Source organism: Actinospineispora acaciae DSM 45401 (assembly GCF_000620785.1).
Lineage (GTDB): Bacteria > Actinomycetota > Actinomycetes > Mycobacteriales > Pseudonocardiaceae > Pseudonocardia > Pseudonocardia acaciae.
The window spans coordinates 224,766-337,400 of record NZ_JIAI01000008.1; the positions used below are offsets into that span (position 1 = coordinate 224,766).

Genomic DNA, 112,635 nt, shown 5'->3' on the forward strand with positions numbered 1-112,635 from the left:
TACCGAATGCTGCGCGAACAGGCCCGCCGCCGGAACATGACGGTGCACGCGGTCGCCGCCGAACAGGTCGCCGCCTCCTACAAGGCCGCCACCCCCGTCCCCGAACAAGGCGGCGCCACCCACCCCGAACAGACCGACGCCCCCGCCCCCCGCCGCTAGATCCGCCCGCACACCCACTTCGGCGCTCGCACATGCGTCGCAGCACGTGTGCGGGGTACGAAGTGGGTGTGCGGGCCGATAACTAACGCTCGGCGGCGAGGCGCGCGAGCGCGGGGCCGGTGAGGCGGTAGCCGTGCCACTCGGACATGTGCTCGGCGCCCAGGGCGCGGTAGAAGTTGATGGAGGGCTCGTTCCAGTCCAGGACTGACCACTCCAGGCGGCTGTAGCCGTGGCGCGCGCACTCGGCGGCCAGCTCGGCCAGCAGCGCGCGGCCGTGCCCGCCGCCCCGGTGCTCAGGGCGGACGTAAAGATCTTCCAGGTAGAGGCCGTGCACGCCGTTCCAGGTGCTGAAGTTCAGGAACCACAGCGCCATCCCGGCCAGCTCGCCGCCGGGCAGCTCGGCCACGTGCCCGAACAGCGCCGCCCGCTCGCCGAACAGCGCGGTCCGCAGCTGTTCGACGGTCAGGTGGCACTGCTCGGGCGCGCGCTCGTACTCGGCCAGCTCGTACACCATGGCCACCACCGCGGCCAGGTCCGCCTGCGCGACCCGCCGGATCACCACATCGCTCACCCGGGTCAGGCTATGCGGCGGCGGTGGCCTCCTTCGCGGCGGCCGCGCGCAGGCTGTCCGGCACGGTGAAGCGCTCGCCGTACTTGGCGGCCAGCTCGTCGGCGCGGGCCACGAAGCCGGCCTTGCCGCCGGCGTAGCCGTCGATGTACTGCAGGACGCCGCCGGTCCACGGCGGGAAGCCGATGCCGAAGATGGAGCCGATGTTCGCGTCCGGGACCGTGGTCAGCACGCCCTCGTCCACGCACTTCCAGGTCTCGATCGACTCCACGAACAGCATCCGTTCGGACAGTTCGTGCAGGTCCACGTCGTGGTTCGTGGCACCCAGCTCGGTCCGCAACCCCGGCCACAACCCGGCGCGCTGGCCGTCCACGTACTCGTAGAACCCGGCGCCGCCGGAGCGTCCGGGGCGTTTGAACTCGTCCACCATCCGGTCGATGATCGGCTCGGACGGGTGCACCACCCACTTCTGGCCGGACGCCTCCACCGCCGCGCGGGTCTCCTTGCGGATCTTCTGCGGCAGCGTGAGGGTCAGCTCGTCCATCAGCTGCAGCACCGGCGCCGGGTAGCCGGCCTGGGAGGAGGCCTGCTCGATGGTCTGCGGGTCGATGCCCTCGGCGAGCATGGCGATGCCCTCGTTGAGGAAGGTGCCGATCACGCGGCTGGTGAAGAAGCCCCGGCTGTCGTTGACGACGATCGGCGTCTTGCGAATGCCGAGCGTGACGTCGAACGCCTTGGCCAGCGCCGCGTCGGACGTCCGCTCGCCCCGGATGATCTCCACCAGCGGCATCTTGTCGACCGGCGAGAAGAAGTGCAGGCCGATGAAGTCGCCCTGGCGGTCCAGGCCGGCGGCCAGCTCGGTGATCGGCAGCGTCGAGGTGTTGGAGCACAGCAGCGCGTCCGGCTCGACGACCTTCATCGCCTCCCGGAACACCTCCTGCTTGAGCTCGACCGACTCGAACACCGCCTCGATGATGATGTCCGCGCCGGCCAGGTCGTTGTAGTCGGCGGTCGGCGTGATGCGCTCCAGCAGCGCCTCGCCCTTCTCGACGGTGGTCCTGCCGCGCTTGACGCCCTTGGCGACCAGGCCCTCGGAGTACCCCTTGCCCTTCTCGGCCGCCTCCAGCGAGACGTCCTTGAGCACGACCTCCCAGCCGGCCAGCGCGCACACGTACGCGATGCCCGCGCCCATCATCCCGGCGCCGAGCACCGCCACCTTGCGCGGCTGCCACTTCTCGTAGCCGTCCGGGCGGGACTCGCCGTTGTTGATGGCCTGCAGGTCGAAGAAGAACGCCTTGGTCATGTTCGTCGAGACCTGGCCGCACACCAGCTCGGTGAAGTAGCGGCCCTCGATGCGCTGCGCGGTCTCGAAGTCCACCTGGGCGCCCTCGACGGCGGCGGCCAGGATGTTGCGCGGCGCCGGCATCGGCGCGCCCTTGAGCTGCTTGCGCAGGTTGGCCGGGAACGCCGGCAGGATGGCGGCCAGCTTCGGGTTGCTCGGCGCGCCGCCGGGGATCTTGTAGCCGGGCTTGTCCCACGGCTGCGCGGCGTCCGGGTTGGCCTTGATCCAGGCGCGCGCCTTGTCCAGCATCTCTTCGGACGTCTCGGCTAGCTCGTCCAGGATGCCGACTTCGAGCGCCTTGGCCGGCTTGTGCCGCTGGCCCTGGCCGAGCACGTTGAGCACGCCGTTGGCGATGCCGAGCATCCGGGTGATCCTGGTGACCCCGCTGCCGCCGGGCAGCAGGCCCAGGGTGACCTCCGGGAGTCCGTACACCACCCCGGAGGCGTCCAGCCCGATGCGGTGGTGACAGGCCAGCCCGATCTCCAGGCCGCCGCCCAGCGCGGTGCCGTTCATCGCCGCGACCACCGGGCGGCCGAGCGTCTCCAGCTTGCGCAGCTGCGCCTTCACCTCGGCGACGCCGGCGAACACGTCCGGCGCATCGGACGGGCGGGCCTGGATCAGCCGGTCCAGGTCGCCGCCGGCGAAGAACGTCTTCTTCGCGGACGTGATGATCACGCCGGTGATGTTGTCCTTGTCCTTGTACAGCGCGTCCAGGCACTCGTCCATGGCGGCCTTGTACCGCTCGTTCATGGTGTTGGCGCTGCGGCCCGGGTCGTCCAGGGTGACGACGACGATGCCGTCCTCGCCCTTCTCCCAGCGGACGGCTTTCTCTGCCACGTCAAACCCTCTCGATGATCGTCGCGATGCCCATGCCGCCGCCGACACACAGCGTGGCCAGGCCCCGGCGCAGGTCCCGGCGCTCCAGCTCGTCCAGCAGGGTGCCCAGGATCATCGCCCCGGTCGCGCCCAGCGGGTGGCCCATCGCTATCGCGCCGCCGTTGACGTTCGTCTTCTCGTGCGGGATGCCCATGTCGCGCATCCAGTGCAGGACCACCGCGGCGAACGCCTCGTTCAGCTCGAACAGGTCGATGTCGTCGACGGTCAGGCCGGCCTTGGCCAGCGCCTTGCGGGTGGCCGGGGCGGGGCCGGTGAGCATGATCGTGGGTTCGGAGCCGGACACCGCGGTGGACACGATGCGGGCGCGCGGGGTGAGCCCGGCGGCCTTGCCGGCGGCCTCGGTGCCGATCAGGCACAGCGCGGCGCCGTCCACGATGCCCGACGAGTTGCCGGCGTGGTGCACGTGGTCGATCTTCTCCACCCAGTGGTAGCGCTGCAGCGCCACCGCGTCGAACCCGCCCTGCTCGCCGATGGCGGCGAAGGATGGCTTGAGCGAGCCCATCGTCTCCAGGGTGGAGTTGGCCCGCACGTGCTCGTCACGGTCCAGCACGGTCAGCCCGTTGCGGTCGCGCACCGGAACGACGGACCGGGCGAAGTAGCCGTTCGCCCATGCCTTCGCCGCGCGGGTCTGCGACTCCACCGCGTAGGTGTCGACGTCGGTGCGGGAGAAGCCGTCCATGGTGGCGATCAGGTCGGCGCCGATGCCCTGCGGCACGAACCCGGTCTGGTACGAGGTGTCCGGGTCCATCGCCCAGGCGCCGCCGTCCGAGCCCATCGGCACCCGGGACATCGCCTCCACGCCGCCGGCCAGCAGCATCTCCTCCATGCCGGAGCGGACCCGCAGCGCGGCCTGGTTGACCGCCTCCAGCCCGGACGCGCAGAACCTGTTGAGCTGCACGCCGGCCACCGTCTCGGGCAGGCCGGCCGCGATCGCGGCGGTCTTGGCGATGTCGCCGCCCTGGTCGCCGATCGGCGAGACCACGCCGAGCACGATGTCGTCGATGGTCGCCGGGTCCAGCTCCGGGAACCGGCGGCGTACCTCGTCGATCAGGCCGACGACCAGCGAGATCGGCTTCACCTCGTACAGCGAGCCGGACGCCTTGCCCCGGCCGCGCGGTGTTCGGATGGCGTCGTAGATGTAGGCCTCGGGGATACCCCCGGTGGGGCTGCTCATGGGAACCTTCTCCCGGCTCGGGTGCCACACTGCGTCTACCCCTTTGTTACAGCAGCACTGTCACATTGGTCAAGCACTCGGTAGGCTGCTCAACCGTGACCGCCGCCGCATCCACCGACGCCGACCTGCTCACCATCGACCAGCTGGCCGACCGCAGTGGGATCAGCGTGCGCACCATCCGGTTCTACGCCGGCAAGGGACTGCTCCCCCCGCCCCAGCTGCGCGGCCGGCTGGGCCTGTACGGGCAGGACCACCTTGCCCGCCTCGACCTGATCTCCGAGCTGACCGGCCTGGGCTTCACGCTGGCCGCCATCGAGGGCTTCCTGGAGAAGCTGCCCGACGAGATCGGCGCCGAGGACCTGGTGCTGCAGCGCGCGCTGCTGGTGCCGTGGGTGCCCGAGCGGCTGGAGGAGATCGACGCCGAGGAGCTGAACCGGCGGGCCGGGCGGACGCTGCGCGAGGACGAGGTGGACGCGCTGGAGGCGCTGGGCGTGCTGGAGCGCCACCCGAACGGCACCATCCTGCTGCACGGCGCCGCCGGGCTGGCCACCGCGCTGGAGAGCCTGGCCATCGACCTGCCCCCCGACCTGCTGCGCCGCTCGCACGCGCTGATCGCCAAGCACACCGCCGCGCTGGCCGAGGACCTGATGCAGCTGTTCCAGGACGAGGTGCTGCAGCCCTACCGGGACCGGGGCCGCCCCGCCGCCGAACGCGCCCGCCTGCGCGAGCTGTACACCCGGCTCAAGCCGATCACCATCCGCGGCGTGATGACCGCCTTCGGCCGCGCCGTGAACCGCGCCATCCGGGAGCGCCACAGCCAGGGCTCGTGACCCGTGAGTGGCTAGGGCCGTCATAGCGGCCCTAGCCACTCACGGCATCAGCGGGGGAAGCTGCGGGCGTCGACGGGGCTGGTGCGGGCCTTGCCGCCGGCGACCGGTTGGAGTGTCACGTCGTAGGCCGTGTAGTGGGTGCCGTCGGGCTGCTCGGTGGTGGTGAACGCCAGGGCCTGGTCGAACTGGGAGAAGCGGCAGGCGCGGGTGAACAGCCGGTCGGCGCCGCTCCAGTCCACGCCGAGGGTGTAGAAGACCTGGTAGCTGCCGTCGGAGATCTGGGCCAGCTCGGCCTTGGCGCCCTGCTGGATGTAGATCGACACCACCGGGGCGCCGTTCTGGGCCAGGGTCAGCACGGCGTCCGTCGCGTTGCCGTTCGTGATCGCCAGCCTGCCGAGGCCACCGCGCCCGGCGCCGTTGACGATCGCGCCGTTGTCCAGCCGGGTCTCCGGCATCGGGATCTTGTCGCCGGTGAAGTCGGCCCACTGGATGCCGGCGGCGCGCAGCTTCACGGCTGCCTCGCGCATCCGGTCCGCGCCGGGGCCGGCGCTGAGCGTGCTCATCACCGACGGCGTGGCGCACAGCTCGAACGTCCGCACCCGGCCGGACACGCCGGACATGTCGTCGGCGAGCTGGCGCAGCCCGGCCAGCAGCGCGGCGTGCGGCTCGTCGAGGCCGGCGGGCGGGTTGATCGCGGCGAGCTGGTCGGCGGCCCGGCCGGTCGAGACGCCGGCGGTCGCGACGGTCCCGCCGACCGCGTCGTACGGGCCGGCCGAGGCCACCGAGCGCCAGGACCCGGCCAGCGAGGCGTTCGTCGTGTTCAACAGTTGCTGGTACGCCTCGGGCGTCACCCTGGCCGGCGCGGGCGGCGGCTCCGGCGGGGCGCCCCCACAGCCGGCGACAACACCCAGCAACACCGCCCCGACCAGCAAGGACGCGACCGAGGACGGCCGGCCACGAACCCGAGATCGAACCACCGTCCCCCTTTAACCCCGTGAGCGGCCAACGGGAGCGGCCTTCAGGATCGTGAACCGCCCGTGCTGGTGTCAACGCCGTTCGTCGGCAATTTGTGCTGAACAACCCTGTCGGGTGCGCCTTATGGTGGCCGCGTGCGCAGCGACCTGTTCGGCCCGACGCACGTCGAGGCCCAGACGACCGGCTCCGGGCTGACCCCGCAGAACTCCAAGATGCTCAAGGTAGCGCTGGACGGCGAGGTGATCGCCCGGCAGGGCGCCATGGTCGCCTACCAGGGGAAGATGAAGTTCCAGGCGCTCGGCTCGGGCGGGCTGGGGAAGTTCATCAAGAAGCGGCTGACCGGCGAGGGCATCCCGCTGATGCGGGTCAGCGGCAAGGGCGACCTCTTCCTGGCCGAGCGCGCCCGCGACGTGTTCGTCATCGACCTGGACGGCCCGGACGACGGGCTGACCATCAACGGCGCGAACGTGCTGGCCTTCGATCCGGGCCTGAGCTGGGACCTGAAGCGGGTGAAGGGCGTCGGCGCGCTGTCCACGTCCGGCCTTTTCAACTGCGTGTTCACCGGCAAGGGGCGGATCGCGATCACCTGCGAGGGCACGCCGGTGGTCCTGAGCGTGGACCAGCCGACCTACGCCGACCCGCAGGCCGCCGTGTGCTGGTCGGCCGGGCTGCGCACCGGGTTCCACCGCGCGGACCAGATCGGGGTGGGCACGCTGTTCGGGCGCAGCACCGGCGAGGGGTTCACCATGAGCTTCGCCGGGGACGGGTTCGTGGTGGTGCAGCCGTCCGAGGACGTGTCCGCCGAGGGGCTCGGCGGGGTCGGCAGCGGCGGCGAGTAGGCGGCCGCACACCCGGTTCGTACCCGGCACACCCGCTCCAGCACGTGTGCGGCACACGAAGTGGGTGTGCGGTCGCCTAACCGACCAGCTCGCGGCGGACGAAGTCGACGAGGAGTTCGCGCATCACCGTGACGGTCATGCCGGGCACGCCGGTGAGCACCTGGATCGCGGCGCCGTCGGTGAGCGCGGTCAGGCGGCGGGTCACGTCGTCGACGTCCACCTCGGCGCGGAACACCCCCTGCCGCTGGCCGCGACGGACGATCCGGGCCACCGCCTCCTGCCAGCGCGCGTAGAACCGGTTGTGCACCGGGCGCAGCTCGGGGCGGATGGTCGCCTCGGCCCAGAACTGCATCCACACCGACCACTCGTCACGGACCCGGCCGACGGCGGGCAGCTGCATGTCGATGAGCTTGAGCAGCCGCTGGTGCGCGTCGTCGATGCGGCGCAGCTCGGCGGTCTGGCGCTCGAACGCGCGGTCCACCGTGTGCTGCAGCGCGGCGGTGAGCACGTCGTTCTTGCCGGGGAAGTAGTAGTGCACGGCGCCGGTGCTGGTGCCCACCGCGCGGGCGATGTCCGCGATCCGGACCGCGTGGTAGCCGCGCTCGGCGATCAGCGCCCCGGCGGCGTCCAGGATCGCGACGCGCCGGCGCTCCTCGAGGTCGGTCTGGACGGGCACCGTCCGATCATAGCGCGGACTGACTCGATCATCAGATAGCAACATCCCTTGACAAAGGCCTTACCGTCAGGAGTGACTGACGCGTCAGTCAGATCGCGGATCCGGGGCGGGAGGGCCGGCGATGGCGGGTGACCGGACGGGGAGCGTGCTGCGGGCCGATGCGCTGGCCGGCCGGGTGGCGCTGGTGACCGGCGGCGGCACCGGGCTGGGCCGGGCGACCGCGCTGGAGCTGGCGGGGGCCGGCGCGGACCTGGTGCTGGCCGGGCGCCGGGCGCAGCCGCTGGAGAAGGTGCGGGCGGAGGTCGCCGAGCTGGGCCGGCGCGCGCTGGTGGTGCCCACTGACGTGCGGGAGGAGGCTCAGGTCGGCGCGCTGGTGGACGCCGCGCTGGCCGGGTTCGGCCGGGTCGACGTGCTGGTGAACAACGCGGGCGGTCAGTTCGCCGCGCCCGCCGAGCGGATCACCCCCAAGGGCTGGCGGGCGGTGCACCGGCTGGCGGTGGACGCGGCGTGGGTGCTGACCCGCGAGGTGGCGGACCGCGCCATGATCCCGAACCGGGGCGGCGTGATCTTCTTCCTGGCGTTCTCGCCGCGCCGGGGGATTCCGTCCATGGTGCACGCCACGTCCGCGCGCGCCGCGCTGGAGAACCTGGCCGCCGGGCTGTCGCTGGAGTGGGGTCGCTACGGCATCCGGACGGTGTGCGTGGCGCCGGGCACGATCCGCACGGACGGGCTGGCCGCGAACTACTCCGAGGCGGACCGGGAGCGGTGGGCGCGGGCGGTACCGCTGGGACGGCTGGGCGAGCCCGGCGAGGTGGCCGGGATGGTCGCGTTCCTGGCCAGCCCGGCGGGCGGGTACGTCACCGGCACGACGGTGGTGGTGGACGGCGGCGCGGACGCCTGGGGCATGGGCTATCCGGCGCCGGACCCCGAGCCCCGGGCCGAGCGGTGACCGGCCGGGATCTCCGGGCGTTGTTCGACCCGGCGTCGGTCGCGGTGGTCGGGGCCAGCGACGACGAGTCGAAGTACGGCAACTGGATCGGCGCGCAGGCGCTGCGGATGGCGCCGGAGCGCCCGGTGTACCTGGTCAACCGGCGGGCGGCGACGGTGCTCGGGCGGGCGGCGTACCCGTCGCTGGCCGGTGCGCCGGGTCCGGCGGAGCTGGTGGTGATCGCGGTGCCGGCGGCCGGGTTCGAGGCGGCGGTGGACGAGGCGCTGGACGCCGGCGCGCGGGCGATCGTGGGGATCAGCGCCGGGTTCGCCGAGCTGGGGCCGGAGGGGCGCGCGCTGCAGGACCGGGTGGCGAAGCGGGTGCGGGCGGCCGGCGCGGTGCTGCTCGGGCCGAACTGCCTGGGCGTGGCCGACTCCACGACCGGGCTCACGCTGGCGTCGAACCCGCTGCCGGCCGGCCCGGTGAGCCTGCTGTCGCAGAGCGGGAACATGGCGCTGGAGCTGAGCCGGTTCCTGGCCGGGCGCGGGCTCGGGTTCGCCCGGTTCGCCTCCCTGGGCAACCAGGCCGACCTCGGCGCCGCCGACCTGATCCGGGCCTGCACCACGCACCACGGCACCGAGATCGTGGCGGTGTACTGCGAGGACTTCGGCGACGGGCGCGCGTTCGTGACCGCCGCCGCCGAGGCCACCTCGGCGGGCAAGCCGGTGCTGCTCCTCACCGTCGGCGCCAGCGCGGCGTCGGTGCGCGGCGCGCGGTCGCACACCGGGTCGATGACCACGGACGGTGCGGTGATCGACGCGGCCTGCCGGGCCGGCGGGGTGTACCGGGTGGCGTCGCCGCGCGAGCTGGCGGACCTGGCCTCGGCGCTGCGCGGGTGCGCCGGGCCGGTGCGGCGGGTGGGGGTGATCGCGGACGGTGGCGGGCACGGCGCCGTCGCCTCGGATCTTGCCGAGGCGGCCGGCCTGGCGGTGCCGGAGTTCTCGCCGGCCCTGGTCGCGGGCCTGCGCGCGGAGCTGCCGCCGTCGGCGAACGTGACCAACCCCGTCGACCTGGCCGGCGCCGGCGAGCGGGACATCTCCTCGTTCGGGCGGGTGCTGGCCGCCGCACTGGCCGACGAGGAGGTGGACGGCGTGCTGGTGACCGGCTACTTCGGCGGCTACCGCGAGTACGGACCGGCGCTGGCCGCCGCCGAGGTGGCCGAGGCGCACACCCTGGCCGGGCACGTGCGGGCGCACGGCAAGCCGGTCGCGGTGCACACCATGCACCCGGACAGCCCGGCCGCCCGGGTGCTGGCCGAGCACGGCGTGCCGGTGTTCGCCGCGGTCGAGGACGCCCTGCGCACGCTGGCGCTGCTCGGCACCGGCGGCACCGTACGCCCCGCCGCAACCCCGACCGCCGCGGCGCCTCCGGTGACCGGCGACGGATACGCCGAAGCCCGCGCGCTGCTCGCGGCCGGCGGCGTCCGGTACCCGCCGGCGTCGGTCGTCCACACCGAAGAGCAGGCCGTGGACGCGGCGGAGCGGATCGGCTACCCGGTGGTGCTCAAGGCGCTCGGCCCGGTGCACAAGTCCGACCTCGGCGGCGTGGCGCTCGGCCTGCGCTGCGCCGACGAGCTGCGCGCCGCATTCCGAGACATCTACAAGTTGTCCGGCTACAGCGTAGAGGCGATGGCCGACACCGCCGGCGGCGTCGAGCTTATCGCCGGCGTGCACACCGACCCGCGCTTCGGCCCGGTCGCGATGGTCGGCCTGGGCGGGGTGTTCACCGAGGTGCTGCGCGACGTGGCGTTCGCGCTCGCGCCGGTCACCGCCGAGACGGCCCACGGGCTGCTCACCGGACTGCGCGGCGCGGCGCTGCTGCGCGGGGCGCGCGGCCGTCGCCCGGTCGACCTGGACGCCGCCGCCCGCGCCGTCGCCGCGATCACTCAGGTCGCCGCCGCACACCCGGAGATCGCCGAACTGGAGGTCAACCCGCTGCTGGTCACGCCGAACGGCGCGGTCGGCCTGGACGCCCGCATCGCGCTCGCCTGACCCACGGAAGGAACGACACGATGGACTTCGCCCTCACCCCACGGTTGGCCGAGCTCAAACAGCGCGCCGCCGACCTCACCGCCAAGATCATCCCGTACGAGGCCGAGTGCGAGCGCAACAACGGCCTCTCGCCGGACGCGCACGCCGCGATCCGCCAGGAGGTGCTGGCCAGCGGCCTGCAGGCGATCAACACGCCGGTCGAGTGGGGCGGCGCCGGGCTGACCGTGCTCGAACAGGTGGTCGTCCAGGACGAGCTGGGCAAGCTCACCAACGCGCTGTGGGACACCGTGTGGCGCCCGGCCAACCCGCTGGTGCACGCCACACAGGCGCAGCGCGAGCGCTACCTGGTCCCGGACGCGCGCGGCGAGCGCCGCGACGCGGTGGCCATCACCGAACCGGAGGCCGGCTCCGACCCGTCCGCGATCGCCACCACCGCCGCCCGCGACGGGAACGGCTACGTGATCAACGGCGAGAAGTGGTTCGTCACCGTCGGCGACGCGGCCGACTTCCTGCTCGTGCTCGCGAACGTCCCCGAGGGCGGGCCCACCATGTTCCTGGTCGACACCGACACCCCCGGGGTACGGATCAAGCACGTGCCCCGCTACACCCACACGTTCGTCTACGAACACCCCGAGTTCGTGTTCGACGACGTCCGGGTCGGCGAGGACGCCGTCCTCGGCGGCGTCGGCCGGGGCTACGAGCTGACCAGGGACTGGTTCACCGAGGAGCGGCTGATGATCGGCGCCCGCACCATCGGCGCCGCCGAACGCGCGCTGACCCTGGCCACCGACTGGGCCAAGGCGCGCACCCAGGGTGGCACCAGGCTGATCGACCGCCAGCTCATCCAGGCCATGATCGCCGACTCGGTGGTGGACATCGCCACCAACCGGGCGCTCACCCACCAGGTGGCCTGGGAGTTCGACACCGCCTCCCAGTCCGACGCCGACACCAGAAAGACGCTGCACGCCAAGGCAGCCACGGTGAAGCTGGCCGCGTCCGAGGCGTCCAACCGGGTCGCCGACAGGTGCGTGCAGATCTTCGGCGGCCGCGGCTACATCCGCGAGTACGCCGTGGAGCGGCTGTGGCGCGAGCTGCGGGTGGACCGGATCTGGGAGGGCACCTCGGAGATCCAACGGCTGGTGATCGCGAACGAGGCCGACAAGCGCGGCCTGGACGGCCTGCTCTCGTTCCGTACCGCCGGATGACCGCCGTCGAGGTCGGCGTCGAGGTCGCGGCCGACGGCGAGGTCGCGGTGGTCACGCTGCGCCGCGAACGCAAGCTCAACGCGCTGTCCACCGGCCTGGAGCACGAGCTGCTGGCCGCGCTCGGCTCGGCCCGGGTGACGACCAGCCGGGCGGTGGTGGTCACCGGCGGGGGCACGGTGTTCTCCGCCGGCGCGGACGTCGACGAACTGCGGGACATGACCCCGGAGGCGATCGCGGAGTACTACCGGGGCTCCGGGCGGGTGTACGAGCGGCTGGCCGGCCTGCCCCAGCCCACGGTGGCCGCGATCACCGGCTACTGCCTCGGCGGCGGCCTGGAGCTCGCGCTGGCCGCCGACCTGCGGGTGGCCGACCCGCGCGCGGTGTTCGGCCTGCCCGAGGTGGGGCTGGGCATCCTGCCGTCCTCCGGCGGGATCGCGCGCCTGGTCCGCGCCCTCGGCCCGGCCCGCACCCGCGACCTGGTGCTGCGCGCCCGCCGCTTCGGCCCCGACCAGGCCGAGCGCTGGGGCCTGCTCACCGAGGTCACCGAGACCGGCGAACACCTGGCTCGCGCGCTGGCGCTCGCGCACGAACTGACCGCCCTACCCCCGCCCGCCCTGGCCGTCACCAAGCAGGTCATCGACGCCGCCGCCGAGTCCTCGCACCACACCGCGCTGCTGCTCGAACGGCTCGCCTACACCGCGCTCCATCGCACCACCTGAAACCCGCCCGGAGGAGTCATGGACACCGTCGTCAACTCCCGAACCGCCGGCATCGAGGCCCGCTCGATCGACTACGTGCCGCTGCGCGAACGGCACGGAAAGGCCTGGCACCTGTGGCCGGTGTGGTTCACCGGCGACGCCCACCTGGCCACCGTGGCCACCGGCGCGATCGGCATCGGCCTCGGCGCGAACCTGCTGTGGACAATGGTGGCCATCGTCGCCGGGTCCGCGTTCGGGACGTTCTTCATGGCGTTCCACTCCTCGCAGGGGCCCCAGCTCGGGCTGCCGCAGATGATCCAGTCCCGCCCGCAGTTCGGCTACCTGGGCGCGCTGCTGGTGTGGGTGGTCGCGCTGGTCACCTACGTCGGCTACAACGCGTTCAACCAGCTGCTCGCCGGCGAGGCCGCGCACCTGCTGGTCGGGGTGGACGCCACGGCGGCGTACCTGGTGTTCACGGTGATCGCGCTCGGGCTGGCGCTGTTCGGCTACGACTGGATCCACAAGGCGCAGCGCTGGCTGGCCTACGGGCTGACCGCCGCGCTGGCGGTGTTCACCGTGGGCATCGGGTTCACCGGCGAGATCCCGGCCGGCCAGTTCGACCCGGCCGGGTTCAGCGGCACCGCGTTCGCGTCCCAGTTCTTCGTCGCGGCCGCCTACCAGCTCAGCTGGGCGATCTACGTGTCCGACTACTCCCGCTACCTGCCCCGCACGATCGGGGTCGGCGCCACGTTCTGGTGGACCTACCTGGGCGCGACCATCGGCGGCGCGTGGATGATGGCCGTCGGTGCGGTGGCCGCGGCGGCGAACGGCAAGCTGAACGTCTCCGAGCAGATCCGCCAGGCCGGCGACGCGATAGCCCCCGGCTTCGGCGCGGTCCTGCTGGTGCTCGCGCTGGCCGGCCTGATCACGATCACCGGCCTGAACTTCTACGGCGGTTCGCTGACGCTGCTGTCCATCGCGGACTCGGTGCGCCCGATCCGCCGGAGCAGGGCCGAGCGGGTGGTGGCGCTGCTGTGCTGCGGGGTGGTGGCCACGGCGGTCGCGCTGTCCGCGTCCGGGAACTTCCTGCACATGTTCGAGGGGTTCCTGGGCGTGCTGTTGCTGCTGTTCACCCCGTGGACGGCGATCAACCTGGTGGACTTCTTCCTGGTCAGGCACACGCACTACTCGATCCGCGAGATCTTCAACCCGAACGGCATCTACGGGCGGTGGGGCTGGCGCGGGCTGGTGGCGTACCTGCTCGGGTTCCTGGTGATGGTGCCGTTCGCCAAGACCGGCCTGTTCGTCGGCCCGGTGGCCGCCGCGCTGGGCACCGACATCGGGATGATCCCCGGCCTGATCGTCTCCGGCGGGGCGTACCTGCTGTTCTGCCGGGGCCTGGACCTGGCCGCCGAACGGGCCGCGATCGCCGACGCCGACGCCGGCCTCGAACCGGATGTGACTTGACGCCACCGGACGTCACCCCGCTGTGGCACCATCTGCGTCGTGACCGCACAGCGGCCGTCCCCGGCACGTATGTGGAACTACCTGCAGGGCGGGAAGGACCACTACCAGGTCGACAGGGACGCCGGCGACGCCATGGCCGAGGCCAACCCCGACATGTTCTACCTGGCCCGGCAGGTCCGGCAGTTCTTCGCCAGGACCGTCCGCTGGGTGGCGGCCGAGGCCGGCGTGCGGCAGTTCCTGGACCTCGGCTGCGGCCTGCCCGCCCCGGTCGACGCCCCGAACACCTGCGAGATCGCCCAGAGCGTCCACCCGGCCGCCCGGATCGTGTACGTCGACAACGACAAGGTGGTGCTCGCGCACGCCCGCGCGCTGCTGACCCCCGCGACCGACCTGGTCAAATGCGCCTACATCGACTCCGACGTGCGCGAGATCGACGCCATCCTGGCCGAGGCCGGCCGCACGCTCGACCTCACCGAGCCGGTCGGGGTGCTCATGCTCGGCATCCTCGGCGCCCTGGAGTACGACCAGGCGCTCGCGGTTCTGGAGCGGGTCACCGCCGCCGTGCCGTCGGGCAGCTACCTGGTGGTGGAGGACGGCGTGGACACCGGCCGGGTCTCCCAGGCGGGCATCACCCGGCGCCACCAGTCCGGGGTGGACCGCTACGAGCTGCGCACCCTGGACCAGATGCACGGCTACTTCGAGGGCTGGGAGCTGGTCGAGCCCGGGTTGGTGACGATCACCGCGTGGCGGCCGGGGGCGGTCGACGTCGGCACCATCCGGCCGGTCGACCCGCACGGCGGCGTAGCGCGCAAGCCATGAGCCGGGGAGCGAACCCGCTCGACCCTGACGGGCAGTCCGAGCCGCGCTACACCGACCTACAGGACCGTCCGTTGGTGGGCGGCCGTTACCGAATCGACGACAATTCGCCACTCGGCTCCGGCGGAATGGGCGAGGTCTGGCGGGCCACCGACACGCTCCTGAACCGAACCGTCGCGCTCAAAAAGGTGCGAATCACCGGCCTCGGTCGCGGCCGGGTCGAGGAAATGCGCGAGCGGGCACTGCGTGAAGGGCGCATCGCCGCCCGGCTTCACCATCCCAACGTGGTGATGGTCTTCGACGCCCTCGTCGCGGACAACCGGCTCTGGCTGGTGTTGGAATACGTCCCGTCCCTCAGCGCGGACAAGCTGCTCGCCGCCGAAGGCCCCCTGCCGTACCACCGGGTCGCGCGGATCGGCGCCCAGGTCGCCGAGGCGCTGGCCGCCGCGCACGCCGTTGGAATTCGGCACCGGGACGTCAAACCCGGAAATGTCCTGGTCGACTCGGACGGCGGCGCCAAGCTCGCCGACTTCGGGATCTCCCGGGCCGTCAACGACCTGCGGCTCACCGGCAGCGGCACGGTCCCCGGAACACCCGCGTACCTGGCGCCCGAAGTCGCCCAAGGCGATGAGTTCACCAACGCGGCCGACGTATACGGACTCGGCGCCACGCTCTACGCCCTCATCGAAGGCACCCCACCATTCGGCTCCGGTGACCCGCGGAACCCGATGCGGCTGCTGCATCAGATCGCCACCGGTGAGGTCCCGGCGCCTATCCGCGCCGGACCGCTCGCCGCCACCCTCACCCGGCTGACCGATCCCAACCCGGGGCGCCGCCCGGACGCCGCCACCGCCCGCGACCTCCTCGCCGCGGTCGCCCCCGGCTCGGGCGACCCACCACTACCGGCACCCACCCTGGTCGCCCCCCGCTCACGCCGGTTCACCCGACCGCGGATTCTGGCCACCACGGCGCTCCTGCTCATCACCACCACCGCGCTGGTCGCGTCCTTCACACTGCTGCCCCGCGCCCACGACTCGCCCGCGACCGCAACCGCGCCGCCGACCGCGATACTGACCGCGGCGGAACAGAAGTACATTCCCGACGTCCACCGCTTCGAGCCGTGCGACCTCATGGATGCCTCTGAGTACACCATGTTCGGTTCTCCCAAGGAATGGGACGGTGACGGCTTCCACAACTGTTATGTGATAACCGCACTGAACGGCGGCGGCCGCTCCTCGGTCTCGATAAATGTATTTCTCGCCCAGAAGGGGTACGGCGATGCCGAGCAACGCGGTGACCTCACTGTTTACCGACCCAATCCGACTGGCACCAAATCTAGGTGCTCCCGATTCGTAGCCTTACCCGGATCCACCACTTTCGAAATCGTGAACGTGCTCAGAGACAGTCAGATCGATCCGTGCGCGCCGGCCGATGTTGCCACCAACATCCTACTCCGCCACCTCTCATCGCCGCCATTAGCCGACTCCAGCTTCGCGGCCGACCAGAATTCATTGCGCCGCCGAAACGCCTGTCAGCTGCTCGACAGCACCGAAGTACGCGCCGTTGTGCCGGACGTCGACTCAACCAAGGTGTACCCGGAGTTCGCGAACTGGCGGTGCGTGTGGGGAAAATCTCTTTTCGTCCCCAACTTTGGGCCGCCGGTAGTGCAGATCTTCTTCAAACGAGTGGTTCCGATGTCCGCCGGAAAATCCGGCTACACGATGGAACGGCTTGCCGACCGGGATGTCTTCCTCCGGCTGGAGAACACGAGGAACGACCAGGCAATGTGCACGGCCGGTGTGGCATATCGTCGGATCGTCGACAACGACGGCGCGCTGCTGGAAGAGAAGGTCGAGGTCGGGGTGTCCGCCGCTGTCCCTTACAACCAACAGTGCCAAATGGCCCGCAGCCTCATCACCAAGGTCATCCCCAGGCTGCCAGCGCCATGAGCCCACAATGCGACGCACCCAGGGCAGGTGTCACAACATGAGCCAACAACACGCGGTCCGGCTGCTCCCCGCCTCGCTCGGAAGCCTGGCCATCGACATGCCACCGGCTCCACTGGGCACCATCCACCTGTTGTCGGCCCGGGGCGGTATCAGCTCCACCGCCCGCCCCGGATTCGTCCTGCTGTTCGGCCGCAACGCGGACGAGGTACACGTCTGCGTCGGCGCGAACGACCAGCTCGTCAGCCGCCGCCACGGCAGCGTGAGCTGCGACGGCACGCGCTGGACACTGCGCAACGAGGGCCGGCTGCCGATCGTGTTCCCCGGGGCGTCGTTGCTGCTCAGCGGCGAGCAGCGGGAGCTGGCCGAGGGCTACACACCGCTGTTCATCCGCAGCTCGACACGGCGCGAGCATCTGTTGGAGGTTCTCGTCACCGGTCATCGGCCACCGGAGCCGGAGGCTTCTGGAGATCAGGACACCCAGTTGCCCACGATGTGGACCATCGACGAGACCGAGCGGCTGGTCCTGACCGCGATGGGTCAGCGCTACCTGCGGCACGAGGCGTATCCCCAGCCGGTGTCGTGGAACCTGGTCGGCCAGCAGCTACGGGCCGCCACGGGCGATCCGTCATGGACCGCGAAACGGGCCGAGAAGGTCGTCGAGCGGGTCCGAGGCCGGCTCGTGCGCGCCGGGGTGGCCGGCCTGACCCGCGACGAGGTGGGCGAGCCGGTCGGAAACGCGCTCAACCACAACCTCGTCACCGAGCTGCTGCTGTCCACCACGCTGGTGCCGCCGGATCTGCGGTTGCTCGGCGACTCCGAGGACTGGTGAAGCCGGCGCATTCAGCCTGGATAGTTCTGGACGAGTACCGGCTCGCTGGAGGGCAATCGCGTGAAAGGTTTCCCGGCGCGGACCGCCATTAGGTTCGACGCCGATCACCGGTGAGCCATGCATTCGGCAATTGCGTACGGCCGGGCTAGCATGCGGAGAATGAAGTCGCTCGACCCCGAGGGGCACGCCGATCCGGGGAGTCCCACGACGCCGGAGCGTCAGTTGGTGGGCGACCGGTACCGACTCGAGGGCGACACCCCTCTCGGCTCCGGCGGAATGGGCGAGGTCTGGCGGGCCACCGATACCCTTCTACATCGAGCCGTCGCGCTCAAGCAGGTGCGCACCGCCGACCTCGACCGCGCCGAGGTCGAGGAGATGCGTCAACGCGCCCTGCGCGAAGGGCGCATCGCCGCCCGACTACACCATCCCAACGTGGTCACGGTCTTCGACGTCATCATCTCCGATGATCAGCTCTGGCTGGTGCTGGAATACGTCCCGTCCCGCAGCGCGGACAAGCTGCTCGCCGCCGAAGGCCCCCTTCCCTACGACCGGGTCGCCCACATCGGCGCCCAGATCGCCGAGGCGCTGGCCGCCGCGCACGCGGCCGGCATCTGGCACCGCGACATCAAACCCGGCAACATCCTCATCGACCCCCACGGGCAGGCCAAGCTCACCGACTTCGGTATCTCCCGGGCCGTCAACGAGCTCCAGCTCACCAGCGCCGGACTGATACCCGGAACTCCCGCCTACCTCGCTCCCGAAATCGCCCGAGGCGAGGACTACACCGGTGCCGCCGACATCTACAGCCTCGGCGCCACGCTGTACGCACTGGTGGAAGGTGCGCCGCCGTTCGGAAGGGGACACCCACACAACCCGCTGCGCCTGCTTCGCCAGATCGCCACCGGAACCGTCCCACCACCGAGCCAGGCCGGACCGCTCACCCCCGCCCTGACCCAGCTGATCGACCAAGACCCCGACCGCCGCCCGGCCGCCACCGTCGCCCGCGACCTTCTCGCCGCCGCGTCGGGACCGAGTGTCGCACCGCCACCCGCCGCACCCGCACCCACACCCACCCTGCTCGACCTCCGGCCGCCACGCCCACACCGGGCGCCCCGACGACTGATCGTCGCCATCGCGGTGCTCCTCATCACCGCCGGCGCGCTGGCCGCGGCCTACCTCCTGTTCGCCCGCACACCCGACCCTCCATCACAGGTCGCGACCGACCGGACATACATCCCAGAGCCGCGCCGCGCCAACCCGTGCGCGTTCTTGAACACTCCGGATTTCGAGAGGTTCGGTCACGGGGAAACGTTCGGCGGATCCTTTTACAATACTTGTTATATATCGATTAGAAAGCTGAACGGTGGCGACTCGGCCATAGTGTCGGCGAACTTTCTCGAACAAGAGGAACGCTACGGCCCCACCGAAAAAAGAGGTGACCTCACCATCTTTCGCCCCGATCGAGCCGCCGACGGCTCTTGTCGCAGATTCATTGCGCTGCCGAGTCGCACCACGATCGCCAATATAGTATACGTCTGGGACAGCGGACTGAACCCGTGCGAACTGGCCGATATGGTCACCGCGAACGCGCTCCGAGCGCTCGCTACACCGCCACTACCGATGCTGGGCACAATCGGTGATCCAAACTCGCTACGTCGCCAGATTGCCTGCCAAATATTCGACAGTCAGTTTTTGAGCATAGCACCTCACGTAGACCCGACAAAGTCATATACGGAGTTCGGCGAATGGGACTGCGTCAGAGGCATGAACTCACCTCGTTCAAACCCCAGGGCACCCTACGCGCGGGTCCACTTCATACTAGAGCCGCCATTGTCCAAAGAACGCGACGGCGCACAGGAGAAGATCGCCGGTCGAGACGTCTTCATCAACCAACGAATCGGAATAAACGACCAGGTCGGATGCCTGGCGAAGGTGGTGCATCGCCACACCAAAGATGGGGTCGGCGCTCCACCATTCGACGAAGTGGTCTATGTCGGCGTGTATGCCCCGATTCCGTACAACCAACAGTGCCAGATGGTCCGCGAGCTCGCCGCCAAGGTCATCCCCAACCTGCCGCCGCCATGACCCTCGGCGCTCGGGTGGCAAATCCGTGGCGCCGGTCCTGGAACCCTGTGCCACCATCTGTGCCGTGGGCGCCCGAGCGGAACGTCGGTGAGTGACCCAGGTCCCGGCGGGCCGAGCGCCGCGGCGCGCAAGCCATGAGTCGGGTCGCGGCCGCGCTGGCGGCACTGCTCTGCGCCGCCGTGGCCGGCTGTTCGGGCGCACCCGAACAGCCCGCGCAGGCCGCCCCGCGACTGCCGGCCGCCACCGGGGCCGAACGGCTCTCGTACGTCTGCCCCGCGACGGTGGTCGTCCAGCAGGCCTGGGAGCCCGAGGCCGACCACGCCGCGACGTACCAACTGGTCGGCCCCGGCTACAGCATCGACGCCGCCCGCAAGCGGATCAGCGGACCGCTGGTGGCCGGCGGCAAGGACACCGGGGTCCGCATCGAGATCCGGCCCGGCGGCGCCGCCATCGGCTTCGGCACCGTGCCCGCCCAGATGTACCTGGACCGCTCGATCACGCTCGGCGCCGTCCCCACCGACCTGGCGATCAGCACCTCGGCCAGCCAGCCGGTCACCGCGGTCGTCGCGCCGCTGGCCAAGAGCCCGATGGCGCTGATGTGGGACCCGGCCACCCATCCGGACTGGAACACCGTCGACGACATCCGCCGCTCCGGGGCCAGGGTGCTGATGTCCCAGGGCAACGCCGCCACCGCGCTGCTGACCGGCAAGGGCCTGATCAGGCCCGAGCAGGTCGACACCGGCTACACCGGCTCGCCCGTCCGGTTCGTGACCGACCCGACCATCGCCCAACAGGCCTTCGCCACCAACGAGCCGTTCGTCTACCAGCACGAGGTCACGGCGTGGCGCAAGCCGGTGCGCTACCAGCTGATCGCCGACGTCGGCTTCAGCGTCTACCCCGAGGCACTGTCCGTGCGCACCGCCGACCTCGGGCCGCTGTCCGCCTGCCTGACCAGGCTGGTGCCGCTCATCCAACGCGCGCAGCTCGACTACCTGGCCAACCCCGGCCCGACCAACAAGCTGATCGTCGACGCCGTCGCCGCGTTCAACACCGGCTGGACGTACTCGCCCGGGGTAGCGGACTACGCGGCGGCCACCATGACACGCCTCGGCGTGATCGCCAACGACACCAGCGGCCCACTCGGCGGCATGGACCCCACCCGCGTCCAGGCCACCATCGAGACGCTCGCGCCCACCCTGGCCCGCGACGGCGCCGGCGTCCGCCCCGGCCTGAAGGCTGGGGACATCGCCACCACCCGGTTCGTCAACCCCGGAATCCGGACCCGGTAACTAGAGTCGGCCGCATGACAGCACTCCCCGCGTCGGCATCGTCAGGCACAGACACCTCCGCCGAGCCGGAGGTGTTCCTCTTCCCGATCACCGTCCGCTACATGGAGGTCGACGGCCAGGGCGTCGTCTTCAACGGCTGGTACCTGACCTACTTCGACGAGGCGATGACCGCGTTCTTCGCCCACCGGGGCCTGACGTACCAGACCATGCAGGCCAGCGGGTACGAGGTCCAGACCGTCCGCACGGAGATCAACTACCGGGCGGGCGTCCGCTGGGCCGACCCGATCGTGGTCGCGGTCTCCCCGTCGCGCTACGGCCGCACCAGCTTCGCCCTGGACTTCCAGGTGCGCCGCGGCACCGGCCAGGACACCGAGGTGACCACCGAGGGCCGCATCACCTACGTGGTGGTCAACACCGCCGACCACACCAAGCGCGAGATCCCGCCGCCCATGCGCGCCGCCCTCGGCGAGGCCCACCCGCTGCACTGATGCGACGTTGAGGCATCATGATGCCTCAACGTATGATGTGTTGATGCGAACCACGCTGACCTTGGACGACGACGTCGCCGCAATGTTGCACAGGGTTGCGAAGGAGCGGGGCATCTCCTTCAAGGAAGCCGTGAACACCGCGTTGCGGGCCGGCCTCACCGCGGGTGTGCCCCAGCCTCGTCGATTCCGCATGCAGACCAGCAACATGGGCGTCGTACCGGGCGTCAACCTGGACAAGGCGCTCCAGCTCGCCGCCGAACTCGAGGACGAGGAGATCATCCGCAAGCTCGAGCTCGGCAAGTGAAGCTGCCGGATGTCAACCTGCTGCTGTATGCCCGAAATGAGGCGGACCGGCATCACCAGAGGGCGGTGAGGTGGATCGAGGAGGCCCTGTCCGGCACCGAGACCGTCGGGTTCGCCTGGGTTGTGCTGCTGGGGTTCGTCCGAATCAGCACCAAGCGCGGGCTCTTCCCCGAGCCGCTCTCCCCGGCCGAGGCGTTGGATCTGGTCGACCGCTGGCTTGCCCAACCGTGTGCGACGATCGTGCATCCGACCGAGCGACACGCGGCCGTACTGCGCGACTTGATCAACGAGGTCGGTACAGCGGGCAACCTGACGACGGATGCGCACCTCGCCGCGCTGGCCATCGAGCACGGCGCGCAACTGTGCTCCGCGGACGCGGACTTCTCCCGCTTCCCCGGGCTGCGCTGGCTCAACCCGCTGCGCTGACCACGGCGGGCAGGGCGAACGCGGCTGGTAGGCCGGCGTCGTGGAAGGTGACGACGCGCGTGATGCCGGTCGGCGCGAGGCTGAGGACCTGCAGGCCGTGCGGGCGGTGCACGCCCCCGGCGTCGCGGGTGTACAGCCCGAACGCGGGCTGGCCGTTCGCCGTGGTGGGCAGCAGGCGGAAGTGCCCCGGGCCGGACACCAGCACCCGGCCGGCGAGGAACCGGGCGATCCTGTCCGCGCCGGCGAACCAGACCGGTATCGGCGGCATCTCCCAGACCGCGTCCTCGGCGAGCAGGCGGGTGAGCGTGTCGACATCCGCGTTCTGGAAGGCCATGGCGTAGCCGTCCAGCAGCTCGCGCTGCTGCGCCTCGGACGGCTCCATGAGCGTGTCCTCGCGCGGCGACACCCGCCTGAGCTGGGCGCGGGCGCGCTGGAGCGCGCTGGTCACGGCGGCGTCGGTGGTGCCGATCAGCTCGGCGACCTCGGCGGTCCGCCAGGACAGCACATCGCGCAGGATGAGCACCGCGCGCTGGCGCGGCGGCAGGTGCTGCAGCGCGGCGACGAAGGCCAGCCGCATGCTCTGCCGGGACTCGACGGTCTCGGCCGGGTCGTCGGGGATGGGCCGCAGCCAGGCGATCTCGGGCTGGCGCGGCATCGGGCCGTCCGGGATCTCGCCGGGGCCGGCCAGGCCGGAGGGCAGCGGCCGGCGGACGCCGCCCTCCAGCGCCTTGAGGCAGGCCCTTGTGGCGATGCGGTACAGCCAGGTGCGCAGCGACGCCCGCCCCTGGAACGAGTCGAACGCGCGCCACGCGTTCAGGTAGGTCTCCTGCACCACGTCTTCGGCGTCCTCGGCCGAGCCGAGCATGCGGTAGCACAGCGCGACCAGCTCGCGCCGGTACGGGGCGGTGAGCCGGGCGAAGTCCGCGCGCTCCGGCAGCTCATGGGTCGTCGATGCCACCGCATGCGCCGTTCAGCCGGTGCCGATGCCGGTGCCGGTCTGGGGGCGGGGGTCGGCGGGGTCGTGGGTGCCCTCGTCCGGGTCGCTCCACCACTGGGCCGGCTCGTCGCCGTACTCGTCGTGCCAGTTCCACCACTCGTACGGCGGGGACTGGGGGTAGCCCTCGGGCGAGTCCTCCCACGCCTCCTGGCGTCCGAGCGCCGTCATGTCGAGGTAGGCCCAGGTGGTGCCCAGGCCCTCATCACCCCGGTTGTTGATGAAGTAGGTGCGGAACACCCGGTCGCCGTCGCGGATGAACGCGTTGGTGCCGTGCCACTGGTCCACCCCGAAGTCGACGTCGAACCCGTCGGTGATGGTGTACCAGGGCATCCGCCAGCCCATCCGCGCCTTGACCCGCTCGATGTCCGGCTGTGGCGCGCGCGAGGCGAAGACCAGGGTGGTGTTGCGGGCGTTCAGGTGCGCGAGGTGACCGACCTGGTCGGCCATCAGCGAGCAGCCCCGGCAGGCGTGCTCGGGCCAGCCGTGCACGCCGGGCTCGAAGAACGCGCGGTAGACGATGAGCTGCCGACGCCCTTCGAACAGGTCCAGCAGGCTCGCGGTGCCCTTCGGCCCCTCGAACGTGTAGTTCCCGACCTCCTGCCAGGACATCCGCCGGCGCTCGGCGGCGAGCGCGTCCCTGGCGCGGGTCACCTCCTTCTCCCGCGCCAGCAGCCGCTGGCGCTGCGCTTCCCATTCCTCCGGGGACACGATCGACGGTGTCTTCATGGCGAACTCCCTTCAGAACCGGTACGAGCCGACGACGGTGGCGGGCGTGCGCTCCGGCGACCCGACCACTCGCTCCGAGAGGCGGCCTCGGAACTCGGCGAACGCGGCCGAGGCCGACAGCGGGTCGGCGTCGCCCTCGACGATCACCAGGTGCACGAACCCGACCCCATCGGCCAGCCGCAGCGCCGCGTAGCGCAGGCCCTCCGGCCGTTCCCGGTTCAGCTCCTCGAACACCTGTCGTACCAGCTTCTCGTTCTCCTCGGCGGCGGCGTCCGACCTCGTCTCGTACCGCACCACGGCCGCATTGATCATTTCTGCTCCTCGGGTATCTGTGACGGCTACAGATACAGAGGCGCGGCGGGCGCGAAACTCATCGCGAGACGCGTCAGTCGAACGCGGGCAGCACCCTGGCGCGGACCTCGCCGAGCTCCAGCCGCCCGCCGCCCACCGCCGGCGCGCTGGCCGTGACCAGCAGCTCGTCGCCGTCGCGCAGGTAGGTCAGCTCGGAGCCGTCGCGCAAGGTCAACGGCTCGCGCCCGCCCCAGCTCAGCTCCAGCAGGCAGCCGCGCTGGGACCGCTCCGGGCCGCTGAGCGTGCCGGAGCCGAGCAGGTCACCCGGCCGCAACGCGGCACCGCCCGAGGTGAGGTGGGCGATCATCTGTGGCGCCGTCCAGTACAGCGAGTCGCCGGGCGGCGCGCAGATCAGCTCCCCGTTCAGCCGCACCTGCACCGCCACGTCCAGCCCCCGGTCGGCGGGTCCGCGCAAGTAGGGCAGCGGCTCCGGGTCACGCGGCGGCGGGGGCAGGCGGGCGGCGGCCAGCGCGTCCCACGGCGTGACCCAGCACGAGACCGAGGTGCCGAACGCCTTGCCCAGCATCGGCCCCAGCGGGCGGCTCTCCCAGAACTGGATGTCGCGCGCGGACCAATCGTTGAGCAGCACCACGCCGAACAGGTGGTCCTCGGCCGCGGCCAGGTGCACCGGCTCGCCGGGGACGCTGGCGCCGCCGATCACGAAGCCCAGCTCGGCCTCGAAGTCCAGCGCGTGGGTCGGGCCGAAGTCGCCGGGTCCGCGCTGGCCGTTGGGCCGGCGGATCGGGGCGCCGGAGCCGCGCACGGTGCTGGACCGGCCGTGGTAGCCGACCGGCAGGTGCCGCCAGTTCGGCGCCAGCGGGTCCTCACGCGCGCCCAGGATCCGGGCCGCGTTCACCGCGTGCTGTTCGCAGGCGAAGAAGTCCACGTAGTCCGCGACGGTGAACGGCAGCAGCGGGCTGACCGCCGCCACCGGATGCCGGAACGCCGCCAGCAGCTCCGGGTCCTCGCCGGCGACCAGGTCGGACAGCCAGTCCGACACCTCCCGCCAGGCACGCCGCCCGGCGGCCAGCAACGGGTCCAGCGAGGACGCCACCAGCAGCTCCGGCCACGGCAGCGTCAGCCGCGCGGCCAGCGCGGTCAGGTCCAGGACCAGGTCGTCATCGGTCAACACGCCGAGCCGGGCCGAGGCCGGCGGTTCACCGCCCAGGACGAAACTGCCATAGCGCACCGCGTCAGCCTGCCCCATGATCGCCGCGCGCGCGTGATGAGCCGTCACACCCTGTGAGGGCTATTCATGGTCCGGCGAGCGACGGCGGGCCAGAGGCGGTGGGGGAGGTGGTGGATGAACTCAGTCCGCCCGAGCGCCGGACTCCGCGTCGGACCGACGCGCCTTGAACGAGGGACGCGAGGACGCGCGACCGCCGGAGGCGGTCTCGATGGATAGCCCGAACTTCGAGGACGACACCGTGTTCATGTTCCGGTCACGCGGGACCGTCACGCTGGGTCCGTGGACGGCTACTGCGAGCGGCACGACCCGTCGTTCTGGGCCGAGCCGGTGAACGCGCTGACCAACGCGGCGTTCCTGGTCGCGGCGGTGCTGCTGGCGCGCGGGCTGCGGCGCGGTCGCGACCGGGCACCGCGCGATGTGTCCGCGCTGGTGGTGATCCTCGCCGTGATCGGGGTCGGCAGCTTCCTGTTCCACACCCTGGCCACCGGCTGGGCCGCGCTGGCCGACACGCTGCCGATCGCGCTGTTCATGCTGGGGTTCGTGGTGGTGTTCGTGCACCGGTTCGCGGGCGTGCGCCCGGCGCGGGCCTGGCTGGCGGCGCCGGCGTTCGTGCTCTTCGCCGCGGTGGTGGCGGGCGCCACCGCGGCGATGCGCCTGCCCGGCCTCTACGCGCCGGCGTTGCTCGCGCTCGCGCTGATCACCGCCTGGCTGGCGGTCCGCCGCGACCCCGGCCGCCGGCCGTTCGCCGTGGCCACCGCGCTGTTCGCGGCGTCGCTGACGCTGCGCCAGCTCGACGGCCCGCTGTGCCCGCACTGGCCGCTGGGCACCCACTTCGGCTGGCACGTGCTCAACGCCACCGTGCTCTACCTGCTCGTCCGCACCACCCTCCGCCGTTCTACGAGTCCGTGAGCGGCTTCGCCTCGCCGTGGACGACCAGCTCGTCGGCGACGCCGCCGGACTCCCGGGAGATCGACCTGATGTAGCCGACCAGCCGGGCGCGCTGCCCGCCCGGCGACTCCACGATGATCACGATCGGCCGGCCGGTCTCAATGATAGATCGCATAACACTGGCAACGACCTGGGCAAAGTCCGCGACTCGGGCGGGCACCCGAACGGATCAGGACTTCTTGCCGGTCGCGGCCGCCAGGTAGCGGGCGGTCCAGCCGTCGTCCTGGCGCCGGTCCCACAGCTCGGCGACCGCGGCGTCCTCGTCCGCGCGGTACCGGGCGATCCGCTCCACGGACTCCCGCCGCAGCTGCGCCTTGGTCAGCGCGAAGGTGTCCGGCGGGATCGCGGTGGCCAGTTCGGCGGCCCTGGCCACGGCCCGCTCCTGCAGCTCGCCGGGCTCGACCACCTCGTCCATCAGGCCCAGCGCCAGCGCCTCGGCCGCCGGCACGGTGTCCGCGCCGATCACCAGCCGCCCGGCCACCTTCGGCCCGACGGCGTGCGCCACCACCTCCAGCGCCGCTCGGGGGAACGGCACCCCGACCTTGATCTCGGGCACGCCGATGCGCCCGTTGCCGTCCGCCATCAGCCGCGCGTCCGCGCAACAGGCCAGCACCGCGCCGCCGGCGATCGCGTGGCCGTTCACCGCCGCGACGACCGGCCGGTCGAAGGTGAACACCGCCAGGAACGCCTCGCTCAGCGCCGGCAGGAACCCGGCCAGGTACTCCGCCCCGCCGTCCAGCATCCGGCGCAGGTCGGCCCCGGCGGAGAACGCCCGGCCGGACCCGGTGAGCACCACGGCGGACGGTGCTCGAGGCCCGGAGGCCAGCGAGGTGAAGGTCTCGGTGATGGCCCGCAGCAGGGTGGTGTCCAGCGCGTTCACCGGGCCGTGCGCCATGGTCAGCACCGCCACCGGGCCGACGTCGGTCCGTTCGATCACGTTGCGGAACCTACCGGTCAGGGGACGCGCCCGCCGGCCAACCATGGCACGCTGCCCAGGCGGACACATCGTTGGATCCTTATTTCACACAGGGGAGTTAGCAATGGCGCAGGAGGTACGCGGGGTCGTCGCCCACACCAAGGGCAAGCCGGTGTCGGTGGAGACGATCACGGTGCCGGATCCCGGGCCCGGCGAGGCGGTGGTGGCGGTGCAGGCCTGCGGGGTCTGCCACACCGACCTGCACTACCGCGAGGGCGGGATCAACGACGAGTTCCCGTTCCTGCTCGGCCACGAGGCGGCCGGCCGGGTGGAGTCCGTGGGCGCCGGCGTCACCGACGTCGAACCCGGCGACTTCGTGATCCTGAACTGGCGCGCGGTCTGCGGCACCTGCCGGGCCTGCAAGCGCGGGCAGCCGTGGTACTGCTTCTCCACGTTCAACGCCTCGCAGCCGATGACCCTGGCGTCCGGCCAGCCGCTGTCGCCCGCGCTGGGCATCGGCGCGTTCATCGAGAAGACGCTGGTGCACGCCGGGCAGTGCACGAAGGTCGACCCGGCGGCCAAGCCGGAGGTGGCCGGGCTGCTCGGCTGCGGGGTGATGGCCGGGCTGGGCGCGGCGATCAACACCGGCGGCGTCGGGCGCGGCGACTCGATAGCGGTGATCGGCTGCGGCGGGGTGGGCAACGCGGCCATCGCCGGGGCCCGGCTGGCCGGCGCGACCACGATCATCGGCGTGGACATCGACCCCCGGAAGCTGGAGTGGGCCAAGGAGTTCGGCGCCACCCACACCGTGAACTCGGCGCAGACCGACGCGGTGGAGGCCATCCAGGAGCTGACCGACGGCAACGGCGCCAACGTGGTGGTGGACGCGGTGGGCCGGCCGGAGACGTTCAAGCAGGCGTTCTACGCCCGCGACCTGGCCGGCACCGCCGTGCTGGTCGGCGTGCCCACCCCGGACATGACCTTCGAGCTGCCGCTGATCGACGTGTTCGGCCGGGGCGGGGCCACCAAGTCCTCCTGGTACGGCGACTGCCTGCCCAGCCGGGACTTCCCGATGCTGATCGACCTGCACCTGCAGGGCCGGCTGCCGCTGGACAAGTTCGTCAGCGAGACCATCGGCCTGGCCGAGGTGGAGGAGGCGTTCCACCGGATGGAGCGGGGCGAGGTGCTGCGCTCCGTGGTGGTCCTGTGACCGGGATCGAGCACGTCGTCACGTCCGGGACGTTCTCGCTGGACGGCGGCACCTGGGAGGTCGACAACAACGTCTGGATCGTCGGCGACTCGTCCGAGGTGCTGGTGATCGACGCCGCGCACTCCGCTTCCACGATCGCCGATGCCGTCGGTGACCGGCGGGTGGTCGCGGTGGTGTGCACGCACGCGCACGACGACCACGTCAACTCCGCGCCCGCACTGGCCGACCGTTTCGGCGCGCCGATCCTGCTGCACCCGGCCGAGGCGCCGCTGTGGGAGATGACCTGGCCGGACCGGCGGCCGGACCGCGAGCTGGCGGACGGCGACGTGCTGCGCGCCGGTGGCCTGGAGCTGCACGTGCTGCACACCCCCGGGCACTCGCCCGGCTCGTGCTGCCTGTACGAGCCGGCGCTCGGCGTGCTGTTCTCCGGCGACACGCTGTTCCACGGTGGCCCCGGCGCGACCGGCCGGTCGTTCTCCTCGTTCGACACGATCATCTCGTCGATCCGGGAACGGCTGCTCACGCTGCCCGGCACCACCGAGGTGCACACCGGCCACGGCGACTCGACGAGCATCGGCGCGGAGGCCCCGCACCTGGAGGAGTGGATAGCCCGGGGCTCGTAATCCGACGCCAATGTAGCACCTGAAGTGCTACCTTGGGCGCCATGCACGAGCCGGCGCCGAACGCCCAGACCATCGGCATCCGCGAGCTGCGCCAACACGCCTCGCGGTACGTTGCGATGGCCAAGGCGGGCCAGCGTGTCCCCGTCACCGAGCGGGGCAAGCTGGTCGCCTACCTCGTGCCGGCGGACGAGCCGACCTCGATGTTCGAGCGTCTCAAGGCGGCCGGCCAGGTCAGGATGGCTGCCGGCAACTTGATGGATCACCTGCCACCGCCTCCGAGCGAACCTGGCGAGAAGTCGCTGTCGGAGACGCTGCTCGAGATGCGCGACGAGGAGAGGTATTGATCTACATCGATACCTCGGCGTTCATGAAGCTCGTCAAGGATGAGGACGAGTCGCGACCGCTCACCGACTATCTGCGCGACCTCGGCCGGCCGGAGTTTGCGTCCAGCAAGTTGCTCTCGGTGGAGGCTCGGCGCGCCGCTCTCCGGCAGGTACCGAGGCGCCTGCCTCGGCTCGATCTGATGCTGCGTGACGTCACCCAGATCGAGATCTCCGACACCGTGATCGAGTCTGCCAGCCGGTTGCCGGATCCGCTGCTCCGCTCGCTTGACGCCATCCACCTGGCCACCGCGCTGCTGCTCCGCGACGACATCGACAGCCTGCTCAGCTACGACGACCGGCTGCTGGCCGCCGCCGCGTCACACGGCCTTCCGGTTGTGAGCCCGGCCTGAACGCCGCCGCCGGAAGGCGGCCGGTGCGACGAGCGCGAGCGCCAGCGCGGCCACCCCGAAGGCGGCCCGGAACCCGAACGGCTCGGCCACCGCGCCCAGCCCCACCGCACCCATCCCGGTACCGCCGTCGTAGGCGATGTTCCACAGCGCACTGGCGGCGCCGTACCGGGCCGGGCCGGCGGCCGCGAACATGGCCACCAGCGAGTCGTTCTGCACCAGCCCGAACCCGATGCCGACCACCGTGGCCCCGGCGATCACCAACACCGCCGTACCCGCACCGGCCGCGCACACCTCGGCGAGCATGCCGACCAGCGCGATCAGCACCCCGGGGCCGAGCAACCGCCCGCCCAGCCCGCGCCGGTCCACCAGCTCACCGGCCACCAACCGCCCGACCAGCACCCCGCCGGTGGTGCCGAACAACGCGAGCGGCACCACCAACCCGGCACCGCCGATGGCCAACGGCAGGAACGTGATCAGCCCGCCCTGAGCGACCGCGCAGGCCAGCATGGCCAGCACCGGACCGACCGTGCCCCGCAGCGAGGACTCCGACCGCTGCTCGGGCCGTGCCGCCCCCGCCGACGGCTCGGCGGGCCTCCCGGCACCCGGGCGGACCCGGATGAACGGCACCAGCAGCGCGGCCAGCACCGGGGCCGCCGCCAGCAGGAACACCAGCTCGAACCCGAACGCGTCCACCATGCCGACCCCGACCGGCATCCAGGCCAGCTGCGGCAGCCCGACCGCCATGCCCTGCAACGCGGACGCCCGACCTCGCTCGGCCGGCGGCGTCAGCTCCGCCACCAGCGCCACACCGACCACCGTGACCAGCCCGAACCCGACGCCCCGCACCGCGCTCAGCGCGAGCACCGGCGCCAACCCGGGGGACAGGGCGAACAACGGCGCCGGCCCGCCCAGCAGCACCAGCCCGACGGCCTGCGCCCACCCGTGCCCGACCCGGCGCAGCACCCACGGCACCGCGAGCTGGGTCAACACCGTGACCAGCATGAACACCCCGGTGCTCGCGCCGGCCCCGAACGTCCCCGAACCCCCGCGCGCGGCCCACAGCGGCACCACCGGCAGCAGCATCGCGTAGCCGCCGATACCGATCACCGATGCGACCAACAACAGCCGGAACGACGCGCTGCGGATCCCCGCGGCGCGCGTCATTCAGCACGCGGCGACAACTCGGCCCCCACCGTCATCGCGCCCATCCGGCTAGCGTAGTTGGGCGTGTCGTCCGAGATCGAGAGTTTCACCGACGCCGAGTACCCGGCGGACCCCTACCCCGGCGCCGTGCCCAATCGCTCGTTCGTGCACCTCGACGCGGTCGGGCACGTCCTGCGCTCCGGGCCGGCCGGCTGGCTCGTCGGCCCGAACGGCCTGGACGAATGGCTGGTCGCCCGCGGCGCGGCGCCGCTGGCCGGGCGGCTGCCGGTGCTCGCGTACGGCTCCAACCGCTGCCCCTCGAAGATCAGTTGGCTGCGCGCGGAGCTGGGGCTGGCCGGCCCGGTGGTGGTGCTCGACGCGGTGACCGAGGGCGTCGCGGCGGTCTGGGCGGCCGGCCTGCGCGCCCGTGACGGCCAGCGCCCGGCGGTGCTGGCCGCCGCGCCGGGCGTGACCGAACGGCACTGTGTGTGGCTGGCCACCGAGGACCAGCTCGCCGTGCTGGACCGCTGCGAGGGACGCGGCGTCCGCTACCGGCTGGCCAGGCTGCGCACCGGCCGGGTGCGGACCTCCGACGGCGCGGTCGTGGACCGCCCGCTGTGCTACCTCGGCGCCGCCGAGATCCGCGCGCCCCTCCTGGTCGACGGCGCGCCCGTGCGCTGCGCCGACGTCGACCAGCTCGCCGCCCGCGCCCTCGGCGGCGTCCCGGCGCCCCACGACGGGCTGGACGCCGACGAGGTGTGACCTTCGTTCTAGGCCGGCGCCACGTGCGGGCTCATGACGTTGGCCTTCGCCCCCGGCAGCGGCCGCCGGGCGCTCTCTCGCAACATCAGCACCGAGGCGAACGAGATGACGGTTGCCACGGCGATGTAGACGCCGGGCAGCGTCACGCTTCCCATCTCCTCCACCAGCAGCGACATCATGAACGGCGCGGTGCCACCGAAGAGCGAGGTGGAGAAGTTGTAGCCGATCGAGAAGCCGCCGTACCGGACCTCGGTCTCGAACAGCGCCGGCAACGTCGCCGACATCGTGCCCAGCAACATCACCAGCAGCAGCCCGAGGATGACCAGCCCGCCGACCGTCGAGCCGACAGTGCCCTGGCCGAGCAGCAGGAACGCCGGGTACGAGAGCACGATGAAGCCAATGGCGGACGCGAGGATCAGTGGCTTCCGGCCGATCCGGTCGGAAAGCGAACCGACCGGGACGATGACGAACATGATGAGCAGCATCATCGCCAGGACGTACAGCAACGCCTCCGTCTCCGGCAGCTTCAGGGTCACCTGGAGATACGACGGCATGTAGAACAGCACGGCGTAGACCGCCACGTTGTAGAAAAGCACCAGGCCCATGCACTGGAGAACCGGGCGCCAGTGGTGGGTCAGCAGTTCCTTGAGCGGAGACTCGGCGATGTGCGCCTCCTGCTCGAGCTGCTGGAAAGCCGGAGTGTCCTCCAGCTTGGACCGTAGGTAGAGGCCCACCAGGCCGAGCGGCCCGGCGATCAGGAACGGAATCCGCCACCCCCAGGCGCTCATTGCCTCGGGCGGGAGCGCGAACTGCAGGGTGGTGACCATGCCGGCGGCGAGCACGAACCCGCCGGTCGTGCCGAACTCGAGGAAGCTGCAGTAGAAGCCGCGCTTGCGGTCCGGCGCATACTCGGCGATGAACGCGGCGGCGCCGCCGTACTCACCCCCGGTGGCGAAGCCCTGCACGAGCCTTGCCACGACCAGCAACGACGGCGCCAGCCACCCAACCATCTGGAAGGTCGGCAGGAACCCGATGACGAAGCTCGCCGCCGACATCACCACGATCGTCAGGGCAAGCACGCGCTTGCGACCGATGCGGTCACCGAGCGGGCCGAGAATCGTGCCGCCGAGCGGACGGACCAGGTACGCCACCATGAACAGCGCGAACGTGAGCGGCAGGTTCGACTTCGGGTCGCCACCCGGGAAGAACTGGGTGGCGATAATGACCGCCACGTAGCTGTAGATGCCGTAGTCGAACCACTCGACAAGGTTTCCCATCGCGGCGGCACCGACCGCCTTGCGGACCGTGGCCTCGTCGACCTGTGTCGACTGACCCGATGATGACGCCGTAGATTCGGAACTAGCCATGCCTCCCACCCCTCCCCCGCAGGTGGGAGGCACGCTAGGCGATCGATCGGACGCACGCAACCGCTGGCGGCCCTGCCTGATAACGCGCCGGGCGCCTCGGCGTCCGACGCGGGCCCGACCGCGCACCGTCGGCAGGGCCGGGCGATCACCGCGGCCAGGGCCGAATGCCGCCGCACGACCGTAATCAATGCTAACAACAATAGCGTCGTTCCCATTTGCCGCATTGGCATCATCCACAACGGAACCGCCGAAAGTACGTAACCTTCCCATGGCGAGCTCGTTCCAGCGGGTGGCAATTCTGATTCCAACCGACGCGTTCGTTATACGAACTTACAGGAATGATAAGGAAACGTTCATAATGACACACCGAAGCCATCGGGTGGGCGGTCTGTTGGCGCTCGCCGTGCTTACCACGGCGCTGTGCGTTTATGCGACTCCCGGGAAGGCGTACGCGGATGAGTGTGCGCTTGACACAGGGTTGCTGTGTGGCGCGCTGAAGAACTCGAGCAACAGGCCGGTCCGAGTCTCCGACAGCTTCTGCGAGGACGGGTACAAGGGTTGCGGGCCCATGACGAACGTTCCGCCGGGCCAGAAGTCTCCTTACGCGGACACAGACGGCTTCTACATCGAACCAGGCTGTCGATACTCCTACACCACCTCGCCCAATGTCGCCGAGAGAACACCGGGGGTTCGCGTCCCGGGAACGACAACGTCCAAGGGATCCGGCTGGAAGAAGATCGACAACAACCAGACGATCGACATCGTGAGCTATGAGTGCTAGCTGACCTCGTGTGCCGGCGCCGGCGGCCGCTCAGCCGCCGACGCCGGCGAACAGGTCCCAGAGCAGGTAGACGTTCAGGGTGATGATCACGGCGGCGATGAGGGTGGCGGCGGCCGTGGTGATCGGGCGGTTGACCAGCGCGCCCATCACGTCCCGGCGCCGCGTCAGCAGCACCATCGGTACCAGCGCGAACGGGATGCCGAACGACAGCACGACCTGGGAGACGACCAGGCTGTCGGTGGTCGGCAGGCCCAGCCCGAGCACGATCAGCGCGGGCAGCATGGTCAGGCCGCGACGCAGGAACAGCGGGATGCGACGGCGGATGAAGCCCTGCATGACGACCTGGCCGGCGTACGTCCCTACCGACGAGGACGACAGCCCGGAGGCGAGCAGCGCCATCGCGAACGCCAGCGCCGCGGCGCCGCCGACCAGCTGGCCGAGCCCGGCGTGCGCGGCCTCGATGGAGTCCACGTCGGCGTGCGGCGTGCCGGAGAACAGCGAGGCCGCGATGAACAGCATCGACAGGTTGATCACGCCGGCCGCGCCGAGGCCCACGAACACGTCCAGCCGGGCGAAGCGCAGCATCTCCCGCCGCTCGTCGTCGTCGCGGACGTGGACCCGGTTCTTGGTCAACGCCGAGTGCAGGTACACCACGTGCGGCATCACGGTGGCGCCGATGATCCCGGCGGCCAGCAGCACGCTGTCCGAGCCGGCGAACCCCGGCACCAGCCCGGCCGCGGCCTCCCGCGCGGACGCGCCGACCACCAGCAGGTCGTACGCGAACCCGAGGAACACGATGCCCAGCAGCCCGGTGATGGCCAGCTCGAAGCGCCGGTAGCCGCGCTGCTCCAGGGCCAGGATGGCGAACGCGACCACGGCGGTCATCAGTCCGGCGGTGAACAACGGCACGCCGAACAGCAGGTTAAGCCCGACCGCCGCGCCGACGAACTCGGCGAGGTCGGTGGCCATCGCGATCAGCTCGGCCTGCACCCACAGCCCACGGGAGACCGGTCGCGGCAGGTGCTCGCGGCACAGCTCGGGCAGGTCGCGCCCGGTGGCCACCCCGGTCTTGGCGGACAGGTACTGCACCAGCATGGCCATCAGGTTGGCCGCCACGATCACCCAGACCAGGGTGTAGCCGTAGTGCGCGCCGGCGGTGAAGTTGGTGGCGAAGTTGCCGGGGTCGATGTAGGCGACGGCGGCCACGAACGCGGGCCCGAGCAGCGCCACGACGCCACGGACCCTGCCCCGGCCGCGCAGCTCGTGCAGCAGCGGGCGCGCATCGGCGGCAGCGGCCGCCCGGGTGTCGTCCACCTGCCGTGTACCTCCTCGGCTCCGGCCGACGCGGTGCGATCATTGACCAGTACGGTTCGCGAAAGCGCCCGGACCTCGGCGTCACTTAGACAGCATGTTAGGCGTATCTAATGTCCCAGGGTAGAGCTACCAAACGCCGCGACCACAGGTCGCCGAGCTGTTGTCAGCTCACTCACACCGACGCGGTCGAGGACACCCTGCGGACGATCTTCGTGCTGTCCGGGCGGGGCGAGCCGGCGAGTACCTCCGCCGTGGCCGAAGAACTGCAGGTCACCGCGCCGACGGTGTCCACCATGCTGAAGCGGCTGGTCGAGCACGGGCTGGTGGAACGCACCGGCGACCACGGCGTGCTCCTCACCGAGCACGGGCGCGAGCATGCCCAGCGGGTGGTCAGGGCGCACCGGCTGCTGGAGACGTTCCTGGTCCGCCAGCTCGGCATGTCCTGGGACGAGGTGCACGACGAGGCGGACCTGCTCGAACACGCGCTGTCCGACCGGCTGATGTCACGGCTGGACAACCTGCTCGAACACCCCACCTCCGACCCGCACGGCGACCCGATCCCGCCCAGCAGGGGCGGGCACGAGGAGCGCTGGGGGCAGCGGCTGGACAGCGCCGGCCAGGGCGCGCGGTTCCAGGTCGAGCGGGTCTACGACCGGGACAGCGACGCGCTGCGCTACCTGGCCGAGCTGGGGGTACGGCCCGGCGTGACGATCACCGTGCTGGAGCGCGCGCCGTTCGGCGGGCCGTTGTGGATCGAGCTGGACGAGCACCGCATCGCCCTCGGAGACCCGCTCACCCGCCTGGTCCACGGCCGCACCTTGTGAGCACACTCACTCAAGGCCCCGGCCGGTACCCAGCAAACTAGGTAGTGATGTACGAGCTCGTGGAAGCCGCCCGCCTGCGCGGAACCATCCCGATCACCAAGTGGACGGCCGTATTCACCGTGCTCGGGATCGGCGTGTGCCTGCTGAGCTGGCGGTGGCTGGCCCGGCGCACCGGCTGGCGGCGGTGGCCCACCCTGGGCGCGCTGCTGTCGCTGGCCGCCGCGCTCGCCCTGACCGTCTCGCCCCGGGGCGGCCGCTCGCGCAACCGCCGCACGCTCGCCGAATGCCTGCCGGCCGACTGGGCCGACCTCGGGCGCTCCGCCGGCAAGGTCGGCGACAGCGTGGAGAGCCTGCTGAACGTCGGCCTGCTGGTCCCGCTCGGTTTCACGCTGGTGCTGGCCTGTCGCCGGGTGGCGTGGCCGGCCGCGCTGATGCTGCTGCTCCCGGCCGCGATCGAGCTGGCCCAGACGTCGATCAACGGCCGCCAGTGCACGCCCGCCGACTGGATGGCCAACGCGCTCGGCGGCCTGGTCGGCGTCGGCGCCGGCCTGCTCGTCCACCGCTGGTGGCAGGCCCGCGAACGGACCCCGCTACCGGCCGCCGCGAACCCGTGAATGGCGAGTGCGGGTTGTCACCGCACTCGCCACCCACGTGACTAGCGCTGGGTGACCGGAACGTACGGGCGCTCGCCGTGCCCGGTGTAGAGCTGGCGCGGGCGGCCGATCTTGGTCTGCGGGTCGGTCATCATCTCCCGCCAGTGCGCGATCCAGCCCGGCACCCGCCCGAGCGCGAACAGCACGGTGAAGAACCTGGTCGGGAAGCCCATCGCCCGGTAGATCAGGCCCGTGTAGAAGTCCACGTTCGGGTAGAGCTTGCGCTCGATGAAGTACTCGTCGGCCAGCGCCCGCTCCTCCAGCGCCTTCGCGATGTCCAGCAGCGGGTCCGACACGCCGAGCTTCTTGAGCACCTCGTCCGCGCTCTGCTTGACGATCTTCGCGCGCGGGTCGTAGTTCTTGTACACCCGGTGGCCGAAGCCCATCAGCCGGGCGCCGTGCTCGCGCTTCTTGACCCGCTCGATGAACGTGTCGATGTCGCCGTTCTCCACCGTGCGGATGCGCTCGAGCATCTCCAGCACGGCCTGGTTGGCCCCGCCGTGCAGCGGCCCGAACAGCGCGTTGATGCCCGCCGAGACGGACGCGAACAGGTTGGCCTGCGACGATCCCACCATCCGGACGGTGGACGTCGAACAGTTCTGCTCGTGGTCGGCGTGCAGGATGAACAGCACGTCCAGCGCCCTGGCCAGCTCGGGGTCGACCTCGTAGGGCTCGGCGGGGAAACCGAAGGTCAGGCGCAGGAAGTTCTCCACCGCGCCCAGCGAGTTGTCCGGGTAGAGGAACGGCTGGCCCATCGACTTCTTGTAGGCGTACGCGGCGATGGTGGGCACCTTGGCCAGCAGCCGCACGGTGGACAGCTCCACGGCGTCGGCGTCGAACGGGTCCAGGCTGTCCTGGTAGAACGTGGACAGGGCGGAGACCGCGCTGGACAGCACCGGCATGGGGTGCGCGTCGCGCGGGAAGCCGTCGAAGAACCGCTTGAGGTCCTCGTGCAGCAGGGTGTGGCGGCTGATCTTTCTTTTGAACGAGTCGAGCTCGGCCTGAGTGGGCAGCTCACCGTAAATGAGAAGGTAGCTGGTCTCGGCGAAAGTGGAGTGCTCGGCGAGCTGTTCAATGGGGTAACCGCGGTAACGCAGGATACCCGCGTCCCCATCGATGTACGTGATCTGTGACGCACAGGCGGCGGTGTTGCCGTAGCCGTTGTCCAGGGTCACCAGCCCGGTGGTACTCAGCAGTTTGCCCAGCTCGACGGCCGGAGAGCCCTCTGTCGCTCCGGCGATCGACATCTCGTACTCGCCACCCGGGTACGTCAGGACAGCGGTGTCGGGGGCATCGGAAGAACTCATGTGGAGGTTCCCTCTCACACTCGGATGACGCTTTAGGGTTCAAGGCCCAAACTAGTGCCTGTTGGCCCCATTCGGCTTGGTGAGAGGAACCGCACGAACGCCCGGTCTCAGCTCGGCGGAGGTCGGTGGCTCGGCCCCCGGGCGGGCGCAGGTACGGGCGGCGGCCTCGGCGGCGAACTCCAGCACGTCGCGCCAGGCCTGGGAGTCCAGGTCAGCGAGCCTGCCCCGGTCCAGCGCCCGGTGCGCGTGCAGCCTGGCCAGCAACGCGGCGTGCGCGCTGTCACCCGCGCCGATTGTGTCCACCACCACTGTGGAGATACCGGGCACGTTGATCGTCCCGGCCGGTGTCACGGCGGTCAGCCCCTCGGCGCCCCGGGTGATCACCACCGCGCCGACCCCGGCCCGCAGCCACTCCTCCGGGCGGCGCATGTCCAGCCAGGCGGCGTCCTCGTCGGACAGCTTGAGCAGCCCGACCGACGGCAGCCACGAGCGGAACCGCGCCCGGTAGGCGTCCGGGTCGGCGATCAGGTCGCGCCGGATGTTCGGGTCAAGGCTGACCAACCGCCCGGCCTCGGCCTCGCGGCGCAGCACCGCCTCGTACGCGCTGGCCCCCGGTTCGAGCACCAGCGACAACGTGCCCAGCGCCACCGCCTCGGTGCCCGCCGGCAGCGGCCCGGGGTCGGTCACCAGCCGGTCGGCGGTGCCGTCGGTGTAGAACCCGTACCGCGCCGCCCCGGACGGATCCAGCCCGACCACCGCCAGGGTGGACGGCTCCGGCCCGCGCTGCAGCAGGTCCGTGCTCACCCCGGCCAGCCGCAGCCGCTCCACCATCGCCTCGCCGAACGGGTCGGTCGACACCCGCGACAGGAACGCCGCCGGCACGCCCAACCGCCCGAGCGCCACCGCCACGTTGTACGGCCCGCCGCCCCAGCGCGGCAGCAACGGCCCGCCGGCGTCGCGGGTCCCCGGGGCCGGCACCAGGTCAACCAGCGCCTCCCCACCCACGACGATCACGAATGTCCGTCCGATGCGGACCTTGTTGAGCAGTCGACTAGATCCAGTCTCACCACGACCGGCAGTCTGGCAAGCTGTCCGGCACCGTGTCGACCACCGGCAGCGCAATCGCCCGTCCGCGCCGGCGCTGATCGGCCGGTATCGCGTGGGGGGTTCGATGAACCACTGGATAGCCGCGCTCTGGGGAGCCGGCGGTGGGCTGATGATCGAGGCTGTCCAGTTCCACGGGGCCATCAAGCGCTGCAAGGACTTCCCATGGCGGGTCAAGGGCGAGCCGGCCGCGTTTCCGCTGCTCGTCTCGGTACTGATCCGCATCGGTCTCGGTTTCGGACTAGCGTTGGCGGCGTCGTACTCCAACCAGGTCAGCGGTCCGCTGGGCGCGATCGCGTTGGGCGTCGCCGCGCCGCTGGTGATCGAGCAGATGGCCAGGCGATCCCCACCGGACTCGAACGAAACGGCGGGCTCGAAGAAGTGAACGGGCGTAGCTTCGGCTCTCAGCTGTGGGCGGCGCTGACCCGGCCATACCCGCCGAAGCCCGTGAAGAGCGACGCCAGCTTCACCCAACAGCTCCTGGCGGCGCTGGCGCGAAACAGCCCGGCGTTCAACGGTTCTTCGGCAGCCTCACCGGGGCCGGATGATCCCGACACACCGCGCCGTGTCCCGGACCTGACCCGGGACGACTTCACCGGCGCCAACCTCTCCGACGCCGACCTGGATCGCACCAACTTCGCGGGCAGGCGCCTCGTCAACGCCAACCTCGCCGGTGCGTCGCTGCGTGGCGCCACCTTCGCGGGCGCCGACCTCACCGGCGCCCGGCTCCACGATGCCGACCTGGCACGCGCGAACTTCAGCCGAGCCAATCTCGCTCGTGCCGATCTCGCTCGTGCCCATCTGGCGAGGGCCAGCCTCACGCGCGCCAACCTGATGGGCGCCGATCTCACCTGGACGAGTCTCGCCGACGCGGTGCTGGACGGGGTCAGGTGGAACACCGAGACAAAGTGGCCGAACGACCGCGCCGCCGAGATCAGACGGCGGTCCGAGATGCGCCCGGATGGAACGTTTCGCATCCGAACACGAACCGCCTCGGCGTCCGGCCCTGAGCTGCGTCCGCCCAGGCCGAGACGATCTGCGCAGCCCGTGCCAACGGCAGGACGGAACGGCCCGACGGCGGAGTTGGACCGACTGGTTCGTGCCTTCGCGACCCGTCACCGACCCGAGGGCGATCCCAATGACCTGCCGATCGTCGTCTTGTGGGGGTCTCGCGGCTCGGGGAACTCCGAGCTGCTCCGGCACCTGCGAACCGTCGACGACTGGCCAGGACCACGTGCCTTCCTCGATGGCGAGCGACTCCCGGCCAGGCTCCGGCCGCATCAGGTGGCGAGCCGGCTCGCATTCCAACTGGCGTATAAGGCCGAAGGATTCGGTCGGGCCCGCTTTCCGCGCTTCTTCCTCGGCATGGCGGCGGTTCGAGAGCCACTCGACCTCGACTCGGGCGCCGCTGCTCGAGACGTCCGCCGGGACTTGTTCAACCAGAGGCTGCGGAACCGGAGCGAGGGCCGACACTGGTTGCGGGAGTCGGCGGCGGCGATCGCCGACGTCGCCGACCTGGACGCCCCAGTGACGGGCGCCGTCGGTCTGGCCGTGGATGGCCTGATGGAAATCACCCGTACGCAGCGATTGCTGCGGGGTACCGCCATGACGTGGTACCGAGACATCCTTGACCTGCACTTCCAGGATCCGGCCGATGGCCTGGTGGAACTGTCGATTCAGGAGTTTCTGGGCAACCGCGATTCGGTCGACGAGGTGCTGTGTCGGGCCTTCGTCGCGGACCTGCGGCACGAGTTCGAAGCCACGCTGGGCTGGAATGCGCGTCGGACCAACGCGGTCGTGCTGCTGGACAACGTCGGTACGCCGTCGCTCAGCCGCTTCCTCGGCACGCTTTCCGGGTTGGAGGACAACTCGGGACCGCTCCTGGTGGTGGCCGCGTCGCATCAGCGGTTCCCGCCGGCCGCGGCCGAGCACCCGACGAGCTGGCGGCCGGACGCACTCGGCGAGGCGTCAATCAGCCGCTGGTCAGCGCAGCGAGCCGCCCGGGGCGGAAGCCGCTACTACCCGGTACGGGTGGACCCGATCGAGGAGGTGGCGCCGACCGCCGAGCCCGACCGCCCGGAGGTGCGGGCTATCGCCGACCGGCTCGGCCTGGACCCGGGCCTGTTCCCGACGGTGGCCTTCGCGCACCGGCTCACCGCCGGTCATCCGACCGGCCTGAGCATGGTTCTCGACGCGCTGCGCGGCCCCGACGGGACGCTGAGCCCCGACCTCGACCCGCGCGCCACCCTGGGCCTGTCAGGTCCGGACGGGCAGGGCCTCGACGACCGCGTTCTCGGCTTGGTGCTCGGCCCTCGGGCGGACACGATGCTCCGTGGCGTGGTGCTGATGGCGCTGGCCCTCGACCTGTCCGACGCCAGGTTCGCCCAGATCCTCGCGGGCGCGAGCCCATCGAGCGGGTCACTGCTCAGCCGATATCGGGAGCGCGACCTGTGGGTCACGCACCGGTTCGACGACGGGGTGCCGCGGCCGCCGAGGATGCACCCGTTCGCGCGCCGGGCCATCGCCCACCGGCTGGCTCGCCCCGGCGGCCTCGCCGGGGCCGGTTTGGATTGGACTCGCGCGCACGAGCTGCTGCGCAACGCCGCCGCCGTCAGCGACGACGTCACCGCGACCCTGTACCACGACCTGGCGCTGGGCCGAGTGCGCGAGGTAGCAACCCGACTCACCGCGCTGTTCGACCCGGCCGACCCCAAGCGCTGGTACGAGCTGCTGCTTCAGGTGACCGCGGCGCCGTTGGCCCGCCCTGACCAAGGGACCACCACACGTGACCGGCTCAGCGTGCCCGGAGACACCGATCTCATGGTGCCCACTCGCCTGATCTCCGCGCTCCAGCGGCACACCGACCCGCTCGGCGACCCACACCACGACACCTGCGACATCATCGCCTACGAGCTGGGCGAGTTGGCTCGGAAGGCGACCGCCGGAGCGCCCTTCCTCATCGAGCAGAGCATGAAGTTCCAGCAGTGCTGGAACCGCTGGCACCCGAGCCGGTACTGACCGGGATGGTGCCTCAGTCCCGGCGCTCGTCGGACTCGATGGGGTGCGGGTGGTCGCGGCTGTCGTCCAGGTGCGAGGGGTCGAAGCTGACCCGGCCCACGGCGAGGTAGTTGACCAGCCAGAACAGCACGCCGACCGCGAGCAGCGCGCCGGCCACCAGGAACTGGACCAGCGGCCGGCCGGACAGCGGCGTCGCCAGGAAGCCGCAGAACACGATGCCGAGGATCGGAGCCCAGGTCGGGGCCTTGAAGTGCTCGTGGGCCACCTTGTCCTTGCGCAGCACCAGCACCGCGATGTTGACGATGGTGAACACCGCGAGCAGCAGCAGCGCGGTGGTGCCGCCGAGCACGCTCAGGTCCACGCTGACCACCAGCACGTAGGCGATCGCGCTGGTGAACAGGATGGAGACCCACGGCGTGCGCCGGGTCGGGTGCACGGTGCCGAACACGCTGGGCAGCACCCGCTCGTTGGCCATGCCGTAGAGCAGCCGGCTGGCCATCAGCATGTTGATCAGGGCGGAGTTGATCACGGCGATCAGCCCGATCGCGCCGAACAGCTGCAGCGGGAACCCGGGCGCGCCGACCTGCAGCACCCGCAGCAGCGCGCCGCTCTTGGCCCCGGCCAGCTCGGCGGTGGGCAGCACCATCGAGGACACGACCGCGACCAGCACGTAGATGGACCCCGCCACCCCCATGCCGATCAGCATCGCCTTCGGGAAGATCTTGACCGGGTCCTTGGTCTCCTCGGCCATGTTCACCGAGTCCTCGAAGCCGACCATGGCGAAGAACGCCAGCGAGGTGGCGGCGGTGATGGCCAGCAGGAATGAGTTCTCCGAGGTGTCCACGTGCACCAGCCGGCTGGCGTCGCCCTTGCCCTGGGAGATGGCGTAGAAGCCGGCGATGACGATGATCGCCAGGCCGCTGACCTCGACGCAGGTGAGCAGCACGTTCGCCTTCACCGACTCGCCGACGCCCCGGAAGTTGATGGCCGCGAGCCCGACCACGAACACGAACGCCACCAGCCACAGCGGCAGGGTGAGGAACTGCTTGAGGTAGGTGTCGCCGAACGCCTTGGCCGCCGAGGCCGCCGAGGTCACCCCCGAGCTCATCACCGTGAACGTGACCATGAAGGTCAGGAACTGCACCCCGAACGCCCGGTGCGTGAACAGCGCCGCGCCGCCCGCGCCCGGGTACTTCCCGACCAGCTCCAGGTAGCTGAACGCGGTGAGGAACGCCACCACGAACGCGACCAGGAACGGTATCCACAGCGCGCCCCCGATCACGGCGGCCACGTCGCCGGTCAGCGCGTAGATGCCGGTACCCAGGATGTCGCCGACCACGAAGAACAGCAGCAGCTTGGGGCCGATGGCCCGCTTCAGCTCCGGCTGCGCGGGGACAGTCGCTTGCTCCGCCATCCGCAGAGTGTGGCAAGGGTCACTCTTGGTGTCGAGGGGGCTTGAGCTGAACTTGAGGTTCGCCGGGCGCTCACGGCGCGCGGTAGCGCCAGAACGCCGGGAACAACGCCACCACCAGCAGGGTGAACACCACCACGCCGACGCCGCCCCAGGCCGACGCCGGACCGGTGCCGATGCCGCTGGCGGCCGGGCCGTGCCAGATGTCGGCCACCCGGGGTCCGCCGGCCACCACGACGACGAACACGCCCTGCATCCGCCCGCGCATCTCGTCGGTGGCCACAACCTGCAGCATCGTCGACCGGTACACCGCGCTGACCAGGTCCGCCGCGCCGGCCACCGCGAGGCAGAGCACCGCCAGCCACAGTGCGGAGGACAGCCCGAACGCGATCACCCCGAGCCCCCAGACGCAGACCGCCACGGTGACCGCCACGCCTTGGCGCCGGGTCCGGTGCAGCCAGCCGGAGAACACCCCGCCGGCCACCGACCCGATCGCGATGGAGGCGAACAGCAGCCCGAGCGCGATGCCGCCGCCGGGCGGGTCGTGGAAGGTCCGCTCGGCCATCTCAGGGAACACCGCGCGCGGCATGCCGAACGCCATCGCGATGACGTCCACCAGGAACGACACCAGCAGCACCTTCTGGGTGGCCACGTACCGGAACCCGGCCATGACGTCGCGCAGCCCGGCGGTGCGCCGCGAGCCGTCGCCGTTGTCCTGGGGCGGGATCGGCGGCAGCTTCCAGGCCGCCCACAGCGTGGCCAGCAGCGCGATGGCGTCGATCAGGTACAGCGTGGGCAGGCCGAACAGCGGCAGCAGCGCGCCGGCCATGGTCGGCCCGACGATGGCGCCGAAGTGGAACACCGTCATGCCCAGCGCGTTCGCGGCGGCCAGCTCCTGTGGCGGCAGGATCCGGGGCAGCACCGCGCTGCGGGTCGGCTGGTTGATGGCGAGCAGGCCCTGCTGCACGGCGAACACCACCAGCACCAGCCACACCGACCGCATCCCGGTCGCCGCCACGATCCAGAGCACCACCGAGGTCAGCGAGATGCCCGCGCCGGTGATCAGCAACAGCAGCCGGCGATCCATGGCGTCCGCGATCGCACCGCCCCACAGCCCGAACACCACCAGCGGCACCAGCCCGAACAGCCCGGTGAGCCCGACATAGGCGGACGACCCGGTGAGGTCGTAGATCTGCTTGGGCACCGCGACGGCGGTGAGCTGGGCGCCGATCAGCGTGACCACCCCGGCCAGCCACAGCCGGCGGAACTCCAGGGTCCGCAGCGGCGTGGTGTCCGCGAACGCGCCGCGCAGCATGCCGGCCAGGTTGCGAACGCCGACCCTCCGACCGGCGCCGGCCTGCCGGGCGGGGGTCGTGGGACTTGGAGGCTCCTCCGGCTCTGACGTCACGGACAACTAGTTAACACGCCAAACTACCCATCTCCCAAAGCCGCACGGCGGCGCGACAGGTAGGCGGTCTCGGCGGTGTTGCCGGCCAGCTCGATGGCCCTGTCGTAGGCCGCGCGGGACTCCCGACCGACGCCCAGCCGGCGCAGCAGCTCGGCGCGGGTGGCGTGGTAGGCGTGGTAACCGGCCAGGTTGTCCCCGAGAGTGTCGACGGCGGCCAGCCCCACCTCCGGGCCGTCGCGCTCGGCGACCGCGATGGCCCGGTTGAGCGCGATGATCGGCGAGGGGTCGAGGCGGACGAGCTGGTCGTAGAGGGCGACGACCTGCGACCAGTCGGTGTCGCGCACGTCGCGGGCCGAGGTGTGCACGGCGTTGATCGCGGCCAGGATCTGGTAGCGGCCGGGAGCCTCCCCGGAGGCCAGCCGCTCGTGCATCAGTTGGTGGCCCTCGGCAATCAGGCCCGCGTCCCAGGCCGAACGGTCCTGCTCGCCGAGGGGGACCAGCTCGCCGGCGGCCGAGACCCGGGCGGTGCGGCGGGCCTCGGTGAGCAGCATCAGCGCGAGCAGGCCGGCCACCTCGCCGTCGGTCGGCATGAGGGCTCGGACCAGGCGGGTCAGGCGGATCGCCTCGGCAGTCAGGTCGTGGCGTACCGGATCGGTGTCCGGGCCGGTCGCCAGGTAGCCCTCGTTGAAGACCAGGTAGAGGACGGCGAGCACGCCGCGCACGCGTGCCGGGAGATCCTCCGGGGCCGGCACCCGATACGGGATGCGAGCCGCCTTGATCTTGGACTTCGCGCGGGTGATCCGCTGCCCCATGGCGGCCTCGGTCACCAGGAAGGCACGGGCGATCTCGGGCATGGTCAGGCCGCCCACCATGCGCAGCGTCAGCGCCACCCTGGTCTGCATCGCGAGCGCCGGGTGACAGCAGGTGAAGATCAGCCGAAGCCGCTCGTCATCAAGGGCGCCGAGGGGCTCGGGCGGGTCGTCGTCGTGGACCATCCGGGCCTCCCTCTGCTTGTCGTCGCGCTTGTTCTCGCGCCGGATCCGGTCGATGGCCTTGCGGGTGGCGGTGGTGGTCAGCCAGGCGCCGGGGTTCGGGGGTACGCCGTCGGCCGGCCACCGCTCGACGGCCGTCGCGAACGCCTCGGCCGCCGCCTCCTCGGCGATGTCGAGGTCACCGAAGCGCCTGGTCAGGGCGGCGACCACCCGGGCCCACTGCTCGCGGTGGGCCCGGGTGACCGCCTCGGCCGCGCTCACAGGAACGGCCGCACCTCGACCTTCCGGTTGCAGTGCTTCGACCCCTCCGAGGCCAGCTGCAGCGCCACGTCGAGGTCGGGCGCATCGATGATCCAGAAGCCGGCCATGTGCTCCTTGGACTCCAGGAACGGCCCGTCGGTGAACAGCGCCTCGCCGCCCCGGTTGTCGATCACGGTGGCGGTGCTGGGCGAGGCGAGGCCGCCGGCGAACACCCAGTGGCCCTCGGCCCGCAGGCGCTCGTTGAACGCCTCGATGGCGGCCATCTCGTCCGCCGTGGCCGAGCCGGTCCTGTCGTCGATCACGGAAACCAGGTACTGCATCTGGTGATCATCCCTTGTCTAGCTCGCGTACCGAGGGCGCCCACTCGGCCGGTAGACCTGGATCGTCACGCCGCTCGACAGTGCCCGTGAGTCGACGAGTGAGAGTGCCGCGTCCGGGCCGCTGGCGGGAAACAACCGCGTGCCCTGGCCGACGACCACGGGATAGGTGAGCAGGATCATCTCGTCGACGAGCCGGTTGTCGAACAGCCAGCGGACCAGGGCACCGCTGCCGTGCACCTGCAGCTCGCCCGCCGGCTTGGCCTTCAGCTCGCGGACGGCGGCCGCGACGTCACCGGACAGGGCCGTCGTGTCCGCCCACCCCGGGTCGGTGAGGGTGGTCGATGCCACGTACTTGGGCCGCGTGTTCAGCGCCACCGAGATCGGGTTGTCGCCCTGGTCCGTTCCCCAGGAGCCGGTTCCCCAGGAGCCGGCGAAGATCTCGTAGGTCCGCCGGCCGAACAGGAACGCGTCGGCGCGCTGGAAAACCTGGCCGAGGAACGTCTCGCCGTCCTCGTCGAACAGCGGCAAGGCCCATCCGCCGCGCTCGAACCCTCCCTCGCGGTCCTCGTCACGCCCGCCGAGTCCCTGCATCACGCCGTCCACAGAGACGTGCGTGACGGTCGTCAACTTCATGGTCGTAGCTCCCTTGCGGTGGTGTGGAACGCGCCCTCGTGGGCGCCCCTCACCCCTGCTACGAACGGCTCAGCCCCGATCCGACACTTTCCTACGGCGCGAGGCGGCGGATCGTCCAGCGCTGGTCGGGGTTGCGGTCGAACACCAACCTGTCGTGCAGCCGGTCCTGGCGGCCCTGCCAGAACTCCACCCGATCCGGGCGCAGCCGCCAGCCGCCCCAGTGCGGCGGGACCGGGACCTGGTCGGTGTCGGCGAAGCGGCGGCGGGTCGCCTCCAGCGAGTGGTCCAGCGACTGCCGGCTGGACAGCACCGCGGACTGCGGTGAGGCCCACGCGCCGAGCTGCGAGCCTCGGGGGCGGGTGGCCCAGTACGCGGCGGTCTCGGCGCGGCTGACCTCCTCCACGGTGCCGCGCGCGTTGACCTGGCGGTGCATCGCGTACCACGGGAAGGTCACCGAGGCCTGGCGGCTGGAGCGCAGGTCGCGGCTCTTCGCCGAGGTGTAGTTGGTGAAGAAGACGATGCCGCGCGCGTCGATGCCCTTGCACAGCACGCTGCGGGTGGACGGTACCCCGTCCGGGTCGACCGTGGCCAGCACCATCCCGTTCGGTTCGGGCAGACCGGCCTCGGCGGCCTCGGCCAGCCAGTTCACCAGTTGCGTGTCCCAGCCCTCGGCCAGGTCCACCACGTCGAGGGTGGCCCCCACCCGTTCCGCTCGGTCCACCGACATGCGCCCTCCGCCCTTTACCCGGACCTTTGACCGTAGGCCGCGCGGCGGTCGCGGCGCCAGAGCCCGATGTGTCTCATCCGTGCGTGTGGTACGGCTGTGACTATGGGTTTTGCTCCGTTGGTGGTGCCCGGACGGGTCGAGGTGGTCGCGGCGGTGACCGGCGAGGGCTCGCCGAACCGCACCGGCACCCGGTTCGGCTTCCTCGCCACCGACCTCGGCATCCTGTGGGACGACGGCGCGGGCGGCGTGCTGGCCGCGTTCGGCGACACCTACGGCGAGGGCTGGCGCGAGCCGGGGGCCGGCGCCCGCACCGAGGACCACCGCCGCAACGTGCTGGCTCGGTGCACATCCGCGGCCCACGGGCTGGCCCTCGACGAGGTGATCGAGGACGCCCCCGGCCACGCCGCCGAGATCCTGCCCGCCGACCCCCGTCGCTGGTGCATCGAGTCGACGGTGATCCCGACGGCCGGCATCGCGGTGGACGGCGTGCAGTACATGCATTACATGTCCGTGCGCCGCTGGGGCCGGCCGGGACGGTGGCGCACGAACTACGGCGGCATCGCCCGCTCGGAGGACGGCGGCCGGACCTGGACGAAGGACCGCCGCGCCCGCTGGCGGAACTCGCTGTTCGGCGGGCGCCCGTTCCAGATGGGCGGCTTCGCGCGGGACGAGACGCACGTGTACCTGTTCGGCACCCGCAACGGCCGCTACGGCCCGGTGTACCTGGCCAGGGTGGAGCCGGCCGGCGTCGGCGAGCCCGGGCGGTACGAGTACTGGACGGGCTCGGGCTGGTCGGGCCGCATGCGGCGCTCTCGGCCGGTCGCGAACGGACCGGCCGGGGAGCTGTCCGTGGCGTACCACTCCGGGCTCGGGGTGTGGCTGATGGTGCACCTGGACGACCCCGGCGGGCGGCTGCTGCTGCGCGGCGCGCACGACGTCACCGGGCCGTGGAGCGACGGCGAGCCGCTGCTCACCGGCCGGGAGCACCCCGGGCTGTACGGCGGCTACCTGCACCCGCACGCACTGGACGCCGACCACATCTACTTCACCGTGTCCCGCTGGGACCCCTACAACGTCTTCCTGGCCCGCGCCGAGGTGGCGCTGTCATGAACGTTGGGCATACCCGATCGCCCGTGCTCGTGATCCCTGGCACTCGGAATTGCGGGGCCGGCGCGACCGGAGCACCGTATGCACAACCGTGTGACACGCGCCATGGCCCACCCGCCCAGCGCGGCGTAGCGGTTCCCCACACCGCCGTTGGGAGTTGACAGGAGGACCCGTGTCTACAACCGCCAGCGCCGCCCCCGCCACCGGCGAGGTACCGCCACCGCCGCCCGGTTTCCGCTCCGGGCTGGAGGGCCACGTGGCCTTCCGCACCGAGATCGCCGAGCCGGACAAGGACGGCGGCGCGCTGCGCTACCGGGGCGTCGACATCGAGGACCTGGTCGGCCACGTGACCTTCGGCAACGTCTGGGCGCTGCTGGTGGACGGCCGCTTCGGCCCCGGCCTGCCGCCCGCCGAGCCGTTCCCGATCCCGGTGCACACCGGCGACGTCCGGGTGGACGTGCAGGCCGCGCTGGCCATGCTCGCGCCGTACTGGGGCTACCGCCCGCTGCTGGACATCGACGAGCCGGAGGCCCGCGAGCAGCTGGCCCGCGCGTCGGTGATGGCGCTGTCCTACGTCGCCCAGTCCGCGCGCGGCATCGGCCAGCCCGCCGTGCCGCAGTCCCGCATCGACCAGTGCCGGACGATCACCGAGCGGTTCATGACCCGCTGGCGCGGCGAGCCGGACCCGGCCCACGTGAAGGCGGTGGACGCCTACTGGGTGTCCGCGGCCGAGCACGGCATGAACGCCTCCACCTTCACCGCGCGCGTGATCGCCTCCACCGGCGCCGACGTGGCCGCCTCGCTGTCCGGCGCGATCGGCGCCATGTCCGGCCCGCTGCACGGCGGCGCGCCGGCCCGGGTGCTGCCGATGATCGCCGAGGTGGAGAAGACCGGAGACCCGGACGGGCTGGTTCGCGGGATCCTGGACCGCCGCGAGAAGCTGATGGGCTTCGGCCACCGCGTGTACCGCGCCGAGGACCCGCGCGCCCGCGTCCTGCGCCGCACCTGCGCTGAGCTGAAGGCACCGCGCTACGAGGTGGCCTGCGCGCTGGAGCAGGCCGCGCTGGCCCAGCTCCGCGAGCGCCGCCCCGACCACCCGATCGAGACGAACGTGGAGTTCTGGGCCGCCGTGATCCTGGACTTCGCCGAGGTCCCGCCGCACATGATGCCGGCCATGTTCACCAGCGCCCGCACCGCCGGCTGGTCCGCGCACATCCTGGAGCAGAAGCGCGAGGGCAAGCTCGTCCGCCCCTCCGCCCAGTACATCGGCCCCGGCCCCCGCCGCCCTTCGGACGTCGACGGCTGGGAAGCCGTGAGTGGCTAGGGTCGCTATAGCGGCCCTAGCCACTCACGGGTCGTGACCTGCACAGATCCTTCACATCGTGGGCTAAGGGTCTGCACCTGCCGGCCTTAGGGTCAGTGCTCATGAGCGCTGGCCAGCGGCGGGTACTGGTGGTCGAGGACGAGGCGACGATCGCGGACGCCATAGCGGCGCGGCTGCGCGCCGAGGGGTTCGCGGTGGACATCGCGCACGACGGGCCTCGGGCGGTGGCTAGCGCGGAGGCCAACGAGCCCGACCTTGTGGTGCTCGACGTCATGCTGCCCGGGTTCGACGGCATCGAGGTGTGCCGGCGGATCCAGGCCCGGCGGCCGGTGCCGGTGCTGATGGTCACGGCGCGCGACGACGAGACGGATCTGCTGGTCGGCCTGGGGGTTGGCGCGGACGACTACCTGACCAAGCCGTTCTCCATCCGCGAGCTGGCGGCCCGGGTGCACGCGCTGCTGCGGCGGGTGGAGCGGGCCGCCGAGCTGAGCGCCACGCCCGAGACCCACGAGCGGATAGTGCTCGGCGACGTGGAGATCGACCCGGTGGAGCGGCGGGTGCACCGGGCGGGCGCGGAGGTGCACCTCACCCCGACCGAGTTCGAGCTGCTCGTCTATCTGGCGGGAAGGCCGCGAGCCGTGCTGCCCAGGGAGCGGCTGCTCAGCGAGGTGTGGGGGTTCCCCGGCCACGCCGCGACGCGCACGGTGGACAGCCACGTCAAGGCGCTGCGCGGCAAGCTCGGCACCGACCTGATCCGGACCGTGCACGGAGTCGGCTACGCGCTGGAGGTGCCCCGGTGACGGCCTGGCAGCGGACTGTCAACCTCCTGCCCCGCCCGCTCGACCCGGTGCGGTCGATCAAGCTGAAGCTGAGCATCGTGCTGCTCGGCTCGGGCGCCGTGGGCATCGCGTACCTCTGGTACCAGTACCGCTGGATGCCGCCGTACACCACGACGTTCGTCACCGTCGTGCTCGTACTGCTCACCGCGCAGTTGCTGGCGCTGGGCATGACCCGGCCGCTGCGCGAGATGACCTCGGCCGCGCGCGCCATGGCCCAGGGCGACTACACCCGCCAGGTCCGCGCCACCACCCGCGACGAGGTCGGCCAGCTCGCCGAGGCGTTCAACCAGATGGCCGCCGACCTGGCCGCCGCCGACCGCCAGCGCCGCGAGCTGATCGCCAACGTGTCACACGAGCTGCGCACCCCGGTCACCGCACTGCGGGCGATGCTGGAGAACGCCGTCGACGGCGTGACCGAGCCGGACACCGACGTGCTGCCCACCGCGCTGGCCCACGCCGAGCGGCTGGGCCGGCTGGTCGAGGACTTCCTGGACCTGTCCCGGATCGACGCCGGCGCGCTGGCCCTGCGCAAGGAGGTGTTCGAGCTGGAGCCGCTGCTGGCCGAGGCGGTCACCGAGGCCGAGACGGTGGCCGCCGCCGCCGACCGCCGCATCCGGTTCGACCTGCGGCTCACCCCGCCGACCCTGGCGGTGCACGCCGACCGCACCCGGCTGCGCCAGGTGGTGGTCAACCTGCTCGACAACGCCGTCCGCCACGGCCCGGCCGACGGCACCGTGGTCGTCGCCGCCCGGCAGGACCGGGGCCAGCAGGTGCTGGAGGTCCGCGACGAAGGCCCCGGCATCCCCGCCGAGCAGCGACACCGGGTGTTCCAGCGGTTCACCAGGGGCGAGCGGGCCGGCGGTGGCGGCACCGGGCTCGGGCTGGCGATCGCGCGCTGGGTGATCGACCTGCACGGCGGGCGGATCACCATCGCCGACCCCAACGGTGAGCCCGAGCCCGGGGTCACCACCCGAGCCGGATGTGTCGTCCGGGTGATCCTTCCGAACAGCATGGAGCGTGACCGATGACCCAGCCCTCCGCCAGCCCATACGCCCCGCCGCCCGCTGTTGCACCGAGGCCGCCGCTGCCGCCGCCTCCGCCGCCGGTCTGGCCCAGGCCGGAAGCTCCGGCCAGCTCGACGGTCCTGCGCGTCGCGGGCCTGGCCGGGCTGGCGGCGGCGATCTTCGTGCCGACGACCTGGTACGGGCTCGGCTGGCCGCTGGCCGGGCTGGCGCTCGCCGGGTTGGTCGTGGCGCTGGCCCGGACCGCGCCCGCCGGCCCGGAACGGACCAGGCGGGCCGGGGCGCTGTGGATCGCCGGCGCGCTCGGGCTGCTCGCCATGACCGCGTTACGCAGCGCCGAATGGCTGCTGCCGATGTGCGTGTTCGGCGCCGCGCTCGCCGGCTCGATCGCGGTGGCCGGCGGGCGTTCGGTGCGCGGGCTGCTGCTGGGCACGGTCGCCGTGCTCGGCCTGAGCTTCGGCGCGCTGCCCTGGGCCCGGCGCGGGATCACCGCCGCCAGCAGCCGGGACCGCAACCTGCTGCGCACCGCCGGCGCGGCGGTCGTCTCGCTGGCGCTGCTGGCCGTGTTCACCGCCCTGCTGGCCGGCGCGGACGCCGGGTTCGCCGCGCTGCTGCCGGACATCGACGTGCTGACCGTGCTCCGCTGGGCATCGGTGTTCCTGCTCTTCGGCGCCGCCATGATCGCGGCCGGCTACCTGCTCTCCGCCCCGCCCCGGCCGGACAAGCTGGACGCCGAACGCCCCCAGCGGCTGCGCCTGATCGAGTGGGCGCTGCCGGTCGGCGTGCTGGTCGCGCTGTTCGGCGTGTTCGTCGCGGTGCAGCTCGCCGCGCTGTTCGGCGGCGCCGAGTACGTCCAGCGCACCACCGGCCTCAGCTACGCCGAGTACGCGCGCAGCGGCTTCTGGCAGCTGCTCGCCGTCACCGTGCTGACCCTGGCCGTGATCATGACGGCGGCCCGCTACGGGAAGGTGTCCACCGCCGCCGACCGGCGCTGGCAGCGCGCCCTGCTCGGCGCGCTGGCCGTCCTGACGCTCGTGATCGTGGCGTCCGCGCTGACCCGGATGTGGGCCTACCAGCAGGCCTACGGCTTCACCGTGCTGCGGCTGCTGGTGTTCGGCTGCGAGCTGTGGCTGGGCCTGGTGTACCTGCTGCTGCTCGCGTCCGGCGTCCGGGACCGGGCGACCTGGCTGGCCAGGGCGATCGCCGGAAGCGGGCTGGCCGCGCTGCTGGCGCTGGCCGCGCTGAACCCGGACCGGTTCATCGCCGAGCACAACATCCAGCGCTGGCGGGACACCGGCAAGATCGACCTGAAGTACCTGTCCGAGCTGTCCCCCGACGCGGCCCCTGCCCTGGCCGTGCTGCCCGAGCCGATGCGCGGCTGCGCGTTGTGGCCGCTCTCTCTCGATGTCGACGATCCGGTGGGCTGGCGGAGCTGGAACCCCGCGCGTTCGGCGGCGTGGGAGCTGACCGCCGGCATGCCGCGGCCACCCAGCTGCGACATGAGCCGGCGCTGAGAAGCTCCTCACCCGAGCGGTTCCGGCAGGTCCGGGGTTGAGACACTGGCGCACGTGACGACTTCGCCCACCCAGACCGCGCTGGAGATCCCCGCCGACCTCAAGCCCTCCGACGGCCGCTTCGGCTGCGGCCCGTCCAAGGTGCGCCCCGAACAGCTCGCCGCGCTGGCTCGGGACGGGGCCGAGGTGATGGGCACCTCGCACCGGCAGAAGCCGGTCAAGTCCCTCGTCGGGCGGGTGCGGGCGGGGCTGCGCGAGCTGTTCTCGCTGCCCGAGGACTACGCGGTGGTGCTCGGCAACGGCGGCACCACCGCGTTCTGGGACGCCGCCGCGTTCGGTCTGGTGCGCGAGCGCGCGCTGCACCTGACCTACGGCGAGTTCTCGTCCAAGTTCGCGAAGGTGACGGCCGGGGCGCCGTTCCTGGCCGACCCGATCGTGGTGGCCGCCGACCCGGGCAGCGCCCCGGCGCCGGCGTCGGACCCGTCGGTCGACGTGCTGGCCTGGGCGCACAACGAGACGTCCACCGGCGTGGCGGTGCCGGTGGCGCGGCCGGCCGGTTGGGCGGACGGCCAGTTGGTCGCCATCGACGCCACCTCGGGCGCCGGCGGCCTGCCGGTGGACGTGCGGGACGCGGACGTCTACTACTTCGCCCCACAGAAGTGCTTCGCCGCCGACGGCGGGCTGTGGATCGCGCTGATGAGCCCCGCCGCACTGGACCGGGTCGCGGCGATCGCGGGCTCCGACCGGTGGATCCCCGAGTTCCTGTCGCTGGCCACGGCGGTGGACAACTCCGCGAAGGACCAGACGTACAACACCCCCGCGGTGGCCACCCTGTTCCTGCTGGCCGACCAGATCGACTGGATGCTCGGCCTCGGCGGCCTCTCCGCGTGCGTGGCCCGAACGCTGGACTCCTCGACGCGGCTGTACTCCTGGGCGGAGAGGTCCTCGTACGCCACCCCGTTCGTGACCGACCCCGCCCACCGCTCCCAGGTCGTCGGCACCATCGACTTCGACGAGTCGGTGGACGCGGCCGCCGTCGCGCGCACCCTGCGCGCCAACGGCATCGTCGACACCGAGCCGTACCGCAAGCTCGGCCGCAACCAACTCCGCATCGGCATGTTCCCGGCCATCGACCCCGAGGACGTCTCCGCGCTCACCGCCTGCATCGACTGGGTCGTCGAGCGCCTCTGAGCGCGCCCGGCCCCTGGCGCGGGCGGGCGGGCGAGATGGGTGACCTTCATCGACAGCGCTCGGGAGTCGGATGACTACACTCTGCCAGGCGAGCCGGGTTGACCCGAGCGGCGCGCCTACGGGACGGGTGCGACGCTGGCAACTAATGTCACTCGGACGAGCGTAGGGGCGAGCGGAGGGCTGATGCGCGCACTGCGGGTCGTGGGGTACGGAGAGGATGGCTCGGGCAACCCGTGCGTCATCCTCGAAGACCCCGACCGGCATGAGCGGTTCGCCGTTCCGGCCGATGAACGGCTTCGCGCAGCGGCGCGCGGCGACGTCCAACGACTCGGGCAGATGTCGATGGAGTTGGAGAGCCAGTTGCGACCACGTGAGATCCAGGCCCGCATCCGCGCGGGCGCGTCCGTGGAGCAGGTGGCGGCCGCCGCCGGTGTTCCGCTGCAGCGCATCGAGCGGTTCGCCTACCCGGTCCTGTTGGAGCGCTCGCGCATCGCGGAGATGGCCCAGCAGGCGCACCCGGTGCGCGACGACGGGCCGGATGTCCGCACCCTCAACGAGGTCGTGGCCAGCACGTTCACCCTGCGCGGCCAGGAGTTCGAGCAGGCCGAGTGGGACGCATGGCGCGGCGAGGACCACAAGTGGGTGGTCACGCTGGGCTGGCGGGTCGGCCGCTCGGACATCACCGCCCGCTGGCAGTACAACCCCGGCGCGCACGGCGGCACCGTGACCGCCCTGGACGAGCACGCCACCGACCTGATCGACGGCCAGCTCGCCCGCCCGCCGCGCCGGGTCGGCCCCGTGATCGACTTCAGCAAGCCGGACTCCGCGCACCCCGAGGCCGACGAGACCGCCGAGCCCGGCACCGAGTCCGACGAGGTGACCGCGTCCGCCCCCAACACCAGGGTGACCGCCGAGCGCGCGACCGGCACCGACCAGTCCGCCGGCCGCCGTGCCACCAAGACCACCACCGGCTCCGGCGCCCGCTCCGCCCGCTCGTCCAAGCCCGCCCAGCCCGCCAAGGACGACGCCGAGCCCACCCAGTCGGGCGGCGCCAAGCGCGGCGGCGGCCGCAAGGGCAAGCCGGTCATGCCGTCCTGGGAAGACGTCCTGCTCGGCGTCAAGCGGAACTAGAGGACTGCGGTCACGATCAGGATGAACCAGGCGGCGACCAGCCCCGCGGCGACCCCGTAAGCGATCCACCGCCAGAACGGCATCCGCCGCAGCAGCAGGATCGACGGCGCCAGCCCGGCACCGATGAGCACGTTCGCCGGGATCCACACCCACCCGAACGAGATCTGCAGCGCCCGGCTCAGGATCATGTCGATCGTCGCGATCAGCACCGCGATGATCGCCGACGCGGTCAGGCCCGTCGCCCACGGCGTGGGTTCGTCCAGCTCCCCGTCGACCACGCGCATCCCGTTCACCCTAGTGGGCGCGCTCGGGTGCCCCGGTTGCGTAGAAGGTCACAGCGGCGGCGGTGGCCACGTTCAGGGAGTCCACCCCATCCGCCATCGGAATACGGACCCACTCGTCGGCGGCGGCCAGCGCGGGCTCGCTCAACCCCGGCCCCTCCGCCCCCAGCACCACCGCGACCCGCGAGCCGGCCAACCCGGCGGCGGCCAGCGAGGTCGCGGACGCGCGCGGGGTCAGTGCCACGATCCGCCGGCCGCCCGCGCGCAACGACTCCAGCGACGCCGGCCACGGCCCGGGCAGCTCGCCGAACGGAACTCGTAGTACATGCCCCATGGACACCCGCACGCTGCGCCGGTACAACGGGTCGGCGCAGCGCGGCCCGAGCAGCACCCCGTCCACGCCGAGCGCGGCGGCATTACGGAACAGCGAGCCCAGGTTCTCATGATCGTTCACGCCCTCCAGCACGGCCAGCACCCGTGCGGACGACGCCAGCTCCTCGACGTCCACCGGCGCGGCACGGTCGGCCACCGCGAGCACGCCCCGGTTGAGGTGGAAGCCGACCACGCGCGCCATCACGTCCACGCCACAGACGTAGGCGGGCACGTCGTGGCCGGCCAGGTCGTCGGCCAGGTCGGCGAGCCGGGCGGACACCCCGAGCAGCGCGCGCACCGGGTACGGCGAGTCCAGCAGCCGGCGCACCACGACGACCCCCTCGGCGATCACCAGGCCGCGCCCGCCGGGGCGGTCAGGGCGGCGGTCCGCGGTGGTCAGGTCGCGAAAGTCGTCGAGCCGGGGGTCGGACGGGTCGTCCACGGTGATCATGCGTGCCACCGCACCATCTTGGGGCTGGTGGTGTGGTTGTCCACACAGTGGTGGCTGACACGGCCGAGAACGGCACAAATGCGCCGGTCACAGCGTTCCGTCATCCGGACAGCCGTAGCGTTGACCCGCTCACTGTGTCACGGTGGTAGGCCCGCCCGGATTCCGCCAGGTACCCCGACCGAGGGAGGGCCGTGTGGGCCGTGAATTGGCCCGAAGTTCGTTCACCCGCCGCGAGCGCCAGCAGTATCGGGGCAAGGTGCATCGGTGCTTGAACGCGCTCGCCTCCATGCTCCGAGAGGGAGCGTTCGCCGCCGACACCGAGGCGACCACCGGCCTCGAGGTTGAGCTCAACCTGGTGGACCAGCAGCTCGACCCGGCCATGCGCAACCTGGCCGTGCTGGACGGGGTGGACTCGCCCGAGCTGCAGTCCGAGCTGGGCCGCTGGACCGTCGAGCTGAACCTCCCGCCGCGCCCGCTGATGGGCGAGCAGGGCCGCTACCTCGAACACCACCTGCTCGACATGCTGGCCGAGATCGAGAAGCAGGCCGAGGCGGTCGGCGCCAGGGTGCTCACCATCGGGATACTGCCCACCGTCACCGAGGTCCACCTGGTGGCCGACCGGATCTCCCCGATGGCCCGCTACACCGCACTCAACGAGCAGATGCTCGCCGCGCGGGGCGAGCCGTTCCGGCTGGACATCGACGCCCCGGCGCGCGACGACGGCGAGGACGCCACCGAGCGGCTGCACATGGACTTCGACTCGATCACCCCGGAGGCCGCCTGCACGTCGCTGCAGCTACACCTGCAGGTGCCGCCGGACGCGTTCGCGGCGCACTGGAACGCCGCGCAGTGCCTGGCCGGCGTGCAGGTGGCGGTTGGCGCGAACTCGCCGCTGCTGCTCGGGCGCAAGCTCTGGGCGGAGACCAGGGTGCCGCTGTTCCTGCAGGCCACCGACGTGCGCTCGGAAGAGCTGCGCAACCAGGGGGTGCGGCCCAGGGTCTGGTTCGGGGAGCGGTGGATCAACTCCATCTTCGAGCTGTTCGAGGAGAACGTCCGGTACTTCCCCGGGCTGCTCCCGGTGGCCGAGGAGCAGGACCCGCAGGCCGAGCTGGCCGCCGGGCGGGTGCCGGCGCTGGAGGAGCTGCGGCTGCACAACGGCACCATCTGGCGGTGGAACCGGCCGATCTACGACATCGCCGACGGCATGCCGCACCTGCGGGTGGAGAACCGGGTGCTGCCGGCCGGGCCCACGGTGGTCGACATGATCGCCAACGCGATGTTCTTCTACGGCCTGCTGCGGATGCTCACCGACCAGGACCGGCCGGTGTGGTCGCAGCTCCCGTTCGCCGCCGCCGAGCAGAACTTCTCGCTCGCCGCCCGCGACGGGCTGGAGGCCACCCTGTACTGGCCCGACCACGGCTGGGTCAGCCCGGACGTGCTGGTGCTGCGCCACCTGCTGCCGCTGGCCGCCGAGGGCCTGGCCCGCTGGGGCGTCGACGACGCCATCTCCGGCCGCTACCTGGACGTGATCGAACAGCGCTGCCTGACCGGCCGCACCGGCTCCAACTGGCAACTGCGCGCCGTCGACGCCCTGGAACACCGAGGCGCCGACCGCCTCACCGCCATCCGGGGCATGCTCGAGCGCTACCTCGACGGCATGACCAGCAACGTCCCCGTCCACACCTGGCCCCTCCCGCCCGCCTGAATCGATCTCTCATTCGAATCAGCGCTGGTCAGGACCCGTGAGTGGTTAGCGTTGTCATAGCAACGCTAACCACTCACGGGTGGTGACCTGGGGTTGCGCGGGGGGCTGGGGTGCGCCATGCTCGGAAACGAACGAACATTCGGTCGGAGGAGGCGAGCCGTGCGCTATGACGGCCCTGGCCACTCACGGGTTGTGCGGGCGGTCGCGGGGGTGCGGGATCCGGAGCTGCCGGCCTTGACGTTGGCGGATCTCGGGGTGGTCAGGGAGGTGCGGGTGGACGGGGACACGGTGTCGGTGACGATCACACCGACGTACACGGGGTGTCCCGCGCTCGCGGAGATGCGGGCGGATTTGCGGCGGGCACTGGCCGAGGCGGGGTACGAGCGGGTGGAGGTGCGCACGGTGTTGTCGCCGCCGTGGAGCACGGACTGGATCACCGAGGACGGCCGGCGCAAGCTCGCCGAGGCCGGCATTGCGCCGCCTTCGGTGCGCGGTCGTGCTGGGCCGGTGGCGCTCAGTTTGGATCCGCCGGCCGCCGCGCGGGTGGCCTGTCCTCGGTGTGGTGAGCCGGCCACCGAGGAGCTGTCGAGGTTCGGCCCGACGCCGTGCACCGAGCTGCGCCGCTGCCCGGCCTGTTTGGAGCCGTTCGAGCACGTGAAGGAGATCTGACGGTGACGGCCACCGCCGGTTTCTACCGGCTGCGGGTGGCGGGGGTGGAGCGGCTGTGCGCGGACGCGGCGGCGGTGACCTTCGAGGTGCCGGAGCCGCTGCGCGAGCGGTTCGCGTTCCGGCCGGGGCAGTACCTGACGCTGCGGCTGTTCCGCGACGGCGTGGAGGAGCGCCGTTCGTACTCGATCTGCGCGCCGGCCGGCGCCGCGCCCCGGGTGGGGGTGCGGCGGATCGAGTCCGGGCTGTTCTCCGAGTGGCTGGTGGACGGCGTGCGCGCCGGCGACGAGGTGGAGGTCGGGCCGCCGGCCGGGTCGTTCACCCCGACGCCGAAGGCCGGCGAGCACCACGGGCTGGTCGCGGCCGGCTCGGGGATCACGCCGGTGCTGTCCATCGCGGCGTCCGTGCTGGCCGCGCACCCGGACACCACCGTCACGCTGCTCTACGGCAACCGGCGCACCGACACGGTGATGTTCACCGAGGAGCTGGCCGACCTGAAGAACCTGTACGGCCCGAGGCTGCACCTGGTGCACGTGCTGTCCCGCGAGCCGATGGAGGCGGAGATCTTCGCCGGCCGCCTCGACGGGGACAAGCTGCGCGAGCTGCTGACCCGGCTGGTCGACGTCGACGGCGTGGACCAGTGGTGGCTGTGCGGCCCGCTGGGCATGACGGAGTCCGCGCTCGCCGTGCTCGGCGAGCTGGGCGTGAGCCGGGAACGGGTGCACCGCGAGCTGTTCTACGTCGACGAACCGCCGCCCGAGCTGCACCACCCGGACTCCGAGCCGGCCACCGGCGAGACCGCCGAGGTCACCGTGATCCTCAACGGCCGCTCCACCACGCTGACCCTGCCCCGCGCGACGCCCGTCCTCGACGCCGCCCAACGGACCCGGGGCGACCTGCCGTTCGCCTGCAAGGGCGGCGTCTGCGGCACCTGCCGGGCCCGGGTCACCGCGGGCGAGGTCCGGATGCGCCGCAACTTCGCCCTGGAGGACGACGAGCTGGCCGCCGGCTACGTCCTGACCTGCCAGTCCCTCCCGGTCACCGACCACCTCACCGTGGACTACGACGCCTAGGACGCCGCCCGCACCGACCGGAAGAACTCCCGCACGTCCGCGACCAGCGAGTCCGGTGCCTCCATCGCCGCGAAGTGACCACCGTGATCGAACTCGGTCCAGTGCGTGACGTGGAACCGCGACCGCGCCAGCTCCCGCACCGGCAGCACGATGTCGTGCGGGAACACCGCCACCCCGAGCGGCACCGAGTCGCCGGCCGGCCGGTGCCGCCCCTGCGACTCGGCGTAGATCCGGGCGGACGAGCCGGCCGTGCCGGTCAGCCAGTACAGCATCACGTTGGTGAGCACCCGGTCGTCGTCGATCGTGCTGGCCGGGTCGACCCACTCGGTGAACTTGTCGGCGATCCAGGCCAGCTGCCCGACCGGCGAGTCGGCCAGCCCGTAGGCGAGCGTCTGCGGCCGGGTGCCCTGGATGCGCATGTAGCCGGGCACGTTGGCCAGGTAGTGACGGGTCCGCTCCAGCCGCTCGCGGTCCTCCGGGTCGGCCAGCGCGACCGGTTGGGACGACGGCGGGGTGGGCAGGAAGTTGACGTGCACGCCGACGACCCGCTCGGGCGCGGCCGCTCCCGCGGCGAGCGAGATCGCCGTCCCCCAGTCGCCGCCCTGCGCCCCGTACCGCTCGTACCCCAACCGGCTCATCAGCTCGACCCACGCCCACCCCACCCGCTCGAAGTGCCAGCCGGCCTCGGTGGTCGGGCCGGAGAACCCGAAGCCGGGGATGGACGGGACGACCAGGTGGAACGCGTCGGCCGGGTCGCCGCCGTGCCGGGCCGGGTCGGTGAGCGGGCCGATCACGTCCAGGAACTCCACGATCGAGCCCGGCCAGCCGTGCGTGAGCACCAGCGGCAGCGCGCCGGGCTCGGGCGACCGGACGTGCAGGAAGTGCACCTTCGCGCCGTCGATCACGGTGGTGAACTGCGGAAACGCGTTGAGCGCCGCCTCGTGGACGCGCCAGTCGTAGCCGTCGCGCCAGCGGGTGGCCAGCTCGCGGACCCGCTGGATCGGGATGCCGTACCCCCAGCCGGCGTCAGGCAGCTCATCGGGCCAACGGGTTCGGTCCAGCCGGGCGGCCAGGTCGTCGAGGTCGGCCTGGGGGATCTCAATCCGGAACGGCTCGATCATGGCTGTCCTCCGTTAGTCGGACGAACGTTTGTCACACTAACGATAGCGTCTATGCTGCCCGAATGGAGATGGCGGGCGCACCGGGACGGCTGCGCCGGCTGCCCAGTTGGTTGATCACGCAGACGGCGGTGCCGGCGGGGCGGCTGGTCGGCGAGGGGCTCGGGGCGCAGCGGGCGCGCCGGGCGCACTACTCGGTGCTGGCCGCGCTGGACGAGTTCGGGCCGGCCAGCCAGGCGGAGCTGAGCCGGCGCTGCGGCATCTACCGCAGCGACCTGGTGGCGTTGGTCAACGAGATGTGCGGGCTGGGGTGGGTGCGGCGCGCGCCCGATCACGACGATCGCAGGCGCAACGTCATCACGATCACGCGCTCGGGCGAGCATCAGCTACGACTGCTGGACGAGCTGCTCGCCGGCATCCAGGACGAGCTGCTCGCGCCGCTGTCCCCTGCCGAGCGCGAGCAGCTGGTCCGGCTGCTCACCCGGGTGCTGGAGCACCACGGCGGCGGCTGATCAGGCTTGTGGTACCGGTTGGGGAGCATCCGCGCCGGCGTACCGCGCCACCGGACGGATGATCTTGCCGCTCCGGGTCTGCTCCAGGATGTTGGCGCACCAGCCGATGACCCGGCTGACCGCGAAGGTCGGGGTGAACATCGAGCGCGGGATGCCGCACAGCTCCATCACCACGCCGGCGTAGAACTCCACGTTCACCGGCAGCGTGCGCCCCGGCTTGAGCTCGGCCAGTATCTCGATCACCCGCCGCTCCACGGTGACCGCGAAGTCGACCAGCTCGCCGCCGGGGCGGTCCGCGAGGCCGCGGGCGGTCTCGCGCAGCATCCGCGCCCTCGGGTCCTCCACCCGGTACACCGCGTGCCCGAATCCCATGATCCGGTCGCCGGCCAGCACCCGCTCGCCCACCCACCGGTCGATCCGATCCGGGCTGCCGATGGCGTCGAGCGAGTCCAGCGCGCGGTCCGGCGCGCCGCCGTGCAGCGGCCCGGAGAACGCCCCGATCGCCCCGGTCACGGCGGATGCCACGTCCGCGCCGGCCGACGCGATCACCCTGGCGGTGAACGTCGAGGCGCTGAACCCGTGGTCGGCGGTGCAGATCAGGTACCGCTCGATCGCGCTGGCCAGCACGTCGTCGGGCACCTCGCCGGTGACCATGTAGAGCCAGTTGGCGGCGCTGGACAGCTCCGCGCGCGGGGCCAAGGGCGGCTTTCCGGAGCGCAGCCGGTGCAGGGCGGCCAGGATCGTCGGGGTCACCGCGCACACCGCGAGCGTGTCCGCCATGGCCCGTTCCGGGTCGGCGTCCCACAGCGGCGGCAGGCCGCGCGCGGCGCCCCACAGCGACAACGCGGTGCGCAGGCCGGCGAGCGGGTTGAACGTCGGACCCACGCTTGCGATCGCCGGCAGCAGCGGTTCCAGCTCCTGGGGCAGCGACCGCAACGCGGCCACCTCCTCGGCGAACCGGGCACGCTCCTGCACGGACGGCAACCGCCCGTGCACGAACAGAAACCAGACGTCCTCGAACGACCGGGTCTCGGCCAGCTCGATCGCCGAGTACTCGCGGTAGTGGTAGAAGCCCTCCCGCCCGCGCACATCACCGAGCTCCGTCGTGGTGACCACCACGTCCCGCAGCCCGGCCGGCACCTCGATCACGGCATACCTCCTCGTCTTCGGTATCGGCAGCGTGCGCCGTGCCGTAAAGTCATGTCAATATTGATCCAGTCAATGTTGGCGAACGCGCTGGTAGATGGCCGTGAGTGGCTAGGGGTGCTATGGCACCCCTAGCCACTCACGGGTTCTGAGCTGGGAGAACGGTGGCTTATCTGAGTACGGGCGAGGTGGCGCGGCGGCTCGGGGTCAAGCCGGAGACGGTGTACGCGTACGTCAGCAGGGGGTTGCTGACCAGCGTGCCGCGGCGGGACGGGCGGCGGGGCAGCCTGTTCGCCGAGGACGAGGTGGCCGCGGTGGCCGAGCGCGGGCCGCATCGGCGGCGGTCCGGTGGTGACATCCACACCGAGCTGACCAGGCTGGGCGACGATGGGCTGTTCTACCGGGGCCGTGACGTCGCCGGGCTGGCCGCCACGATGACGCCGGAGGCCGTGGCGCACCTGCTCTGGACCGGTGAGGAGGGCGAGCGGTCACCGTTCCCGGCGCCGGCCGAGCGGGTGGCGCTGGCGCGGGCGGTCACCTCGGCGTTGCCGGACTCCGCGCGGCTCACCGACCGGGTACGGGTCGCGGTGGTGGCCATGGGCGCGGCGGACCCGTTGCGGTTCGACCTGTCCACCGGCGCGGTGGTGCGCACCGCGGAGCAGTTGATGGGCGTGCTCGTCGACGCGCTCGCCCCGCCGTCGGCGCTGTCGGCGCTGTCGAACGCGGCGGGCGGCGGGCTGGGGCGGCGGCTGTGGCCGGCGCTGAGCCCGTACCCCGAACCGCCCGGCCTGCTCGACGCCGCGCTGGTGCTGCTCGCCGACCACGGGCTGGCGGTGTCCACGGTGGCCGCCCGGGTCGCGGCGAGCGCGCGGGCGCACCCGTACGCGGTGGTCTCGGCCGCGCTCGGCGCGCTGGATGGGCACTATCACGGCGCGGCCAGCGGCCTGGCGTACCGGTTCCTGGCCGACGCCCGCCGCGACCCGGTCGGCGCGATGTCCGAGCGGATGCGCGCCGGGGAGGGCCTGCCCGGCTTCGGCCACCGGATCTACCGGCGCCGCGACCCCCGGGCCTCGGTGCTGCTCGCCCTGCTCCGCGAACGCCCGGAGGCCGCGCCGATCATGGCCACCGTCGACGCCGTGCTCGACAACCTGGACCCGGACCGAGGCCAGTTCCCGAATGCGGACCTGGCGCTGGCCGCGCTGATGCACGCCTACGGCATGCCCGCCGACGCCGGCGAGACGATCTTCGCGGTGGCCCGCACCGTCGGCTGGGTGGCGCACGCGATCGAGGAGTACGCCGAACCCCCGCTCCGGCTCCGCCCGCTCGCCGACTGAACGCCGAATGCCGTTTGCCCAGGTAATGTCGGGGGTCGCGGCTAGCCTGCGGTGGTGCGGACGAACGTCTACGTCGACGGGTTCAACCTGTACTACGGCTGCCTCAAGGGCACGCCGTACCGCTGGTTGGACCTCGAGGCGCTGTGCGCGCGCCTGCTGCCCAGCAACGACGTCCGCCGCGTCCGCTACTTCACCGCCCGGGTCTCCGCGCGCCCGGGCCGCCGGCACGACCCGGTGCACCAGGGCGCGTACCTGCGCGCGCTCGGCACCCTCCCGCGCGTGTCGGTGCACCTGGGCCACTTCCTGACCGCCCCGGCGCGCATGCCGCTCGCCCATCCGCCGCCCGCCCGCCCGCCCTCAGGTCGTCGAGGTACTGCGCACCGAGGAGAAGGGCTCGGACGTCAACCTCGCCACCCACCTGCTGGCCGACGCGTTCCGGGACGACGCCGACGCGTTCGTGATCGTCAGCAACGACAGCGACCTGACCGAGCCGATGCGCATCGTCCGCCACGAGCTGGGCAAGGTGGTCGGGATCCTCAACCCGCACCCGGCCCGCAAGCGCAGCCACGCCCTGCTCAGCTGCAAGCCGAACTTCTTCAAGCAGATCCGCCCGGGGGTGCTCGCGGCCAGCCAGTTCCCGCCCACCCTGACCGACGCGGTCGGCACCATCCGCAAACCGAGGGGCTGGTAAAGCACCGGTAAAGCAAAGGCCCCGCCGGAGCGGGGCCTCGCACCCAGCAGCCGAAGCTCCTGGGGGGATGACCACAGGCTACTACAGGACGAACCCGAGCCGCACGTCTACGCGGACACGCCGAGCGCGGCGTCCAGCTCCGCCGTCAGCCGGGCCTTGGGCCGTGCGCCGATCCCGGCCCACACCGGCTCGCCGTCGCGGAACAGCATCAGCGTCGGCACCGACATCACCCGGTAGTCGCGCATGGTCACCGGGTTCTCGTCGGTGTTGAGCTTGCGGATGGTGAGCGAGTCGGAGCGTTCCTCGGCGATCTCGGCCAGCACCGGTGCCACCATCCGGCACGGGCCGCACCAGGGCGCCCAGAACTCGACCAGCACCGGCTTGTCGTGCCGGAGCACATCCCGTTCGAACGTGGCATCGCTGACGTTTTCCATGCGTTCGACGCTAAACATGACCCTCAGGGGCAACGCAAGCTCGCCGGCCGTCGTGTCGACAGACACGTCTGGGTGGTTGGTGATCCATCACACCCCGGCCGGGCGGACAATCAAGATCGTCCGCCCGGCCGGTCAACGAGGAAGGTCAGCCATGCTCGCCACCATCGCCGCTGTGCTGTTCCTGATCGCCCTGATCTTCGAGCTCGTCGGTATCTCCATCAGCGTGCTCACCGCAAACGTGCTGGTCACCGCCGGGCTGCTGTGCCTGGCGCTGTCCCTGGCCGGCGTCGGCGGCAGGGCTCCCAGGTCGCTGCGCCGCTGACACTCAGCGCCGGGCGTCGACCGCCGTCGCCAGCCGTTCGAGCAGCGCGGACGTGGTCGTCCAGTCCATGCAGGCGTCGGTGATGCTCTGCCCGTGACAGAGCTCGCCGGCCCGGCCGAGGGTGAGGTCCTGGCGGCCGGCGACGAGGAAGCTCTCCAGCATCAGGCCCATGATCCCGGGCTCGCCGGCGCCGATCCGGTCGGCCAGCTCGGCGACCACCTCGGCCTGGCGCAGGTGGTTCTTGCCGCTGTTGCCGTGGCTGGCGTCCACGATCACCCTCGGCGGCAGGCCGGCGGAGTCCAGCCGGCGCAGCGCGTCGGCCACGTCGGCCGCCGAGAAGTTCGGCCCCGCCGCGCCGCCGCGCAGGATGACGTGGCAGTCCGGGTTGCCGGTGGTGCTGATCAGCGCGGCCAGGCCGTCGGCGTTGATCCCGGGGAAGACGTGCTCGGCGGCCGCCGCGCGCACCCCGTCCACCGCGACCTGCACGTCGCCCTCGGTGGAGTTCTTGATCCCGACCGGCATGGACAGCGCGCTGCACAGCTGCCGGTGCACCTGGCTGGCCGCCGTGCGCGCCCCGATCGCGCCCCAGGACACGGTGTCGGCCAGGAACTGCGGGATGATCGGGTCCAGGAACTCGCACCCCACCGGCAGCCCGAGCCCGGACACCTCCAACAGCAGCCCGCGAGCCAGCCGCAGCCCCTTGTTGACCGCGTAGCTGCCGTCCAGGTCCGGGTCGTTGATCAGGCCCTTCCAGCCCAGCGTCGTCCTCGGCTTCTCGAAGTAGGCCCGCATCACGATCCGCAGCTGCCCGGAGAACCGCTCGGCGTCGGCGGCCAGCAGCGAGGCGTACTCCAGCGCGGCCGCCGGGTCGTGGATCGAGCACGGGCCGACCACGACCAGCAGGCGGTCGTCGGCGCCGTGCACGATGTCGGTGATCTCGGCGCGGGCGCGCTGGACGCAGCCGGCGACGTGCGGATCCATCGGATGTTCCTGGCGCAGCAGCGCCGGCGAGATCAGCGGGCTGATGCCCTTGGTATGTCTACCGTCCAGCGCGACGGCATCGGTCGTGACGGTCATGATGGTGGGCGTCCTCTCTACGAGCCGCCCCCGGAAGATGCGCCGAGCCGGCTCGTCAACGATCCGGCTCGGGGTGGGTGTCAGCGCGTGCGGCCGCTGGCGGGCCCACCCGGGGCCGGCCGGCTAAACCAGAAATAACGCCGCACGTGCACGAGTCTACCGTGATCATCTGACCGGCCGGTCACCGGCCGGGGAGCAGCCGGTCAAGCTGGGCTCGCAGGGCGCGCACGGCGGTGGCCCGCTCGATGCGGCCGAGCAGCACGTGCGCGGTCAGCCCGTCCAGCATCGCGATCAGCGCGGTGGCCTCCAGGCCCGGGTCGATGCCGGCCACGCCCGCGTCGCGCAGCGCGTTGGCGATGGCCGCCTCCCCCGGCCGGTACTGCTCGCGCAGCTCCTCCGCGAGCTCGGGCACCACCACCGCCCTGGCCAGGAACGCCAGCCAGATCATGCCCTCGTCGTGGTGGACCGGACCGGCGGTGATCAGCTCGACGGAGAGCTCCTCGACGAACTCACGCGGGTCCGGCGCCGGGCCGAGCGCCGCCAACCGCCCCCGGATCCGGCTGGCCACCAGCTCCACCACCCTGCGCATGGCGCATCGCAACAGGTGGTCCTTGCTGCCGAACCGGCGCTGCACCATGCCCACCGAGCGCCCCGCCTCGGCCGCCACCGTGCGGATGCTGACCGCGTGCAGCCCGTCCCTGGCGGTGATCCGCAGCACCGCGTCGGCGATCGCCTGGGAGTCACGGTCGGTCAGCGCGCCGTCTTCGTCCACGCCTCATTTTCCGTTGCGCCCGTCCGCCGGCCCTCAGTACCTGTTCGATACAAATGTATCGCCGCACATCGCCGGTCTGGACGCCGGGGGCTGACAAAATCCGCGACTCACCCTGCCGAAATCCCCGACTCGCGGGGCGGGGTACGGCGTTCAGGCGTCCGCGAACCCCGGGACCCAGTGGGTGACGATCTCGCGGGAGCGGACCGTGCAGTCGATCTGGGACAGGATGTTCATCCAGCCGGCCACGACGCGCAGCAGCATCAGGTACTGCGGCGGCAGGCTCATGGCCCGGCCGGTGCGGAAGTCCGCGCCCGCGAAGTCGATCACCCGGCCGCCCTCGGCCTGCATGAACGCGCGGTGGTAGTGGAACTCGTCCTCGCGCACCGGGTTGCCCAGGCCGCCGATGTAGTGCAGCACGTCCTCGGGGGTGACGCGGTCGGCCATGCCCACGAACCCCTCGGCGTGCAGCAGCTCGAGCAGCTCCTCGCCGCGCTGGTCGGCGGCCAGCCGCAGCAGCCGGCCCAGCGGGCGGGGGATGCCGTCCGGGAGCCGCGACACCGCGCCGAAGTCGAGCACGCCGAGCCGGCCGTCGCCGAGCACCCGGTAGTTGCCGGGGTGCGGGTCGGCGTGCAGCAGGCCGACCCTGGCCGGCGAGGAGAAGCTCAGCTCGATCACCTGGCGGCCGACCCGGTCGCGGACCCGCTGTTCGGCGGCGTCGGCGGCGCGCCGGTGCACGAACTCGGACAGCGGGGTGCCCTCCAGCCACTCGGAGACGATCACCTTGGGCGCGGACGCCAGCACCCTCGGCACCCTGACCTGCTCGTCGTCGGCCAGCGCGGCGGCGAACGCGCGCTGGTGGTCGGCCTCCAGCCGGTAGTCCAGCTCCTCGGACATCCGGTCCATCAGCTCCTGGAGCAGCCCGCGCACGTCCGCCCCCGGCACGATCACCTGGATCACCCTGGCGAACCGGCGAAGCTGGCGCAGGTCGGACATCAGCGCCTGGTCGGCGCCGGGGTACTGCACCTTGACGGCCACCTCGCGGCCGTCGTGCCAGACCGCCCGGTGCACCTGGCCGATGCTCGCGGCGAACGGGCGCTCGTCGTCGAACTCGGCGAACCGCTCGGGCCAGCGCCGGCCGAGCTGCTCGGCCAGCACCCGGTGCACCTCGGACGCGGGCATCGCGGGGGCGTTGGACTGCAGCTTGGTGAGCGCGCGCTGGTACGGCTCGGCCAGCTCGGAGGGGATCATGGCCTCGTAGACGGACAGCGCCTGGCCGAGCTTCATCGCGCCGCCCTTGAGCTCGCCGAGCACGGCGAAGAGCTGGTCGGCGTTGCGGTTGGCCAGCTCGGCGGCGACCTCGGCGCGGTCGGCGCCGGTCAGCCTGCGCGCCCAGCCGGCGGCGGTGCGGCCGGCGAATCCGACGGGGAGCGAGCCCAGCCGGGCGGTGCGCTGCATGGTGCCCCGGGGCGGCTCCGTCATGCTCACAATCTAATCTACCGCCGGTAACCCGCCTACCTACTTCCAGCCGGTACGCCCGTTATGTTTGGAGTGACCCGCGTGCGGCAGGATCGGGCGGGTGGTTGACCATCCGTTGGCGGACGTTCCGGACCGCCTCTTCGACGACCCCGAGTCGGAACGCCGCTGGCGGGCCCGGTTCACCGCGCCGAGGGTGTCGCTGCCGGAGTGGGCGCACGACGCCCCGGACCGGTGCGTGTACGAGTCGAACGCGAGCGGCACCTGGGAGATCTACGCCTGGGACCGGGCCAGCGGCGAGCACCGTCAGGTCACCGACCGGCGCGGCGGGACGCACACCGCGAGCATCGCCCCGGACGGCGAGCGGCTGTGGTGGTTCGCGGACACGGACGGTGATGAGTACGGACGGTGGGTGAGCGAGCCGTTCCACGGGGGCGGCGGGAGCGCGCGCGACGCCGTGGCGCCTCCGGACGGGGAACCGGACGCGCTGACCGGCTACTCCGCCGGGCTGGCGATCGGCCACCGGGTGGTCGCGTTGGGCACCGCCACCGACGACGGCAGCCGGATCTGGCTGTCCCGGGACGGCAAGCCGGCCGAGCTGGTCTACGAGCACGCCGAGGACGCCGGGGTGGGCGCGCTGTCCCACGACGAGACGCTGCTGGCGATCTCGCACTCCGAGCACGGCGACTCGCGGCACCCGGCGCTGCGGGTGCTGTCGACCGAGACCGGCGACGTGGCCGGGGAGCTGGCGGACGGGCCGGGGCGCGGGCTGATGCCGCTGGAGTTCCCCGAGCTGGCCGGGGACACCCGGCTGCTGGTCGGGCACGAGCGGCGGGGCCGCGACGAGCTGCTCATCTGGGACGTGGCGACCGGCGAGCAGACCGAGCTGGACATCGACCTGCCCGGCGACCTGGTCGGCGGCTTCTACCCGGACGGCACCGCGCTGCTGGTCGTGCACACCCACGCCGCCCGCGCCACGCTGCACCGCTACGAGCTGGCCAGCGGCACGCTGACCGCGCTGGACACCGCGCCCGGCTGCGTCGGCTCGGCCGCCGTGCGCCCGGACGGCGCGGTGGAGTACGGCTGCTCGTCGGCGGCCACCCCGCCCTCGGTGCGCGCGCTGCACCCGGACGGCACCGACCGCGAGCTGTTCGTGCCGCCCGGCGAGCGCGCGCCCAGCTCGGTGCCGGTCACCGACGCCTGGGTCGGGGAGATCCACGCGCTGGTCTCCGTGCCCCCCGACGAGGCCCGGCCGCTGCCCGCCGCGTTCATCCTGCACGGCGGACCGCACGCGGCCGACGAGGACAGGTTCTCCGGCGTGCGGGCCGCCTGGGTGGACGCCGGGTTCGCCGTCATCGAGGTCAACTACCGCGGCTCCACCGGGTACGGCAGCCACTGGCGGGACGCGATCGAGGGCAACCCCGGCCACACCGAGCTCGCGGACGTGGCCGCCGTGCACGACTGGGCCGTCCGCACCGGCCTGGCCGACCCGGCGCGCTGCGTGGTGGACGGCTGGTCCTGGGGCGGCTACCTGGCGCTGCTCGCGCTGGGCACCCAGCCCGAGCGCTGGGCCGCCGGCATCGCCGGGCTGCCGGTGGCCGACTACCTCACCGCGTACGCCGACGAGATGGAGCAGTTGCGCGCGTTCGACAGGGCGCTGTTCGGCGGCTCGCCCGCGCAGCTGCCCGAGCTCTACCGCGCCGCCTCACCGCTCACCTACGTCGACAAGGTCCGCGCGCCGGTCCTGGTCCTCGCCGGCGAGAACGACCCCCGCTGCCCGATCCGCCAGGTGGACAACTACCTCGACGCCCTGGCCGCGCGCGGCGACCTGCCCTACCGGGTGCTGCGCTTCGACGCCGGCCACGGCTCGCTCGTGGTCGACGAGTCCATCCGCCACACTGCCGTGGAGATCGCCTTCGCCCGCGAGCGGACCTAGACCTTGGCGACCAGGGTGACGTCCACGTTGCCCCGGGTGGCCTTGGAGTACGGGCACACCTGGTGCGCCTTCGCCACCAGGTCGTCGGCGGTCGCCTGGTCCAGCCCCGGCACCGTGGCGGTGATCGTCACCGCGATCGCGAAGCTGGTCTCGTCCGGTCCGATGCCGACGTCCGCGCCCACCGTCGCGCCGTCCGGGATGGTGACCTTCTCGTTGCGGCCGACCAGCCGCAGCGCCCCGTGGAAGCACGACGCGTAGGCCGCCGCGAACAACTGCTCGGGGTTCGTCGCCCCGCCGGGGCCGCCGAGCGCGGGCGGCAGCTTCAGCTCGAGGTCGATGAAGCCGTCGTCGGAACGGACGGCGCCATCCCGGCCGCCGCCCGAGGAGACGGCATGCGCGGTGTACTTCACGTCCATCTCGGTGTCCTTCCTTCGTCGGATCCGCGCCCGATCGGGTAGCTCTGATTCCCACTCACGGACCCTTGCCTGCAGCCGAACCTTCCATATCGTCTAAGTCACAGCATCCCGTAGCGCACTGTTATCACCCTGGAAATAACCGGTGGAGATCATGGTGTGCCGAGGAGGCACGACGTGGGACTCTTTCGACTGCACGTACAGATCGAGGACCGGCCGGGGCGGCTGGCGGAGCTGGCGGCGGCGGTGGCCGGCGCGGGCTGCAACATCGTCTCGCTGACCGTGCTCGGCGAGCGCGGCCCGGACGGCTCGGTGACCGACGAGCTGCTGGTCGACGCCGCCGACCAGGCGACGGCCACGTCGCTCGCGGACCAGATCCGGGCCGCCGGGATGGGCTGCACCCTGGCGGTGCGGGCCGACGCGGACGAGCTGCGCGACCCGGTGACCACCGCGCTCGCGCTGGCCCGCAGGGTGGCCGGCGACCCGGACGCGGCGCCGCGCGCGATGGCCAGCCTGCTGCACGCCACGCTGCAGGACACGCCGCCGCTGGACGCGGACGCGCACGCGCACCAGATGCGGGTCTTCGGCCAGGACGTCAGGCTGTGCCGGGGGTGGCCGTTCACCGCGACCGAGGTGTCGCGGGCCGCCGTGCTGGTCGAGCTGGCGGAGCTGTGCGCGGCGGCCTCGGACCGGCCCGACCCCGCCGACGAACCGGGCAGCCTGGGCCTGGTGCTGCTCGGCAACGGCTCGGAGGTGGAGCTGCGGGTGGCCACCCTGTCCGACGGGCCGCTGGTGGCCGCGTTGCATGCCCGCTGCACGCCGAGCACCCGGCACGGCCGGTTCCTCAACCCCAGCCCGGCGCTGTCCTCGGACGAGCTGGCCGAGCTGCTGGTCGGCGCCTCCGGTGACGGGGTCGCGCTGCTCGCGCTGACCCCGGACGGCGGGCACGCGGTCGGGCTGGCCACCCTGGACCCGGACGGTGCCGGCGGCGCCGCGCTCGGGGTGCTCGTCGAGGACGCCTGGCAGGCGCGCGGGGTGGGCACCGCGCTGGTCCGCCGGGCCGTCGAGCTGGCCACCGAGTCCGGCTGGTCCGAGCTGTCCGCGTTCGCGCACCCCGGCAACCTGCGCATCACCCGCCTGCTGCGCCGCTCCGGCCTGCGCCCGACCGCCCGCCTGGTCGACGGCCTCCTCGAGGTCCACGTCGCCCTCCCGCAACACGCGGTGACGTCGCCCTGACCAACCCGTGAGTGGTTAGCGGTGCCATAGCACCTCTAACCACTCACGGGCTCTGACCAGGCTTGACGCCGTTACATACGTTCGTGTATGTATGTAAACCGTGCGACGGACCGCCGAGGAGACCGCAGCCACCCGGGCGGCGGTGTTGGATGCGGCGTTGTTCGTGTTCGCCGAGCGCGGGTATGCCTCGGCCACGCTCGCCGATGTGGCCGGCCGGGCGGGGGTGACCAGGGGCGCGGTGTATCACCACTTCGCGGACAAGTCGGCGCTGCTCGCGGCCGTGCTCGGCGAGCCGTGGGACGCGGTGGCCGGACCGGCGTGGGCGGAGCTGGACGGGCCGGGGGTGCGGGGGCTGCCGTTGCGCGAGCGGTTGCCGGCGTTCGCCGCCGCCTGGCTGGGCGCGCTGCGCGAGGACGCCCGGTTCCAGGCGCTGATGGCGGTCGGCATGGACGCGGGCGGCCGCGATCCGGCGCCGGGGGCGAAGGCGCACGCGCTCGTCGAATGGCGGGACCGGCTGGCTACGACGTTTCGGGCGGCCCGCGCGGAGCTTGCCGACGGGGTGACGCCGGAGGCGGCCGCCGCGCACCTGCTGGCCTGGCTGTGCGGCACCGCGATGCTGGCCGGCGCGGATCCGTCACTCATCGGCCCGGCCAGCGCGACCGCCGCGTTCCGGGGGTTGCTGAGATGAGCCAGGGCATCAAGCCGGCCGCGGCGGTGGCCGTCGCGTGCATCGCGCTGTTCGCGGACATGCTGGTGTACGGGCTGGCCATCCCGGTGCTGCCGCTGCTGCCCGCCGTGGTCGCGGCCGGCCCGACGGCCACCGGCGCGATGTTCGCCGGCTACCCGGCCGCCGTCCTGCTGGTCACGCCGATCGGCGGCCGGCTGGTCGACAGGTACGGCCCGCGCCGGCCGCTGCTGATCGGGATGGTCGGGCTGGCCGCCACCACCGTGCTGTTCGCGGCCGGCGAGCCGTACTGGCTGCTGGTGCTGGCCCGGGTGCTGCAGGGCGTGGCGGGCGGGATGTCCTGGGTGGCCGGGCTGGCGCTGATCGCGGCGGCCACCCCGATGGCGACGCGGGGCCGGTCGATGGGGCTGGCGATGAGCATGGTGTCGCTGGGCGTGCTGGCCGGTCCGCCGCTGGCCGGCCTGCTGGTCGAGCGGTTCAACACCACCGCGCCGTTCCTGCTCGCCGCCGGGCTCGCGCTGGCCAACGGGGTGGCCCAGGTGCTGCTGGTGCGCGGGCACACCCCGGTGACCACCGACGACCCGGCCGGACCGCTGGACGTGCTGCGGGTCAGGGGGTCGTGGTCGGTGGTCGGCGCGGTGGTCGTCGGTGCCGGCGCCATCGCGGCCGTCGAGCCCGTGCTGCCGCTGCACCTCACCGAGCGGTTCGGCATGAGCGCGCTGGACCTCGGGTTGGTGTTCGCGGCGGCCGTGTTGGCGGGTGCGGTGGTGAACCCGCTGGTCGGCGGCCTGGTCGGGCGGCGCGACGCCCGGGTGCTTGTCGGCGTCGGGGTGGCCGGCACGGTGCTGGCGCTGGTCGGGCTCGCGCTGGCCGGGCAGGCCTGGCAGGTGTGGACGGCCATGGCGGTGCTCGGCGCGGCGACCGCCTGCGTGCTCGCGCCGGCCACCACTCTGATCGGCTTCCAGGGCGCCGCGCTCGACCCGCCCGCGCTCGGCGGCGGGTACGCGCTGTTCAACCTGGCCTACGCCGCCGGGCTGATGCTCGGCCCGCTGCTCGCCGGCGCCGGTACCGATCTTGTCGGACTGGCGTCGGCGCTGGTCGGGCTGGCCGCGCTGGCCGCCGTGCTCGGCACCGCCGGGATCGCCGGGCTGCCCACCGGGCGCGGCGGGCCGCGCGAGAGACTTGACGCATGACCCCGCTGCTGGTGTTCGACGGCGAGTGCGGCTTCTGTACCCGCACCCTGGGCTGGCTGCGCCTGGCGGACCGCCACCGAGTGATCGAGACCGCGCCCTACCAGCGCCCCGGCGTGCCGGAGCTGGTCGGCGCGAGCCGGGAGCAGTGCGCCGCCGCCGTGCAGTGGCGCGACGCCGACGGCACCAGGGCCGAGGGCGCCGCCGCGATCAGCGCCGCGCTGTCGGTGGCCCTGGACTCGACCTGGCCCCAGCGGCTCTACCAGCGCACCTCGCGCGCGCAGGGCAAGCTCTACGGCTGGGTCTCGGAGAACCGGCACCGGCTGCCCGGCGTCACCCCGTGGTGCACCCGCTACCCGCACGACTGCGGGGCCTGAACAACTAGAGCAGCTCCAGGGCGCGCTCCGGCGGGCGGGCCACCACCGCGCGGTCGCCGAGCAGCACGATCGGCCGCTCGATCAGGATCGGGTTGGCGGCCAGCGCGTCCAGCAGGGCGTCCCGGTCGGCGCCGGCCAGCCCCAGCTCGCGGTAGCGCGCCTCGCCGGTGCGGGTGATCGCGCGCGGGTCGTCGGTGCCTAGCCGGCGCAGCACGTCCTCCAGCTCGGCACGGGTCGGCGCGTCCTCCAGGTAGCGGACCACCGTCGGGTCGACGCCGCGCTCGGCGAGCAGGGCCAGCGCGCCCCGGCTCTTCGAACAGCGCGGGTTGTGCCAGATCGTCACGTTCCGCTGAACGGTCACGGTCAGCAATGGTAAGGCCGGCCCCCGCGACCACCCGCGAAGCGGGGGCCGGCCAGCCCTGTCAGCCGCCGTTGCGGACGGCCTGCTCGATGCGGTCACCGAGCTGCTTGTCGATGTTCTTCCAGTACTCGAACGCGCGCGCCAGCACCGGCTCGCTCACGCCGCCGAGCAGGTGCCCGGACACGTTGGACACCATCCGGTCGCGGGCCGCGTCGTCGAGCACCTCGCGGACCATGGTGCCGGCCTGGCCCCAGTCGTCGTCGTCGCGGCGCAGCGTGTAGGCCGAGCGGACCATCTCGCCGTCGGCGTGCCAGAGCGCCTCGGCGGTCCGTGCCGGGTCGGCCTTCGGGCCCTCGTAGGAGTTCGGCGCGTACACCGGGTCGGACGCGTTGCGCACCCTCATCGCGCCGTCCTTGGAGTAGCTGTTGACCTCGACCTTGGGCGAGTTCACCGGGATCTGCTTGTAGTTCACCCCGAGGCGGTGCCGGTGCGCGTCGGCGTAGGAGAAGCCACGGGCGAGCAGCATCTTGTCCGGGCTCAGGCCGGTGCCGGCCACCATGTTGTTCGGTTCGAACGCGGCCTGCTCCATCTCGGTGTGGTAGTCGGTGACGTTGCGGTTCAGCGTCAGCCTGCCGACGTCGATCAGCGGGTAGTCGCCGTGCGGCCAGACCTTGGTCAGGTCGAACGGGTTGAACCGGTAGGTCTTGGCGTCCTCGAACGGCATGATCTGCATCTTCAGCGTCCAGCTCGGGTGCTCGCCGCGCTCGATCGCGTCGTACAGGTCGCGCTGGTGGTAGTCGCCGTCCTTGCCGGCCAGCTCGTCCGCCTCGGCCTGGGTGAGGTAGTCGATGCCCTGGTCGGTCTTCCAGTGGTACTTGACCCAGAAGATCTCGCCGGCGGCGTTGACCCAGCTGTAGGTGTGGCTGGAGTAGCCGTTCATGTGCCGCCAGGTCTTCGGGATGCCCCGGTCGCCCATCAGCCAGCTCAGCATGTGCGCCGACTCCGGGGACAGCGTCCAGAAGTCCCACTGCATGTCGTTGTCCCGCAGGTTGTTCGACAGCCTGCGCTTCTGCGAGCGGATGAAGTGCTGGAACTTCAGGGGGTCCCGGATGAAGAAGATCGGGACGTTGTTCCCGACGATGTCCAGGTTGCCCTCGGAGGTGTAGAGCTTGACGGCGAACCCGCGCGGGTCGCGCCAGGTGTCGGGGCTGCCCCGCTCGCCGGCGACGGTGGAGAACCTGACCAGCGACTCGGTCTTGGCGCCGGGCTGGAACACCGCCGCCTTGGTGTAGGCGCTGACGTCGTTGGTCACCTCGAAGTGGCCGAACGCGCCACCGCCCTTGGCGTGCGGCTGGCGCTCCGGGATGCGCTCCCGGTTGAAGTTCGCCATCTGCTCGATGAGGTAGTGATCGTGCAGAACGATGGGACCGTCCGGTCCGATGGTGAGCGAATGCTCGTCGCTCGCCACCGGGATGCCGGCGTCCGTCGTGGTTGGCCGCGTGGAGGTCACGGCTGCAGCTCCTTCGTGTTGTGGTGGGATACGGGCCGGTCCTGGCAGTCCGGGCACAGCCCCCAGAACACGACCTCGGCTTCGTCAACTGTGAAACCGGCGTCCTCGCCGGGGGCCAGGCACGGCCGCTCGCCGACCGTGCAGTCGACGTCCTCGGTCCGCCCGCAGCGCCGGCACACCAGGTGGTGATGGTTGTCCCCGGTGCGGGTCTCGAACAGGGCCGCCGAGCCGGCTGGCTCGATCCGACGGACCAGGCCGGCATGGGTACAGGCCGCGAGCACGTCGTACACGGCCTGCTTGGACACCGAACCGAGGCGGGCGGCGACCAACCGGGCCACCGTGTCCGCGGTGGCGTGCGGGTGCTCGCCCAGCACCTCCAGCACCGCGACCCGCGATGCGGTCACCCGCATGCCGGCGGTGCGCAGCCGCTCGCTCGTATCGCCCGGCATGGCCGCGGCGGACGATACGCGCGAGCGCTCGGGACCGAAGTTCGGCACGTCCCCGACCACACCACCTTTTCTGGACTTAGTCAAGAGTAGGCGGGGTTGTCGGCGCGTCCGGGTGTGGCACGCCACGGTGGGTAGTCGGGCGGGCACCGCTCGTCGACTCGTGACACCGAAAAGCCGACGTAGATGCGGCTAAACGGCGGTCATACCGGACGCCCACGCCTGTCACCATGAGTGACATCCGCTCCCCCTGGACCGACCACCGCAACAACAGCATGCCGATGAGCCCGCAATGCCCGACGAGCTGACCCTGGCGGCACGACAGGCCGCCCGGGCTCGACGCGTCCACCCCGACCGCCCGGACCGGCCGGAACGCACGGCCCATCGCGTCCGAGTCACGCGCGACCCGCGCCCGGCGGTCCGCGCCAACCACATCGGTCATGCCGGCAACGGGACGAGCATCGGCAACGGAGCTGGCCGAAACCTCGATGGACACGCCAGCCACAACAACCACGCCGACGCCAACGGCGACGCCGGCCGCAAGGACCGAGTGAGCCGCCACAACCGAGCCAGACGCCATGGCCGCACGACCCGAGGCGCCCGGGCCGATCCCCGGGCCGATCCCCGGGCCGATCCCCGCAAGGACGCCCGAGCCGAACCCCGCAACGGCGCCCGAGCCAACCCCCGGTCCGAGCGCCGCAACGACGCCGGTCGCGGCGACCGGACCGAGGCCGCTCGCGGGGGTCGGCTCCTCGGGCGCGGCTCCCGGTCTCGCCGGATCCTGGCGGTGATCGTGCTGCTGGCGGCGCTCACCGCGCTGTGGTTCGGCCGAGGCGCCTGGTGGCCGGCGGTGACCTCGACGAACCCGTACCAGACCAGCCCGGCTGCGAACTTCCCGGTCGGCGCCGAGGGCATCGTGACGCCGGACGCGGCCGCGGTGGACGGCATGACCGCCGACCAGGTCGCCGACGCGCTGAACCGCGTCAAGCGCGCCCTGGAGGCCGCCTACCTGGACCCCCGCCTGCTGGTCGAGCACGACCCGACCCCGGTGCTCAACCTGCTCGCCCCGGACAGCGCGGCGACCGTGCGGCAGCGGTTCGCGGCCGGCGAGTACGGCACCGCGCTCGTCCAGTTGGCCTCCGGCACCAAGCTGGCCGCCGAACCACGCTCCAGCGGGCGGATGCGCTACGAACGCGTGGACTGGAACGGCCGGCCGGCGCTCGACGTGACGAGCAACTACGTGTTCGCGTACGCCTTCGCCAGGCCATCGGGCGTGGTTGTGATTCACACCGAGACGCATTGGATGTTCCCGCTGGGAAGTGACATCCGACCGTCCTCGCGTGGCATGTACCTAGGCCGGACGAACGGCTACTGGCACGGCATGGACTGCACGTTCGCCGCCACCGGCCGCACCGCGCCCGCCACCGCACGCAGCCGGGGCACCGACCCCGACTACCGCGAGTCCGACTCGCTGGACGCCTACTTCGACCCCACCCGCCCGGTCACCGTGACGTCCGGCTGCCGCTGACCGCCCACGCCCCGGCAGGCGAGCGCGGCGGCGACCGCCCGCCCGATGCCCGCGGCACGCCCCACGACCTCCACGTCCCCGACCAGCGGCGCACGCCGCTCCCGGCCGACCGTCCGCACCGACACCCCCCGAGGACCGCGCGGCGGCGCGCCCAACAGATGCCGGGGAGACCCCGACCGCTGCCGAGGCACCCGTACCCGCAGCTCCAGCCTCTGACCCTCGACCTCCGGCTCGGGCTCACGCCGCCTACGCCCGCAACAGAACCCGCCGCCGATCAGCACCAGCACGCCCCAGCCGACCAGCAGCGCCATCGCCCGATCCGTGGCCGGGCTCGGCCCCCGCCGGGCGCCCGGTTCACCAACCTCCGGAACATGCCTGGTGGCCGTCGAGGCCGGCACCCCCCGCACCGAGGCGTCCCCAACGACCCCCGGCGCCACCGCCGCCCCCAACCGTTCCTCACACCCCGCCGCGAGCCCCGACCCGCTCGATCCGGCACACGCGGACGCCGCCTGGGCCAGCGCGAACGCGCCAAGCCCGAGCACCGCCCCGACCGCGCACGCGATCACGACGACCAAAGCACGGACCCGGGACACGGCATCCCTCAACAATCGGTTGATGATCACTTCTCGCAGAAAGTTACCAACCGTCACATTGATCTCGCGGGATCGACACCCAATAGATTGATGAGGTCGTGTCCCCGCAGGTCACCGTGACGCGCTGTCGGGGCGCCGCACAGCTTGCTGGGGTGTCGCGCATGGTGCGGGCTGTGCGGCGGCCCAGGTTGGTATGCGGCCGGGGCGGCGGTCAGGTGAGGGCGGCGGTCAGTTGGGTTGCGGTGGCCGGGTCGTGCCGGGCGGTCGTGGTCAGCATCGCGACGAGCTGGTCGACCAGCCAGTCCTCCAGCCGCTCGCGCGCCGGCGTGCCCTCGCGCAGCCAGGTCACGCTCGCGCCCTCCACCACGGCGAACCAGCTGCGCAGGGTCAGCTCCAGCATCGGTGTGACCGGTTCCCCTGGGGCCAGGCGCTCGCCGACGATGCGCACGACGTGCTCGCGCACGCTGTCCACCAGCTCGTTCGTCGCCTCGGTCGCGATCAGCGAGCCGGTGCGCATCAGTGCCACGTAGGCGCTGGCGTAGGTCTGGGCGGAGCCGAGGAAGGCGTTCAACGAGTAGCGGACCTGGTCGAGCAGCGGGTACTCCTCGGGCGGGGTGATCGCGGCGATCACTTCGTCGACCACCGCGCGCAGCGCCGCGACCCGCAGCTCGTGGATGTTCGGGAAGTACCTGTAGAACAGCGCGCGCGACACGTCCGCCGCCCTGGCCACGTCGTCGACGGTGACCAGCTCGGGCGGCCGGTCGGCGAACAGCGTGAGCGCCGTGCTCACCAGGTGCTCGCGCCGTCGCTGCGGGCTCATCCGCCGGGCCGACGGGTACTCCAGGCCCACCCGCAGCCTCGGCCGGACGCGGTCCGCCGTCACAGGTCGAGCACCAGCCGTTCCCCCTCCGCCCGCGACACGCAGATGGTCATCGTGCCGGCTCGCTCCGGCGCGGTCAGCGCCCGGTCCCGGTGCTCGACCGCGCCGGCCAGCACCCGGGTCCGGCAGGTGCCGCAGAAACCCTGCCGGCAGGAGTACGCCACGTCCGGCAGCCGCTCCGTGATGACCTCCAGCGCGGACCTGTCGGCCGGGACCTCGAGGCTGACGCCAGCCCGGGCCAGCTCGACGGTGAACGCCCGCCCGCCCGACACCGGCGGCGCCGCGAACCGCTCGACGTGCAGCGCGGCCAGGGATGCGCCGGCGGAGCGCACGGCGGCCAGCATCGGCGGCGGACCGCACAGGTAGCCGACCGTGCCCCCGCCCGGGGCGTTGGCCACCAGCGCCTCGCCGCTGGGCGGGCCGCCCCGCTCGTCGTCCGCCCAGATCACCACCCGGGACGGATCCAGCCCGCCGATCTCGTCCAGGAACGGCATGGAGTCGCGCCCGCGGCCGGCGTAGACGAACCGCCAGTCCGCGCCGGCGGCCGCCACCGCGCGCACCATCGGCAGGATCGGGGTGATCCCGATGCCGCCCGCCATGAAGAGATACCGAGGCGCCCGGATCAGCGGGAACCCCGAGCGCGGCCCGCGCACCCGCACCCGTGCGCCCTCGCCCAGCCCGTGCACCTCGCGGGAGCCGCCGGCGCCGTCCCGGATCCGCCGCACCGCGATCCGGTAGCCGTCGCGCCGTGCCGGGTCACCGCACAGCGAGTACTGCCGGACCCGGCCGGACGGCAGCACCACGTCCAGGTGCGCGCCGGGCCACCACCGAGGCAGCTCCGGGCCGGCCGGGTCGCCGTCCGCCCTGGTCAACAGCAGGCTGACCACGTCGCTCGCCTCCGCGCGCACCCGCCGCACGACCAGCTCCAGCTCGCGCCGCACGGCCACCACCGGCGGGCGCCGGCCCAGCAGGCTCAGCTCGCCGGCGAGCGCGATGGCCGCCCCGACCGCCCGGAACACCGGGCTCGGCCGAGGAAACGCCGGCGGAGAACCAGCGCTCACCGGCCGCCCCGTTCATCGGCCGCCTTGGCCGCGGGCGAGCTGGCCAGGTATGCCACCGCCTGGCTGGTCGAGCCGTGCTGGCTGGGGTGGTAGTCGCGCCGCAGGTAGGGCAGGAACGACCTCAGCAGCCGCCCCGGGCCGGGCAGGCCGTACCTCCGCGTGGCCCGCAGCGGGTCGGTGAGCCGGGGGCGACGCCGGCCGGTCGGGTCGTTGGCCATCAGGAACCGCACGCCCTTGATCCACAGCGCCAGCATCCCGGGCGCCACCACCAGCATCAGCTTGGCCCGCCGCCAGTACCGACCGTCCAGGTGCATGTACAGGTCGAAGGCCACCGCGCGGTGCTCGACCTCCTCGGCGCCGTGCCAGCGCAGCAGGTCGAGCATGGTCGGGTCGGCCCCGGCGGCGTCCAGACCGGGCGAGTTCAGGATCATGTCACCGAGCACGGCGGTGAAGTGCTCGATCGCCGCTACGCCCGCCACCTGCTCGATCAGCCGTTCCTCGCGGCGGCGCTCCGGGTTGCGCCGGCCGGTGAAGTCACGCTCGCCGAGCGCGTGCCGGAACAGCCAGCGCACCTGGCCGACGTAGGGCTCGGGGTCCAGGCCGTGCGCGGTGAAGTGGTCGAGCACGCCCTGGTGCGACTCGGCGTGCACCGCCTCCTGGCCGATGAACCCGCGCACCTCCTCGGCCAGCCGCTCGTCGCGGATCATCGGCAGCGCCTGGGTGAACAGCCGCACGAACCACCGCTCGCCCTCCGGGAGGAGCAGGTGCAACACGTTGAGCAGGTGCGTGGTGTACGGGTCGCCCGGGATCCAGTGCATGGGCAGCGCCGACCAGTCGAACTCGACGTCCCGGGGGCGCAGCGAGACGCGATCCGGTTCCTCCAGTTCGTCCATGCCGGGCGCCTTCCTAGAGGTTGATCTCTCGGCGGGCCGCCGCTCGCAGCACGGCGGGCGTGAGCCGGGACAGCGCCAGCCCCAGCCGGGCCTCCGGCGTCACCGGGGCCAGCGCGGTGTTCCGCTCCACCGCGCGCACGATCTCCCTCGCGGCGCGCTCGGGGGTGTAGTTGCGCCGGCCGTATGCGGCGTAGGTGGCGCGCTGGCGGCGGTCCTGCTCGGTGTCGTCGGTGCCGACGAACCGGGTGGTGGCGGTGATGTTGGTGTGCACGAAACCGGGGCAGACGGCCACCACGCCGATGCCGTGCTCGGCCAGCTCACCGCGCAGGCACTCGCTGAGCATGAGCACGGCGGACTTGGTGGTGGAGTACGCGGGCAGCGCGCGGGACGGCAGGTACGCCGCCGCCGAGGCGATGTTCACGATCCGCCCGCCCTCGCCGTGGGCGACCATCGGCGCGCCGAACACCCGGCAGCCGTGGATCACGCCCCAGAGGTTCACGTCGATGATCCGCCGCCATTCGTCCAGCGTGGTCTCCGCGAACGGGCCGGCCATGCCGATGCCGGCGTTGTTCACCACCACGTCCGGCACGCCGTGCTCGGCCAGCACCCACTTGGCGAACCCGGCCATCGCCTCGGCGTCTGCGACGTCCACCCGGTACGGGATGCCCACCCCGGCGCCGCGCCCGGCGACCTGGCGGCAGGTGTCGACGGCCGACGGCTCGTCCCGGTCGGCGACGACCACGCGGGCGCCCCGGTCGGCGAATGCCAGCGCGGTGGCCCGGCCGATGCCGCTGCCCGCCCCGGTGATCACCACCAGCGAACCTCCGTGCCGGTCACGGGCGGCCGCCCGCTCACGCGCCCTGCGCAGCGCCGGTGCCGGCTCGCCGCCGCCCTCCACGTGCTCCACCAGCTCGGTGACGCAGCGGGCGACCACGCCGGGATGGCTGCGGGGCAGCCAGTGGCCGCCGGGGATGCGGCGCACCCTCGGCTCGGGCACCCAGCCGGCCAGGTCGGACTGCAGCGGCGCGGTGACGAACGGGTCCCTGGTCGGCGCGAGCACCTGGACGGGCACCTCGGCGCGCGCCGGCCTCGGCCTGGTCAGGTGCGAGAGCATGTTCTCCCGGTACAGGCCGAGCCCGCGCACCGCGTCCGAGGTGGCCGGCCGCCGCAGGCCGGCGTCGCCCCTGGTCAGCAGCGACATCGCGCGCGGCAGCAGGCCGCTGCGCCAGGCCAGCTCCGGCAACCCCGGAAGCTGGAAGAACCCGATGTACCCGGACGCGGCGAGCTGGGTGAACAGCTCGCGCAGCCGGCGCGGGGTCGGGCGGCGCAGCCGGGAGCGGAACCAGGCGCCGGCGTGGTCGAGATCGGGGCCGGAGATCGAGGTGAACGAGGCGACCCCGCCGTCCAGCGCGCCGCCGGTGACGGCATGCCAGGCCTGGATCGAGCCCCAGTCGTGGGCGAGCAGGTGCACCGGGCGCCGAGGGCTCACGGCGGCGGCCACGGCGGCGAGGTCGGCGGCCAGCTGGTCGAGCCGGTAGCCGGCCCGGCTGGCCGGCGCGGTGGACTCGCCGGCGCCGCGCACGTCGTAGCTGACCACGTGGAACCGGTCGGCCAGCTCGGCCACCACGCCGTCCCACACGGTGTGGTCGTCCGGATAGCCGTGCACGGCGAGCACGGTGGGCGCCGCCGGGTCGCCGGACTCATGGACGGCCAGTGACACGCCGTCGCTGGCGGTGACCCGCTTATGAGACATGTTGTCATCATAGACACGCCGTCAACAACGCCGCCCCGAATTATCCACAGCGCGCCGGTTCGACATCGCCCCAGCCCGAGGGGCATGCTTGGCGCCGATGTCGACTCAGAGCACCACCGATCGCCCGACCGCCCGCCTGCTGCCGGGCGCCCCGGTCGCCGAGAGCATCTTCGCCGAGATCACCGAGCGGGTCGCCGCGCTGCGCGAGCGGGGGGTGGCGCCCAGCCTGGCCACCATCCTGGTCGGCGACGACGACGCCAGCGCCGGCTACATCCGGATCAAGCAGCGCAAGGCTGCCGAGCTCGGGTTCGACTCGCCGCACACCCACCTGCCGGCCTCGGCCACCCAGGACGACCTGCTCGCGGTGATCGCGGGCTACAACTCCGACCCCGGGGTGCACGGCATGCTCGTGCAGTACCCGGTGCCGGACGGCCTGGACTACGACGCCGCGCTGCTCACCATCGACCCGGCCAAGGACGTCGACGGCATGCACCCGCTCAACCTGGGCAAGCTGGCCGCCGGCATGCCGGGGCCGCTGCCGTGCACGCCGGCCGGGATCGAGGAGCTGCTGGCGTTCCACCAGGTCCCGGTGTCCGGGCGCGAGGTGGTGATCCTGGGCCGGGGCGCCACCCTGGGCCGGCCGCTGGCCATGCTGCTGGCCCAGAAGCGCCCGACCGCGAACGCGGCGGTGACCGTCGTGCACACCGGCGTGCCGGACTGGGACCGCTACACCCGCAGGGCCGACATCCTGGTCGCGGCGGCCGGCGTCCCCGGCATCATCCAGCCCGAGCACGTCCGCCCGGGCGGCGTCGTGGTCGGCGGCGGCGTCCGCTACTCCGGCCGCAAGCTGCTGCCCGACGTGGACGAGCGCTGCGCCGAGGTGGCCGGCGCGATCACCCCCCGCGTCGGCGGCGTCGGCCCCACCACCGTCGCCATGCTCTACCGCAACGCCATCACCGCCGCCGAACGCGCCACTACCGGATGAGCGCCCAGGTGAACAGGGCGGACGACGCGAGCGGCGTGACCCAGCGCGCCTGGTTGCCGGCGCCCCAACGGCGCAGGTAGTCGGTCCACACCTCGACCGAACGACCGGCGGACGGATCCGCCTTGTCCAGCGCGTTGTTCAGCGGCACGTGGAACACGATGGTCAACACGATCACGCCGGCCAGGAACAGCACCGCGCCGGCCAGCAACGGCGCCGCAAACGGCTCACTCCACCCGCGCACCGCGCTCACGACCAGCGCCACGCACAGCGCCGCCGTACCGAACATCGCGATCATCAGCGGCGGCCGCAACGCCGTGACGTTGATCGACTGCATGGCCGTCATGCCCTGCGACGGGGGTATCCGTTTCAGCGCGGGCATCACGAACCCGGAGAACGCGTAGAAGATCCCCGCGTTGATCCCCGTGCCCAACACGCCAAGCACGGTCAGCACCACCACTACCGAGCCCATCGCCCGCTCCCTCCACGGTTCGCCCGACACCGCACAGCAAACCGCGACCGCCCGACACAGTCCATCACCCGCTCACCCAAAGGCATACGCGCGCGTCTTAGAGTGACCGCCTGTGCAGAACACCCCGATCGACGGCCCCGACCTCGGCCTGGCCGACGCCCGCGCGCTCCTGCTGGAGTACCTGGACTGGTACCGCGCCGCGCTGCTCCGCAAGCTGGACGGACTCTCCGACGAGCAGGCGAACACCCCGCTGGAGCCGATGGGCTGGGCCCCGGCCGGCCTGGTCAAGCACCTGACCGGGGTGGAGCGGCGCTGGCTGAGCTGGGGGTTCGCCGCCGAGGACGTCATGTCCTGGCCGCCGGGCGGAGTCCCCGCCGAATGGTCACTCGAACCCGGCGAGACCCTGGAAGGACTGCTCGCGGACTGGCGAGCCACCACGCGCCGGACCGACAGCATCATCGCCGACGCGGCGCTGGACCAGCGAGCCGAGGTCGGCGGCCGATTCCCCACCGAGGAGCGGGCCCCGAGCCTCGCCCGTATTCTGTTCCACCTGGTTCAAGAATACGCGCGGCACGTCGGCCAGCTGGACATCGTCAGGGAGCTGATCGACCGCCAACGGGGTGAATGACCGGCCATTCCCGGCGGCTTTGTAGCAAACGCACAACCGAGCACCCGAGCTTCGGCGCGAACGGCCATCGTCGACCGGCGCGCGAGAGAATAGGCTGCCGCCACCGGCGGAAACCGCACTCGGGAGTCACAGTGGACCTCGGCCACCCGCGCCCTGGCCTGCTCGACTCGTGCCCCGACAAGGTCCAGCTCCCCCACTCGTCCCGGTCACCGGGCGGTGCGAACGCCGGCCACCAGCGGTAACTGGTCGCCCGGCCGGGTGACCCAGGCGAGGAGAAGTCCATGGGGTTTCTGGCACCGAAGCTGCCCCGACGTTTCGACGTGCAGCTGTGGCACCTCAACCCTCGCATGGAACGCATCAAGCCGCTGGTCAAGCACTGGGCGGAAAGCGGATTCGGCACCCCGTGGAGCGCCTATCTGGTATATCTGGCAAAGATCGCCGGCTATATCGGCGGCGCATTATTGTTCATTAGGGCAACCCCAGGAATCGGCCCGCTATCCGATATCGCACATTGGTGGACCGAGCCCGTCGTATTACAAAAGGCGGTCATCTGGACGCTGTTGTTCGAGGTCGTCGGCTTCGGCTGCGGCTTCGGCCCGCTCACGCTGCGGTTCCTGCCCCCGGTCGGCGGGCCGCTGTACTGGCTGCGCCCCGGCACCATCCGGCTGCCGCCGTTTCCGGGTCGGGTGCCGCTGACCAGGGGCACCCACCGCACGGTGGTGGACGGGCTGCTCTACCTGGGACTGCTCGCGGCGGCGGTCTGGGCGCTGCTGTCCCCGACCTCGGTGATGGACACCGGCCTGTTCGGCCCGGCCTACATCCTGGACCCGGCCCGGCTGATCCCGCTGGCCGTACTGGTGCCACTGGTCGGGCTGCGGGACAAGACGATCTTCCTGGCGGCCCGCGCCGAGCACACCTGGGTCGCGCTGCTCGCGCTGCTGCTGCCGTTCCTCGACATGATCGTCGCGGTCAAGGTGCTCACCGTGCTGATCTGGCTGGGCGCCGCGATCTCGAAGATGAACCGGCTGTTCCCGTTCGCGGTGTCGGTCATGCTCAGCAACAGCCCGCTGTTCCCCAAGCCGCTCAAGCGCCGGCTCTACCGCCGGTTCCCCCGCGACATGCGCCCGTCCGCGCTGGCCAAGACGATCGCGCACGGCGGCACCACCGTCGAGTTCGTGGCCCCGCTGGTGCTGCTGGTCTCCACCGACCGCTGGCTGACCCTGGCGGCGGTGGTCGCCATGGTCCTGTTCCACCTGCACATCCTGGCCTCGCTGCCGCTCGGGGTGCCGCTGGAGTGGAACGTCTTCATGCTGTTCTCGCTGGTCTACCTGTTCTGGGGGTACTTCCCGTACCAGCCGGCCACGGCGGCGCACCCGTGGTTCCTCGCGGTGCTGGCGGTGCCGGTGCTGGCGATGGTGGCCTGGGGCAACCTGCGCCCGGACAAGGTGTCGTTCCTGCTCGCGATGCGCTACTACGCGGGCAACTGGGCCACCTCGATGTGGTCGCTGCAGCCCTCGGCCATCGAGAAGATCGACAAGAACGTGGCGAAGTGGTGCGGGTTCGCCAAGAGCCAGCTGCGGAAGATCTACGGCGAGCAGGTCGCCGAGGTGCTGGCGCACAAGGTCCTGACGTTCCGGGCCATGCACCACCACGGCCGGGGCCTGTTCGCGCTGCTGCCGCTGGCCGCCGGCGCCGAGAACGACGACCATCTGGTGCTGGAGGGCGAGCTGGTCGCCGGCGGGCTGCTGGGCTGGAACTTCGGCGAGGGGCACCTGCACAACGAGCAGCTCATCGCCGCCCTGCAGGAGCGCTGCCATTTCGAGCCGGGGGAGGTGCGGGTGGTGCTGCTGGAGGCACGCCCGGCCGGGTCGGACCGCCAGGAGTACCGGCTGGTGGACGCGGCGACCGGCGAGTTCGACAGGGGCTTCCTGATGGTCTCCGACCTGGTCGAACGCCAGCCGTGGGAGGTCGCGGACCTGCCCGTCTACTCGTCCAACCCGCTGGGCCCGCCGGCCGAGCCGGAACCCGAGCAGCGGGTGCCGGAGGCCACCCGGGTCGACGCCGCCTGAGCCGCTACAGGCCGGTCTGGATCAGCACGCCTTGGCCGAGCTGCTCGCAGGCCAACAGGGCGATCTCCAGGTCCACCCGCCCCTCGGCGGTGGGCCGGCCCCTGATGTCCTCGGCCTTGCGCAGCCGGTAGCGCACCGTGTTCTTGTGCAGGTGCAGCTCGGTCGCGGCCTCGGTGAGGCTGGCGCCGGTGCGCAGGAAGGACAGCACGGTCTTGCGCAGCTCGGCCATCCCGGGGTCGTCCACCGCGAGCCCGCCCAGCACGTCGGACACCCAGCGGCGCGCCGAGCGCAGGTCCTTGGCCAGGAACGCGGACGCGGCCACCTCGGCGAACGCGGTCACCGACGGGGCCGCCTCGCCCCGGATGGTGGCCACCCGCTGGGCGTTGAGCGCCTCGTGGTGGGAGGCGCGGAACCCGGTCAGGCCGACCGCGGGGCTGCCCAGCGCGATCCGCACCCCGGAGCCGCGCCGCGCCAGCTCGTCGGCCAGCGCGGCGGGGTCCACCTTGGCGGTGGTCGGCCCGGACACCCAGGCCCACAGCGTGCGGTCGTCGGCCAGCACGGCCAGCGGCTGCTGACCGGACGCAGTGGCGATGACCTGCGCGGTGGACTCCAGCTCCCGGCCGCTGTGCGAGGCCGAGGACCAGGCCACCAGCCCGATGTGCTCGCCCTGCATCCGGTAGCCGGTGATCGCCTCGGCGGTCGACGCGCTCAGGTCCTCGTCGAACAGCGCGGTGCGCACCTGGACCGCGCGGGTGGCGGCGGCCCGCTGCGTCCACAGCTTGCGCTCGTCGTCGTAGACCGCGACCAGGTGCTCGCAGACCCGGTCGATGTAGGCGGTCGCGATGTGCGCCGTGTAGTACACGACCTCCATCAGCAGCTTCGCGTCCGGCTGGTGCCGCTCCACCAGCCGGAACCACCACTGCAGGTAGACGCCCTCGCCCAGCCGGTACGCCCGCAGCAGGGCCTCCACCGGCACGTCCCGCTGCGCCAGCCGCCTGGTGTAGTGCGCGGCGGCCGCCGGCAGGTCGATCTGGTCGATCGGGATGCTGTGCACGAAGACGTTGGTGGCGGTGGCCACGTTGGAGAACGAGCTGGCGTAGAGCAGCTCGCGGATGTCCTCGTCCTCGCTGCGCAGCGCGGGGATCACCTGGAAGAAGATGTTCACCATCTCGGTGGTCAGCGCGCCGAGATGGGGCTCTATCTCGCGGGCGACGACGGCAGCAAGATCCACCGCTTGCGCCGTCGCCTGCGCCGTTGCCTCAGCCATCGCATCCGTCACGTTACTGCAAGGGGATACCGGCCCAGGATCTTGATAGCGAGCACGAGGCGCACCGTATCTGCTATCACATGCGGGTGTCCCGCCCCGACCGAACCGCCCTGCTGCTGCCGGTCCCCGCCGCGGATCCGCTGCTCAGCAGGGTTGCCGAGGGTCATCCGGCCACCGTTCGGGCCGGCCTGCCCGCCCATCTCACGGTGCTCTACCCGTTCGTCCCGGCCGCACAGCTCGGTCCCGCGACACTGAACGCCTGCGCCCGGATCGCCGAGCGGGCCGTACCCATCGCCGTCCGGTTCACCGCGTGTCGGGTGCGCGGCAACCTGGTGTACATCGCGCCGGAGCCGGTCGAACCGGTGGACGCGCTGGTCGGCGCGGTGCGGCAGCGGTGGCCGGAGCTGGTCCCGTACGGCGGCAGGTTCCCGGACGCCCCGGCCCACGTCACGCTCGCGCTCGACGCGCCGCCGGCCGACCACGCCGATATCCTGCGCCGGGTCGATCCGCTGCTGCCGGTCGCTGACACGCTCGACGAGCTGGTGCTCGTGGTGTCCGGGCCGGACGGGTGGGTGGCCCGTTCGCGGTGGCCACTCGGGAGGACGGCATGAGCATGAGCTCGCGGGTCTGGGTGGGCATCGACCTGGGCACGCAGAGCGTGCGGGTGCTCGCCGTGTCCGACGACGGCGCCGTGCTCGGGTCCGGGACGGCGCCGCTGGCCAGCCACCGCGACGGCGCCCGCCACGAGCAGGACCCGGGTTCGTGGTGGCCGGCGGTACGGGCGGCGTGCCGATCGGCGCTCTCAAAGCTAGACCGACGGTCGGTCTGTGGCGTTGCGGTGGACGGTACGTCGGGCACGGTTCTGCTGGTCAGCGAGGCGGATGGCCACCCGCTCACGCCCGGGCTGATGTACGACGACACCCGGGCGACCGGCGAGCTGGATCGGGTCAACGAGGCCGGCGCCCGGCTCTGGTCCGCGCTCGGATACCGCCGCATGCAGCCGGCCTGGGCGCTGCCCAAGCTGCTCTGGCTGCTGCGCGAGCATCCCGAGCCAGCCCAAGGCGCCCGCCTCGCCCACCAGGCCGACGTGATCAACCGCGCGCTGGTCGGCGGACCCGTCCCGACCGACCTGTCCAACGCGCTCAAGACCGGCGCCGACCTGATCGACGAGCGCTGGCCATCCGATGTGCTCGATGAGCTCGACGTGCCGCCAGGACTGCTGCCGGAGCTGGTCAGGCCGGGCACCCCGATCGGCACCGTCTGCCCCGAGGCGGCCGAGGCGACGGGCCTGCCGGCGGGCACCCCGGTGGTCGCCGGCTGCACCGACGGCTGTGCCGCCCAGCTCGGCGCCGGCGCGCTGGCCGAGGGCAGCTGGAACTCCGTGCTGGGCACCACGCTCGTGCTCAAGGGCGTCACCGGCGAGCTGCTGGCCGACCCGCTCGGCGTCGTCTACTCGCACAAGGCGCCGGACGGGCGCTGGCTGCCCGGCGGCGCGTCCAGCACCGGTGCCGGCGCGATCGCCCGCCGTTTCCCGGGCGCCGACCTCTCCCGACTGGCCGCCGGGGCGCAAATGTACGAACACACGGACGTACGCGCCTACCCCCTGGCCTCGGCGCGCGGCGAGCGCTTCCCGTTCGTCGCCCCGGACGCGGAGGCGTTCGTGCTGGGCGACCCGCGCGAGGACGCCGAGCTGTACGCGGCGATGCTGCACGGCGTCGGATACATCGAACGGCTGTGCTTCGCCTACCTGGCCTCGCTGGGCGCCCCGACCGACGGCGACCTGCTGCTCACCGGTGGCGGCGCGAGCAGCGAATACTGGTGCCAACTGCGCGCGGACATCCTGGGCCGCCCGGTGAAGCTGCCGGCCAGCGCCGAGCCCGCGCTGGGCATGGCGGTGCTGGCCGCCACCCCGGGCCGCGCGCCGGCGGAGGTGGCCGCCGAGATGGTCCGCATCCGCGCGACCATCGACCCGCGCCCCACCACCGCCGGCCGGTTCGACCAGCCGTACCACGAGCTGATCGCCGAGCTGACCCGCCGAGGCTGGCTCCCCGCCGAGGTCGCCGAAAGCTGACCTTGTCGCCGACGCCCGCATCTCGCACGATGTGCACGGGTGAACCGAGGGGGACGGATGGCCACATCACCGGGAACCGGAACCGGAACCGAACGGCTTGGCCGCACCATGGGCCTGCGCGAGCTGGTGGCCTACGGCATGATCTTCGTCGGCCCCGGCGCCGTCGTCGTCGTGTTCGGCACGCTGGACGCGCTGAGCGGCGGCACGGTACCGCTGGTCTACATCGTGGCTACGGTGGCGATCGCGTTCACCGCCATGGCGTACGTATGGATGTCGAAGGCGGTGCCGCACGCCGGGTCGGTGTTCGCCTACGCGGGAGCGGGCATCGGGCCGCGCACCGGCTTCATCGCCGGCTGGATGCTCATGCTCGACTACCTGCTGATACCCGCGCTCGCGCACCTGTTCGTGGGCATCGCGCTGCACTCCATCTTCCAGCCGGTGCCCGCATGGGTGTTCACCGTCCTGTCGGTGACGATCACGACCGCGCTCAACCTGGCCGGCGTCCGGATCGCCGCGAAGGTGACGATCGTGGTGCTCTGCATCGAGCTGGTCGTGATGGCCGCCGTGATCGTCAGCCTGATCACCGTGCTGGCCACCCACGGCGCCAGCCGCCCCGCGCTGTCCCCGCTGGTCGGGTACGGCGGGTTCGCGGTCGGCGGGGTGATCACGGCGGCCTCGGTGGCGGTGCTGTCGTTCCTGGGGTTCGACGGGATCGCGTCGTTCGCCGAGGACAACGCCGGCGACCCCAAGCTGGTCGGCAGGGCCACGCTGGTCTGCCTGCTGGTCTGCGGCGCGCTGCTGGTGGCGCTGGCGTACCTGGGGGCGCTGGTCACGCCGGTCACGCCGGCCGAGTACGCCGCCAACTCCGAGTCGCAGGGCACCGCGTACTACGACCTGGTCCGTACCGAGGTGTCCTGGCTGCTGTCCACGGCGCTGGCCACGGCGAAGGGCACCGGCGCGGCGTTCGCGGCGATGGTGGCGCAGGCCGCGGCCAGCCGGTTGCTGTTCGGCATGGCGCGCGACGGCCGGCTGCCGCGCGGGCTGGCCGCCGTCTCCGAGCGCAGCGGCAGCCCCGGCCGGGCCACGCTGGTGATCGCCGGGTTCACCGTGGTGGTGGGCGCGGGCGCGGCGGCCATGCCGGACGGGCTGAACCTGCTCTCCTCGGTGGTCAACGTCGGCGCGCTGTCGGCGTTCACGCTGCTGCACGCGTCGGTCATCGGCTACTTCGTGGTACGCAAGCGTGCCGCGGCGTCGGCGTGGCACCTGATCGTGCCGCTCCTAGGCGCAGCCGTAATCCTCGCCGTCCTAGCCGGCGCCCACCACACCGCCCAACTAGTAGCCCTGACCTGGCTCCTAGCCGGCCTCCTCGTCCTGGCCGCCCAGTCACGCCGCCCAGCTCGCGCGGGCCGCTGACGTGCTCGCACACCCACTTCGTACGCCGCACACGCGCTGGAGCAGGTGTGCGGGGCACGAACCGGGTGTGCGGGCCAAAGCCGCGCGCGTGACAGGAGCGGTCAGCGCTCCAGTTGCTCGTACACGGAGTCGGCGAAGCGGCGGTACAGGCGGGCGAACACCGCCCGCTCCTGCGCCGTCCAGCCGTCGAACACGTCGTCGAGCAGCGCCCGCCGTGCGGCGTTGATGGCCGCGACCGTCCGCTCGCCGGCTTCAGTCACCACCGCGTGGCTGCTCCGCTGGTCGTGCGGTGCGGGCCGGCGGCTGATCAGGCCCTGCCGCTCCAGCTTCGCCAGCTCGCGGCTGACCGTCGAATGGGTCAGCCCGACGCGCTCGGCCAGCTCGGTCACGCCGATCGGCCCGAGCATCTCCACCAGGACGAGCAGCGGCAGCAGCGCACCGTCCAGCTCCACCCCCGCCCGGCGCAGCAGCATCGCGAAGAACTTCGGCCGGCTGACCCGGGCGACGTTGTCCAGCCAGACCGCGTAAAAGTCGTCGTCGGCCACCCGGTCATTGTGCTACGGACGGTGAGGGCAAGGACGCGGACGGTTGCGGGTCGTGACGGCAGGAACCCCCGGCGACTAAGCCGTATCGGTGACCTGATACTCATTTCCCACGGACTGGCCGGTGCACGTGGTTACGCTCCGGACACAGTCCGTATTCGTTGCCGGTATTGACCCGGCGGCGCCTACGCGTCCCGGAGGAGCCACGTGGACGATTCTTCTCCCCTCCTCACCGAGCTGCGCGATCGGCAGCGGCGCCTGGCGGCCGCGCTGGACCGGATCGATCGTTCACAGCGGCAGGACAACGCGTTCGCCGAGGTCAACGGCCTGATGCGGGTGGCCGTGGAGGGCCGCGACGCGATCCGGCTGCACCAGTACCACGTGGTGCACGACAGGTACGCGCCGCGCATCCGCTGGCTCGGCATCGGCCTCACTTCCGCGGCCGTGGTGGCCCTGGCCGGGGTGGTGGTCGGGTGGATCGACCCCTGGCTGACGCTGATGGTGCTGCCGTTGCTGGTCCTCGGCGGGTGGCTGGCGGTGCGGGCGGCGGGTGACCGGAACCGTCCGGACAGCGGCGGCACCCCGCCCGAGCGGTTCACCGCCGGGGTGGTCGGGCTGGCGGCGCTGGCGCTGGTGGTGGCCGCCGCGCTGGTCTCCGGCTGGTTCCTGCTCGGGGCGATCCCGGCAGCGCTCGCGGCCATCGCGCTGTCCACGCTGACCGGCCCGGTACCGGACCTGACCAGCGGCGAGGTCACCGATGCGTAAGCCGCTCGCGACGCAGCTCAAGGAGGTCACCGGCCGGCTGGACGCCCTGGAGGGCCAGCACCCGGAGGCGCTGGCCGAGGAGGTGCGCCGGCTGCGGGTGGCGCTGGACGAGGTCGCCTCGGAGACCGACGACGTGGGGTACGCGGTGGACGGCCTCGCGGACCGGATCCGGCTGCTGGAGCGGCGGTTCCGCACCGGCGGGACGATCGCGGTGGCGGACTTCGACCACTGGCCGGCGGGCTGCGCCGAGCGGGCCGAGGAGGTCCGCACCGGCCAGGACGCCCGCGCCGGCCTCCTGGACGAGCGGCGCCGCGACGAGTGGCTGGCCGTGATCGGGCGGCCGGACGAGCTGCGCGCGACCATGAGCGAGCAGCGGGCCGCCGCGCTGGCCGCCGCCCGGTCGGTAACCGAGCTGGACCCCGCCGACGCCGACGCCTGGAAGGGGGCCGTCGAGGCGTGGAACGCGGCGGTGTCCGCCCGCAAGCGGGCCGGGGCGGAGCTCCCCGAAGCGCTCGCCGCCGCCGGCCAGGCCCGCACCGAGCTGGACGCGGCGACCGAACGCAACGACGGCGCGCTGCCGAAGGTCCAGCACGGCGAGCGGGCGCGCGCCGACCTGGTGGCCACCATCCGCGCGCGGCTGGACGCGGCGGTCCGCGACGACCTGCTGTTCCCGGCCTGGTTCGAGACCGCGCTGGGCCCCGGCGCGCCGTCCACGAACACGGAGTCCTGGCTGGAGACCGCCGTCGACGTGGTCACCTACCGCCTGGTGGCCGGCGTCGACGACCAGATACTCGCGCTCGGCCGGCGGCCGGCCGGCGAGGGCTGGCAACGCCAGGAGTACGACCGGCTGGCCAACGCCTGCCGGGGCGGACGGGTCTGAGAACCACTCACCGAGAGTTGTCCTGCATTCGTCGCATCACTCGTTAGAGGGACGACTGGCAAACGGATGAGTCGGGCATCCGCCGTTATCAGGCGACCGGTCGGCGCAGAGAGCAACCATCGCCCGTCTCGAAATGGTTACGGTCATACCCGGCTGGTCGGCGTCTCGCCGGCTGGTGCGCCTGGCCGGTCCGATCCCCCGCCCGCCGGCTTTCCCCCTGGCGCCCGTTCAGCACGAGGGGCGGGCGCGTGCCGGTCTCCCCAGCGGCCGGTGTGCGGGCGCGGAGGTTACAACAGATGGGCGCACATAGCGCAGGTCGTGGTGGGCGTTCGACCGGGCGACCGGTCAGCGAGCTGCTCGAGCGGGCGTCCCGGGCGCGTTCCGGCCGCCCGAGCCGGCCGACTCGGCCATCTCGGCCGTCCTCGGCACCCACGATCCCGTCGCCCCGGACCCCGTCGGACCGCCCGTTCTCGGCGTTCTCCCTGGTCGCGGCCACCGCCGTGGGCGCGGGAGCGGCCGCGAGCATGACCGGCGCGTTCGCCGCGATCCCGGCCGCCAACACCGCGGCCCCGGCCAAGCCGAGCGACACCCAGCCGATGGTCAGCCCGCCGGTGCAGCCGGTCGCGCTGACCGCCTCCCCGTCCGCACCCGCCGCCCGGCCCGCGTCCGCCCCCGTGCCAGCCGCCCAACCCGCCGCCGTGCCCGCCGCGCCCGCCGCGCAACCGGCGGAGGCCACCGCCGTCGTCCCCGCCGTCGAGAAGGCGGCGTCCAAGGGCGGCACCGTGATCGCCGCCGACCTGCACCAGACCGACGCCACCCAGATCGCCGCCCTGTCCCGGTCCGTGGACATGGCCGCCGCCCAGGCAGCGGCCGCCGCGGAGGCCGCGCGCAAGGAGGCGTTCATCCTGCGCGGCAGCCCGACCGCCCAGTCCGCGCTGGAGAAGGCCAGGACGAAGCTCGGCGTGCCGTACGTCTGGGGCGCCACCGGCCCGTCCGCGTTCGACTGCTCGGGCCTGGTCCAGTGGGCGTTCAAGCAGGTGGGCATCAACACGCCGAGGGTCGCGGCCGCCCAGTCCACCTTCGGCACCCCGGTGGACCGCAAGGACCTCAAGCCCGGCGACCTGGTCTTCTTCTACAGCCCGGTCAGCCACGTCGGCATCTACATCGGCGACAACAAGATCCTGCACGCCTCCGAGCCTGGCCAGCCGGTCAAGATCTCCAACATGTCCAGCTTCCCGTTCCACAACGCCCGCCGCGTCTAGACGGACACGGCCGCCATCGGCGGCAGCGGGCAGTGCAGCACCGCGCACACCGTCCGCAGCAGCTCGGCCTCCCGCACGGTGACCGCCCCGTCGTGCGCGATCACCAGCACCACGCTCTGGACCAGCACCGCCTTGTCCCGCACGTCCAGCCCGTCCAGGACCGCCCACACCGAGTCCAGCACGCCGATGTCCGGAACGGGCGGACGGTACGGGATCCAATGCCCCGGGTGCGCCCGCTCCAACCCGGCGCGGTACGCCGCCTCGGCCGCCGCCCGGTCCCGACCGCCGACCCCCGCCAACGCCGCCAACAGCGCCGCGACCTTGTGACGCGCGCTCCCCAGGCGCTGTGGCCGGGCGCCCCACGGCGGCCGGTGATACAGCAGCTCATGCAGCTCCGTGTGCAACAGCGTGGACAGGCAGTACTCGAACACGTCCACCGTCCCGTCGGCGTGGATCAACGCGGACACGGTGCCGAGCACCCGCTCCAGCTCCGCCCGCTCCACCCGGCGCAGCGCGGAGAACGCCACCTGCGCCAGCGGCAACCGAAGCGCCGGATCCAGCCGGGCCACCGCATCGGCCTCACCGCCGGCCGCCGACGCAAGGGGCGCGCCATGCCGGTCCGCGATCACCGCGCGCTGCCCGTCCGAGGACACCAGCAGCCCGAACAACAACGGCACCACCGTGTCCACCCGCCGCGCCCGCTCCAACAACGGCTCGGGGATCTCCGCGAGGATCTCCTCCGCCCGCCGGTACGCCTCGACGCCCGGATCGCCCACCGCAGAGACCACCGCCTCCGGCCGGATCCCCAGCACCCGGTCCTCGTCCATCCCGGACGGAACCCGCCGCGCCCAACGCGTGCGCAGCTCCTCCAGCTCGGCCGGGTCGAACGACGGCTCCAGGACCTTGATCCGCTCCGCCAGCGGCGGGTGCGTCGCGAACCAGGAGACCCCCCGGCTCCCGTCCCCGAACAGCATGTGGCTGACGTCCTCGGCCTTGCCGTGCCGCAGCTTCGACCCCTCCTCCAGCCCGCCGATCTTCTTCAACGCCCCCGCGATCCCCGCCGTCTGCCTGGTGAACTGCACCGCCGAGGCGTCCGCCAGGTACTCCCGCTGCCTGGCCACCGCCGCCTTGATCAGCCGCCCGAAGAACACCCCGACGTAGCCGGCCATCAGCACCGCCAGCGCCACCAGCGCGATCGGGTTGTTCCCCTTCCGATCGCCCCGCCCGCCGTACATCAGGACCCGCCCGACCACCGCCAACGCCAGGATCCCGAACACGATCCCGATCAGCCGGGTGTTCAGCCGCATGTCCCCGTTCACCACGTGGCTGAACTCGTGCGCGACGACCCCCTGCAGCTCGTCCCTGTTCAACCGATCCAACGCGCCCTGCGTCACAGCCACCGCCGCATCCGACGCCGACCACCCGGCGGCGAACGCGTTGATCCCCCGCTCGTAGCGCAGCACGTACAGCTCCGGCACCGGCGTCCCGGACGCGATGGCGATCTCCTCCACCACGTTGCGCAGCCGCCGCAGCTTCGGGTCGGTGGTGTCCTCCGGCACGTACACCCCGCCGAGGTTCCTGGCGATCTTGCCGCCGCCGGCCCTGCGCAGCATCCACGTCCGCACGCACGAGGTCACCCCGATCACCAGCCCGGTGGCCACGCTGACCATCCCGAGCAGCACCACGACGGTCCCCGGCCGCTGACCCCCGAGCGAGAGCCCGTAGTAGACCGCCGCGTCCACCACCGCGATGATCGCCAACACGGCCAGCAGGAACAGCCACACCAGCCGGCGGGAGGCCGCCCGCACCCGCCGCTGCCGCTCGAAGAAGTCCATCGGGCTAGAAGGAGAACCGGGGCGCGTCGCGCTGCTCGGGCGACTCCACTTCCCACTGCGCCGCCCGCGCGAACCCGAACATGCCGGCGAAGACGTTGGACGGGAACACCTCGCGCTTGTTGTTGTAGCCCATCACCGAGTCGTTGTAGCCCTGCCTGGCGAAGGCGACCCGGTTCTCCGTCGACGTCAGCTCCTCGGAGAGCTGCATCATGTTCTGGTTCGCCTTCAGCTCCGGATACGACTCGGTCAACGCGAACAGCCGCCCCAGCGTCTGCGTCAGCGCCCCCTCCGCCCCGGACAGCTCGCGCATCGCCCCCGGCTCGCCGGGGTTCTCGGTGGCCCGGCCCTGCGCGGTGACCGCCGCGTTGCGCGCCTGGATCACCGCCTCCAGCGTCTCCCGCTCGTGCTTGAGGTACCCCTTCGCGGTCTCCACCAGGTTCGGCACCAGGTCGTGGCGCCGGGTGAGCTGCACGTCGATCTGCGCGAACGCGTTCTGGTACGCGTTGCGCGACCTGACCAGCCCGTTGTAGATCCCGACCACCACGACAACCAGCACCAGCACCACAACCAGCGCGATGATCAAACCCGTCACAGCTTCCCCCAAGGTCGAAGGCGTCGTGACGAACGACCGCGCACAAGCGCCAGGGGTTGGGTCCGAGAAAGCTCATGCGGCGGCGTCGAACACCGCCAGGACCCTGGGCGCGCTGAGGCCCGCGGAGTCGAGGTGCCCGGCGGCGCCGATGTCGGTGACCTCGGCGCGGGCCTGCAGGCCGGTCAGTTGCCGCGCGCACTCGGTCGAGTTCGACGGCGGGACGGCCCGGTCGGCGTTGGTCACGAACAGGTGCACCGGAACCCGCGGACGCCAGTGACACGTCGAGTCCGCCTGGGCGAGCGCGTCCCGCAACCCGCCGGTGGGCCGCCGCAGCCGCTCGATGTACGCGGGGGTCAGGACGTCGGAGACCGCCGGCGACAGCCTGCCGAACACCTCCTTGTCGGGGTGGTTGCCGTCGAACAGCTCGGCGGTCGCCGGGTCGCGGAAGGCCTCGGCGGGCGCGTCGTAGAGGTGGTGCAGGCGGTTCCAGGCCACCGTGAAGTACGACAGGTACGCCGTCGCGTACTCGATTCGCCCGTCGAGCGCCGTGGCCAACGTGGCGCTGAGCTGGTACGGCCCGCTGACCGGGGCCAGCGCGGCAAGCTCGATGTCCGGATCCCAGCGCGCCTGGATGTCGCGGGCCAGCGCCATCGCCGCCGGCCCACCCTGGGAGAACCCGCTGACCATCACCTTGTTCCCGACCCGGATCCCGTCGCGGCGGGCCACCGCCCGAGCGGCACGCAGCGCGTCCAGCGACGCCGAGGCCTCGGAGTCGACGTCGAGATAGGGATGCTGGCCAGGACCGGTGCCCATCCCCAGATAGTCCGGCGCGGAAGTGAGATACCCGGCCGAAGCGAACAGCGCCGCCAGCGCGCGCGTGGAGTCCGTCGCGCTGACCGACGCGACGTTCCCGCGAAAGATCGTGGTGCCGTGCGTCCACGACACCGTCCCGACCGGGTCGCGGGCGCCGACCGGGTACGCGACCAACGCGCTCGCGGTCGTCGCCTCGCCGCGCGGACCGACCGTCCGGTACTCGATGCGTTCCGCGACCACGCCGTACCTCGCGCGCGACGGATCCAGCCGGGCCGCCCGCAGATAACCGGCCACCTTGTCCGCGCCGATCTCGTCGACCCTGGTCACGGACACGACCTCACCGCGCTCCGGCCCCGCGCACGCCACGGACAGCGCGCACAGAACAACCACCGCACCCGCGGCGACAACCCGACCGAAGATCACCACCCGGCCAGCATCGCCGACAACCACCGGGTCGTCACTGGAGCTGGCCGGCCCACCAACCGTAGGGCTGCCCCCATGGCGCGAACCCGTGAGTGGTTAGCGTTGCTATGACAACGCTAACCACTCACGGGTACGTCAGCGCATGGCGCGGTTCACGGCGGACACTACGGCGCGAAGTGACGCCGTGACGATGGAGCTGTCCACGCCCACACCCCACAGCGTGTGCTCGCCGATCGCGCACTCCACGTACGCGGCGGCCCTGGCGTCGTCGCCGGCGGACATGGCGTGCTCGTGGTAGTCCAGGACACGCACGTCGAACCCCACCCCGGCCAGCGCGTCCACGAACGCGGCGATCGGCCCGTTCCCAGACCCGGTGATCTCGTGCTCGGTGTCCTCGACCCGAACCACCGCGACGATCTCGTCCCGGCCCTCGCCGTCGTTGGTCAGCCGGTGCCGGGCCAGCAGCAGCGGCGTGGCCGGCATGAAGTACTCGGTCTCGAAGATCTCGCCCATGACCGTCGGGCTGACCTCGCCGCCCTCGGAGTCGGTGCGCTGCTGCACCACCCGGGAGAACTCGATCTGCAGCCGGCGCGGCAGGTCCAGCCCGTGCTCGGCCTTCATCACGTACGCCACGCCGCCCTTGCCGGACTGCGAGTTGACCCTGATCACGGCCTCGTAGTTGCGCCCGATGTCCTTCGGGTCGATCGGCAGGTACGGCACCTCCCAGCGGAAGTCGTCCACGTCGACCCCGGCCTCGGCGGCGTCCACCTTCATGGCGTCGAAGCCCTTGTTGATCGCGTCCTGGTGCGAGCCGGAGAACGCCGTGTACACCAGGTCGCCGCCCCACGGGTGCCGCTCGTGCACCGGCAGCTGGTTGCAGTACTCCACGGTGCGGCGGATCTCGTCGATGTCCGAGAAGTCGATCTGCGGGTCGATGCCCTGGCTGAACAGGTTCATGCCCAGCGTGACCAGGTCGACGTTCCCGGTCCGCTCGCCATTGCCGAACAGGCAGCCCTCGATCCGGTCCGCGCCGGCCTGGTAGCCCAGCTCGGCGGCGGCCACGGCGGTGCCCCGGTCGTTGTGCGGGTGCAGCGACAGGATGATCCCGTCGCGGCGGTCCAGGTGCCGGTGCATCCACTCGATGGAGTCGGCGTAGACGTTCGGGGTGGCCATCTCCACGGTGGCCGGCAGGTTCACGATCATCGGGTTGTCCGGCGTCGGCTGCCAGATCGCGGACACGGCGTTGCACACGTCCACGGCGTACTGCAGCTCGGTGCCGGTGTACGACTCCGGCGAGTACTGGAACCGCCAGTCCGTGTCCGGGTACTTCTCGCTGAACCGCTCGACGTCCTCGGCGCCGTCGGTGGCGATCCGCTGCACGCCGGCGCGGTCCGCGCGGAACACCACCCGCCGCTGCAGGATCGACGTGGAGTTGTACAGGTGCATGACCGCGCGCGGCGCGCCCTCGCACGCCTCGAAGGTGCGCTCGATCAGCTCGGTGCGGGCCTGGGTCAGGACCTGGATGGTGACGTCGTCCGGGATGAGGTCCTGCTCGATGATCTCGCGGACGAAGTCGAAGTCGGTCTGGCTCGCGGCCGGGAAGCCGACCTCGATCTCCTTGTAGCCCATGCGCACCAGCAGCTCGAACATCCGCCGCTTGCGGGCCGGGGACATCGGGTCGATCAGCGCCTGGTTGCCGTCGCGCAGGTCGACCGCGCACCACAGCGGGGCCTTGGTGATCCGGGTGTCCGGCCAGGTGCGGTCGGGCAGGGAGACGGGCTCGACGAACTCGTGGAACGGCTTGTACCTGCCGTAGGGCATCTGGCTGGTGCGCTGCGGGTTCCACGGCGCTTGGCCGGACGGGATCGGGCCGGTGGGTTGGCGCAGGCGGCTGCCTACATGGCCGGCGTCGTTGGTGGGCACGGACGTCATCGTGGGTTACTCCTGGTTACCGGTGGTCACTGATACGGACTCGACCGGCACGCGCCAGGACCCGCGACGAGGGGCCGGTCGGTCAGACCCCGCCGCGGCGGCGAAGGAGCAGGCGTGCCACGGACGCCGACACTAGCCGCCGTGCCCGGTGCCGGCAAGGCACGCCCCCGGGCCGGGTGTTGGGCGCAACACGATGACGTGACCCGACCGTGCCCTCCAATGACCTTTCGGAGCGATCAACAACATGCCACGATGGCTGCCATCCGGTGGCTCGCCGGTGCTATGTCTTGAGCCGAGGAGGACCGACTCGTGGCAACTGCCGGGACACGCAGGGCATTCGGCGTGGTGGCAACGGTGCTACGCGTTATCGGCCTGGTCATCGTGGCGATCTTGGTGATCCACATCCTGCTCACCGCCTTCGACGCCAACGCGTCGAACTCGTTCGCCACCTTCATCAGGGACGGCGCGAACATGTTCTCGCTGGGCCTTACCGACCTGTTCACACAGCTCTCACCGAAGCTGACCACCGCGGTCAACTACGGCATCGCGGCGATCGCCTGGTTGGTCATCACGGGCATCGTGGTGGGCATCGTCCGCCGCATCGGCTAACGCCGTGGATCCGGTGTCGCTGGTCGTCGACACGGTGGTGTTGGGCGCGTCGGCGGGGATGAAGGACGTCGCGTCGCAGGCGGTGAAGGACGCATATACGGGGCTGAAGGCGTTGTTGGCCCGGCGCCAGGTGGACGTGTCCGGGGTGGAGGCGAAGCCTGAGTCGTCGATCCAGCGCGCGGCGTTGGAGGAGACTCTGAGTTCGGGCGTGGTGGATGACGAGGTGCTTGCCGCCGCGCGGGCGGTGGCGGATGCGGTTGCCGAGCATGCGCCGGACGCGGCGGGTGTCGTCGGGGTTGATCTGCGGCGGGTGAAGGCCAGGTTCGTGGAGATCCGGAAGGTCGAGTCCGCCGGTACCGGTGTGCGGGGCGAGGATCTCGATGTTGCGGGCGGGATCGTGATCGGCGAGGTAAGCGCGGGCGGATCGGACCCTTCGGTGCGGTAGGCCAGCCCGCTCCTACCGCGACCGATCCGGGCGTGAGCTTGTCGAACGTCACGGCTGGTGGTGACATCAGCGTCACGGCAAACATCAATATGGCCACGCGACGCGCCACGGCTGTGGTGCACACCGTACGGACCGACTCCGATGCCGATGAAGCCTTCGTCGGCCGCACTGACGAACTGACCACCGTGCTCGACCTGCTCGATGCGGCGTCGGTGGTGGCGGTGGCCGGGTTGCCCGGGGTGGGGAAATCGGCGTTGGCGCAGGCCGCGGCGCGAACGGCCGTGGCGCGCGGGTGGTTCCCGGGCCGAGTGCTGTTGACGGATTTGCATGGCTATGACCCCGACGAAGCGGTGTCACCCGCGCAGTTGTGGGCACCGCTGCTGCGCGGCCTGGGTGTGGCCGCCGAGCAGGTTCCGGCCAGCGAGTCTGAGCAGGCCACCGTCTACCACCAACTGCTCGACCACCTCTCCGACGCTGGCCGACCAGTACTGCTGGTGCTGGACAACGTTGCCGATCCCCGACAGGCGGAGATGGTGCTGCCGCGCGGCCCGGGACCACACCGTGTGCTGATCACCTCCCGGGACACCTTGGGCGAGCTGCCCAGGACGCACTGGGTCGACCTGGATGTGCTGGACCCGCCGGCGGCGGTACAACTGCTGGCGGTGGCAGTTGCCGTTCGGCTCCCACACGATGAGCGGGTGGCCGCCGACCCCGCAGCAGCGGACCGCCTGATGCGATTGTGTGGCGGGTTGCCGTTGGCAGTGCGGATCGTGGCCGCGCTGGCCGCCGACGAGCCCGACCGCCCGCTGTCCGAGCTGGCGGACGAACTGGCCGACGAGAAGCACCGGCTGGCCGCGCTCGACTACGGCCCGCGGTGGGCTGTGCGGGCAGCGTTCGACCTGTCCCACCGCCGGCTCGACCAACCCCAGGCACGGCTGTTCCGCCTGCTGGCAGCAGTACCCGGCACCGACGTCAGCCTCGCGGTCGCCGCCGCAGTCACCGACCGACCACCGCCAGCGGTGCGCGCGGGATTGCGGGCGCTGTGCCGAGCGCACCTGCTCACCCCACAACCCACACACCCGGGGAAACCGGGCCGATGGGGAATGCACGACCTGATCCGGCTCTACGCCCAAGGTCACCTCGACCGACAGGAGCGAGCCACCGGGTTCGCCCGGATCCTGGCCTATTACGGGCACACCGCCGACCTCGCCGGACAACGGTTCATCGCCCTACCCGGGCAGCAGGTGCCCTATGGATTCGATACCGCGCGCGAGGCGATGGGCTGGGTGCTGGACGAAAGAGCCGGACTGGTAGCCACCGTGGTCCAGGCCGCCGATACCCACCCCGACGACGCAATCCGCCTCGCCTCCAACCTGGCCCCGGTCCTTCACCGAACGCGGGCGCTCGAAGATCTGGTCACCATAGCCACGGCGGCTGTGCAGGCCAGCCACCTTGCCACTCACACAATCTTCGCCCCCGTAGCGTGGAACAACCTCGGGAACGCCTTGCAGGAGGTACGCCGGTTCGATGACGCCATCGCCGCCCACGAACGCGCTCGCGACCTCCACGCCGAAGTCGGTGACCGGCGGGGTGAAGCGCAGGCATGGAACAACCTGGGGCTCGCACTCCGGAAGGTGCGTCGGTTCGACGAGGCCATCATCACCCACGCACATGCTCGCGATCTCCTAGCTGAGACCGGTGACCGGCACAGCGAAGCGCAGGCGTCGAACAACCTCGGGAACGCGCTACGGCAGGCACGCCGGTTCGACGACGCCATCGCCGCCCACACACATGCTCGCGACCTCCTCACCGAAATCGGTGACCGGCACGGCGAAGGGCAAGCGTGGGGCAGCCTCGGGCAAACACTGCAGGACGTGCACCGGTTCGATGACGCCATCACCGCCCACGAACGAGCTATCGACCTCTTCGCCGAGACAGGGGACCGGCACAGCGAAGCAATGGCGCGGCAACACCTCGGGATCGCGTATGCGGTGCTTGACCATCGGGACCTGGCTCGGCATGTGTGGCTGTCAGCCATCGACCTTTACATACAGGCCGGGGATGACGAGGCCGCATCGGAGGTCCAACGGTGGTTGGAGGAGCTGGACGGGTAGGGGCGGCCGACTGCGGTGACGTTCGCGGTTCGTGAGGGCGGGTGGGTGGCTGGCTGAGGGTGGTTCGGCGGAACCGTTCGCGCAAATCAAGATTTTGCAACTTGCGGGGTTTTGGTTTGCTGTTGGGGGTTTGCTTGGGACATGATTGTGGTCTGCGTCTCACGATCTAGGAGAGCCGGTGCCGAAGCCACGGTTGTCTATTGCTCAGCGGCGGGTTGGGCTGGAGTTGCGGCGGTTGCGGACTGAGGCCGGCAAGACGCTCGAAGACGTGGGGACCGTGATGGAGTGGTCGCCCAGCAAGGTCAGCCGGGTGGAGACGGGTGAGAGTCCGATCCTGGTCAGGGACGTGCAGTTGCTCAGCTATTTGCTCGGCGCCGAGCCCGAGGTGTCCGACGCACTGGTCGACCTGGTGAAGGCGGCAAAGGTGAAGGGCTGGTGGGAGCCGTACCGCGACGTCCTCGGCGGCAACTACATCCCGTTCGAGGCGGAGGCCGACGAGGTCAACGAGTTCCAGATGGAGGTGGTGTGCGGACTGCTCCAGACCTCGGCATACGCCCGAGCGATCATGCGCGGGGCAAGGCTTGACGCTGACGATGAGGAGATCGAGCGCCGCGTGCAGATGCGACTGGATCGGCAGGAAGCACTGGCCGAGGAGGAGCCGCTGCGGCTGTGGTCGATCATGAGCGAGGGTGCACTGCGCCGCGAGATAGGCGGCGGTGACGTGCTCCGCGCGCAGCTCAAGCACCTCGCCGAACTGACCGAGCGGCCGAACATCGACGTCCAGGTGTTGCCGTTCGATGCCGGCGCGCACCCGGCTGTGACCTGTCTATTCACCATCCTGCGCTTTGACGACGCCGAGCCGCTGGTGTTTGGGAACGGGCTCACCACGAACCCGGAGATCGAAGACCCCGTCGAGAAGCAGCGCATGCTGGACGCCTTCGACTTCCTGCGCGCAGCAGCAGAGAGCCCCGAGCGATCCTTGCGTATCATCAAGGAGGCCGCCATGGGGCGCTGATCATGAGGGGCGGAGGGAGCCCGGGCCTTGCACCGGTGGTTCAAGAGCAGCCACAGCGGCGGGAACGACAGCTGCGTCGAAGTGGCAGTCCCGCCGAACCGCTCCGTGCTGGTCCGTGACACCAAAGCCGTCGCCGGGCCGATCCTCCGCTTCTCCGCCACCGAGTGGCAGGCGTTCGTGACCGCTGTCCGCCACGGCGAGTTTACGATCGCGACGAATATCTGACGTTCGCCCACGCCCCGTCGCTTAGACGTCCTATCGTCATGCCCTGTGGCGGGGATCGACGGCCTTGGCACGCGAGCGCTGGCCGGCCAGCAGGGACCGGACGCATCAGCGTGGGCAGCGAAGTACGACAACCTGGGCCTGAAAGTCACGCCCGCGAACGTCCTGTCCATCTACTCCGTGATCGCCGAAGAAGTCGCCCGCCTACAAGCCTCGATTGCCAACTTCCGGAACAACACCAGCGGCGGCACCATGCCGAAGCTCGGCGGAGATCCGGTGTCACCACATGCCGCAGGTGGCTTCACCGACGCTACCCAGCGGTTGCTAGCCAGATGCAAGGCTGAGGTCGAGAACCTGGACCGGGTCGCACAACGGCTCACCGACGCTGCGCGGGCGTACGGCAAGTCGGAGGCAGAGATCAGTGCCGCGTTCGATTTCTCGAAGTTCGTCTACCAGCCGACCCCGATCCCACGAGCCGAGCCGCAAGCCGCGCCACCACCTGCGAGGCCGGCATCCGCACAACGGATGCCGGCCGTAATACCGAGCGACACGTTCCCGAAGGGCATGCGGTGAGGACGTTCAAGCTGATGGCGCTGGTCGGGGCGCTGATGATGGCCGGTGCCGCTGGCTGTGGTAGCCCAGCGCCGCCACCGGCCACGCCACCACCGCCGGCTCGACCAGCGTTGCCGCCACGTCCGATTGAGCTGCGCCTGGACGACGTGAACCCCTGCTCGTTGCTCACTAACGACCAGAAACGCCAGTTCAACATCGCATCAGGCAGCCCGGTGGTGCAGTCCTCAGGTCCGAACCAGGGTCCGTCCTGTCTTTGGCGGGCCTTTGGTTTCCATCCGGATAACGGCTGGACCAGCGGTGCCGTACTCAACCATGGCGCCGACCAAGCGTTGGGCGCCGAACGACCGCGGTCGGTTGACGGATTCGCCGCGACCACTACAACCGCACCGGGCTCGGACCCGGACTACTTCTGCGGGGTGATGGTCGACGTTGCGCCCGGCCAGGCATTGCACGCTACCTACTCCAACGAGTCTCACGACGTGCCGGGGATGAATCGGAAGATGGCGTGTGACAACGCCATGCGGCTCGCGGGGGCGATGCTCTCGACGTTGCGGACGATGAAGCGGTAGCCGATGGAGCCCATACCGTGCTTCAACTATGACGCCTTCCCGCTGGAGCAGAAGCACCAGTGGATGCAGAGCGGGCCGGGTGGGGCGGCGGCGATCGGGTTCGGGGGCGGGCTGGCGCAGCTTGGCGCGGACTTTGCCGCGTCCGACGCGAACGTGGGCCAGAACCTCATCCAACGCAAGCTGGCCGACGACTGGCAGGGCAGCGCCAGCAGCGCGGCCGGCGACGCCGTCAACCAGGCGGCGGCCTCGCTCGCGGGCACGTCCGTCCCCGGCAGGAGGGGCGGGGACTCCTCGCAGCAGTACGGCGAGTCGTTCAACGTCACGAAGAACGCCATTCCGACCGCGCCGAGCGTCGGGGAGAACGGCTTCTGGGGCAGGGCCGCCGACGAGCTCGGCCGCGAGTTCAACGACATGTTCGGGTCGACGTTCGGCGTGCAGTCCGACTACAGCAAGCGGCTGGCCGCCCACCGCGCCGCCGACCAGGCCGCGAACGACGCGCTGCGCCGCCACGAAGACACAGCTCGCACCGCGCTCACCGCTTACCAGGGTGCGATCACCGTGCCGGCGGCGTCCGGTCGCTCCGGCGCGGACGGTGGGGCACCGCGGCGGGGACTGGCACGGGCGGCGGCACGGGTGCGATGTCACCGCCCGCGTCCGGCGGTGGAACCGGTTCAACAGGCGGGACGGACACGCCCGGCGCGCCACCGCCCGGCGGCGACTCGACGACCACGCCGCAGAACAACACCTTCTCGCCGCTGCCCCCGCCCCCGAGTGGGACGCCGGGGCTCGCGCCCGTCCCAGGCGGCGGGTACGTGCCCTCCCCGTCCGCTCCCGCGCCGCCCGCCGCCGCACCGGCCGTGCCAGCACCGTTCATCGGCGGGTACCCGGGCCCCGGCCACGCGCCCGGCTCCGGCCTGAGCCCGCTCCCCGCACGGCCAGGCGGCCTCGCCGAGGCGGGCGGGCGCTTCCCGGGAGGCACCGCGGCGGCGGGCGGCGCGGAGGCCGGCGTGGGCGGGCGCCCGGGAGGACCCGGCGGCATGCAGCCCGGCCCGCTCGGCGGCATGGGCGGCGTGCCCAACCGCGAGGAGCGCGAGCACCGCAACAACGTGTTCATCCTGGACGACGAGCCGTTCCGGGTCGTGTTCGACGACGTCATCACGCCGGTGATCGGGCCGGGCGATGTTCGCTGACGGGCTGCGCGTGGTCGAGTTCCTGGCCTGCTGGGACGCGCTCGGGCTCGGTGACACGCCGCTGGCGTTCGCGCTGCGACCCCCCGGCCGCACCCCCACCGAACGCAGCCGCCTGCACCGCGACGCCCTCGCCGAGCTCGCCGACCGGGGCCTCGCCGACGCTCGCGGCCCGACGCCCGCACTCGCCGGCGCCCTTCGCCTACTGGCCACCGCACCCAAGCTCTACGACCTGCGCCTGGCCGACCCGCGCGGCGAGCTGGTCGCGCTCGGCGCGGCGGACCGGGAGCACGGCGTGCTGGCCGTCCTCGCCGGCGCTCCCCACGGCCGGATCGCGCTCGGCCCGGTGCCGGGACCGCGGCTGCCGTCCGCGCTGGTCGAGATGGTCGGGCCGCTGACCCCGGCCAGGGCGCGCCCGGTGAACGTCCCCGCCGACCTGCTCGACCGCGCCCGACGCGAAGCCACCGACGGCGAGCTGTGGACGCTCGCGGACCGCCTGGTCGACTACGGCGTCGCGGTGATCGACACGCGCGCGCTGGTCGTCATGTGCTCCGACATCACGCGCGTCGGCCAGCTCGGCGTCACCGCCCGCGACCCGGACGGCCGCGAGCGCCGTGGCCGCTGGGTGATCGGCTTCCACCACGGCTCCGCCGGCCACTGCGTCCAACTTCGACGCCACGGCGAAGTGACCATCGCCCCCCTCACCACCCCGCGGCTGCTGGCCCACCTCACCGAGTTGATCGAGGACGCGGCACCCACACTTCGGTAACACGACCGGCCGGCTACCCTCGCCACGCCGCGTAGTTGATGTACGCGGGCGGGTGAGGAGGAACGGCGTTTTGAACAACGGTCGCAAACAGGCCGTGTACTGGCGGATCCGGCTCACTGCGGGGTTGCTGGCCGTGTCGGCGTTGATCGCCGGGTGTTCGGCCGCCGCCCCGCCGCCGAGCCCACCGGCGAACCCGGCGCCCCCTCCACCGACCGCTGCGCCGCCCGCGCCGCCCGCCGGCCCCCGGCCGAACATCGTGTTCGTGCTGACCGACGACATGTCCAGCAACCTGCTGCAACACATGCCGCGCGTGCAGGCCCTGCAGAAGGCGGGCATGTCGTTCACGAACTACACGGTGACCGACTCGCTGTGCTGCCCGTCCCGGTCCTCGATCCTCACCGGCCGCTACCCGCACAACACCGGCGTGTTCACCAATGAGGCCCCCGACGGCGGCTGGGACGTGTTCCACGCACGGGGCCAGGAGGACAGGACGTTCGCCGTCTCGCTGCAGAAGGCGGGCTACCGCACCGGGTTCATGGGCAAGTACCTCAACCGGTATCCGACCCGGGGCTTCCCGGGCAGCAACGGGCCGTACGTGCCGCCGGGATGGTCGGACTGGAACGGCTCGGACAACGGCTACAACGAGTTCAACTACGACATGAACGAGAACCGTCGAGTGGTGCACTACGGGCACCAGCCGGCGGACTACCTGACCGACGTGGTCTCCAACAAGGCCACCGCGTTCATCCGGGACGCCGCCGCTGCACGCAACCCGTTCATGCTCGAGGTCGCCACCTTCGCGCCGCACTTCCCGTACACCCCGGCGCCTCGGGACGCCGGCGCGTTCCCCGGGCTCATCGCCCCGCGCGGGCCGACCTTCGACACCCTGCCCGCGAACCCGCCGAGCTGGCTGGCCCCCCGCACGCCGCTGACCCCGCCGCAGATCGCCAAGATCGACCACGCGTACCGCAAGCGGGTGCAGTCCATGCAGGCGGTGGACCGCCTGGTCGCCGCGATCCAGGACACGCTGGCGGCGACCGGCCAGGCGAACAACACGATCTTGATCTTCAACTCGGACAACGGCTTCCACATGGGCGAGTACCGGCTCACCGCGGACAAGCTCACGGCGTTCGACACCGACGTCCTGGTGCCGCTCGTGGTGGCCGGCCCCGGCATCCCGCCCAACACCACCACCCCGGCCGTCGCGCAGAACATCGACCTGCGCCCCACGTTCGAGGAGCTGGCCGGGCTCACTCCGCCGCCCGACGTGGACGGCCGCAGCCTGGTCCCGCTCCTGCGCGGGCAGAACCCGCCGGACTGGCCGACCGGCGCGCTGGTCGAACACCACGGGCCGGTCCTCAACCCGGCGGACCCGGACCTCCCCGGCAAGTACGGCGGCAATCCCCCCAGCTACGAGGCCCTGCGCACCGCCCGCTACACCTACGTCGAGTACGCCAACGGCGAGCGCGAGTACTACGACCGCACCACCGACCCCGGCCAACTGAACAACATCGCCGCCACGCTGCCCCCGGACACCGCCGCCCGGCTGCACGACACCCTGGTCCGCATGCGCAGCTGCCACGGCCAGGCCGAGTGCGCGGCCGCCGCCCGGGCTCCTTAAAAGAGAGCCGGGGTCGCCGGCGTCACATCGTCGAGGAACGCGCTCACCATCGGCACCAGGACCGCGGACTCCCCGAAGATGCCGACATGCGACGTCGCCGGGAGGATCACCAGGCGCGCCGAGAGAGCCTCCGGCAGCGCGCCCGAGGCCGCCGCCGCCTCGTCGCCGCCACCGCGCAGCCTGAACATCGCCAGCGCGTGCTCCGGCTTCACCGCGTCCGCGTCACCGACGATGACCATCGTCTTCGCGGAGATCGAACGCATCTGCTCGTCGCTGATCTGCTGGTCGTTGTTGTTCAGGACCGTCACCTTCTCGAGGTAGGCGTCGAACGCGGCGGCGTCCGGTGTGTGCTCCTTGAACGCCCTCTCGACGGACGTGCCGGCGAACGCCGAGGCGTTGGAACCCTCGATGCCCTCCAGCACCGACGGGTACCAGCCGTCCCTGCGGTAGGTGGCGGACAGCGTGACCAGCTTGTCGACCAGCCCCGGGTGGCGCAGCGCGAGCTGCAGCGCGACCCCGCCACCCTGCGAGTAGCCCATCACGTCCGCGCGCTCGATGTTCAACGCGCGCAGCAACGCGGCGGCGTCGTCGGCGAACCGCTCGTAGGACATCGCGCGCGACGTGTCGGGGGTGCGGCCGTGCCCCTGCTGGTCGAAGACGATCACGGTGCGGTCGCGCGCGAAGGCGGACACCCACGGCGTCATCGACTCGGTGGACATGAACGCGCCGGGGATGAGCAGCAGCGGCGACGCCGTCGACCCGCCGTACACCTCGTGGTAGAGGCTCAGGCCGTTGATCGGCAGGTGGCCGCTGCTCGACGGCCTCACGACTTCGGGCCGTAGAGCCTGGCGACATCGGGAGAGTCGAGCCACTTGGAGTAGGTGGGCGACTTCGGCCAGCCCTCGGGTGAGTCCTGCCATTCCTCCTGGCGGCCCCACGGCAGGATGTCGACCAACGCGAAGGTGTAGCTGAGCTGTTCGGTGCCCCGGCCGTTGGTGTGCCAGGTGCGGTAGACCGTGTCGCCGTCGCGGAGGAACACGTTCACCGCGAAGCCGCCGCCGGGAGGCGCGTCGACGTCGGCGCCGAACGAGCTTTCCGAGGACGAGTACCAGTCCATCGTGTTGCCGACCTTGGCCTTGTAGGCCAGCGCTTCCTCGATAGGCCCGTTGGTGACGATGACGAAGCGGGCGTCGTAGTTGTCCAGTACGCCCAGCCGGGCGTACTGCGAGGTCAGGCCCGTGCAGCCGCCGCACTGCCACTCGGCGCCGTCGGACCACATGTGGTTGTAGACGATGAGCTGCGAGCGCCCGTCGAACACGTCGACCAGCCGGATCGGGCCGTCCTCGCCGATCAGCGTGTAGTCCGGCAGCTCGACCATCGGCAGCCGGCGGCGTTGGGCGGCGATGGCGTCCAGCTCACGGGTGGCGGCCTTCTCC

115 protein-coding genes (2 of these 115 running past the window's edge) are annotated in these 112,635 nt (G+C 71.9%); 67 read left to right on the forward strand and 48 right to left on the reverse strand.

Features of this window, described 5'->3' with window-relative positions:
- Positions 1–159, forward strand: the end of a protein-coding gene (locus tag N912_RS65960) for a GAF and ANTAR domain-containing protein (RefSeq protein WP_028925486.1). 666 nt of this gene lie to the left of the window's left edge; the window shows 159 of its 825 coding nt (coding positions 667–825); the start codon falls outside the window, past its left edge; its stop codon occupies positions 157–159.
- 82 nt (positions 160–241) lie between these two features.
- Here N912_RS65960 and N912_RS0131230 read toward each other — a convergent pair whose 3' ends face one another.
- The 3 genes from N912_RS0131230 to N912_RS0131240 all read right to left on the reverse strand — a co-directional run bounded on the left by N912_RS0131230 (position 242) and on the right by N912_RS0131240 (position 4,140).
- Positions 242–673, reverse strand: a complete 432-nt coding sequence (locus tag N912_RS0131230; protein WP_211261473.1) for a GNAT family N-acetyltransferase — start codon at positions 671–673, stop codon at positions 242–244.
- A gap of 67 nt (positions 674–740) precedes the next feature.
- Positions 741–2,906: a 3-hydroxyacyl-CoA dehydrogenase NAD-binding domain-containing protein gene (locus N912_RS0131235; RefSeq protein ID WP_028925488.1), complete on the reverse strand. Its 2,166-nt coding sequence runs from the start codon at positions 2,904–2,906 to the stop codon at positions 741–743.
- A 1-nt stretch (position 2,907) separates the two neighbouring features.
- Positions 2,908–4,140 (reverse strand): acetyl-CoA C-acetyltransferase, encoded by a 1,233-nt coding sequence (locus N912_RS0131240; protein WP_037067507.1) that lies wholly within the window; start codon positions 4,138–4,140, stop codon positions 2,908–2,910.
- A 95-nt stretch (positions 4,141–4,235) separates the two neighbouring features.
- On the opposite strand from N912_RS0131240, the gene N912_RS0131245 reads away from it, so the two are divergent.
- A complete protein-coding gene (locus tag N912_RS0131245) occupies positions 4,236–4,970 on the forward strand; it encodes a MerR family transcriptional regulator (RefSeq protein WP_028925490.1) in 735 nt (244 codons plus the stop codon).
- A gap of 47 nt (positions 4,971–5,017) precedes the next feature.
- Here the strand turns inward: N912_RS0131245 and N912_RS0131250 are convergent, their stop codons facing one another.
- Positions 5,018–5,947, reverse strand: a complete 930-nt coding sequence (locus tag N912_RS0131250; protein WP_156994166.1) for a hypothetical protein — start codon at positions 5,945–5,947, stop codon at positions 5,018–5,020.
- 132 nt (positions 5,948–6,079) lie between these two features.
- Between N912_RS0131250 and N912_RS55845 the strand changes: the two genes are divergently transcribed.
- Positions 6,080–6,784 (forward strand): AIM24 family protein, encoded by a 705-nt coding sequence (locus N912_RS55845; protein ID WP_051581059.1) that lies wholly within the window; start codon positions 6,080–6,082, stop codon positions 6,782–6,784.
- Between the two features lie 76 nt (positions 6,785–6,860).
- On the opposite strand, the gene N912_RS0131260 is transcribed toward N912_RS55845, so the two are convergent.
- Positions 6,861–7,460 (reverse strand): TetR/AcrR family transcriptional regulator, encoded by a 600-nt coding sequence (locus tag N912_RS0131260; RefSeq protein WP_028925492.1) that lies wholly within the window; start codon positions 7,458–7,460, stop codon positions 6,861–6,863.
- A 121-nt stretch (positions 7,461–7,581) separates the two neighbouring features.
- Here N912_RS0131260 and N912_RS0131265 point away from each other — a divergent pair, with 121 nt between their 5' ends.
- The 13 genes from N912_RS0131265 (at position 7,582) to N912_RS0131325 (ending at position 21,994) form a co-directional block, all read left to right on the forward strand.
- Entirely contained in the window at positions 7,582–8,409 is an 828-nt protein-coding gene (locus N912_RS0131265) for an SDR family NAD(P)-dependent oxidoreductase (RefSeq protein WP_064745450.1), read from the forward strand.
- Positions 8,406–10,439, forward strand: a complete 2,034-nt coding sequence (locus tag N912_RS0131270) for an acetate--CoA ligase family protein (RefSeq protein WP_028925494.1) — start codon at positions 8,406–8,408, stop codon at positions 10,437–10,439. The genes N912_RS0131265 and N912_RS0131270 overlap by 4 nt, the downstream gene beginning before the upstream one ends.
- Before the next feature lie 20 nt (positions 10,440–10,459).
- Positions 10,460–11,644: an acyl-CoA dehydrogenase family protein gene (locus tag N912_RS0131275; protein WP_028925495.1), complete on the forward strand. Its 1,185-nt coding sequence runs from the start codon at positions 10,460–10,462 to the stop codon at positions 11,642–11,644.
- Positions 11,641–12,363, forward strand: coding sequence for an enoyl-CoA hydratase/isomerase family protein (locus N912_RS0131280; protein ID WP_028925496.1), 723 nt, complete (start codon positions 11,641–11,643; stop codon positions 12,361–12,363). The genes N912_RS0131275 and N912_RS0131280 overlap by 4 nt, the downstream gene beginning before the upstream one ends.
- 18 nt (positions 12,364–12,381) lie before the next feature.
- Entirely contained in the window at positions 12,382–13,809 is a 1,428-nt protein-coding gene (locus N912_RS0131285; RefSeq protein WP_028925497.1) for a purine-cytosine permease family protein, read from the forward strand.
- A gap of 39 nt (positions 13,810–13,848) precedes the next feature.
- Positions 13,849–14,628: an SAM-dependent methyltransferase gene (locus tag N912_RS0131290; protein WP_211261460.1), complete on the forward strand. Its 780-nt coding sequence runs from the start codon at positions 13,849–13,851 to the stop codon at positions 14,626–14,628.
- The gene (locus N912_RS60865; RefSeq protein ID WP_084211372.1) at positions 14,625–16,574 is read left to right on the forward strand and encodes a serine/threonine-protein kinase; all 1,950 of its coding nucleotides are present in this window, start codon (positions 14,625–14,627) and stop codon (positions 16,572–16,574) included. The genes N912_RS0131290 and N912_RS60865 overlap by 4 nt, the downstream gene beginning before the upstream one ends.
- A 37-nt stretch (positions 16,575–16,611) precedes the next feature.
- The gene (locus N912_RS0131300; RefSeq protein WP_037067510.1) at positions 16,612–17,403 is read left to right on the forward strand and encodes an FHA domain-containing protein; all 792 of its coding nucleotides are present in this window, start codon (positions 16,612–16,614) and stop codon (positions 17,401–17,403) included.
- 159 nt (positions 17,404–17,562) lie between these two features.
- Positions 17,563–19,488, forward strand: coding sequence for a serine/threonine-protein kinase (locus N912_RS60870; RefSeq protein WP_169747990.1), 1,926 nt, complete (start codon positions 17,563–17,565; stop codon positions 19,486–19,488).
- A 134-nt stretch (positions 19,489–19,622) separates the two neighbouring features.
- On the forward strand, positions 19,623–20,777 hold the full coding sequence (locus N912_RS0131310) for a type 2 periplasmic-binding domain-containing protein (RefSeq protein WP_028925500.1): 1,155 nt from the start codon (positions 19,623–19,625) through the stop codon (positions 20,775–20,777).
- A 14-nt stretch (positions 20,778–20,791) separates the two neighbouring features.
- Complete coding sequence (locus tag N912_RS0131315) at positions 20,792–21,265, forward strand: acyl-CoA thioesterase (protein ID WP_084211373.1); 474 nt, start codon at positions 20,792–20,794, stop codon at positions 21,263–21,265.
- 43 nt (positions 21,266–21,308) lie between these two features.
- Positions 21,309–21,569 (forward strand): ribbon-helix-helix domain-containing protein, encoded by a 261-nt coding sequence (locus N912_RS0131320; RefSeq protein ID WP_028925502.1) that lies wholly within the window; start codon positions 21,309–21,311, stop codon positions 21,567–21,569.
- Positions 21,566–21,994 (forward strand): type II toxin-antitoxin system VapC family toxin, encoded by a 429-nt coding sequence (locus N912_RS0131325; protein ID WP_028925503.1) that lies wholly within the window; start codon positions 21,566–21,568, stop codon positions 21,992–21,994. Before N912_RS0131320 ends, N912_RS0131325 begins: the two co-directional genes overlap by 4 nt.
- Here the strand turns inward: N912_RS0131325 and N912_RS0131330 are convergent.
- From N912_RS0131330 to N912_RS0131345, 4 genes are all read right to left on the reverse strand, one after another.
- Positions 21,978–22,952 carry a sigma-70 family RNA polymerase sigma factor gene (locus tag N912_RS0131330; RefSeq protein ID WP_028925504.1) on the reverse strand — a complete coding sequence of 325 codons (975 nt, stop codon included), beginning with the start codon at positions 22,950–22,952 and terminating at the stop codon, positions 21,978–21,980. The genes N912_RS0131325 and N912_RS0131330 overlap by 17 nt on opposite strands.
- Positions 22,953–22,964: 12 nt before the next feature.
- Positions 22,965–23,717 carry a DUF899 domain-containing protein gene (locus N912_RS0131335; RefSeq protein ID WP_028925505.1) on the reverse strand — a complete coding sequence of 251 codons (753 nt, stop codon included), beginning with the start codon at positions 23,715–23,717 and terminating at the stop codon, positions 22,965–22,967.
- 12 nt (positions 23,718–23,729) lie between these two features.
- Positions 23,730–24,029 (reverse strand): hypothetical protein, encoded by a 300-nt coding sequence (locus N912_RS0131340; protein ID WP_028925506.1) that lies wholly within the window; start codon positions 24,027–24,029, stop codon positions 23,730–23,732.
- A 73-nt stretch (positions 24,030–24,102) separates the two neighbouring features.
- Positions 24,103–25,257, reverse strand: coding sequence for a fumarylacetoacetate hydrolase family protein (locus tag N912_RS0131345; protein ID WP_245645530.1), 1,155 nt, complete (start codon positions 25,255–25,257; stop codon positions 24,103–24,105).
- A gap of 279 nt (positions 25,258–25,536) precedes the next feature.
- On the opposite strand from N912_RS0131345, the gene N912_RS0131355 reads away from it, so the two are divergent.
- The gene (locus tag N912_RS0131355) at positions 25,537–26,166 is read left to right on the forward strand and encodes a ceramidase domain-containing protein (RefSeq protein WP_028925508.1); all 630 of its coding nucleotides are present in this window, start codon (positions 25,537–25,539) and stop codon (positions 26,164–26,166) included.
- Here N912_RS0131355 and N912_RS63925 read toward each other — a convergent pair.
- Both N912_RS63925 and N912_RS55860 read right to left on the reverse strand, forming a co-directional pair.
- The gene (locus N912_RS63925; RefSeq protein WP_156994167.1) at positions 26,153–26,320 is read right to left on the reverse strand and encodes a hypothetical protein; all 168 of its coding nucleotides are present in this window, start codon (positions 26,318–26,320) and stop codon (positions 26,153–26,155) included. The genes N912_RS0131355 and N912_RS63925 overlap by 14 nt on opposite strands.
- Before the next feature lie 54 nt (positions 26,321–26,374).
- Positions 26,375–27,142: an enoyl-CoA hydratase/isomerase family protein gene (locus tag N912_RS55860; RefSeq protein ID WP_245645532.1), complete on the reverse strand. Its 768-nt coding sequence runs from the start codon at positions 27,140–27,142 to the stop codon at positions 26,375–26,377.
- 103 nt (positions 27,143–27,245) lie between these two features.
- Here N912_RS55860 and N912_RS0131370 point away from each other — a divergent pair, with 103 nt between their 5' ends.
- Genes N912_RS0131370 through N912_RS0131385 form a run of 4 tightly spaced genes read left to right on the forward strand, consistent with a single transcriptional unit; the run spans position 27,246 to position 29,687 of the window.
- Positions 27,246–28,331, forward strand: a complete 1,086-nt coding sequence (locus N912_RS0131370; protein ID WP_028925509.1) for an S-(hydroxymethyl)mycothiol dehydrogenase — start codon at positions 27,246–27,248, stop codon at positions 28,329–28,331.
- On the forward strand, positions 28,328–28,954 hold the full coding sequence (locus N912_RS0131375) for an MBL fold metallo-hydrolase (protein ID WP_028925510.1): 627 nt from the start codon (positions 28,328–28,330) through the stop codon (positions 28,952–28,954). Before N912_RS0131370 ends, N912_RS0131375 begins: the two co-directional genes overlap by 4 nt.
- Positions 28,955–28,995: 41 nt before the next feature.
- Positions 28,996–29,298 carry a type II toxin-antitoxin system Phd/YefM family antitoxin gene (locus N912_RS55865; protein ID WP_037067512.1) on the forward strand — a complete coding sequence of 101 codons (303 nt, stop codon included), beginning with the start codon at positions 28,996–28,998 and terminating at the stop codon, positions 29,296–29,298.
- On the forward strand, positions 29,295–29,687 hold the full coding sequence (locus N912_RS0131385) for a type II toxin-antitoxin system VapC family toxin (protein WP_028925511.1): 393 nt from the start codon (positions 29,295–29,297) through the stop codon (positions 29,685–29,687). Before N912_RS55865 ends, N912_RS0131385 begins: the two co-directional genes overlap by 4 nt.
- On the opposite strand, the gene N912_RS0131390 is transcribed toward N912_RS0131385, so the two are convergent.
- Positions 29,655–30,851 (reverse strand): MFS transporter, encoded by a 1,197-nt coding sequence (locus N912_RS0131390; protein WP_028925512.1) that lies wholly within the window; start codon positions 30,849–30,851, stop codon positions 29,655–29,657. The genes N912_RS0131385 and N912_RS0131390 overlap by 33 nt on opposite strands.
- Before the next feature lie 63 nt (positions 30,852–30,914).
- Here N912_RS0131390 and N912_RS0131395 point away from each other — a divergent pair, with 63 nt between their 5' ends.
- A complete protein-coding gene (locus N912_RS0131395; RefSeq protein WP_037067515.1) occupies positions 30,915–31,592 on the forward strand; it encodes a hypothetical protein in 678 nt (225 codons plus the stop codon).
- 8 nt (positions 31,593–31,600) lie between these two features.
- Here the strand turns inward: N912_RS0131395 and N912_RS0131400 are convergent, their stop codons facing one another.
- On the reverse strand, positions 31,601–33,229 hold the full coding sequence (locus tag N912_RS0131400; RefSeq protein WP_245645534.1) for an MFS transporter: 1,629 nt from the start codon (positions 33,227–33,229) through the stop codon (positions 31,601–31,603).
- On the opposite strand from N912_RS0131400, the gene N912_RS63930 reads away from it, so the two are divergent.
- Complete coding sequence (locus N912_RS63930; protein WP_156994168.1) at positions 33,228–33,740, forward strand: hypothetical protein; 513 nt, start codon at positions 33,228–33,230, stop codon at positions 33,738–33,740. The genes N912_RS0131400 and N912_RS63930 overlap by 2 nt on opposite strands.
- A gap of 30 nt (positions 33,741–33,770) precedes the next feature.
- On the opposite strand, the gene N912_RS0131410 is transcribed toward N912_RS63930, so the two are convergent.
- Entirely contained in the window at positions 33,771–35,054 is a 1,284-nt protein-coding gene (locus tag N912_RS0131410) for an Nramp family divalent metal transporter (protein WP_425415332.1), read from the reverse strand.
- Between the two features lie 110 nt (positions 35,055–35,164).
- Here N912_RS0131410 and N912_RS55870 point away from each other — a divergent pair, with 110 nt between their 5' ends.
- Together N912_RS55870 and N912_RS55875 are read left to right on the forward strand one after the other, a co-directional pair.
- Entirely contained in the window at positions 35,165–35,878 is a 714-nt protein-coding gene (locus N912_RS55870) for a metal-dependent transcriptional regulator (protein WP_084211374.1), read from the forward strand.
- A 47-nt stretch (positions 35,879–35,925) separates the two neighbouring features.
- Positions 35,926–36,492 carry a VanZ family protein gene (locus N912_RS55875; protein WP_037067518.1) on the forward strand — a complete coding sequence of 189 codons (567 nt, stop codon included), beginning with the start codon at positions 35,926–35,928 and terminating at the stop codon, positions 36,490–36,492.
- 41 nt (positions 36,493–36,533) lie between these two features.
- Here the strand turns inward: N912_RS55875 and N912_RS0131425 are convergent, their stop codons facing one another.
- Positions 36,534–37,838, reverse strand: coding sequence for a citrate synthase (locus N912_RS0131425; protein WP_037067521.1), 1,305 nt, complete (start codon positions 37,836–37,838; stop codon positions 36,534–36,536).
- Between the two features lie 51 nt (positions 37,839–37,889).
- Positions 37,890–38,852 carry a carbohydrate kinase family protein gene (locus tag N912_RS55880; RefSeq protein ID WP_051581064.1) on the reverse strand — a complete coding sequence of 321 codons (963 nt, stop codon included), beginning with the start codon at positions 38,850–38,852 and terminating at the stop codon, positions 37,890–37,892.
- A gap of 202 nt (positions 38,853–39,054) precedes the next feature.
- Here N912_RS55880 and N912_RS65965 point away from each other — a divergent pair, with 202 nt between their 5' ends.
- Together N912_RS65965 and N912_RS62530 are read left to right on the forward strand one after the other, a co-directional pair.
- On the forward strand, positions 39,055–39,327 hold the full coding sequence (locus N912_RS65965) for a hypothetical protein (protein ID WP_169747991.1): 273 nt from the start codon (positions 39,055–39,057) through the stop codon (positions 39,325–39,327).
- Positions 39,328–39,389: 62 nt separating this feature from the next.
- Positions 39,390–41,960 (forward strand): pentapeptide repeat-containing protein, encoded by a 2,571-nt coding sequence (locus N912_RS62530; RefSeq protein ID WP_169747992.1) that lies wholly within the window; start codon positions 39,390–39,392, stop codon positions 41,958–41,960.
- Positions 41,961–41,973: 13 nt separating this feature from the next.
- Here the strand turns inward: N912_RS62530 and N912_RS55890 are convergent, their stop codons facing one another.
- The 6 genes from N912_RS55890 to pdxH form a co-directional block, all read right to left on the reverse strand.
- Positions 41,974–43,374: an APC family permease gene (locus N912_RS55890; protein ID WP_051581067.1), complete on the reverse strand. Its 1,401-nt coding sequence runs from the start codon at positions 43,372–43,374 to the stop codon at positions 41,974–41,976.
- Positions 43,375–43,444: 70 nt separating this feature from the next.
- A complete protein-coding gene (locus N912_RS0131455) occupies positions 43,445–44,686 on the reverse strand; it encodes an MFS transporter (RefSeq protein ID WP_037067523.1) in 1,242 nt (413 codons plus the stop codon).
- 116 nt (positions 44,687–44,802) lie between these two features.
- Positions 44,803–46,032, reverse strand: a complete 1,230-nt coding sequence (locus N912_RS0131460) for an RNA polymerase sigma factor (RefSeq protein ID WP_028925520.1) — start codon at positions 46,030–46,032, stop codon at positions 44,803–44,805.
- Positions 46,029–46,352: a YciI family protein gene (locus N912_RS0131465; protein ID WP_028925521.1), complete on the reverse strand. Its 324-nt coding sequence runs from the start codon at positions 46,350–46,352 to the stop codon at positions 46,029–46,031. Before N912_RS0131465 ends, N912_RS0131460 begins: the two co-directional genes overlap by 4 nt.
- Positions 46,353–46,370: 18 nt before the next feature.
- A complete protein-coding gene (locus tag N912_RS0131470) occupies positions 46,371–46,985 on the reverse strand; it encodes a dihydrofolate reductase family protein (protein ID WP_028925522.1) in 615 nt (204 codons plus the stop codon).
- A 91-nt stretch (positions 46,986–47,076) separates the two neighbouring features.
- Positions 47,077–47,712 (reverse strand): pyridoxamine 5'-phosphate oxidase, encoded by a 636-nt coding sequence (gene pdxH, locus N912_RS0131475; RefSeq protein ID WP_051581068.1) that lies wholly within the window; start codon positions 47,710–47,712, stop codon positions 47,077–47,079.
- Between the two features lie 102 nt (positions 47,713–47,814).
- On the opposite strand from pdxH, the gene N912_RS0131480 reads away from it, so the two are divergent.
- The 7 genes from N912_RS0131480 (at position 47,815) to sepH (ending at position 55,840) form a co-directional block, all read left to right on the forward strand.
- Complete coding sequence (locus tag N912_RS0131480) at positions 47,815–48,822, forward strand: glycoside hydrolase family 183 protein (RefSeq protein WP_051581069.1); 1,008 nt, start codon at positions 47,815–47,817, stop codon at positions 48,820–48,822.
- A gap of 169 nt (positions 48,823–48,991) precedes the next feature.
- Positions 48,992–50,143: a citrate synthase 2 gene (locus N912_RS0131485; RefSeq protein WP_028925525.1), complete on the forward strand. Its 1,152-nt coding sequence runs from the start codon at positions 48,992–48,994 to the stop codon at positions 50,141–50,143.
- 101 nt (positions 50,144–50,244) lie between these two features.
- Positions 50,245–50,943, forward strand: a complete 699-nt coding sequence (locus N912_RS0131490) for a response regulator transcription factor (protein WP_037067524.1) — start codon at positions 50,245–50,247, stop codon at positions 50,941–50,943.
- Positions 50,940–52,010 carry a HAMP domain-containing sensor histidine kinase gene (locus tag N912_RS0131495; RefSeq protein ID WP_028925527.1) on the forward strand — a complete coding sequence of 357 codons (1,071 nt, stop codon included), beginning with the start codon at positions 50,940–50,942 and terminating at the stop codon, positions 52,008–52,010. The genes N912_RS0131490 and N912_RS0131495 overlap by 4 nt, the downstream gene beginning before the upstream one ends.
- A complete protein-coding gene (locus N912_RS55895) occupies positions 52,007–53,518 on the forward strand; it encodes a DUF4153 domain-containing protein (RefSeq protein WP_051581070.1) in 1,512 nt (503 codons plus the stop codon). Before N912_RS0131495 ends, N912_RS55895 begins: the two co-directional genes overlap by 4 nt.
- 54 nt (positions 53,519–53,572) lie before the next feature.
- Positions 53,573–54,709, forward strand: a complete 1,137-nt coding sequence (serC, locus tag N912_RS0131505; RefSeq protein ID WP_028925528.1) for a phosphoserine transaminase — start codon at positions 53,573–53,575, stop codon at positions 54,707–54,709.
- A 183-nt stretch (positions 54,710–54,892) separates the two neighbouring features.
- Positions 54,893–55,840, forward strand: coding sequence for a septation protein SepH (sepH, locus tag N912_RS0131510; protein WP_028925529.1), 948 nt, complete (start codon positions 54,893–54,895; stop codon positions 55,838–55,840).
- Here the strand turns inward: sepH and N912_RS55900 are convergent.
- Entirely contained in the window at positions 55,837–56,124 is a 288-nt protein-coding gene (locus N912_RS55900; RefSeq protein WP_156994169.1) for a DUF2537 domain-containing protein, read from the reverse strand. The genes sepH and N912_RS55900 overlap by 4 nt on opposite strands.
- Positions 56,125–56,134: 10 nt before the next feature.
- Positions 56,135–56,944, reverse strand: coding sequence for a TrmH family RNA methyltransferase (locus N912_RS0131520; protein ID WP_425415333.1), 810 nt, complete (start codon positions 56,942–56,944; stop codon positions 56,135–56,137).
- A 193-nt stretch (positions 56,945–57,137) separates the two neighbouring features.
- On the opposite strand from N912_RS0131520, the gene N912_RS0131525 reads away from it, so the two are divergent.
- From N912_RS0131525 to paaE, 3 genes are all read left to right on the forward strand, one after another.
- On the forward strand, positions 57,138–58,649 hold the full coding sequence (locus N912_RS0131525; protein WP_028925531.1) for a glutamate-cysteine ligase family protein: 1,512 nt from the start codon (positions 57,138–57,140) through the stop codon (positions 58,647–58,649).
- 159 nt (positions 58,650–58,808) lie between these two features.
- Positions 58,809–59,318: a 1,2-phenylacetyl-CoA epoxidase subunit PaaD gene (paaD, locus tag N912_RS0131530; RefSeq protein WP_051581110.1), complete on the forward strand. Its 510-nt coding sequence runs from the start codon at positions 58,809–58,811 to the stop codon at positions 59,316–59,318.
- Positions 59,315–60,388, forward strand: coding sequence for a 1,2-phenylacetyl-CoA epoxidase subunit PaaE (gene paaE, locus N912_RS0131535; protein ID WP_028925532.1), 1,074 nt, complete (start codon positions 59,315–59,317; stop codon positions 60,386–60,388). The genes paaD and paaE overlap by 4 nt, the downstream gene beginning before the upstream one ends.
- Here paaE and N912_RS0131540 read toward each other — a convergent pair.
- Positions 60,385–61,509 (reverse strand): epoxide hydrolase family protein, encoded by a 1,125-nt coding sequence (locus N912_RS0131540; RefSeq protein WP_028925533.1) that lies wholly within the window; start codon positions 61,507–61,509, stop codon positions 60,385–60,387. The genes paaE and N912_RS0131540 overlap by 4 nt on opposite strands.
- 62 nt (positions 61,510–61,571) lie before the next feature.
- On the opposite strand from N912_RS0131540, the gene N912_RS0131545 reads away from it, so the two are divergent.
- The gene (locus N912_RS0131545) at positions 61,572–62,018 is read left to right on the forward strand and encodes a MarR family winged helix-turn-helix transcriptional regulator (protein ID WP_037067527.1); all 447 of its coding nucleotides are present in this window, start codon (positions 61,572–61,574) and stop codon (positions 62,016–62,018) included.
- Here N912_RS0131545 and N912_RS0131550 read toward each other — a convergent pair whose 3' ends face one another.
- The gene (locus tag N912_RS0131550) at positions 62,019–63,167 is read right to left on the reverse strand and encodes a citrate/2-methylcitrate synthase (protein ID WP_245645538.1); all 1,149 of its coding nucleotides are present in this window, start codon (positions 63,165–63,167) and stop codon (positions 62,019–62,021) included.
- Between the two features lie 161 nt (positions 63,168–63,328).
- Here N912_RS0131550 and N912_RS0131555 point away from each other — a divergent pair, with 161 nt between their 5' ends.
- Both N912_RS0131555 and N912_RS65305 read left to right on the forward strand, forming a co-directional pair.
- The gene (locus N912_RS0131555) at positions 63,329–64,498 is read left to right on the forward strand and encodes a citrate synthase (protein ID WP_028925536.1); all 1,170 of its coding nucleotides are present in this window, start codon (positions 63,329–63,331) and stop codon (positions 64,496–64,498) included.
- Between the two features lie 373 nt (positions 64,499–64,871).
- Positions 64,872–65,189: an NYN domain-containing protein gene (locus N912_RS65305; protein ID WP_281176322.1), complete on the forward strand. Its 318-nt coding sequence runs from the start codon at positions 64,872–64,874 to the stop codon at positions 65,187–65,189.
- A gap of 107 nt (positions 65,190–65,296) precedes the next feature.
- Here the strand turns inward: N912_RS65305 and trxA are convergent, their stop codons facing one another.
- Positions 65,297–65,623 (reverse strand): thioredoxin, encoded by a 327-nt coding sequence (gene trxA, locus N912_RS0131565; protein WP_037067533.1) that lies wholly within the window; start codon positions 65,621–65,623, stop codon positions 65,297–65,299.
- A 151-nt stretch (positions 65,624–65,774) separates the two neighbouring features.
- Here trxA and N912_RS64665 point away from each other — a divergent pair, with 151 nt between their 5' ends.
- Positions 65,775–65,945 (forward strand): hypothetical protein, encoded by a 171-nt coding sequence (locus tag N912_RS64665; protein WP_169747993.1) that lies wholly within the window; start codon positions 65,775–65,777, stop codon positions 65,943–65,945.
- A gap of 3 nt (positions 65,946–65,948) precedes the next feature.
- Here N912_RS64665 and N912_RS0131575 read toward each other — a convergent pair whose 3' ends face one another.
- The 3 genes from N912_RS0131575 to N912_RS0131585 all read right to left on the reverse strand — a co-directional run bounded on the left by N912_RS0131575 (position 65,949) and on the right by N912_RS0131585 (position 69,273).
- Positions 65,949–67,022, reverse strand: a complete 1,074-nt coding sequence (locus N912_RS0131575) for a 3-deoxy-7-phosphoheptulonate synthase (RefSeq protein WP_028925538.1) — start codon at positions 67,020–67,022, stop codon at positions 65,949–65,951.
- A 181-nt stretch (positions 67,023–67,203) separates the two neighbouring features.
- Positions 67,204–67,794, reverse strand: a complete 591-nt coding sequence (locus N912_RS0131580) for a TetR/AcrR family transcriptional regulator (RefSeq protein WP_051581073.1) — start codon at positions 67,792–67,794, stop codon at positions 67,204–67,206.
- A gap of 150 nt (positions 67,795–67,944) precedes the next feature.
- On the reverse strand, positions 67,945–69,273 hold the full coding sequence (locus tag N912_RS0131585) for an ABC1 kinase family protein (RefSeq protein ID WP_028925540.1): 1,329 nt from the start codon (positions 69,271–69,273) through the stop codon (positions 67,945–67,947).
- A 97-nt stretch (positions 69,274–69,370) separates the two neighbouring features.
- Between N912_RS0131585 and N912_RS0131590 the strand changes: the two genes are divergently transcribed.
- Positions 69,371–71,203: a S9 family peptidase gene (locus N912_RS0131590; protein ID WP_037067536.1), complete on the forward strand. Its 1,833-nt coding sequence runs from the start codon at positions 69,371–69,373 to the stop codon at positions 71,201–71,203.
- Here the strand turns inward: N912_RS0131590 and N912_RS0131595 are convergent.
- The gene (locus N912_RS0131595; RefSeq protein WP_028925542.1) at positions 71,200–71,619 is read right to left on the reverse strand and encodes an organic hydroperoxide resistance protein; all 420 of its coding nucleotides are present in this window, start codon (positions 71,617–71,619) and stop codon (positions 71,200–71,202) included. The genes N912_RS0131590 and N912_RS0131595 overlap by 4 nt on opposite strands.
- 174 nt (positions 71,620–71,793) lie before the next feature.
- Between N912_RS0131595 and N912_RS55910 the strand changes: the two genes are divergently transcribed.
- The 4 genes from N912_RS55910 (at position 71,794) to N912_RS0131615 (ending at position 75,104) form a co-directional block, all read left to right on the forward strand.
- Positions 71,794–72,852 carry a GNAT family N-acetyltransferase gene (locus N912_RS55910; protein WP_051581074.1) on the forward strand — a complete coding sequence of 353 codons (1,059 nt, stop codon included), beginning with the start codon at positions 71,794–71,796 and terminating at the stop codon, positions 72,850–72,852.
- Positions 72,853–72,952: 100 nt separating this feature from the next.
- Complete coding sequence (locus N912_RS65310; protein ID WP_051581075.1) at positions 72,953–73,540, forward strand: TetR family transcriptional regulator; 588 nt, start codon at positions 72,953–72,955, stop codon at positions 73,538–73,540.
- Positions 73,537–74,730 (forward strand): MFS transporter, encoded by a 1,194-nt coding sequence (locus tag N912_RS55920; RefSeq protein WP_037067539.1) that lies wholly within the window; start codon positions 73,537–73,539, stop codon positions 74,728–74,730. Before N912_RS65310 ends, N912_RS55920 begins: the two co-directional genes overlap by 4 nt.
- Positions 74,727–75,104 carry a thiol-disulfide oxidoreductase DCC family protein gene (locus tag N912_RS0131615; RefSeq protein WP_037067541.1) on the forward strand — a complete coding sequence of 126 codons (378 nt, stop codon included), beginning with the start codon at positions 74,727–74,729 and terminating at the stop codon, positions 75,102–75,104. The genes N912_RS55920 and N912_RS0131615 overlap by 4 nt, the downstream gene beginning before the upstream one ends.
- 4 nt (positions 75,105–75,108) lie before the next feature.
- Here the strand turns inward: N912_RS0131615 and arsC are convergent, their stop codons facing one another.
- The 3 genes from arsC to N912_RS0131630 form a co-directional block, all read right to left on the reverse strand.
- The gene (arsC, locus tag N912_RS0131620; RefSeq protein WP_037067730.1) at positions 75,109–75,465 is read right to left on the reverse strand and encodes an arsenate reductase (glutaredoxin); all 357 of its coding nucleotides are present in this window, start codon (positions 75,463–75,465) and stop codon (positions 75,109–75,111) included.
- 61 nt (positions 75,466–75,526) lie between these two features.
- The gene (locus N912_RS0131625; protein WP_028925545.1) at positions 75,527–76,975 is read right to left on the reverse strand and encodes a catalase; all 1,449 of its coding nucleotides are present in this window, start codon (positions 76,973–76,975) and stop codon (positions 75,527–75,529) included.
- Entirely contained in the window at positions 76,972–77,424 is a 453-nt protein-coding gene (locus tag N912_RS0131630; protein ID WP_028925546.1) for a Fur family transcriptional regulator, read from the reverse strand. Before N912_RS0131630 ends, N912_RS0131625 begins: the two co-directional genes overlap by 4 nt.
- Positions 77,425–77,713: 289 nt before the next feature.
- Between N912_RS0131630 and N912_RS60895 the strand changes: the two genes are divergently transcribed.
- On the forward strand, positions 77,714–78,949 hold the full coding sequence (locus N912_RS60895; protein WP_051581076.1) for a hypothetical protein: 1,236 nt from the start codon (positions 77,714–77,716) through the stop codon (positions 78,947–78,949).
- On the opposite strand, the gene N912_RS0131640 is transcribed toward N912_RS60895, so the two are convergent.
- From N912_RS0131640 to N912_RS0131660, 5 genes are all read right to left on the reverse strand, one after another.
- The gene (locus tag N912_RS0131640; RefSeq protein WP_156994170.1) at positions 78,901–79,557 is read right to left on the reverse strand and encodes a hypothetical protein; all 657 of its coding nucleotides are present in this window, start codon (positions 79,555–79,557) and stop codon (positions 78,901–78,903) included. The two genes, N912_RS60895 and N912_RS0131640, sit on opposite strands and share 49 nt — an antisense overlap.
- 196 nt (positions 79,558–79,753) lie before the next feature.
- A complete protein-coding gene (locus N912_RS0131645) occupies positions 79,754–80,425 on the reverse strand; it encodes a TetR/AcrR family transcriptional regulator (protein WP_245645540.1) in 672 nt (223 codons plus the stop codon).
- Complete coding sequence (locus N912_RS55930; RefSeq protein WP_084211376.1) at positions 80,422–81,483, reverse strand: PDR/VanB family oxidoreductase; 1,062 nt, start codon at positions 81,481–81,483, stop codon at positions 80,422–80,424. The genes N912_RS0131645 and N912_RS55930 overlap by 4 nt, the downstream gene beginning before the upstream one ends.
- Positions 81,480–82,376 (reverse strand): metal-dependent hydrolase, encoded by an 897-nt coding sequence (locus N912_RS0131655; RefSeq protein WP_028925549.1) that lies wholly within the window; start codon positions 82,374–82,376, stop codon positions 81,480–81,482. The genes N912_RS55930 and N912_RS0131655 overlap by 4 nt, the downstream gene beginning before the upstream one ends.
- Positions 82,377–82,389: 13 nt before the next feature.
- The gene (locus N912_RS0131660; RefSeq protein WP_028925550.1) at positions 82,390–84,129 is read right to left on the reverse strand and encodes an SDR family oxidoreductase; all 1,740 of its coding nucleotides are present in this window, start codon (positions 84,127–84,129) and stop codon (positions 82,390–82,392) included.
- Positions 84,130–84,226: 97 nt separating this feature from the next.
- On the opposite strand from N912_RS0131660, the gene N912_RS0131665 reads away from it, so the two are divergent.
- Positions 84,227–85,114, forward strand: a complete 888-nt coding sequence (locus N912_RS0131665) for a bifunctional 5,10-methylenetetrahydrofolate dehydrogenase/5,10-methenyltetrahydrofolate cyclohydrolase (protein WP_028925551.1) — start codon at positions 84,227–84,229, stop codon at positions 85,112–85,114.
- Here the strand turns inward: N912_RS0131665 and N912_RS0131670 are convergent.
- Positions 85,104–85,583 carry an anthrone oxygenase family protein gene (locus tag N912_RS0131670; RefSeq protein WP_028925552.1) on the reverse strand — a complete coding sequence of 160 codons (480 nt, stop codon included), beginning with the start codon at positions 85,581–85,583 and terminating at the stop codon, positions 85,104–85,106. The two genes, N912_RS0131665 and N912_RS0131670, sit on opposite strands and share 11 nt — an antisense overlap.
- A 112-nt stretch (positions 85,584–85,695) precedes the next feature.
- On the opposite strand from N912_RS0131670, the gene N912_RS0131675 reads away from it, so the two are divergent.
- The gene (locus N912_RS0131675; protein WP_028925553.1) at positions 85,696–86,211 is read left to right on the forward strand and encodes a DinB family protein; all 516 of its coding nucleotides are present in this window, start codon (positions 85,696–85,698) and stop codon (positions 86,209–86,211) included.
- Positions 86,212–86,492: 281 nt separating this feature from the next.
- Positions 86,493–88,280 (forward strand): DUF3556 domain-containing protein, encoded by a 1,788-nt coding sequence (locus N912_RS0131680; protein WP_028925554.1) that lies wholly within the window; start codon positions 86,493–86,495, stop codon positions 88,278–88,280.
- 4 nt (positions 88,281–88,284) lie between these two features.
- Here N912_RS0131680 and N912_RS0131685 read toward each other — a convergent pair whose 3' ends face one another.
- Positions 88,285–89,547 carry a PucR family transcriptional regulator gene (locus N912_RS0131685; protein ID WP_037067544.1) on the reverse strand — a complete coding sequence of 421 codons (1,263 nt, stop codon included), beginning with the start codon at positions 89,545–89,547 and terminating at the stop codon, positions 88,285–88,287.
- A gap of 86 nt (positions 89,548–89,633) precedes the next feature.
- On the opposite strand from N912_RS0131685, the gene N912_RS55935 reads away from it, so the two are divergent.
- From N912_RS55935 to N912_RS0131700, 3 genes are read left to right on the forward strand one after another with little or no spacing between them, the layout of a single operon-like run.
- Entirely contained in the window at positions 89,634–90,158 is a 525-nt protein-coding gene (locus tag N912_RS55935) for a 2'-5' RNA ligase family protein (protein WP_169747994.1), read from the forward strand.
- On the forward strand, positions 90,155–91,618 hold the full coding sequence (locus N912_RS0131695) for an FGGY-family carbohydrate kinase (protein WP_028925556.1): 1,464 nt from the start codon (positions 90,155–90,157) through the stop codon (positions 91,616–91,618). The genes N912_RS55935 and N912_RS0131695 overlap by 4 nt, the downstream gene beginning before the upstream one ends.
- A 57-nt stretch (positions 91,619–91,675) precedes the next feature.
- Positions 91,676–93,031, forward strand: coding sequence for an APC family permease (locus tag N912_RS0131700; protein ID WP_028925557.1), 1,356 nt, complete (start codon positions 91,676–91,678; stop codon positions 93,029–93,031).
- 101 nt (positions 93,032–93,132) lie between these two features.
- On the opposite strand, the gene N912_RS0131705 is transcribed toward N912_RS0131700, so the two are convergent.
- On the reverse strand, positions 93,133–93,576 hold the full coding sequence (locus tag N912_RS0131705) for a MarR family winged helix-turn-helix transcriptional regulator (RefSeq protein WP_028925558.1): 444 nt from the start codon (positions 93,574–93,576) through the stop codon (positions 93,133–93,135).
- 204 nt (positions 93,577–93,780) lie between these two features.
- Between N912_RS0131705 and N912_RS0131710 the strand changes: the two genes are divergently transcribed.
- The 3 genes from N912_RS0131710 (at position 93,781) to N912_RS65970 (ending at position 96,480) form a co-directional block, all read left to right on the forward strand.
- Positions 93,781–94,338, forward strand: a complete 558-nt coding sequence (locus N912_RS0131710) for a hypothetical protein (RefSeq protein ID WP_028925559.1) — start codon at positions 93,781–93,783, stop codon at positions 94,336–94,338.
- Complete coding sequence (locus N912_RS60900; protein WP_051581080.1) at positions 94,331–95,218, forward strand: hypothetical protein; 888 nt, start codon at positions 94,331–94,333, stop codon at positions 95,216–95,218. Before N912_RS0131710 ends, N912_RS60900 begins: the two co-directional genes overlap by 8 nt.
- Positions 95,219–95,514: 296 nt before the next feature.
- Entirely contained in the window at positions 95,515–96,480 is a 966-nt protein-coding gene (locus N912_RS65970; protein WP_245645542.1) for a C40 family peptidase, read from the forward strand.
- Here N912_RS65970 and N912_RS0131725 read toward each other — a convergent pair.
- The 4 genes from N912_RS0131725 to leuA all read right to left on the reverse strand — a co-directional run bounded on the left by N912_RS0131725 (position 96,477) and on the right by leuA (position 102,075).
- Positions 96,477–98,315, reverse strand: a complete 1,839-nt coding sequence (locus N912_RS0131725; RefSeq protein WP_028925560.1) for a M48 family metallopeptidase — start codon at positions 98,313–98,315, stop codon at positions 96,477–96,479. The two genes, N912_RS65970 and N912_RS0131725, sit on opposite strands and share 4 nt — an antisense overlap.
- Before the next feature lie 4 nt (positions 98,316–98,319).
- Positions 98,320–98,907: a LemA family protein gene (locus N912_RS0131730; RefSeq protein ID WP_037067557.1), complete on the reverse strand. Its 588-nt coding sequence runs from the start codon at positions 98,905–98,907 to the stop codon at positions 98,320–98,322.
- A 72-nt stretch (positions 98,908–98,979) separates the two neighbouring features.
- Positions 98,980–100,146, reverse strand: a complete 1,167-nt coding sequence (locus tag N912_RS0131735; RefSeq protein ID WP_028925562.1) for an alpha/beta hydrolase family protein — start codon at positions 100,144–100,146, stop codon at positions 98,980–98,982.
- Between the two features lie 132 nt (positions 100,147–100,278).
- Positions 100,279–102,075: a 2-isopropylmalate synthase gene (gene leuA, locus N912_RS0131740; RefSeq protein WP_051581082.1), complete on the reverse strand. Its 1,797-nt coding sequence runs from the start codon at positions 102,073–102,075 to the stop codon at positions 100,279–100,281.
- A 354-nt stretch (positions 102,076–102,429) separates the two neighbouring features.
- Between leuA and N912_RS0131745 the strand changes: the two genes are divergently transcribed.
- From N912_RS0131745 to N912_RS0131795, 11 genes are all read left to right on the forward strand, one after another.
- Entirely contained in the window at positions 102,430–102,684 is a 255-nt protein-coding gene (locus N912_RS0131745) for a hypothetical protein (protein WP_245645543.1), read from the forward strand.
- Between the two features lie 4 nt (positions 102,685–102,688).
- Entirely contained in the window at positions 102,689–103,129 is a 441-nt protein-coding gene (locus N912_RS60910) for a hypothetical protein (RefSeq protein WP_051581083.1), read from the forward strand.
- A 32-nt stretch (positions 103,130–103,161) separates the two neighbouring features.
- Positions 103,162–105,243, forward strand: a complete 2,082-nt coding sequence (locus N912_RS55955) for a tetratricopeptide repeat protein (protein ID WP_051581084.1) — start codon at positions 103,162–103,164, stop codon at positions 105,241–105,243.
- Between the two features lie 178 nt (positions 105,244–105,421).
- Positions 105,422–106,258 (forward strand): helix-turn-helix domain-containing protein, encoded by an 837-nt coding sequence (locus N912_RS55960; RefSeq protein WP_037067559.1) that lies wholly within the window; start codon positions 105,422–105,424, stop codon positions 106,256–106,258.
- Between the two features lie 27 nt (positions 106,259–106,285).
- Positions 106,286–106,483: a DUF397 domain-containing protein gene (locus N912_RS0131765; RefSeq protein WP_028925565.1), complete on the forward strand. Its 198-nt coding sequence runs from the start codon at positions 106,286–106,288 to the stop codon at positions 106,481–106,483.
- A gap of 45 nt (positions 106,484–106,528) precedes the next feature.
- The gene (locus N912_RS0131770) at positions 106,529–107,053 is read left to right on the forward strand and encodes a PE domain-containing protein (protein WP_028925566.1); all 525 of its coding nucleotides are present in this window, start codon (positions 106,529–106,531) and stop codon (positions 107,051–107,053) included.
- Positions 107,050–107,622 carry a DUF3558 family protein gene (locus N912_RS62545; protein ID WP_084211378.1) on the forward strand — a complete coding sequence of 191 codons (573 nt, stop codon included), beginning with the start codon at positions 107,050–107,052 and terminating at the stop codon, positions 107,620–107,622. The genes N912_RS0131770 and N912_RS62545 overlap by 4 nt, the downstream gene beginning before the upstream one ends.
- 3 nt (positions 107,623–107,625) lie before the next feature.
- Positions 107,626–108,540: a hypothetical protein gene (locus N912_RS63940; RefSeq protein WP_156994171.1), complete on the forward strand. Its 915-nt coding sequence runs from the start codon at positions 107,626–107,628 to the stop codon at positions 108,538–108,540.
- An 89-nt stretch (positions 108,541–108,629) separates the two neighbouring features.
- Positions 108,630–108,812 (forward strand): hypothetical protein, encoded by a 183-nt coding sequence (locus N912_RS63945; RefSeq protein ID WP_156994172.1) that lies wholly within the window; start codon positions 108,630–108,632, stop codon positions 108,810–108,812.
- Positions 108,802–109,578: an ESX secretion-associated protein EspG gene (locus N912_RS60920; protein ID WP_028925569.1), complete on the forward strand. Its 777-nt coding sequence runs from the start codon at positions 108,802–108,804 to the stop codon at positions 109,576–109,578. Before N912_RS63945 ends, N912_RS60920 begins: the two co-directional genes overlap by 11 nt.
- A gap of 70 nt (positions 109,579–109,648) precedes the next feature.
- Complete coding sequence (locus tag N912_RS0131795; protein ID WP_245645545.1) at positions 109,649–111,199, forward strand: sulfatase family protein; 1,551 nt, start codon at positions 109,649–109,651, stop codon at positions 111,197–111,199.
- On the opposite strand, the gene N912_RS0131800 is transcribed toward N912_RS0131795, so the two are convergent.
- Complete coding sequence (locus tag N912_RS0131800) at positions 111,196–112,026, reverse strand: alpha/beta fold hydrolase (protein WP_028925571.1); 831 nt, start codon at positions 112,024–112,026, stop codon at positions 111,196–111,198. The genes N912_RS0131795 and N912_RS0131800 overlap by 4 nt on opposite strands.
- Positions 112,023–112,635 carry the 3' portion of a DUF899 domain-containing protein gene (locus N912_RS0131805; protein ID WP_028925572.1) on the reverse strand. 77 nt of this gene lie beyond the right edge of the window, so the window shows 613 of its 690 coding nt (coding positions 78–690); the start codon falls outside the window, past its right edge; the stop codon is at positions 112,023–112,025. Before N912_RS0131805 ends, N912_RS0131800 begins: the two co-directional genes overlap by 4 nt.

Coding starts and splice junctions, on each gene's coding strand:
- N912_RS0131230 (WP_211261473.1), bottom strand. CDS start 673: ATGGTGTACGAGCTGGCCGAGTACGAGCGCGCGCCCGAGCAGTGCCAC.
- N912_RS0131240 (WP_037067507.1), bottom strand. CDS start 4,140: ATGAGCAGCCCCACCGGGGGTATCCCCGAGGCCTACATCTACGACGCC.
- N912_RS0131265 (WP_064745450.1), top strand. CDS start 7,582: ATGGCGGGTGACCGGACGGGGAGCGTGCTGCGGGCCGATGCGCTGGCC.
- N912_RS0131275 (WP_028925495.1), top strand. CDS start 10,460: ATGGACTTCGCCCTCACCCCACGGTTGGCCGAGCTCAAACAGCGCGCC.
- N912_RS0131280 (WP_028925496.1), top strand. CDS start 11,641: ATGACCGCCGTCGAGGTCGGCGTCGAGGTCGCGGCCGACGGCGAGGTC.
- N912_RS0131285 (WP_028925497.1), top strand. CDS start 12,382: ATGGACACCGTCGTCAACTCCCGAACCGCCGGCATCGAGGCCCGCTCG.
- N912_RS60865 (WP_084211372.1), top strand. CDS start 14,625: ATGAGCCGGGGAGCGAACCCGCTCGACCCTGACGGGCAGTCCGAGCCG.
- N912_RS0131300 (WP_037067510.1), top strand. CDS start 16,612: ATGAGCCAACAACACGCGGTCCGGCTGCTCCCCGCCTCGCTCGGAAGC.
- N912_RS60870 (WP_169747990.1), top strand. CDS start 17,563: ATGAAGTCGCTCGACCCCGAGGGGCACGCCGATCCGGGGAGTCCCACG.
- N912_RS0131310 (WP_028925500.1), top strand. CDS start 19,623: ATGAGTCGGGTCGCGGCCGCGCTGGCGGCACTGCTCTGCGCCGCCGTG.
- N912_RS0131315 (WP_084211373.1), top strand. CDS start 20,792: ATGACAGCACTCCCCGCGTCGGCATCGTCAGGCACAGACACCTCCGCC.
- N912_RS0131320 (WP_028925502.1), top strand. CDS start 21,309: ATGCGAACCACGCTGACCTTGGACGACGACGTCGCCGCAATGTTGCAC.
- N912_RS0131335 (WP_028925505.1), bottom strand. CDS start 23,717: ATGAAGACACCGTCGATCGTGTCCCCGGAGGAATGGGAAGCGCAGCGC.
- N912_RS0131340 (WP_028925506.1), bottom strand. CDS start 24,029: ATGATCAATGCGGCCGTGGTGCGGTACGAGACGAGGTCGGACGCCGCC.
- N912_RS63925 (WP_156994167.1), bottom strand. CDS start 26,320: ATGCGATCTATCATTGAGACCGGCCGGCCGATCGTGATCATCGTGGAG.
- N912_RS0131370 (WP_028925509.1), top strand. CDS start 27,246: ATGGCGCAGGAGGTACGCGGGGTCGTCGCCCACACCAAGGGCAAGCCG.
- N912_RS55865 (WP_037067512.1), top strand. CDS start 28,996: ATGCACGAGCCGGCGCCGAACGCCCAGACCATCGGCATCCGCGAGCTG.
- N912_RS0131390 (WP_028925512.1), bottom strand. CDS start 30,851: ATGACGCGCGCCGCGGGGATCCGCAGCGCGTCGTTCCGGCTGTTGTTG.
- N912_RS63930 (WP_156994168.1), top strand. CDS start 33,228: ATGGCGAGCTCGTTCCAGCGGGTGGCAATTCTGATTCCAACCGACGCG.
- N912_RS0131400 (WP_245645534.1), bottom strand. CDS start 33,229: ATGGGAAGGTTACGTACTTTCGGCGGTTCCGTTGTGGATGATGCCAAT.
- N912_RS55870 (WP_084211374.1), top strand. CDS start 35,165: ATGTCCCAGGGTAGAGCTACCAAACGCCGCGACCACAGGTCGCCGAGC.
- N912_RS55875 (WP_037067518.1), top strand. CDS start 35,926: ATGTACGAGCTCGTGGAAGCCGCCCGCCTGCGCGGAACCATCCCGATC.
- N912_RS0131425 (WP_037067521.1), bottom strand. CDS start 37,838: ATGAGTTCTTCCGATGCCCCCGACACCGCTGTCCTGACGTACCCGGGT.
- N912_RS65965 (WP_169747991.1), top strand. CDS start 39,055: ATGATCGAGGCTGTCCAGTTCCACGGGGCCATCAAGCGCTGCAAGGAC.
- N912_RS55890 (WP_051581067.1), bottom strand. CDS start 43,374: ATGGCGGAGCAAGCGACTGTCCCCGCGCAGCCGGAGCTGAAGCGGGCC.
- N912_RS0131455 (WP_037067523.1), bottom strand. CDS start 44,686: ATGCTGCGCGGCGCGTTCGCGGACACCACGCCGCTGCGGACCCTGGAG.
- N912_RS0131465 (WP_028925521.1), bottom strand. CDS start 46,352: ATGCAGTACCTGGTTTCCGTGATCGACGACAGGACCGGCTCGGCCACG.
- N912_RS0131470 (WP_028925522.1), bottom strand. CDS start 46,985: ATGAAGTTGACGACCGTCACGCACGTCTCTGTGGACGGCGTGATGCAG.
- pdxH (WP_051581068.1), bottom strand. CDS start 47,712: ATGTCGGTGGACCGAGCGGAACGGGTGGGGGCCACCCTCGACGTGGTG.
- N912_RS0131480 (WP_051581069.1), top strand. CDS start 47,815: ATGGGTTTTGCTCCGTTGGTGGTGCCCGGACGGGTCGAGGTGGTCGCG.
- N912_RS0131490 (WP_037067524.1), top strand. CDS start 50,245: ATGAGCGCTGGCCAGCGGCGGGTACTGGTGGTCGAGGACGAGGCGACG.
- N912_RS55895 (WP_051581070.1), top strand. CDS start 52,007: ATGACCCAGCCCTCCGCCAGCCCATACGCCCCGCCGCCCGCTGTTGCA.
- sepH (WP_028925529.1), top strand. CDS start 54,893: ATGCGCGCACTGCGGGTCGTGGGGTACGGAGAGGATGGCTCGGGCAAC.
- N912_RS55900 (WP_156994169.1), bottom strand. CDS start 56,124: ATGCGCGTGGTCGACGGGGAGCTGGACGAACCCACGCCGTGGGCGACG.
- N912_RS0131520 (WP_425415333.1), bottom strand. CDS start 56,944: ATGATCACCGTGGACGACCCGTCCGACCCCCGGCTCGACGACTTTCGC.
- N912_RS0131540 (WP_028925533.1), bottom strand. CDS start 61,509: ATGATCGAGCCGTTCCGGATTGAGATCCCCCAGGCCGACCTCGACGAC.
- N912_RS0131545 (WP_037067527.1), top strand. CDS start 61,572: ATGGAGATGGCGGGCGCACCGGGACGGCTGCGCCGGCTGCCCAGTTGG.
- trxA (WP_037067533.1), bottom strand. CDS start 65,623: ATGGAAAACGTCAGCGATGCCACGTTCGAACGGGATGTGCTCCGGCAC.
- N912_RS64665 (WP_169747993.1), top strand. CDS start 65,775: ATGCTCGCCACCATCGCCGCTGTGCTGTTCCTGATCGCCCTGATCTTC.
- N912_RS0131575 (WP_028925538.1), bottom strand. CDS start 67,022: ATGACCGTCACGACCGATGCCGTCGCGCTGGACGGTAGACATACCAAG.
- N912_RS0131585 (WP_028925540.1), bottom strand. CDS start 69,273: ATGACGGAGCCGCCCCGGGGCACCATGCAGCGCACCGCCCGGCTGGGC.
- N912_RS0131595 (WP_028925542.1), bottom strand. CDS start 71,619: ATGGACGTGAAGTACACCGCGCATGCCGTCTCCTCGGGCGGCGGCCGG.
- N912_RS55920 (WP_037067539.1), top strand. CDS start 73,537: ATGAGCCAGGGCATCAAGCCGGCCGCGGCGGTGGCCGTCGCGTGCATC.
- N912_RS0131615 (WP_037067541.1), top strand. CDS start 74,727: ATGACCCCGCTGCTGGTGTTCGACGGCGAGTGCGGCTTCTGTACCCGC.
- N912_RS0131630 (WP_028925546.1), bottom strand. CDS start 77,424: ATGCCGGGCGATACGAGCGAGCGGCTGCGCACCGCCGGCATGCGGGTG.
- N912_RS60895 (WP_051581076.1), top strand. CDS start 77,714: ATGCCCGACGAGCTGACCCTGGCGGCACGACAGGCCGCCCGGGCTCGA.
- N912_RS0131655 (WP_028925549.1), bottom strand. CDS start 82,376: ATGGACGAACTGGAGGAACCGGATCGCGTCTCGCTGCGCCCCCGGGAC.
- N912_RS0131660 (WP_028925550.1), bottom strand. CDS start 84,129: ATGTCTCATAAGCGGGTCACCGCCAGCGACGGCGTGTCACTGGCCGTC.
- N912_RS0131665 (WP_028925551.1), top strand. CDS start 84,227: ATGTCGACTCAGAGCACCACCGATCGCCCGACCGCCCGCCTGCTGCCG.
- N912_RS0131670 (WP_028925552.1), bottom strand. CDS start 85,583: ATGGGCTCGGTAGTGGTGGTGCTGACCGTGCTTGGCGTGTTGGGCACG.
- N912_RS0131680 (WP_028925554.1), top strand. CDS start 86,493: ATGGGGTTTCTGGCACCGAAGCTGCCCCGACGTTTCGACGTGCAGCTG.
- N912_RS0131685 (WP_037067544.1), bottom strand. CDS start 89,547: ATGGCTGAGGCAACGGCGCAGGCGACGGCGCAAGCGGTGGATCTTGCT.
- N912_RS0131695 (WP_028925556.1), top strand. CDS start 90,155: ATGAGCATGAGCTCGCGGGTCTGGGTGGGCATCGACCTGGGCACGCAG.
- N912_RS0131700 (WP_028925557.1), top strand. CDS start 91,676: ATGGCCACATCACCGGGAACCGGAACCGGAACCGAACGGCTTGGCCGC.
- N912_RS60900 (WP_051581080.1), top strand. CDS start 94,331: ATGCGTAAGCCGCTCGCGACGCAGCTCAAGGAGGTCACCGGCCGGCTG.
- N912_RS65970 (WP_245645542.1), top strand. CDS start 95,515: ATGGGCGCACATAGCGCAGGTCGTGGTGGGCGTTCGACCGGGCGACCG.
- N912_RS0131725 (WP_028925560.1), bottom strand. CDS start 98,315: ATGGACTTCTTCGAGCGGCAGCGGCGGGTGCGGGCGGCCTCCCGCCGG.
- leuA (WP_051581082.1), bottom strand. CDS start 102,075: ATGACGTCCGTGCCCACCAACGACGCCGGCCATGTAGGCAGCCGCCTG.
- N912_RS63940 (WP_156994171.1), top strand. CDS start 107,626: ATGGAGCCCATACCGTGCTTCAACTATGACGCCTTCCCGCTGGAGCAG.
- N912_RS60920 (WP_028925569.1), top strand. CDS start 108,802: ATGTTCGCTGACGGGCTGCGCGTGGTCGAGTTCCTGGCCTGCTGGGAC.